Genomic DNA, 113,639 nt, shown 5'->3' on the forward strand with positions numbered 1-113,639 from the left:
ACCCTCGTTCGTGTGAATCTGCTTGTAAAGCGACGCCACGTGGACTTCCTGCGCGTCACGAGCATGTCCTGTCGCCTCTCCGGCTGACCCGCGCCTCCTGCCGCCCGTCCGTTCCGACCGGGCCGGGGCGCTCTCCGCGCTGACCCCGCGCGTCTTCCGCGCGCTTCCCCAGCGCTTCTCACCTCGCTTTTCGCATCGTTTTTAAGCACCGCTCGCACTTCGCACCGGGCATCCGTCCGTTCCGGCTCCGCGCGCCCCGCTCCGCCCTGCCCGTCTCCGGGCGGCGGTGCGGGACGCGCGGGGATCACGGGCGTACCCGGGCCCTCACGCTGTGGACATCTCATGAACGACAAGCTCCCCGTCATCGACCTCTCCGCCGCCTCCGGCGCCCCCGAGGACCGCGCCCGCCTCCACGAGGCGCTGCACGCCGCCGCCCGCGACGTCGGCTTCTTCCACCTGACGGGTCACGGCATCGGCGACGACGAGACCGCCGCCCTGATGCGCACCATGCGCGCCTTCTTCGCCCTGCCCGAGGCCGACCGGCTCGCCATCAGCAACCTCAACTCCCCCCACTTCCGCGGCTACACACGGATCGGCGACGAGCGCACCGGCGGCAGCCGCGACTGGCGGGACCAGCTCGACATCGGCGCCGAGCGCGAGCCCCACACGCCCGCCGCCGACGAGCCGGGCTACTGGTGGCTGGACGGTCCCAACCAGTGGCCCGCCGCCCTCCCCGAGCTGCGCACCGCCGCCCTGCACTGGATCGACCGCCTCAGCGCCGTGGCCGAGCGGCTGCTGCACGAGCTCCTCGCCGCCATCGGCGCCCCGGCCGACTTCTACGACGACGCCTTCGCCGACCGCCCCCACCTGCACCTCAAGCTCGTCCGCTACCCCGGCAGCGCCCCCGACGGCTCCGGGCAGGGCGTCGGCGCGCACAAGGACTACGGCTTCCTCACCCTGCTCCTCCAGGACGAGGTCGGCGGGCTCCAAGTGGAGGGCCCCGACGGGGAGTTCCATGACGTCCCCCCGCTGCCCGGCGCCTTCGTCGTCAACCTCGGCGAGCTCCTCGAAGTGGCCACCAACGGCTACCTCAAGGCCACCAACCACCGCGTCGTCAGCCCGCCCGGCGCCCGCGAGCGCTACTCCGTGCCGTTCTTCTACAACCCGAGGCTGGACGCCCGCATCGAGCCCGTCCCCTTCCCGTACGCGCACCGCGCCCCCGGCGTCACCCAGGACGCGGCGAACCCGCTGTTCGCCGAGTACGGCCGCAACGAGATCAAGGGCTGGCTGCGGGCCCACCCGGGCGTGGCCCGGCGCCACCACCCCGACCTGCTGGCCCCGACGCCCGTGGGGTGATCTGGATCACTCTATGGCCCCCTCCCGTTTTCCCCGGCGATTTATAAGGTGAGCGAGGGGAATCACCCGGGGTCCCTGAGGCCCCGGGGCTGTGGGGGGTGGGGATCATGAATGTTCCAGGGACACTGGGGACGGGGATCGGCTGGCGGCCGGAGATCGCGGAGGACATCGCGGCGCTGCCCGGCGTCGACTGGGTCGAGGTGGTGGCCGAGAACCTGTGCCCCGGCCACCTGCCCGAGCCGCTGAGCCGGCTGCGCGCCCGCGGCCTGCCGGTCGTGCCGCACGGCGTCTCGCTCGGTCTCGGCGGCGCCGAGCGGCCCGACCTCGCCCGGCTCGCCGACCTCGCCGACCTCGCGGAGGCCCTCGGCTCCCCGCTGGTCAGCGAGCACATCGCCTTCGTACGGTCCGGTGGCGGGCTGCTGCCCTCCCACCGCCTGGAGGCCGGGCACCTGCTGCCCGTCCCACGCACCCGCGACGCCCTCGACGTCCTCTGCGCCAACGTCCGGATGGCCCAGGAGGCACTGCCGGTCCCGCTCGCGCTGGAGAACATCGCCGGCTATCTGACCTGGCCCGACGAGGACTTCACCGAGGGCGAGTTCCTCGCCGAACTCGTCGGGCGGACCGGGGTGCGCCTCCTCGTCGACGTCGCCAACCTGCACACCAACCACGTCAACCGCGGCGAGGACCCGTCCCGCGCGCTGGACGAGCTGCCGGTGGAGGCCATCGCCTACGTCCACGTGGCCGGCGGCCTCGAGCGCGACGGGGTGTGGCACGACACCCACGCCCATCCCGTCGGCCCGCCCGTCCTCGACGTCCTCGCCGACCTGTGCTCCCGCGTCACCCCGCCCGGTGTGCTGCTGGAACGGGACGACGACTTCCCCTCGGCGGACGGGCTGGCGGCCGAACTCGACGCCGTACGGGCCGTGACGCACCGGGCGGCCGACCGTGTCGGCTGACCTCGACGCCGCCCGCCGGCGGCTCGCCCGCGCCCAGCACGACCTGCTCTCCGCCCTCGTCGAGGGCACCCCGCCGCCGCCCGGGTTCGACCCGGACCGGCTGGCGGTGCAGCGCGACGTGCTGCTCACCAAGCGCCTGCGCGTCGTCGCCAAGGTGGCCCCGGAGCTCACCGGTGTCCTCGGCGGCCGGTACCGGCCGCTGTTCCTCGCCTACGCCGCCGGCCGGCCCATGGAGCACGGCTACCGGCGGGACGCCCGGGACTTCGCCCGTCACCTGCTGCGCACCGCGGCGGTCTCCGGCGAACAGGCCCGGCGGCTGGCGGAGTGGGCGGCCGCGTCCGACGGGAAGAGCGCCGGGGCCGGGCCGCTGCGCCGGCTCACGGCGGCCCTGTCCGTCCGGCGTACGACACGCCGACCGAAAGGCGGTGACCGATGATCTTTCTGCTGCTGCTGACCGTGCTGACCGTCGTAGCACCCTCGCTCTGGGTGCTGCGGCTGTGGTACCTCGGCCATGGCGACGTGCCGCCGGGGACCGAGCTCGACCGGTTCGACCTCGCCTATCTGACCGGTGGCGCGGGCCGCGTCGCCGACACCGTGATCACCGCGATGCAGCAGGACGGGCGGGTCACCGTGGACGGCGGCCGGGTCACGGTCGTCAGTCCCGTCTCGCGGGACGCCCTGGAACGCGCACTGCTGCGGCACTGCGGTACCGACTGGGCCCGATCGCTGCGGAAGCTCCGCCGCGACCTGCGCGAGGGCCCGGCCGTCCGGGACCTGCACCGGTCGCTGGTCGAACGGGGCGTGCTGCTGCGGCCGGACGTCCAACGCTGGTGGCCCCGGGCGATCGGGGCCCAGCTGCCCGGGCTGGTGCTCACCGGCGCCCTCGCCCTGGTGATGTTCCGACCCGCCTCGATCGCGGCCCTCGCCCTGGTCGGGTGCGGCGTCACGGTACGGCTGCTGTGCCGGCCGGAGAAGACGCTGATGCCCTTCACCGCGGAGGGCCGCCGGGTGGCGCTGGAGCGGATCGGCGCGCCGCCTTGGGACGAGTCCGACCCGGCCCGCCACCCGGAGGGCGCCGCGGGTGTGGTCGCCGTCGGCGGGACGGGCGCGCTGCCCGACGGCCGGCTGCGCCGGGAGTTCGAACGGGCCGCCAAGGGGGAGCGGGTGCCTTCGCGGCGGTCGCGGAACGGCCGGGGCCGCGGGAGCTCCTCGGGCTCGGGTACGACCGCCGCGTCCTCACCATCCTCGTCGGCCTCGTCGTGGTCCTGCGGCGCGGTGCTCGTCGTCGGGGCCTCCTGCGACAGCGGCACCTCACGTGACTCCGGCGGCTCGGCCGGGCACACCGGGGGGCTGCTCTGCTCGTCCGGTTCCGGTTGTTCGTCGTCCGGCTCGTCGTCCGATTCCTCGTCGGGGTCGAGCTGCTCGTCCGGGTCGAGCTGTTCGTCGAGCAGTTGCTCGTCGTCGAGTTGCAGCAGTAGCAGCTGCTCCTGAGGGGCGGCGGTCGCCGTCACAGCACCCGGTACTCCTCGTCGCGGACGTCCGTGACGAGCATGTGCCCGGGCGCGTGCGTGATCGCGAAGGGCGGCGCGGAGGCCGCCAGGGCGGCCTGCGGGGTCACGCCGCAGGCCCAGAAGACGGGCACGTCCCCGTCCAGGGCGGCGCACGGGTCGCCGAAGTCCGGCCGGGCCAGGTCCGCGATGCCGAGCTCCGCCGGGTCGCCCGCGTGCACGGGCGCGCCGTGCACGGCGGGCATCAGCGCGGTCAGCCGGTGCGCGGTCTCGACCAGGCCGGCGGGGACCGGGCGCATGGACACCACGAGCGGCCCGCGGAGCCGGCCGGCCGGGCGGCACTGACGGTTCGTCACGTACATGGCGACGTTGCGGCCCTGCTCGACGTGGCGCAGCGGCACGCCCGCCGCGCGCAGGGCGCCCTCGAAGGTGAAGCTGCACCCGATGAGGAACGCGACGAGGTCGTCCCGCCAGACGTCGGCGACGTCGGTGGGTTCGGCCACCGGCCGGCCGTCGCGCCAGACGCGGTACCGGGGCAGGTCGGTCCGCAGGTCGGCGCCCGGGGCGAGCGGGGTGGTGACGCCGCCCGGCTCGGTGACGTCGAGGACCGGGCAGGGTCGCGGGTTGCGCTGGGCGAAGAGGAGCACGTCGTATGCCCAGTCGGCCGGGACGGCGATCAGGTTGGCCTGGGTGTGGCCGTCCGCCCAGCCCGCGGTGGGCTCGGCGCGGCCGGCGCGGAACGCGGCGCGGGCCGCGGCGGGGGTGGTGGCGTGCGGGGGTGTGCGCATGGACACCTCGCCGGTGTGGGGTGGGCGGTGGTGTCAGACGACGATAGGGATTGTTGAACAACTAGGCAAGGGGGCGAACGGGCAGGGGAGTTGGGGCTATCGGTGGATCATCTGTGTCGCCTGCTCGTCCACTCCGGCCGCCTCCGGGCCCGGGTCCGGCCGGCGGGCCGCGTCGCTGATCTTGAGGAGGAGGCCGACGAGCACCCAGGTGGCGACCTGGGACGAGCCGCCGGAGGCGAGGAACGGCAGCGCCTTGCCGGTGAGCGGGATCAGGCCGGTGACCCCGCCGGCGACCACGAACACCTGGAGTGCCAGGGCCCCCGACAGCCCGGTGGCGAGCAGGGTGCCGAACGCGTCGCGGGCGCCGAGGGCCGTACGGAAACCCCGCTCGACGAGGAGGGCGTAGAGCAGCAGGACGGCCATCAGGCCGGCGCAGCCCAGCTCCTCGCCGACGGTGGTGAGGATGAAGTCGCTGCGGCCGGCGAAGCCGATGAGGTCGGAGTGGCCGCTGCCGAGCCCGGTGCCCAGGACGCCGCCGCTGCCGAAGCTGAAGAGCGCCTGGGCGGACTGGTCGGAGATGATGCCCGGCGGGCGGGGCGTGTCCCAGTAGGACATCGGGTGCAGCCAGGCGGAGACGCGGCCCTTCACATGCGGCTCCAGGCTGCCGACCACCGCGGCGCCCACGGCGAACATCAGCAGGCCCGACACCACCCAGCCGCCGCGCTCGGTGGCCGCGTACAGCATGACCACGAACAGCCCGAAGAAGATCAGCGAAGTGCCCAGGTCCCGTTCGAAGACCAGGACCAGCAGGCTCAGCAGCCACACGGCGGCGATCGGCCCGAACTGCCGCCCCCGGGGCAGCGGGAAGCCCAGGACGCGACGGCCGGTGAGGGCCAGCGCGTCCTTGTGCTGGGTCAGGTAGCCGGCGAAGAAGACGGCGATGCCGATCTTGACGAACTCGCCCGGCTGGAAGGAGAGCGCGCCCAGCCGGATCCAGCGCTTGGCGCCGTAGGTGTCCGCCCCGAAGAACGCCGGGGCCATCAGCAGCACCAGCGCGCCGAACACCATCACGTAGGTGTACCGCCGCAGCCGGCGGTGGTCCTTGAGCAGCGCGGGCACGGCCACGCAGACGGCGAGGCCGATCACGCTCCACAGCCGCTGGTTGCCCTCGGTCGGGGCGGCGTGGAACCGGACGGCGTACGAGAAGTCCAGGCGGCGCAGCAGGACCAGCCCCAGCCCGCTCAGCGCCACCGCCAGCGGCAGGATCAGCGGGTCGGCGTACGGCGCGAACCGGCGGACCACCAGGTGCCCGGCCCCGGCGGCGGCCGACAGCCCGGCCGCGTACGGGATCAGGTCGTCCGGCAGCCGGTCGGCCGTGGCCAGCCCCACGCAGGCGTGGCCGAACAGGGTGAGCAGCACCGCGAAGCCGAGCATCAGCAGTTCCGCCCGGCGCGCGGGCGGCGCCTCCGGCCTCGCCCGTCCCGTGGTCCTCCTGCCTACCGCGCCCATGCGTCCCTCGGCTTCCGTGCGACCGTCGTCGTGGGGCGTGGCGGCGCCGCGCCCTCCGAGGAAGAGGCCGTCGGCGGCCGAAGGGTTGCCGGACCGGCGGCAGGAGGCACCAACTCTGTCACGTCACCGGGTGGTTGAAGGGGCGTCCGTTTACGGCCGTTGTGCGCGGGGGTCCGGGAGGTGCCGATGGCCCGTGCCACCGGCCGTTGCCCGGCCGGGCGGCGGCCGTGACCTCCGCGAAGGGCGGGCGGCGGCTCGGTGCGGGGGTGCCGTTCCGGGGTGCGGGGCGGCCGGGGGAGGCGTCCCGGGGGTGACCGGTTTCCCGTGCGTCCCAGGGGTGTCGGCGCGCGGTGTCCCTTGTAGGCGTACGGGAGCGGTCCGATACTCACCTACGTTTGGCATGGACGCGACGATCCCCCCCTCTTTCGGGTGCGATTTCGCCGCGACCGGTCCTCACAGCCTCCGGGCCCGCCGCCACGGCGGGCACACCCCCCTCACAGGAGGTCGAGTTGACAACACGACGCACACGCGCGCGCCACGCCGCCCTGGCCGCGACCGCCGCGGCGGTCCTGACGGCGACCGCCCTCGGCGCCCAGGGCGCGGGCGCGGACCCCGCACCGGACCCCGCCCCGCTGACGGACACCCAGGCCGGCGCGCTCGCCCACCGGATCACCCATGACCTCGGCGACCGGGCCGCCGGCGCCTACTTCGACGCCGCGACCGGGAAACTGGTCGTCAACGTCGTCGACGCCAAGGCCGCCGCCGAGGTACGGGCGGCCGGCGCCGAACCGCGCACGGTCACCCGCTCGGCCGCGCGGCTCGCCGCGGCCACGAAGACCCTGGACGCCCAGGCCCGGATCCCCGGCACCGCCTGGGCGGTCGACCCGCGTACCAACCGGGTCGTCGTCAAGGCGGACAGCACCGTGCGCGGCGAGCGGCTCGCGCGGCTCGACAAGGTCGTCACCTCCCTCGGCGACGCCGCGACCCTCCGGCGGGTGCCCGGCGCCTTCCGGCCGACCCTCGCCGGCGGCGACGCCATCTGGGCGCCGCGGGCCCGCTGCTCCCTCGGCTTCAACGTCACCAAGAACGGGCAGCCGCACTTCCTGACCGCCGGTCACTGCGGCAACATCTCGTCCACCTGGTCCGACCGGCAGGGCGGCGCCGCCATCGGCAGAACGGTGACGTCCGTCTTCCCCGGCCACGACTACGCCCTCGTCAGGTACACGGCGAACATCGCCCACCCCAGCGCCGTCGACCTCTACGACGGCGGACAGCAGACCATCACCGGTGCCGCCGAGGCCGCCGTGGGCCAGTCGGTGCAGCGCAGCGGCAGCACCACAGGGGTGTACGGCGGCCAGGTCACCGCGCTCGACGCCACCGTCAACTACCAGGAGGGCTCCGTCACCGGCATGATCGACACCACCGTCTGCGCCGAGCCGGGCGACAGCGGCGGCGCCCTGTTCGCCGACTCGTCCGCCGTCGGCCTCACCTCCGGGGGCAGCGGCGACTGCTCGTCCGGCGGCGAGACGTTCTTCCAGCCCGTCACCGACGCGCTGAGCGCTCTCGGGGCCCAGCTGCCCTGACGGCGCGGGACGGCCCCGGGCGCGCCCTTCCGGCGCCCGGGGCCGTCCTCGCGGTGCGTCGGCCGTCAGATGGCGGCCGTGTCCGTCAGATGGTGGCCGTGTCGATGACGAACCGGAAGCGGACGTCACCGGCCAGCACCCGCTCGTACGCCTCGTTGACCCGCGCGGCCTCGATCACCTCGACCTCGGCGGCGATGCCGTGCTCGGCGCAGAAGTCCAGCGTCTCCTGCGTCTCGGGGATGCCGCCGATCATCGAGCCGGCGAGCGACTTGCGGTGGGTGATCAGCGCGAACGGCGAGACGGCCAGCGGCTTCTCCGGACCGCCCAACTGGACCATGGTGCCGCCCGGCCGCAGCAGGCCCAGGTAGGCGTCCAGGTCCAGGTCGGCCGAGACGGTGTTGACGATCAGGTCGAAGGTGCCGGCCAGCTCCTCGAAGGTGGCCGGGTCGGAGGTGGCCCGGTAGTGGTCCGCGCCCAGCCGCAGGCCGTCCTCCTTCTTGCGCAGCGACTGGCTGAGGACGGTGACCTCGGCGCCCATCGCGTCCGCGATCCGCACGCCGAGGTGGCCGAGGCCGCCCAGGCCGACGATCGCGACCTTCCTGCCCGGGCCCGCCTGCCAGTGGGCGAGCGGGGAGTAGAGCGTCACGCCCGCGCAGAGCAGCGGGGCGGCGGTGTCCAGCGGGATGGAGTCGGGGATCCGGAGGACGTACTCCTCGTCCACGACGACGTGGGTCGAGTAGCCGCCCTGCGTCTGCTCGCCGTCCCGGCCGGTGGCCGCGTAGGTGCCGATCATGCCGGACTCGCCCGTGCAGTACTGCTGGAGCCCGGCCCGGCAGTTGTCACAGGTGCGGCAGGAGTCCACGAAGCAGCCCACGCCGACCCGGTCGCCCACGGCGTACCGGGTGACCTCGGAGCCGACCGCGGCGACGACGCCGGCGATCTCGTGGCCGGGGACGATCGGGTAGACGCGGTCGCCCCAGTCGCCCTGGACGGTGTGGATGTCGGAGTGGCAGATGCCCGCGTACTTGATGTCGATGAGGATGTCGTGCGCCCCCAGGGCGCGGCGGGTGATGGTGGTCTTGACGAGCGGGGCCTTCGGGGCCGGTGCGGCGTACGCGGCGACGGTCATGCTGTTCATGCCCTCGATCATGCGAGCCCGCGCGGCACCCAGCCAGAACCCCGTTCAACGTAGGCTCGCGGTGCCTACCACTGGCAGGACCACCTTGGCGGCGGCTACCGGAAGGTGACCGTGGCCCGTACGCCCCTGGCCGACGGGCCGTCGTGCGCGAGGGAGGGCGGAGTGGTGGGGGCGCAGGCCCCGGCGCCCTCGCACCCGTTGTCGAACACGACCGCCCGCCAGGTGACCTTCCGGGGGAGCTTCTCGACGCGCCACCGGATCACCCACCGTCCCGTCCTGTCCACGGTGGCCGACGGGGAGACGAGCCATCGCCCTCCGGAGGGGTGAGTCGTCGGGCCGGGGGAGGAGCCGCTGGAGACCGGCCGGGGAAGCCCGGGGTCGGGGTTCTCGACCATCACGTAGACGCTCCAGTGCTCCGGCAGGCCGGCCACGCGCCCGACGAACTCGTACTCGCGGGCGGTGGCGCCGACCGTCTGCTCGCTGACGGAGGTGATGCCCAGCGAGAGGGGCGGAGTGCTCTCGCGGACCACGGACGGTGTGCCGGCCGGTGGCCCGGCAGGGTCGTCGTGCGAGGAGGTGATGAGGGCGCCGAGGACGGTTCCCGCCAGGGCCAGCACCGCGGTGACGACCGCGGCGGCGAGCGTCTGCCACCGGCGCAGGTGCCGTAGGTACGACCTGAGCTCCACCCGGCCGCCCCCTCGGTTCGCCGGCTGACCGTCGGCCACCAGGGTGCTGCCTGGCCGAAACGCGCCGCTGTCTCTCCGCGGAATCCGCACAAGGTGAATCGACCGGACCCAATCGGCTACGCTCCGTAAACCATCGGCCCTGGCTAGGGTGGGGGAGTGGCAACCAAAGTGACAGAGCTCAGCGAATTCCTCCGCTCCCGCCGTGCCCGGCTGCGCCCGGAGGACGTGGGGCTGACGCCGTTCGGCGGGCGGCGGCGGGTCCCGGGGCTGCGGCGCGAGGAGCTGGCCCAGGTCGCGGGGGTCAGCGTCGCCTACTACACCCGGCTCGAACAGGGCCGGGGGCAGAACGTGTCGACGTCGGTCCTCGACGCCATCGCCGACGCGCTCCGGCTGGACACGGCCGAACGGCATCACCTGCACAAACTGGCCCGCCCCGAGAATCGGCCGCGGCGCCCCGCCGACCGGCCGCAGCGCGTCCGGCCCGCCGTGCGGCACCTGCTGGACTCGATGGAGAACGTGCCCGCGCACGTGCTCGGCCGGCGGCTGGACATCCTCGCCTGGAACCGGATGAACACCGCGCTGCTGGGCGACTTCGGCGCGCTGCCCCCGCAGCGGCGCAACATGGCCTGGATGGTCTTCCTCGACCCGGCGACCAGGGAGCTCTACGCGGACTGGGACGGCAAGGCCGCCGACATCGTCGCGCTGCTGCGGTCGCACGCCGGCTGCTACCCCGACGACCCCGCCCTGGCCTCGCTGATCGGCGAGCTGTCCATGAAGAGCCCCGAGTTCCGGAAGCTGTGGGCCGCGCACGACGTCCGCGACAAGTGCTTCGGGATCAAGGAGCTGCGCCACCCCGTCGTCGGCCCGCTGACCCTGGCCTGCGAGACGCTGGTGCTGCCCGTGGACCAGGACCAGCGGGTGGTGACGTACCACGCCGAGCCCGGCTCGGCGTCCGCCGAGTCGCTGCGGCTGCTGGCGAGCTGGACCCTGGAGGCGGCCGGTGGCGGCGGCACGGCGGCGCCCGCCGAGGGGCGCGACGCCGTGGCCGGCGAGCGTTGACCGGTCAGCCGGCCCACTTGCCGGAGGTGAAGACCAGGGTCAGCACGGTCGCCAGGGGGGCCGCCACCGTCAGGTAGGCGGAGCGGATCCATGGCCGGCGGACGCTCGCCACGGCCAGCGCGACCCAGAGCGGCCACCACAGCAGGGTGGCCCGGGGGACCGACATGTACCAGTACGAGGTGCCCAGCGCCCACAGGCTCAGCCCGATGTACACCGCCTCCGGCCACCGCCGCCGCCACACCAGCAGGGCCAGCAGCAGCACCCCGACCGCCATGGCGAGCAGCTCCGCCTGGAACATCGCGGCGTAGGCGGTGGGGTTGGCGTGCGAGAAGGCGCCGTCCCAGGTGTGCTCCCACGCCTCCCACGGCGTGTGGAACTGCCGGTACCAGCCGCGCTCCTGCGCGTGCTTCCAGGCCATCCAGTCGCCGGTGCGCGCCTGGAGGTACCAGCTGTAGGCCAGGGCCGGCAGGGCGGGGAGCGCGAGCCAGCCGGCCGAGCGCCACCGCCGGTGCCCACGTCCGGACTCCCGCGCGGCGACCAGGAACCGGACGACGAGGGCCGCCGCCAGGAAGAGCCCGCTGACGCGGACGGTCGTGGCCAGGGCGCCCAGGACGGCGGCGAGCGCCCAGCGGTGCCGCTCGGCGGCCAGCCAGGCCGGCAGGGCGAAGGCCAGGAACAGGGCCTCGGTGTAGCCGGCGGCCAGGAACACCGCGCACGGCGACACCAGCAGGAACAGCGCGGCCCGCGGCCCCGCCCGTTCCCCGGCCTCCGCCGGGAGCCGCAGCCGTGCGATCCGGGACAGCGCCACGGCGGCCACCGCCCCCGCGGCGAAGGAGATCAGCAGCCCGGCCAGCGGCCAGCTCGGCACCACCGTGTGCACGGCCCGCAGGACCATCGGCAGGCCCGGGAAGAACGCCTCCCGGTTGTCGGGGTGGGCCGAGCCGGGGGCGCCGGGCTCGGCGAAGTAGCCGTGCTCGGCGATGCGCCGGAAGAAGTCCCAGTCCCAGCGCGCCCACAGCGACAGGAACGAGGGCGCCTCCCGCGCCTCGGGGTCCGAGCCGAACAGCCAGGCGCTGCAGTACCCGGCGATCAGGACGGCGACCCTGGTGAGCGCGTAGAACCCGAGCACGGCCCGGTCGGCGGCGTCCAGCCGGCCGAGCAGCGGAAACCGTCCGGCGGCGGCCGGAACCCCGAGCGGGCGGCCCGGACCGCGCCCCCGGGGAGGCCGCTCCGCCGCCGCCCCCTCCACTGGGCACCGCCGCGCGGACGGTGCCTTGGGTATCGGTATCCGGGCCATGCTGGGGCGCCTCCTGGCAGCGGGATCGAGCAAACGGAACGCCACAGCACATCACAACCGCCACACCCCTCCCAAGCCGCACCCCGGCCGGTCACACCGCTCCGGCCTCCCGCAGCGCCCCCAGCCCGTCCAGCAGCAGACCCAGCCCGAACTCGAAACGGCTGTCCATGTCGGGACCGGTGAGCTCCCCGGCCAGCGCGACGAGGTGCGGGTACCGCTCGGCCGGCAGCGCGGCCAGTCGCTCCCGCGCCTCCTCGACGGCCTCGGCGGGCGTCGCCCCGCGCTCCTCGGCCGCCGACATGGGCACGGCCTCGTGCAGCACGAAACCCTGCACCCAGATCACGACGGTGTACGCGCCGAGCGCCGTCTCCGCCGGCCCGAAACCGAGCCGGCGCAGCATCCCGAACGTCTCCTCCAGCGGCCCGAGGGCCCGGGCCCCCGGCGCGAAGCGCCCGGCGAGCACGCGCACGGCTGCCGTGTGCGCCAGCAGATGCGCCCGCAGCCGCCGCGCGGCGGTGGCGAGGCAGCCGCGCCACTCGTCGGGCGTCGCGACGAGGCCGGGGGGCAGCGGGGAGTAGCCCTCCCAGAGGGCGTCGGCCGCGAGGTCGAGCAGCTCTTCCTTGTTCTGGACGTGCCAGTAGAGGGACGCCGCCTGGACGCCCACCTCGGCGGCCACCTTCCGCATCGTCAGGCCCTTGGGGCCCTCCCGCTCCAGCAGCCGCAGTGCGGCATCCGCCAGATCCTCCCTGGTCAAAGAGGTGTTTCCGGCTGCCCGGCGCCCTGCCATGCTCCCCGCCTTCCGCTCGACGGCTTGCAATCTAACATCGTTAGGCCCAAACTAACGTCGTTAGGGAAACGTCTAACGTTGTTAGGGGATGAGGGTGGGCAAGGAACCTCCGGTGCGCGCACGGCTCGTGCTGCTGACGCTCTGCTCCGGCCTCTTCATGGCCATGCTCGACAACCTCGTCGTGACCACGGCCCTGCCCGCCATCGGCGCGGAGCTGCGGAGCGGGACGGCCGGACTCCAGTGGGTGGTGGAGGGATACGCGCTGGTCTACGCGGCCCTGCTGCTCGGCGGCGGGGCGCTGGGTGACCGGTGGGGGAGGAAGCCGGTGTACCTCGCGGGGCTCGCCCTGTTCACCGGGGGTTCCGCGCTCTGCGCGGTTGCCGGCGGGCTGGGGACCCTGGTCGCGGGGCGGGCGGTGCAGGGGCTCGGGGCGGCCCTGCTGACGCCGGGCTCGCTCGCGATCGTGCGGCACGTCTTCACGGGGGAAGCCGAACGCGCCCGCGCGATCGGCGTCTGGAGCGGGGTGTCCGGCTCGGGGCTCGCCCTCGGCCCCGTCGTCGGCGGGCCGCTGGTCGACCACTTCGGGTGGGCGAGCGTCTTCTGGGTCAACGTGCCGGTCGGGATCGTCGGTCTGGTGCTCGCCTTCCGGGTGCTGCCGGACGTCCCGCGGTCCGCGCGCCGCGGCGATCCGGCCGGTCAGACGGCCGTCGCGCTGGGGCTCGGCGCCTTGGTGTACGCGCTGGTCGAGGGGCCCGTCCGGGGCTGGGGCGACGGACGCGTGGCCGGTGCCGGTGCCGTGGCCCTGCTCGGGCTGGCCGCGTTCGTGGTGGTCGAGCGGCGGGTGGCGGCGCCGATGGCGGATCTGCGGCTGCTGACGGACCGAGTCGCCGGCACGGCCGCCTGGGCCGGGTTCGCCGTCAGCTTCGGGTTCTTCGGCCTGGGCACGTTCCTCAGCCTCCACCTCCAGTACGTCCTGGGCCTGTCGCCCACCGAGGCGGGCTGGGCCATGGCGCCCTGCACCCTGTCCACGGCCGTCGTCTCGGTCCTCGCCGGGCGGCTGTGCGCCCGGTACGGGCCGCGTCCGCCGCTCGCCACCGGCCTGTTCCTCGTCGCGGCGGCCCTCGCCGCGTTCGCCCGCTACGGGCCCGACGCCCGCTTCGCGGACTTCGGATGGCTCCTGGGCGTCCTCGGCGTCGGCCTCGGTCTCGTCTTCACCCCCGTCTCCGTCGCCGTGCTGGGCGCGGTCCCGGCCGAGCGGGCCGGCATGGCCTCGGCCACGGCGAGCATGGCCCGGGAAGTGGGCGGGGTGGCCGGAGTGGCCGTCATGGGCGCGATCCTGACGGCGCGTCTCGAGGCCGTGCTGCGCGCCCGGCTGCCCCGGGGCGGCGGGGCCGACGCGGCCGCCGTGGCCCGCTCGGTCACGGCCGGCGGCGGGCGGGGGCCGGGCGGTGCCGGTGCGGCGGAGGAAGGGGTCGGACGGGTCGTCAGACACGCTTTCGCGGCCGGGCTGGACCTCGCCGCGCTCGTTTCCGCGGGGGTGCTGGCCGGGGTCGCGGTGGCCGTCGTGGTGGTGATGCGCGGGCCCCGGGGTGACATCGGGGGGCGAGCGGCCGGGGCGCTGGTGCGCCGGTCCTGACGGCCCGCTAGTGTTCCCCGAACGGGAGCCGGAACCACACGCGTTCACCCCTTCTCGGGGCCGCGGGAGAGAACGAGTGGGTCCGGGCGCGGCGGAGGGAACCCCCGGCGGGGGTACGCCCTCTCCCCAACCGGAATCGTGCAGAGGTGGACACAACCCGAATGCGGGGACAGTTGATGACAGAGAGAGTCGCACAGCGGCGGTCGTCGGGCGTGCGGAAGGCGGCCGGAAAGGCGGCGGTGGTACTGGCGGCCGGGGTCGTGCTCGCGGGCACCGCGGCGTCGGCCGAGGCAGCTCCGGCGGCGCGGACCGCCCCGGCCAAACCCGACTGCGGCGGTTTCCGCGCGTCCGCCGCGCCGGCGGTGCCCGCCGCCGACCAGGACCAGGCGCCGGAGGTCCCGCCGACCCTGGCGGGCAAGGGCGCGCTCTCCTACTCCGTCGCCTCGGCCCAGGCCCCCATCGGCCTGTGGTCCAAGGCCGGACTGACCCTGCGCACCCCCGTCGCCAAGGGCACCGCCCGCCTCGACGTCAGCAGCCGCGGGTTCAGCACCGACTCGGTGACGGTCCAGCGCTACGAGCCCGCCAAGCACGCCTGGGTGGACCTCGACACCCGTTCCGGCGGCGGCAGCTGGCCGCACCGCGGCACGTTCACCTTCCCGGTCTCCGCCCCCAAGGCGAGCGCCAAGCACCCGTACGCCGTCGCCCTCCGGTTCCAGGACCTCGACAGCCCCGGCACCCTCACCGTCAACGCGTCCGTCGCCGACGGCCGGGGCCACACCTACCGGGCGCCGGCCCGCACCGTGACCGCCACCCGGCCGCAGGTCTCCGTCGCCGGCTGGGCGAACGGCACCGCGAAGCTGACGCGCGGCGGCGCGGCGCAGCCCTTCACCATCACCGTGCGCAACACCACCAACCGCGCCTACCCGGCGCTCAACGTCAACTACTTCGCCTACGGCGCCGGCAAGCGGCACGCGCTGACCCCGAAGGACCTGGTCCTCCAGCAGTACCGGCCGGGCCGCGGCTGGGAGAAGGTCGCCCTGACCGCGGGCGGCTGCGACCCGGGCATGGGCGCCGCGCTGCTCCCGAACCGGACCGCCGTCGCCCCCGGCGCCAAGGCCGTCTACCGGCTGCGGCTGGCCGTCGCCGGGTCCGCGCCCAAGGACGTGGTCACGGGGGACAGCGGGTTCTCGGTGAGCAACGGCGACCAGTCGTTCGCGAACAAGCGGCTGCCCTTCACCATCCGCGCCGGCAAGTAGCGCGGTACGGCAGTCGAGGAGCCGCCCGGGGGCATCCCGGGCGGCTCCGCCGCTTTTCGACGGGAAAAAAGGCGGACGAAAGGTAGCGTTCGAGACGTCGTATCCGAAATGTCCGAACCTCGGGGACCCGTCATGCTCAAGGGATTCAAGAACTTCGTCATGCGCGGCGACATCGTCGTCGTCGCGGTCGGCCTGATCATCGCGCTGGCGCTGAGCACCCTCATCAAGGCGTTCACGGACTTCGTGATCAACCCGATCATCGCCAGCCTGCAGGGCGGCCACTCGCTCGGCCTCGGCTGGCAGCTCGGCCGGGCCGGGAACAAGGCCACCTACCTCGACCTCGGCGCCTTCATCTCCGCGGCCATCTACTTCCTCATCTTCATGGCCGTCGTCTACTTCTTCATCGTCCTCCCGTACCGGCACGTCCAGGCCCGCCGCGGCGTCGTCGTCTTCGACGAGCCGGGACCCCTGCGGACCTGCCCGGCCTGCCTCTCCGAGGACCTCCCCGCGGCCGCCACCCGGTGCCTCCACTGCTGCGCCGACCTCCCCGCGACGGGCGGGCGGGCGCACGCCTGAGACCGGCCGGGCACCACGGGAAGAGGGCCGCCCGCCGTGCGCGGACATTCCCCCCGACCGCCCGGAAATGGCGGACCCGCCATTTCCGGGCGACGGACGCGGGAATTCCGTGCGGAAGTCCTCCCTTTCCGCTTCCGCGCCGCGCGGGTATTCACACCGCGCGGCGAGAACGGAAGGAGCCGCCCCCACCGCTCAACCACCGGCCCAGTTCGGGGGCCGTGCCACCCGGCGCGCCCCCGCCGATCGGCCGAGCGGAATTCCCGGAAACCGGCGGTCGCCGCGTACGGACGCTTAACCGCCACGGCCCGCGGGAACAATCAGTCCGGCCTCGATTCGTGCGGATCGCGAGAACCGCCGAACCGCACCGAGCAACGGGATGAATCCGTATGGACACGAACGCCGCACCGGACGCTCCCGGCCCGCCGCCGGACGACGCGGCCGACCTGGGGCGGTGGGCGCTGACCCAGTTCCCCATCGGGATCGCCGTCTACGACCGGGACAACCGACTGGTGACCGCCAACGACGAGATGGTCCGGCTGAGCGGCCTGAGCCGTGACGGCCTCACCGGCCGGCGCCTCGACGAGCTGCTCCCCCTGGCGCCGTTCGAGGAGTTCGCCCGCATCGGCGACGAGGTCCTCCGCACCGGCCGGGCGGTCCGCGCCGACAACTACTTCGTGTCCCCCGGCGACGGCCGCGAACGCGCCTGGGCCAGCTTCTTCACCCCGATCAAGGACGCCGAGGGCCGCACCCTGGGACTCTCCCTCGCCGCCCTCGACGTCACCGCCGAGTACCGTGCCCGGCAGCGGCTCGCCCTCGTCAACGACGCCGGCGCCCGGATCGGCACCACCCTGGACATGGACCGCACCGCCGCGGAGCTCGCCGAGTCCACCGTCGGCCGGTTCGCCGACTTCGTCGCGGTCGACCTGCTTCCGGACGGCGGCGGCGCCGGCGGGGAGGCCGGGCGGCCCGGCCACGACGAGGCCGTCGAGCTGCGCCGCACCGCCCGGCGCTGGGCCGTCCCCGAGGACCCGTCCGGCCCCGGCCCCTCGTCCCTCGCGAACGGCACCTACCGCTGCCCGCCGCACTCGCCGCCCGCCCTCGCCCTCGCCACCGGCAAACCCGCCCGCCACCGGGGCGACGAACCGGCGATCCGCTCCTGGGCCGCGGACGCGCCCGCGCTGCCGCCCGCCGTGCGCGCCCGCGGCGTCGGCTCGCTCCTCGCCGTACCGCTGGCCGCGCACGATACCGTCTCCGGGCTGGCCCTGTTCGTCCGGCACCCGGACACCGAGCCGTTCGACGACCACGACCTGCTGCTCGCCGAGGAGATCACCGCCCGCGCCGCCGTCTGCGTCGAGAACGCCCGGCGGTACGCCCGCGAGCGCGCCGTCGCCCTGACCCTCCAGCGCAGCCTGCTGCCCGCGAGGCTCTCCGGTCACACGGCCGTGGAGGTCACCTCCCGCTACCTGCCCGCCACCGCGCAGACCGGCCTCGGCGGCGACTGGTACGACGTGATCCCGCTGTCCGGGGCCCGGGTCGCGCTGGTCGTCGGCGACGTCGTCGGGCACGGCCTCCAGGCGTCCGCGACCATGGGACGGCTGCGCGCCGCCGTCCGCACGCTGGCCGACATCGACCTGCCCCCGGACGAGCTCCTCACCCACCTCGACGACCTCGTCGTCCAGCTCGCCCAGGACCGCGCGGCCCAGGCGCGGGACGGCGACGCGGGCGACGAGGCGGGGGAGACGGACGCGTCCTGCCTCTACGCGGTGTACGACCCGGTCTCCCGCCGGCTCGTCGCCGCGAGCGCCGACCACCCGCCGCCCGTCCTGGTGACCCCCGACGGCACCGCCCGGTTCCTGGAACTGCCCCCGGGCCCGGCGCTGGGCGTGGGCGGACTGCCGTTCGAGTCGCTGGAGGTGGAGGTGCCGGAGGGCAGCCTGCTCGCGCTCTACACCGACGGGCTCGTGGAGGGGCGCGGGGCCGGTTCCGGTTCCGGCCTCGAACCGGGCTCCGGTTCGGCGACCGACGGTGAGGGCAGCCGGCTGCTGCGGCGCACGCTGGCCCGGCCCCCCGCCGAGCTGGAGCGCGTCTGCGACGACGTCCTCGCCGCCCTCCTCCCGGAGCGCCCCGCCGACGACGTCGCCCTGCTGCTGGCCCGCACCCGGGCGCTGGACGCCGACCGGGTGAGCACCTGGGAGCTGACCGACCACCCCGCGTCGGTGGCCGACGCCCGCAAGCGGGTGGCCGACCAGCTCGCCGCGTGGGGGCTGGAGGAGCTCGCCTTCACCACGGAACTCGTCGTCAGCGAGCTGGTCACCAACGCCATCCGGCACGCCGCACCGCCCATCAGGCTCCGGCTGATCCGGGACGGCGCGCTGATCTGCGAGGTGTCCGACGGCAGCAGCACCTCGCCGCGGATGCGCCGGGCCCGGGCCTTCGACGAGGGCGGCCGGGGGCTGCTGCTGGTCGCCCAGCTCTGCCGGCGGTGGGGCACCCGGTTCACGTCCGGCGGCAAGACCATCTGGGCGGAGCAGCCGCTGACGACGGTGGCCTGACGGACCGCGCGCCGCCCGCGTCCCCGGGAGCCGGTCAGTGGCGGACGACCCGGTAACTGAGCGCGGGGTAAGGGAAGTTCCCCCAGTGCAGACTGCCGAGCGCGTCGTAGAGGTCGCCGGGCCGGCCGGGCGCTCCGGTGCGGCAGTCGCGGTTGAAGTAGACCTGGATGTCGGCGTCGGTCAAGTTGACGGCCGACAGCGCCGGTTCGGCGAGGTTCCGGCAGGCAGGATCCGTGATGTCGACCGGTGCCTGTCTGCCGGTCAGATCGGTCCCGGAGGCGAAGTACGCCACCGGGGCGTGCGGGAGGTCGGCCGCGGACGCCGGCTGGGCGAGGCCCGCGCCCAGCAGCAGCGCGGCACCGGAAAGGGCGGCGGCGCCGGCGGTCAGCGTCTTCTTGCGGTTCTTCCGGAACGTGGTCATGGGTGCACTCCGTTTCGGCGGGTCCTCGGCGCCGTCGCGGTGTGCGGAACCGTCCGCCCGCGGCGGGACGCCCATGTTCCTTGCATCTTCAATAGTCCGCCCGGGAGCGTCAACCGACGGCCGCCCGGCGGCCGTTCGAGGCGCGTGATCCGGCCAGTAGGGACCGCGTACCAGAATGGACCCGCGCGCCCGGCACGGCCGAGGCCGCGGCGACCCGCCGGCCCGCGGCGGGCGAGGAGGGAGAGCACGTGCCGACGTACGAGACCCGGCAGTCCCCGGCGGCCCCGCCCGGCCGGCGGACCGTGGTGGCCGCCGCCCTGCTGGCCGCCGTCGCCGGACCGGCGGCGCGGGCCGCCGCGGCGGCCCCCGACCGCCCCCGGGCGGCCCCGGCGCCGCTCCGGCTGCCCGCGCCCACCGGTCCGCACGCGATCGGCACGGCCGCGCTGCACCTGACCGACACCGCCCGGCCGGACCCATGGCGGCGCGACCGGCCGCGCGAGGTGATGGTCAGCTTCTGGTACCCGGCCGCCGCCGGCCCAGGCGGCGCGGAGCCGGCGCCCCACATGGAGCCCGCGGCGGCCGTCCACTTCGGCGGGGAGGACGGCATGGCCGCCCTCAACTACCGGGTACCCCCGGGGAGTACGGACTGGCGGGAGACGCGGAGCCACGCCCGGCCCGGCGCCCGGGTGCTGCCCGGCGGGCCCCGGCCGGTCGTGCTCTGGTCGTCCGGCGTCGGCGACCCGCGCACCTGGGGCACCGGCCTCGTCGAGGAGCTGGCCTCGCGCGGCTACGTCGTCGTCACCGTCGACCACACCTACGAGGCGTCCGAGGTCCGGTTCCCGGACGGGACGCTGGTGGCGTCCCTCCTGCCCGCGCTGATGAAGCAGGAGAAGCCGGACCTCGCGGCGCTCACCCGCCTGACGATGGAGGCCCGGGTGGGCGACGCGACGTTCGTGCTCGACCGGCTGCACGCGCTCCGGCACGGCGGCCGTACGGCGGCGGAACGCGCGCTCCCGCGCGGGCTGGCGGAGGCGCTGGACCTGTCGCGGACCGGTATGGCCGGGCACTCCGGGGGCGGTTTCACGGCGGCCCAGGTCCTGCGTGACGACCGGCGGCTCGTCACCGGGATCAACCTGGACGGGCAGATGCACTTCCCGGCCCGGGCCGACGGGACGGGCGTCGTACTGGGCGAGGTGGCCGAGAAGGGGCTCGACCGCCCGTTCCTGCTGGTCGGTTCGGCCGCGGACGTGGCCGACAACCGGCCGTCGTGGGACGCGCTCGTCCGGCACAGCCGGGGGCACGTCCGGCGGCTGATCGTCCACGACACCGCCCACGGCGCGTTCACCGACGCCGCCGCGCTGCTGCCGCCCCTGGCCGAACGGGGCACGGTCCCCCGGGAGACGGTGACGGAGCTCCTCGGGGCGCTGCCCGCGGAACGGTCGATCGCGATCACCCGGGGGCTCGTCACCGCCTTCCTCGACCGGCGGCTGCGCGACCGGGACACCCGGCCGGGGGACGTGCCGACGGGCCCGTTCCCCGAGGTGGAACGGGCCTAGTGGGAACGCGGGCCCCGGCCGGGGCCCGCGTTCCTCGTCAGCGCTGGGCCGACGGGGTGTTGGCCTCGGTCACGTTGACCGCGGCCCAGGCGCGGTCGACGGCCTTGTACTCGGCGCTGTCGGCGCCGTGGATGTCCGCGGCGGCCTGGAGCGTGGCCTTGCGGGCGTCGTGGAAGTCGGACGTCGAGACCATGTACCGGGTGAGCGCCCGGTAGAAGATCTGCTCCGCCTTGTCCCGGCCGATGCCCGTCACCGACTGCCCGTCGTAGGTGGGGGAGTCGTAGGAGAACTTCCCGATCGTCTTCTTGCCGCTGCCCTCGGCGAGCAGGTAGAAGGCGTGCGAGGAGACGCCCGAACCGGCGTGCACCTCACGGTCGTAGGAGCCGGCGTCCCAGTAGTCGACCGTGCCCTCCAGCCGGTCCAGCGAGGGCTTGTCGAGGCGGCGCAGGAACTGCTGGTCCAGGCCGAGCTTCTCACCGAGCAGGTAGTTCGGGGGGTTGGCCGTGTTGTTGGTGCGGAACTCCATGCCGGTGCCGAAGATGTCCGCGAACGACTCGTTGAGCGAGCCGGCCTCGCCGAACTGGTTGCCGTTGGCGTCCACCCGGGTCGGCTGGAAGTCCGCCGTGGCCGAGATGACGCCGTGGGTGAGCTCGTGGCCGGTGACGTCCAGGGCCACCAGGGGCTGCTTGAACGTTTCTCCGTCGCCGTCGCCGTAGAGCATGCACCAGCAGTCGGGGGACCAGAAGGCGTTGCCCACCTTGTTGCCGAAGTGCACCAGGGCGCGCGGGCCGACGCCGTCGTTCTTGATGCCGTTCCGGCCGAACGTGCTCTTGTAGTAGTCGAAGGTGCTGGTGACGCCGAACTGGGCGTCCACGGCCGCGCTGGTCGGGTCGGAGGCGGTGCCGTTGCCCCAGCGGTTGGTGCTGTTGGTGAACGCCTTGCCGCTGGTGAAGGTCTCGAGCTCCTGGCCGCCCGCGGTGCGCGTCTCGGCGTTGCCGCGGCCGAGGTCCTTGAGGGTGAAGGTGCTGCGCGCGGTCTGGGTGGTGGAGAGCGGGACGGTGCCGACGAAGATCGAGGCACCGCTGCCGGTCGCCGCCGCCGGGTAGCCGGCCGCCGCGCCGGAGCCGGCGGCCCTCGGCGTGGCCGCCGCGCCGAGGTGCGGCGCGGCGGCGCGGCCCTTGGCGCGCAGGGTGTCCTTGAGCTTGGGGGAGATGAACGCGTCGGTGAGCGGGGTGGTCGCGAGGATCTTCCCCGAGACGGCGTCCACGGTCACCGCGCGCAGGGCGCCCTTCTCGGCCGCGTGGCCGCCGGTGACGGTCACCCGGTAGGCGAGGACGGACTTGCCGTTGGTGGCGTCCACCACCAGCTCGGTGCGGCCCGCCGTGCCCTTGACCGCCTCGGCGGCCTTGGCGGCGGCCTGACGCTCCGTCAGTTCCGGCTTGACGGACTTCACGGCCACCTGGTGCCGCGCGGCCCGGGTGACGCCCGCGTAGCCGCCCTTGGCGTCGAGGTGGACGACGAGGTCGCCGCCGACCACCGGAACGCCCTTGTAGGCGCGCTCGAACCGGACGTGGCGCTTGCCCTCCGGGTCGACGAGGGAGTCCTTGACGGTCAGCGTCTCCTGCGGGCCGACGCCGGTGTCCTTGGCGTGGGCGACGGCGGCGGAGCGGGCCGCCCGCACGTCATCGGCACCGGCCACCTGCGAGGCCGCGGAGCCGGGTCTCGCCGTGGCCACCGTCTGCGCCGTGCTCCGTGCCGTGCCCGTCGCCGGGGCGGCCACGGCGCCGCCGGCCATGGCCGCCGCCGCGGCCACCGCGACGGCGACAGTCAGTATTCGGCCGGGGGTTGTGGGGGATGTACGCACTGTTCAGCGCCCTTTGCGTCATGACGGCCCGGGGTGACCGGGCCGCTGGCGGGGGGCGGTGCTGTCACTCGTGCACCGCGGGACCTGTGGTCCCGGGCAGACTGTGCAGCGCTTGGCATGCGCATGGAAAGACTGTTTACACGGTGTTCACATCAGTTGATCAACTTTTGACATGAGATCAACTGAGGGTGAACGACGGGCAACAGGACGTCCGTTCGCACCGGGAGACCGGTCAAAGGCGCGGCGGGTTGCGCGAGTTCGGCGACCGTTCAGCATGTGGGACGGTCGGTGACGCGGTGCGTGTCCGTGGTGACACGGCGGTCCCGACGCGCCCGTCGTGTCACGTACGCGCCGGCGCTCCCGCCGTCGCCCCCGCCGTCACGCGCGGTGCGGCCAGTCGCCGCCCGGGACGCGGACGCCCTCCGCGCGCAGCCGGCGGGCGACGCGCTCGGCGGCCAGGTAGACCCACGCGCGGACCGTCTCGCCCCGCTCGGTGCGCACGTCGCGCACCACCCGGTCGTAGAGGTTGCCGGGACCCCCTGGGCGGTGGCCCTCCAGCTCGTCGAGGGCGGCGAGCACGGCCGCGCGGCCGGCCGGGGCGAGCGTCATCAACTCGCCGCGGATCTCACCGGCCGGCGCGCTCACCGCGAACGGGTAGCCCGGGCCCTCGTACAGCACCGCCCCCGCCAGCAGGGCCGGGACCTCGCCGGCCGTCCGGCCGCGCAGGAACGCGTCGTAGTTGACGCCGCCGCGGCGCAGCGTGCCGTAGACGAAGACCGGCAGCGGCGCGTCGTCCTCCGTCATCCCCGCCTCCCCGCCGGCCGCGTGCCGTCAGCCTAACCGGCTACCCGGCGCGGCCCCGCCGCCGCCGGACGCGGCCGAGCGCCTCGGCGAGCGCCCCCGCCGACGCCCCCGCGACCAGCCCCCACAGCGCCCCCCAGCCCAGCAGCAGCGGCAGCCGGGGGTCGAGCCGGACCTCCCCGCCGAAGGCGTCGAGGTCACCCAGGCCGAACAGCGACAGCCCGTACCGCGCCGAGACCCGGGTCAGCAGGCCGACGGCCACCAGGGCCACGGCCAGGGCCGGGGCCAGCCGGACGGCCTGCCGCCACCACGGCGCGGGGAAGCGGCGGGCCATCAGGAACGCGGCCGTCGCCAGCGCGAGCGCGGCCACCAGCGCCAGGACCCACGCCCGGTCGTCGTACCGGCCCAGCGAGGCCAGGTCCACCGTCGCCGTACCGCCGCCCGGCTCGCGCAGCACCGCGGCGAGCGCGTACGGCACCGGGAGCCCGATCGCGTCGGGCACGTTCCCCTCCCAGGCGCCGCCGAGGCCGGTGCCCAGGGCGAGCCAGGCGAGGTTGGGCAGCCCCAGCAGCAGGGTGGCCGCGGTCTCCGCCGGATGTCCCCGGGTGCACAGCGTCACCAGACCCACCGCCAGCCCCAGCACGACGTAACCCAGCAGCAGCCCCAGCACCGCCCGCACCGGCGGACGCGCCGCGTCCTGGAAGCGGCGCAGCGGGGGAGGGAGCGGGGTGCGGTACGCGGCGAGGACGATGATCACGTACAGCACCAGCAGCCACAGCAGCCCCCGGCCCAGCGTGGCCGCCACGTCCGCGCGGAAGCCCACCTCCGGCCGTACGTCCAGCACGTCCCCGATCTCGTCCAGCAGTCCGCCGCCCAGCCCGATCCGGAAGGTGTGGCGCGCGGTCAGCGCCGGGACCAGCAGCGCCGGGATCCAGAGCACCGCCACCCGGGCCGCGCGGGCCGCCAGTTCCCGGCCGTCCGGCGGCGGCCCGTGGCGGAGCGGTCCCAGCGGCCGCAGCAGGCCCGCCGCCAGGGCGAGCGCCCCGGCCAGCGACACCGACAGCGGAACCACCGTGAGGGTGGCACCCGTACGGCCGAAGGACCCCGCGCCGCCGGTCAGTTCCACCGTCCCGCCCACCGCGGCCACCACGGTCGCCGCCAGCACGGCCGGGAACGCCCCGGACGGCAGGCCGCCGGCCCCGGCCGCCCACAGGCCCAGCGCGGCGGTGGCGACCATGGCCGCCACGGCGGCGGCCACCGCGCCGAACGCCTCTCCCCACGCCCGTACGGCCTCCGCGGAACGGGACCCCGACATCTGACCCACGCGCGCTCCTGCCTTGGACGGACGGCGGCTGACCTCCCCATATGGCTCGAACCGTACGCCCCGGAACCGATTGCCACCCCTCCGCCGGGGCACTCGGGGGAAGCGGATGTTTCGTTTGCGGTAAGCGAGGTCCCGGTACACACAATGAGGATCTGGGGTGGCGGATAGATGACTGACGGCACTGACAGCAGTTGCCTCGACCACGGGAGGCAGGCCCTGTACGAACCGCCCTCCTCCCCTCCGCGGCGGACCGCGCTGGTGCCCGCCGGGCCCCGGCCCGCCCCACCACCCGCACCGCCGAGGGCTCGCCTCTTCGCCCGCACGGTCGTGGCGCCCGCCCTGCTGCTCACGGCGGCCGTCGTCTACAACGACTGGCTGCTCGAGTTCCCGCTGCCCACCGGGCTCGACCCGCGGCACTCCTACGTCAGCGAGCTCTACGCCGCCGACCAGCGCTTCCACCTCCTCTTCGGGGCCGCGGAACTCCTCGCCGCCGCCCTGGTGGTGGCCGGCTCCCTGCTCGCCAGGGACCGCAGGGCGGGACCGGTGGCCGAGGGTGGGTGGTGGTGCCTGGTCGCCTTCGGGATCTGCTCGGTGGCCGACGTGATCGTCCCGATGCGCTGCGCCCCCTCGGCGGAGGCCGGCTGCGAGGCCGTCAACCCCTGGCACACCGCCACCAGCGCCCTGGTGCACGCGGCCCTCTTCGGCTCGATGTTCCTGTTCACCGTCGCCGCCGCCCAGGCCCGCTGGCCCGTCCTGTCCCGCTGGACCCCCTGGGTCCCGGCCGCCGCCCTCGCTACGGCCGTCTCCACCGTGGGCCCGCTCTTCGGCCACCCGGGCTGGCACGGTGTCCCCCAACGGGCGCACCTGGTGCTCGTCGGCGTGTGGTTCGTCCTGCTCGCGGCGGAGCTGCGGGGGCCGGTGGGGGAACGGGGCGGGGCGCCGAGGGCGTGAGGCGGGGCGCCGACCCGGAGGCCGCCTGACGGGGGAACGGCCGCTCTCCGTCCGGTCCGGGCAGCCTGTCCACATCACGCCTTCCCGCCGATCCGGGCGGGCCGGCCGTCCACATCGCGCCATCCCGCCGAATTCCGACGCTGGCCATGGGCACGCCGCCGGTGTTGACTCGCACGGAGACATCCCCGGCGGCCGACGCGGCCCCGGCGTCCTGTTCCTCACGGAACTTCTCCCTGGGGGTACCCGCATGCCTACCTCGGCACGTGCCCGACGGAAGCGGTCCCGGCCGTCGGACGACGACGAGCGTGTCCTCGCGGAACTCGGCTACACCCAGCAACTGCACCGGCGCATGAGCGCGTTCGGGAACTTCTCCGCCTCCCTGTCGGTCATCTCCATCATGTCCGGGACGCTGCTGCTCCTCGGCTACGGCCTGAACAGCGGCGGGCCCGCGGTGGTGGTGTGGGGATGGCTCGCCGTGGGGCCGCCGGTGCTGTGCCTGGCCGCCGCGCTGGCCGAGATCACCTCGCGGTATCCCACCAGCGGCGGCCTGTACTACATGGCCCGGCAGCTCGGCGGCGAGCGGTGGAGCTGGTACACCGGCTGGCTCAACCTGCTGGGGCTGCTGGGCGGGATCGCCGCCCAGGACTACGGCATCGCGACCTTCGCCGGCGCCTGGGCGAACCTGCAGTTCGGCTACGTGCCGACGCCGAGATCCCTGCTGGTGGTGTACGCGGTCGTCCTCGCGCTGCACGCGCTCCTGAACCTCTTCGGCACCCGGCTGATGAACGTCCTCACCTCCGTGAGCGCGTGGTGGCACCTGGCCGGGGCCGTCGTCATCATCGGCGCCCTGACCCTCGTCCCCTCCCACCACCAGCCGGCCGGCTTCGTGTTCTCCGAGTTCACCAACAACACCGGCTGGTCGAGCCCGGTGTACGTGATCCTGCTCGGGATGCTGCTGCCGTGCTTCGCGCTGGCCGGCTACGACACCTCGGCCCATCTGAGCGAGGAGACCAGCGGCGCCTCCGTGGCCGCGGCGCGCGGGATCGTGCGCTCGGTGGCGGTGTCCTGGATCGCCGGCGGCGTCCTGCTGGTCGCCCTGCTGTTCGCCGTCCAGGACTACGCCGCGACGCTGGGGAGCGAGACGGGGGTGCCGGTGGCGCAGATCCTGCTGGACGCCCTCGGCGTGGCGACGGCGAAGGCGCTGCTGCTGGTGGTCATCGGTGCGCAGTTCCTGTGCGGCTACACCGTGACCGCCGCCGCCGGCCGCATGATCTACGCCTTCGCCCGGGACGGCGCCCTGCCCGGCTCGGCGCGCTGGCGGCGGGTCAGCCGGCGCACGGCCGTCCCGGCCGACGCGGTCCTTCTCGCGGTCGCCGTCGCCTTCGTCCTCGCCCTGCCGTCCCTGTACTCCGCCACGGCGTTCTCGGCGGTGACGGCCATCTCCGTCGTCGGCTTCACCCCGGCCTACGCCATCCCGGTGCTGCTGCGCCTGCGCCACCGCGACCGGTTCACCCCCGGCCCCTGGCACCTGGGCCGCTGGAGCCGGCCGGTCGGCTGGGTGGCGGTGGTCTGGGCGGCCGGGGTGACCGCGCTGTTCCTGCTGCCGCAGTCCGCCCCGGTCACCGCCGAGACCTTCAACTACACGCCCGTCGCCCTGCTCACGGCCCTCGCCGGGGCCGCCCTGTGGTGGCGCTTCGGACGCCGTACGTACGGTGTGCCGCGCTGCGGCGCGGCGCCTGCGCACGACGGGATCGAAGAGGCCGAGACCATCCTGTGAGGGCTCTCAGCACCCATGGAGGCATCATGACCGTTCCCGCGGAGTCCGTGGAGTCGGTACGGCAACTCACCGCCGCCTGGCGGACGCTGGTGCTCGACCGCGACGCGGACGCGGACGTGCGCGACCTTCCGGGCATCGCCGTCCGCTGGGCCGACAGCCGGTTCGGGTTCTTCAACTGCGTCACCCTGACCGAGGAGGAAGCGGGAGCGGAGAGCGTCGGGCACCGCTTGGCCCGGGCCGCGGACATCATGCGGGCCAAGGAGCACCCGGGCTTCCTGTGGCTCTTCGAGGACCTCCTCGACGAGGAAGCCCGCTCCGGACTGGAGGCGGCGGCCGGGCGGGCCGGCCTCCGATACGCCTTCCCCGGTACGGGCATGGCCGCCGACCTGCCCGCCCTCCCCGAACCGGCCCACTCCGAGCTGACGTTCGTCCGGGTACGCACCGACGGACACCTGCGGGTTTACGCCGATCTCCAATCGCGCGCCTACGGGTTCCCCGCGGAGGAGGCCCGCGACGGCCTGGCCGGATCCGCGCTCTGGAAGGACGGGGTCCACGCCTACCTGGCCCTGCGGGACGACGAGGCGGTGGCCTGTGCGGCCACCGTCGAGGCGCGCGGCCGTCTGCACGTCGTGTTCGTCGCCACGGACCCGCGGTGGCAGCGCCGGGGCTACGGCGAGGCGGTCACGCGCAAGGCGCTGTACGAGGGCGCGCGGGCCACCGGGCTGACCCGCGCGACCCTGCACGCCACCGCCGCCGGAGCCCCCGTGTACCCGCGCATCGGGTTCGAGCCGAACTCGCGGATGCGTTTCTACGGCCTGGAAGGCTGATCCGGTTTACGGCCCGAAAGGCTGATCCGGCCGGGTGAGACCGGGCTCACAGCGCGGGGGATGTCACGCCCCGAGGGGTCGTACCCCTCTCAGGAGTGAGCACCACGGAGGGACACGGAAGGGCGCCGGGAGAACGGCGCCCGCCCGAGACCGCACGGTCCCCGCCACGGCGTTCCGGATCGGCATTCGATCCGGGCGGCGGCGGCCGTGCTGCCCCGCTCGCCGCCCGTGCGCCGGGACAATCCCCCGTCACCCAGCGCGGGGCGGCGGGCGGGGCGTTCTCCATGGCTTCTCCCTCCGTTCCCGCTCCTTTCCATTCCCTGTTGATCCGGTTTCGCTCGGCCTCGGCCGGAGCGGTTCCGGTGGAAGGGCGGGGGACGGTCGTGAAAGCGTGGAGGAATCGCGGAGGAATCCGGAAGGGTTAGGTTCCGTCGGCGGGGAAAGGAGTGGGCCCGACCGCCGCGGCATTCATGATTTCGGTGAGGTCGTAGAGAGCGCGGCGGGTGCTTCCGTACCGCGTGATCTTTCCCCGGCTCGACCATTTGCGAATGGTCGCGGGGGACACCCCGGCGGCGAGGGCCGCGAGTTCGGTGGTGACGAGCCGGGTTTCCCCGTCGGCCTCCCCGCCGGCGGCGGGGCTCACGCGGCGCCCTCGGCGGAACGGCCGAGGCCCTGTTCCCGCCGGAGGTTCCGCATCAGCGCCAGCCACTGGTGCGGCAGCCAGGTGTGCCCCGCGGCGCACCGCACCTGCCCCACGTCCTTCGCGCCGGTCAGCGGGGCCGGGGAGAGCGGTCGCGCGCAGCCCGGGTGGACGCAGCTGCCGAGGTTCGTGACCAGGGACGGCTTGACGTAGGCCGCGCGCCGGGCGGTCTCGGCGGCGTCCAGCAGTTCCTCGACGAAGTCCCCGGCCGCGGGGTGGCACAGCAGCCAGTCCAGGTGGCCGAGGAGGAACGCGGCGAGTTCGGCCGGGCGTCGGCGCGGCGCGCCCACGCCCCGCTCGTCCGCCACCAGCGCCGCCCAGGAGGACAGGGTGCCCAGGATGCGCGACCGGGTCGCCATCGCGCCCTCGTCGAGCGGCGGCCCGGAGTGGCGCCGGGCGCCGCCGACCGGCCTGAGCGGCCCGTGCCGGCGGGGCAGCAGGGCGGCCTCGCAGTCGGCGTAGATGTCCGGCAGTTCGCCGAGGCAGGACCGCACCGCGCTGCCGCACGCGGCGCACGGCCGGGGTCCGGGGTCCGGCGCGCCGGGGCGGCGGCGCCGGAGGCCGGTGTGGCGGCCCGTGCTGCACTCCGCGGGGCGGGGGCTCGCGGGGCGCGGCCCTGACGGACGCGATCCCGCGGAACTCGATTCCGGTGAACTCATTTCCTTCTCCCGAGGCTCGTGGTGGGGTGCCGGCGCGGAAGCGCGCACCGGGAGCGCCGTGTCCAGGGGTGGGGTGGGTGGGACCCCTGGAGCGAAGGGGTGGCGGCATCGGTGAACGGGCCCGGGACCGCGTCCGGATCGCCCCCGGAACGGCCATGGCGGATTCCGGTTCCGCCGGTTCGCCGGCCGGTGGGTCCCGCGTTCCGGAAAAACCCGGTCGGGAAAGGTAATGAGCGTACGACGTGCCGTGCCAGATTTCCGATCATGAAATCTGGAACCCCCGTTTCTGGCCCCCGTGGCATCGCGCCCGGGTGACCGGGCGGAACGATTCCCCCATTCCGTCCCTGGGGTGGACGGGGGCGCGTTCCGTGCGATGCAGGGTCGGACCCTACAAGCCCCCGAGGGTGTTGTCTACATGTATTCGGGCGGGAAAGGGGATTCCGACCGACGCCTGCCGGACGGGCACCGCGAGGGTCCGGGAAGCCGGAATAACCGAGGCCGTTCCGCCGCCCGGGAACGGAATCGCGCACCACCGCCGCCGGTAATTCCCGGCTGAGCTGCGGCGTTTGACACCGGCTCGGCCGCACTGTCACGCTAACGGGCAGCGGCAGAACTGTGTCCGCTTCCGGGGCGCGGGAGACCTCTCCTCCCGTGCGCCCCCTCTCCCTCTCTTCCGCAGGGCCGACCGCCGCGCACCGGCGCGCCTCCGCCCCGCCCTTCCGTTCGCCAACTCCCCTGCCGCGGCCGGGTCCGTCCGCCGTGCCGCGCCCGGGGCGAGGAGACAGCATGGATGTTCCGGTGATCGTCGTCGGAGCCGGCCCCACCGGGCTGTTCCTGGCCGCCGAACTGCGCCTCGGCGGCGTCGACGTCCTCGTCCTCGACGCACTCGACCGGCCCTCCGGGCAGTCCCGGGGGCTCGGCTTCACCGCCCGCGCGACCGAACTCTTCGACATGCGCGGCCTGTTGCCACGCTTCGGCACCGTACGGACCGACACCCGCGGGCACTTCGGCGGCATACCGCTCGACTACGGTGTCCTCGACGGCGGCCACTTCGGCGCCCGCGGGATCCCCCAGGCGCGCACCGAGGCCGTCCTCGCCGACCGGGCCACGGAGCTCGGCGCGGAGATCCGGCGCGGCTGGAAGGCCGTCGGGCTGGTCAACGGGCCCGACGGCGCCGAGGTCGAGGCCGAGACGCCCGCCGGGCGCCGCCGGCTGCGCTGCCGGTTCCTCGTCGGCTGCGACGGCGGGCACAGCTTCGTGCGGGGCGCGGCCGGGATCGCCTTCCCCGGCACCGCCGCCACCCGGGAGATGTTCCTCGCCGACGTGGCCGGCGCCGCCGGCGGGGGCATCCGGCCGCGGCCCATCGGCGAACGGCTGCCCGGCGGCATGGTGATGTCCGCCCCGCTCACCGACGGCGTCGACCGCGTCATCGTCTGCGAACGCGGCACCCCGCCCCGGCGGCGCGACCGGCCCGTCACCTTCGACGAGGTCGCCGCCGCCTGGCGGAGGCTGACCGGCGAGGACATCGGCGGCGGCACCGCGCACTGGGTCAGCTCCTTCGGCGACGCCACCCACCAGGCCGTCGCGTACCGCAAGGACTCGGTGCTGCTGGCCGGCGACGCCGCCCACACCCACCTGCCGGCCGGCGGCCAGGGGCTCAGCGTCGGCGTCCAGGACGCCGCCAACCTCGGCTGGAAGCTCGCCGCGACCGTCCACGGCTGGGCACCGCCCGGCCTGCTCGACACCTACCACGCCGAGCGGCACCCCGTCGGCGCCCGGCTGCTGGCCAACACCCGGGCCCAGGGGCTGCTGTACCTCGGCGGGGAGGAGACGCTGCCGCTGCGCGCGGTCTTCGCCGAGCTGATGGAACTCCCCGAAGCGGGCCGCCACTTGGCGGGCCGGGTCAGCGGGCTCGACATCCGCTACGGCACCTTCCCCGACGGCGGCCACCCGCTCCTCGGCCGACGCCTGCCGCCGGCGGACCTCGTCGGCGAGGACGGCCCCACCACCACCTTCGCCCAGCTCCGCACCGGCCGCGGGGTCCTCCTCGACCTCGCCGCCGACCCGGACGTCCGGGACGCGGCCCGGCCCTGGGCGGACCGGGTCCGCGTCGTCACCGCCGCCCCGCGCGAGGCGCCCGGCGGCCCGCTCGACGGGACCGCCGCCCTGCTCGTCCGGCCCGACGGCCACGTCGCCTGGGCCGCGCCCGGCGGCGGCCCGCCCGTCGCCCTGCCCGCCGCCCTACGGCGCTGGTTCGGCCGGGCCGCCCGCTGAACCGCACCACCCGCACGGCAGACCCTTCCGACAACGGAGGCACCATGCACAGCACCCTCATCGTGGCCCGGATGGACCCGGCATCATTCGGCGAAGTGTCCCGGATCTTCCGTGAGTTCGACGAGACCGAGCTGCCGGACGCCATGGGCACCCGGCGCCGCGAGCTCTTCCACTACCGGGGGCTCTACTTCCACCTCCAGGACTTCGACGCCGACCACGGCGGCGCGGCCGTCGAGCGGGCGCGCGAACACCCGCTCTTCGTCAAGGTCAGCGAGGACCTCAAGCCGTACGTCACGGCCTACGACCCGGACACCTGGCGCTCGCCCGCCGACGCCATGGCCACCCGCTTCTACCACTGGGACGGCACGCAGGGGAGCGGTCGGTGAGCGGCACCCGCGGGGGGCGCCGCGCCGTCATCACCGGGATCGGGGTGGTGGCGCCCGGCGCGGTCGGCACCAAGGAGTACTGGAGCCTGCTCAGCGCCGGCCGCACCGCCACCCGGGGCATCACCCTCTTCGACCCGGCCGGGTTCCGCTCCCGGGTGGCGGCCGAGGTCGACTTCCGCCCCGAGGAGCACGGGCTCGGCCCCCAGGACGTCCGCCGGATGGACCGGGCCGCGCAGTTCGCGGTCGTCGCCGCGGCCGAGGCCCTGGCCGACGCCGGGCTGGCCCCCGGCGAGGCGGACCCGCACCGCACCGGCGTGACCATCGGCAGCGGCGTCGGCGCCACCATGGCGCTCGACCGCGAGTACCGCGTCGTCAGCGACGGCGGCCGGCTGGAGGCCGTCGACCACACCTACGCCGTCCCCCACCTCTACGACTACTTCGTCCCCAGCTCCTTCGCCGCCGAGGTGGCGTGGTCGGTGGGGGCCGAGGGCCCGACGACGGTCGTCTCCACCGGCTGCACGTCGGGGCTCGACTCGGTGGGGTACGCGACCGGCCTGATCCGGGAGGGCGCCGCCGACGTCATGGTCGCCGGGGCCGCCGCCGCGCCCATCTCGCCGATCACCGTCGCCTGCTTCGACGCCATCCGCGCCACCACCGCCCGCAACGACGACCCGGAGCACGCCTCCCGGCCGTTCGACCGCACCCGCGACGGCTTCGTGCTCGGCGAGGGCGCGGCGATCTTCGTCGTCGAGGAGTACGAACGGGCGCGGCGCCGGGGCGCCGCCCCGCACGCCGAGATCGCGGGCTTCGCCACCCGCAGCAACGCCTACCACATGACCGGACTCCGCGCCGACGGCCGGGAGATGGCCGAGGCCATCACCCGGGCGCTCGACGAGGCGCGGATCGCCCCGGAGACCGTCGACTACGTCAACGCGCACGGCTCCGGCACCCGCCAGAACGACCGCCACGAGACGGCCGCGTTCAAACGCAGCCTCGGCGCGCACGCGTACCGGACGCCGGTCAGCTCGGTGAAGTCGATGATCGGCCACTCGCTCGGGGCGATCGGCTCCCTGGAGATCGCCGCGTCCGTCCTCGCCATCGCGCACGACGTCGTCCCGCCCACCGCCAACCTCCACGAGCCCGACCCCGAGTGCGACCTCGACTACGTCCCCCTGCAGGCGCGCGAGCACCCGACCGACACCGTGCTCACCGTCGGCAGCGGCTTCGGCGGCTTCCAGAGCGCCATGGTCCTGCGGAGCGCCGCATGACCGCCGCCACCGTCGTCACCGGGGTCGCCGTCGCCGCCCCCAACGGGCTGGGCACGGCGGCCTATTGGCGGGCGACGCGGGCCGGCGCCGGCGGCATCCGCCCGATCCGCAAGTTCGACACCTCGCGCTATCCGGTCACGCTCGCCGGCGAGGTACCGGACTTCCGCCCCGAGGAGCACCTGCCGAGCCGCCTCCTCCCGCAGACCGACCACATGACCCGGCTGGCGCTCGTCGCCGCCGACCAGGCGCTCGCCGACGCCCGCGTCGACCCCACCGCGTGGGACCCCTTCGCCATGGGCGTGGTGACGGCCGGCTCCTCCGGCGGCTTCGAGTTCGGCGAACGCGAACTGCGCAACCTGTGGAGCAAGGGCGGCCAGTACGTCAGCGCCTACCAGTCGTTCGCCTGGTTCTACGCCGTCAACACCGGCCAGATCTCCATCCGCAACGGCATGCGCGGCCCGTGCGGGGTCGTCGTCTCCGACCAGGCCGGCGGGCTCGACGCGCTCGCCCAGGCCCGGCGGCTGATCCGCGGCGGCACCCCGCTGGTGGTCTCCGGCGGCGTCGACGGGTCCATCTGCTCCTGGGGGCTGGTCGCCCAGATGGCCGGCGGCCGGCTGTCCACCGCCACCGACCCGGACCGCGCCTACCTGCCCTTCGACGCCGCCGCGGCCGGACACGTGCCCGGCGAGGGCGGGGCCCTCCTCGTCCTGGAGGACGCCGACTCCGCCCGCGACCGCGGCGCCCGGACCTACGGCGAGATCGCCGGGTACGCCGCCACCTTCGACCCGAGACCCGGCACCGGCCGCCCACCCGGCCTGCGCCGCGCCATCGAACTGGCCCTGGACGACGCGGGCCTCGCCCCCGCCGACATCGACCTCGTGTTCGCCGACGCGGCGGCCGTGCCGGAGCTCGACCGGATCGAGGCGGACGCCCTCGCGGCCGTGTTCGGCCCCGGCGGCGTACCGGTCACCGCGCCCAAGACCATGACCGGGCGGCTGCTGTCCGGCGCCGCCCCCCTCGACGTCGTCACCGCGCTGCTCGCGCTCGCGGACGGCGTCGTCCCGCCCACCGTCAACGTCACCCCGCTGCCCGGGTACGGCCTCGACCTCGTCGTCGGCGCGCCGCGGCCCGCGCGGCCGGGGACGGCGCTCGTCCTCGCCCGGGGACACGGTGGCTTCAACTCCGCCCTGGTCGTCCGGCGCGCGGGGGCGTAGCGGACGGCCGCGACACAGCACCGCGGACGCAACGGAGGAACGCATGACCACGCACGAGCACGCCCGGTTCACCCTGAACGACCTGAAACGCATCCTGCGCGAGGCGGCCGGCGAACAGGAGGGCACCGGCCTCGCCGGTGACATCCGCGCCCTCACCTTCGAGCAGCTCGGCTACGACTCGCTCGCCCGGCTGGAGGCCGGCGGGCGCATCGAGCGCACCTACGAGGTCGCCCTCGACGAGGAGTGCCTCAACGACACCACGACCCTCGGCGAGCTGCTCGCCACCGTCAACCGGCGGATCACCGAGGCGCACCCGGCCCGGTCGTGAGCGCCCTTCCGACGACCCTTCGAGGAGCACCATGGCACAGAACAGGCGCGTCGCCCTCGTCACCGGCGCCACCTCCGGCATCGGCCTGGCGGTGGCCCGGCGACTGGCGGCGCGGGACCACCGCGTGTTCGTCTGCGCCCGCTCGGCGGACGCCGTGCGCACCACGGCGGAGAAGCTGCGGGCCGAGGGCCTGGACGTCGACGGCACCGCGTGCGACGTCCGCTCGGCCGACGCGGTCCGGGCCTGGGTCGGGGCCGCCGTCGACCGGTACGGGACGGTGGACGTCCTCGTCAACAACGCCGGCCGCAGTGGCGGCGGCGTCACCGCCGAGATCCCCGACGACCTCTGGCAGGACGTCGTCGACACCAACCTCACCGGCGTCTTCCGCGTCACCCGCGAGGTGCTGAACCGCTCCGGGATGCGGGAGCGCGGCTGGGGCCGGATCGTCAACATCGCCTCCACGGCCGGCAAGCAGGGCGTGGTGCTCGGCGCGCCCTACTCGGCGTCCAAGCACGGGGTCGTCGGCTTCACCAAGGCCCTCGGCAACGAACTCGCGCCCACCGGCGTCACCGTCAACGCCGTCTGCCCCGGCTACGTCGAGACCCCCATGGCCCAGCGCGTCCGGCAGGGCTACGCGGCGGCGTACGGCACCACCGAGGACGCCGTCCTGGAGCGGTTCACGGCCAAGATCCCGCTCGGCCGCTACTCCACCCCCGAGGAGGTCGCCGGCCTCGTCGACTACCTGGCCTCCGACACCGCCGCCTCCATCACCGCACAGGCCCTCAACGTCTGCGGCGGCCTCGGCAACTTCTGAGCCCGCCCGGCCCCTCCCGGAAGGAGACACCGATGACGGAGCCGGAGACCCGCGAGGCGGAGCACGGCATCACCGTGGCGGCACCCGCCGCCGACGTCTACGCGCTGCTGGCGGACGTGGAGAACTGGCCGCTGCTGTTCCCGCCCACCGTGCACGCCGAACGGACCGAACGCGTCGGCGCGTCGGAGCGGATCCGCATCTGGGCCACCGCCAACGGCACGGCCAAGACCTGGACCTCGCTGCGCCTGCTCGATCCCGTACGGCGGCGGATCGAGTTCCGCCAGGAAGTGCCGGCGCCGCCCGTGGCGGCCATGGGCGGCACCTGGCTGGCCGACCCGCTGTCACCCGCCACCACCCGCGTCACCCTGCGCCACCACTACCGGGCCGCGGACGGCGACCCGGACGGCCTCGCCTGGATCGAGGCGGCCGTCGACCGCAACAGCCGCGCCGAACTGGCGGCCCTCAAGGACCACGCCGAGTCCGCCGCCGGAACGCCGGACGGACGCGTCCTGGACTTCGAGGACACCGTCCGGATCGACGGCGAGGCCAAGGACGTCTACGAGTTCCTCGACCGCGCCGACCGGTGGGCCGAACGCCTCCCGCACGTCGCCGCCGCCACCGTGGCCGAGGACACCCCCGGACTCCAGCGGCTCCGCATGGACACCCGCGCCCCGGACGGCACCACGCACACCACCGAGTCGGTGCGGGTCTGCTTCCCGCACCACCTCATCGTCTACAAGCAGACCACGCTGCCCGCCCTGATGAGCCTGCACACCGGCCGGTGGCGGCTGGAGCGGGACGCGGACGGCACCCTCGCCACCTCGCGGCACACCGTCGTCCTCGCGACGGAGAACATCACGCGCGTCCTGGGGGAGGACGCCGGTGTCCCCGAGGCCGCCGCGTACGTCCGGGAGGCCCTGAGCGCCAACAGCAGGGCCACCCTGGGCCGCGCCAAGGAGTACGCGGAAGGCCGGCGGTGACGTGACCGAGCCCGTACGCCATGCCACCGATGTCGTCGTCGTGGGCGCCGGGCCGGTCGGCCTGGCGCTCGCCGTCGAACTGCGCCTGGGCGGCGCCCGCGTCACCGTCCTGGAACGGCTGCCCGCGCCGACCGGGGAGTCCCGGGCCTCCACCCTGCACGCCCGCACCATGGAACTCCTCGACCAGCGCGGCCTGTCGGCCTCCCTGGGCGCGCCGTCGCGCCAGTCCGCCGGCCACTACGCGGGGCTGCCGCTCGACCTGAGCGGCCAGCCCTCGCCGTACGCCGGCCAGTGGAAGGTCCCGCAGACGCGCCTGGAGGCCCTGCTCGCCGAACGGGCCGCCGCCCTCGGCGCCGACGTTCGGCGCGGCCACGACGTGCGCGGGCTGCGCGAGACCGGGGACCGGGTCGAGGTCGAGGCGGTGGCCGGCGGGCGGACCGTCCGGTGCGCCGCCGCGTACGCCGTCGGCTGCGACGGCGAGCGGAGCACCGTCGCCGCCCTGGCCGGCTTCCGCTTCACCGGTTCCGAGGCCGGGCGCGAGCTGCTGCGCTGCGACCTCACCGGCGTCACCGTCCCCGACCGCCGCTTCGAGCGGCTGCCCGGCGGACTCGCCGTCGCCGCCACTCGCGACGGCGTCACCCGGATCATGGTCCACGAACACGGCCGCGCGCCCGCCGCCCGGCCCGGCGCCCCCGAGTTCGCCGAAGTGGCCGCCGCCTGGCGGCGGGTGACCGGCGAGGACGTCACGGCCGGCACCCCGCTCTGGGTGAACGCCTTCGGCGACGCCTCCCTCCAGGCCGACCACTACCGGCGCGGCCGGATCCTGCTGGCCGGCGACGCCGCCCACCGGCAGCTCCCGGTCGGCGGACAGGCCCTCAACCTCGGCCTCCAGGACGCCGCCAACCTGGGCTGGAAGCTGGCCGCCGCCGCGTGCGGGCGCGCCCCCGCCGGGCTCCTGGACACCTACCACGACGAGCGCCACCCCGTGGGCCGTACGGCGCTCGACCACATCGCCGCCCAGGCGCTGCTGCTCCTCGGCGGCCCCGAGGTGGACGCCGTCCGCGAGATCCTCGGCGAACTCCTCGGCCACCGCGCCGTCCGCGACCGGCTGGCCGCCCGCGCCGGCGGCCTCGACGTCCGGTACGGCCCCGACGACGGCCACCCGCTCACCGGGACCCGGCTCACCCCCGCCGACCTGACGCGCGCCACCGGCACCCCGGAGGCCGCGGACCTGCTGCGGCGCGCCCGGGGCGTCCTCCTCGACCTCTCCGGCGACCCACGCCGCGCGGACGGGCTCGCGGACCTGGCGGGCGACCGGGTGGGGCTCGTCACCGGGCGGACCCCCGTCGGCGCGGAGACCGTACTGCTGCGCCCGGACGGCCACGTGGCCTGGGCGGGGGACCGGACGGCGGATCCGCGGCCGGCGCTGGAGCGGTGGTTCGGCGGGGCCGGGAGCGCGGCGGCGGCCCGCGGTCCGGCGGCGGCGAGGACCACGGCGGCGGCCCGCGGCCCGGCCGAGGCCCCCGGCCCCACCGCCAAGGAACGGAACAGCCAAGTCGACGAGAGAGGCGGGCCCATGCCCAGCAAGCTCAAGGAACCCGGCCGGCCGGCACCCTCCGGCCCGCCGCGCCCGTGCGACGTCCTGATCCTCGGATCGGGCCTCGCCGGCACGGTCAGCGCGGCGATCCTCGCCCGCCAGGGCGCCGAGGTGGTGCTGGTCGACGCGGCCCAGCACCCCCGGTTCGCCATCGGCGAGTCGATGACGCCGCAGCTGGTCGAGTGGCTGCACATCCTCAAGTCCCGCTTCGACGTCCCCGAGATCGGCCATCTGCTGGACACCCGGGCCGTGCACCGGAACCTCGGCCCGCGGCACGGCCGCAAGCAGAGCTTCGGCTTCATCCGGCACGAGCCGGGCGCGGAGCCGGACCCGGAGGAGGCGACGATGTTCGTCATCCCCCGGATCCTCACCCAGGCCAGCCACCTCTACCGGCAGGACACCGACCAGCACTTCTTCAACATCGCCGCCCGCTACGGCTGCGTCACCCGGCAGAACTGGCGCGCCCGCGACCTGGACTTCGACGACGACGGGGTCACCGTCACCGGCCAGAACGGCGAGGTGTTCCGCGCCCGGTACCTGATCGACGCCAGCGGCTTCCGCTCGCCCCTCGCGGAGAAGTTCGATCTCCGGGAGGACCCCTGCCGCTTCAAGCACCACTCGCGGTCCCTGTTCACCCACTACGTCGGCGTCAAGCCGTTCGACGAGGTCTCGCACCACCCGCGCAGCCTGCGCCCGCCGGCGTCCTGGCACGCCGGCACGCTGCACCACATGATCGAACGCGGCTGGTTCTGGATCATTCCGTTCGACAACGTCAAGGGGTCCACCAATCCGCTGTGCAGCGTGGGACTCACCATCGACCCCCGCCGCTACCCCAAGCCCCGGGACCTGACGCCGGAGGAGGAGTTCGACTCCTTCCTGGAGCGCTACCCGGCCGTCCGGCGGCAGTTCGCGGGCGCCCGGCGGGTGCGCGAGTGGGTGTCGACCGAGCGGCTGCAGTACTCGTCGAAGCGGTCGATCGGCCACCGCTGGTGCCTGATGTCGCACGCGGCCGGTTTCATCGACCCGCTGTTCTCCCGCGGCCTGTCCAACACCTTCGAGGTCGTCTACTCGCTGTGCACCCGCATCGTCGCCGCCCTCCGCGACGACGACTGGTCGGAGGAGCGCTTCGGCTACGTCGAGGAACTGGAGCGCGGGCTGCTGCGGCGCAACGACGAGCTGGTCAACAGCTCCTTCATCGCCTTCGAGCACTTCCGCCTCTGGAACGCGGTCTTCCGGGTGTGGGCCGGCTGGCTCACCCCGGGCGCGATGCGGCTGTACGACGCCCGGGCACGCTACGAGGCCGACGGCGACGAGCGGCACCTGACCCGCCTGGAGACGGTCGACCACCCCGGACTGTGGTGGCCCGAGCCGGAGTTCAAGAACGTCCTCGAACTCACCGCCGAGGTCTGCGAGAAGTACGAGTCCGGGACCATGACCGGTGACGAGGCCGCCGACGCCGTCTTCGCCGCGCTCGACGGCAGCGAGAGCCTCAACCCGGTCTTCGGCTTCAAGGACGACGAGTCCACCCGCTTCGTCTACCCGAGCACGGCGACGGTGGCCCGCTTCGTCCACTGGGCCGCCCGCACCTGCACCGACACCGAACTGCGCGACGTCAGCCGCTCGTTGGCCGCCGGCGCCGCACGCTCCCTGCTCAAGGGCAGGAAGCCGCTGTAGTGCGGCGGAGAGGAAGCAGCCCCATGCCCGAGAACACGTCGGAGAAGCTCGCGCCCTGGTCGCGCGGCACGGCGCGGATGGAGGGCGCCAACGTCCTCGTCCGGTCGTTCACCCGGCTGAACGTCTACCTCTACTCCAAGCCGCCGTCGAAGACGGCGAAACGGATCAACCGGGCGTTCCTGAACCTCAACATCCACCTCTACCGGCGGTCCCAGGGCCGGATCCTCGGCCGCTTCGGCCGTCTCGACGCCATGCTGATCACGACCACCGGCCGCCGGACGGGCCTCTCCCGCACCAACCCGGTGGGCTACGTCTACGACCGCGGCCGCTACTACGTCTGCGCCGCGCCCGGCCACTTCGACGTCCCCGGCGGCCCCCGGGCCAGTCAGCCGGCCTGGTACCTCAACCTGCGGTCCGACCCCCGGGCGACGGCCGACATCGGGCCGGAGCGGGTGGCGGTGACCGCGCGGATCCTGGAGGGGGAGGAACGGGACCGGATGTGGGACCGCTTCGTCGCCGTCTTCCCCTTCATCGCGGAGTTCCAGAAGCGGGTGCGGCACCGGCTGCCCGTCGTGGAACTGACCCCGGACGACCTCGCGCCCCGGCCCCTCTGACCCCTTTCGACCGGAAGGAAGAACACCGTGCGACTTCAGGACCAGGACCCCACCACCCCCTTCCCCGTCCAGCTCAAGGAACGGACCGGTCCGATCACGCTGGTCAACACCTTCGTCGTGCCGGAGGAGCACGCGGAGCGGTTCGAACGGACGTGGCGCGAGGACGCCGGCTTCATGAAGGCCCAGCCCGGGTTCATCTCGACCCAGCTGCACCGGGGCACCGGCGGCAGCCGGCTGTGGCTGAACGTCGCCGTCTGGGAGTCGACCGAGGCGCTCCACGCGGCCTTCTCACGGCCGGAGTTCCAGCGGGCGCGGGCCGCGTACCCGGACGGAATCACCGCCTCCCCGCACATCTACGCCAAGGTCGCCGTCGAAGGGATCTGCGTGGCCTGACGCGACGGCTGTGCCCCGGCCCGTCCGCTGGCTACCGTCGTCAACTCCCGCACACGACAACAGATTCGGCGGGGTCGGCGGAGTCAACGGAGGAGATGGGACATGGCAGTCCAGAGAGCGGCGCTGGTCACCGGAAGCTCGCGCGGCATCGGCCGGGCGGTGGCCGAACGGCTGGCCGCCGACGGCGCCGGCGTCATCGTCAACTACCGCGCCGACGAGGAGGCCGCCGCGCGGGTCGTGGACGGCATCGAGCGCACCGGGGGCCGGGCCGTCGCGGTCCGGGCGGACGCCACCGACGCGGCGGGGATCCGCGCGCTGTTCGAGGCCGCCGAACGGCACTTCGGCGGCCTCGACGTCTTCGTCGGCAACGTCGGCGTCAGCCGCTTCGGCCCGCTGGCCCGGGCCACCGACGAGGACTTCGAGCTGCACTTCACCGTCAACACCCGGGCGACGTTCCTGGGCTTGCGGGAGGCGGCCAACCGGCTGCGGGACGGCGGCCGGATCGTCGTCGTCTCCACCGGCATCACCCGCACCCACCGCCCGGGCGCGGGCGTCTACGCCGCCAGCAAGGCGGCGTGCGAGGCCATGACGCTGGTGCTGGCCGAGGAGCTGGGCCGGCGGGGGATCACGGCCAACTGCGTCCTGCCCGGGCTGACCCGGGACACCGGCGCCCCGCTGCCCGCCGACGTGGCGGCGGAGAACGTGGCGCGGACCCCGCTGGGACGGCTGGGGGAGCCCGCCGACATCGCGGACGTCGTCGGGTTCCTGGCGTCCGACGCGGCCCGCTGGGTGACCGGACAGGTGATCGGGGCGGGCGGCGGCCGGTTCTGACGGGCACTCCCGCTCCGCCCCGTCCGGGATGTCACACCCGTGACCGCCTCACCACTCCTGGGATCGAACAACCACATCTCATGTTGAAGGGGAAGGCTTGTGTTCCGGAAGTGGAAAGGCAATCCGTGGGCGATCCTGACGGTCCTGTGCCTCGGGTTCTTCATGACCCTGCTCGACCTCACCATCGTCAACGTCGCGATCCCGGACATCACCGATGACCTGGACACGTCCCTCGACGTGATGCTGTGGATCCTCAACGCCTACACGCTGGTGCTCGCGACGCTGATCATCACGGCGGGGCGCCTGGGCGACCTGCGCGGCAAGGGGAACCTGTTCCTCGCCGGCGTGGCCCTGTTCACCGCCGCCAGCCTCGCCTGCGGCCTGTCCCAGGACGCGGCGCAGCTCATCGCCTTCCGCGCGGTCCAGGGCGCGGGCGCGGCGCTGCTCATCCCGCAGACCCTGTCGATCATCGCCGAGGTCTTCCCCCGGGAGAAGCGCGGCAAGGCGCTCGGCATCTGGGGCACGGTCGCCGGCGTCTCCGGCGCCGCCGGGCCGGGGCTCGGCGGGGTGATGGTCACCCATCTCGACTGGCGCTGGGTCTTCTACATCAACCTGCCCATCGGCCTGTTCGTCCTGCTCATGGGCGCCTCGGTGATGCCGAAGGCCGGACGCGTGGTGCGGCACCGCTTCGACCTGCCGGGCGTCGTCCTCGCCTCCGCCGCCCTGTTCGGGCTGACCTACGGCCTCACCGAGGGCGAACGCTACGACTGGAACGGCTGGATCTGGAGCCTGCTCGCCGCCTCCGCCGTCCTCCTGCTGGTCTTCCTCGGCTACGAGCGGGGGCGCCAGGACGCCGAGCCGCTGCTGCCGTTCTCCCTCTTCCGCGACCGCAACTTCTCCGTCGTCAACTTCATCGGCGTCGCCGTCTCGTTCGGCGTCATCGCGATCCTGCTGCCCACCACCATCTACCTCCAGTCCGTCCTCGGCTACAGCGCCCAGAGGACCGGCCTCGTCATCATCCCGCTGGCCCTCGGCTCCATGGTCACCGCCGGTCCGGCCGGCATCCTGTCGGAGAAGTTCGGCGGGAAGTACGTCCTCACGGCGGGGCTGGCCATGTTCGGCGCCGGGGTCACCTGGATCCTGCTCGCCGCCGACCCGGACGGCGGCTGGGGGCCCATCGCCGGCGCCCAGTTCCTCGCCGGGCTCGGCGCGGGCTGCACCTTCGCGCCCATGGGCTCCGAGGTCGTCCGCAACGTCCCGGTCCACCTCACGGGCGCCGCGTCCGGCGTCAACAACGCGCTGCGGCAGGTCGGTTCGGCCCTGGCGGCGACCGTCGTCGGCGCCGTCCTCCAGGCCCAGCTCGTCACCGCCCTCCGCGACCAGGCCGCCCGGCAGGCCGACGCGCTGCCCGAGCAGTACCGCGAGGGCTTCGTGAAGGGCTTCGCCAAGGCCGGCGAACAGGGTCTGAACATCGGTACCGAGCAGACCGCCCAGGTGCCGTCCGGCGTGCCCGACGACGTCGCCCACCGCATCGGCGAGCTCTCCGCCAAGGTCTTCGGCCACGGCTTCGTCGACGCCCTGCACCCCACCCTGTGGGTCTCGGCCGGCGTCCTGTTCCTCGGCTCCCTGACCTGCCTCCTGCTCAAGGGGGGACCCGCGCCCGCCGGCAGCGCCCACGGCCTGCCCGTGGACGAGGAGGAGACCCCCGGCCCGCAGAGCGCGGTCGTCCACAACTGACCGACGGCCCGACCGAGAGGATTCGACCCGATGATCGGCCGAAGAGCGGTGCTGGGCGCCGCGACCGCCGTCCCCGCGGCCCTCGCGCTGCCCGCCGCCCGCGCGGGCGCCCGCGACGGCACCCCCTGGGAGCGCCTCCGCCGCCATCTGCGCGGCGACCTCGTCCTCCCCGGCGACCCCGGCTACGCCACGGCCCGGCAACTGGACCTCGCGCAGTTCGACGGCGTCGCCCCGCGCGCCGTCGCCTACTGCGCCGGGCCCGAGGACGCGGCGCTGTGCCTCGCGTTCGTCCGGGACCACCGGCTGCCGCTCGCCGTACGCAGCGGCGGGCACAGCGCCGGCGGCTACTCCACGACCACGGGACTCGTCCTCGACGTGTCCCGGCTGAACCGGATCGCCCTCGACGGCCGCACCGTCACCGTGGGGGCCGGCGCGCAGAACGTCGACGTCCTCACCGCGCTGGCCCCGCACGGACTCGCGGTCGTCGGCGGCGCCTGCCCGACCGTGGCGGCCGGCGGCTTCCTCCAGGGCGGCGGCCTCGGCTTCCTCACCCCGCGGTTCGGCATGGCCTGCGACGCCCTGGAGTCGGCCGACGTCGTCCTCGCCGACGGGCGGACGGTCACGGCCTCGGCGACCGAACACCCCGACCTGTACTGGGCCCTGCGCGGCGGCGGGGGCGGCAACTTCGGCGTCGTCACCTCGTTCACCCTCCGGCCGGCCGCCCTGTCCCAGGTGTCCACGGCCCGGCTCGGCTACGCGTACGGGAACGCGCTCGACATGCTCGACGGGTACGCGCGCTGGCTCGCCGACGCGCCCCGCGCCATCGGCGGCGCCGCGGTCGTCGGGCTCGCCGACGCGGCGCCCGGCACCCCGCCCGTCCCCTGGATCATCCTGGTGTCGACCGGAGGCCCCGCGCAACTGGCGGCCGAGGCCGACCGGTTGGCGTCGCTCACCGGCGCGCCCGCCTCTCGCGACCTCGCCACGCTGCCGTACCGGGACCTCATGCTGGGCGTCTACGGCTGCGCCGCCGGGCCCGTCGAGGAGTGCCACCGGACCGGCACGTCGCCCCAGGGGAGGCTGCCCAGGACGGCTTACGCGGTGGAGCGCAGCCGGCTGTTCCGCGACCCGATGCCGCGCGACGGCTGGGCCCGGCTGCTGGCCCTGTTCGACACCGGGCGGACGGCCGGGGAGAGCCACCAGCTCCAGGTGCTGCCGCTCGGCGGGGCGGTGGGGGACCTGGGCCGGGGGGACACCGCGTTCGTCCACCGCGACAGCCGGTTCACCGCCAACGTCCAGGCGTTCGCGCGCCAGGGGCCCGTCTCCCGGGAGCGGGAGGACGGCATGCGGCGGTGGGCCGACGCCGGTTTCGCCGTCCTCGACCCGCACTCCGCGCGGGAGACGTACCAGAACTTCGTCGATCCCGCGCTGCGGGACTGGCGGCGGTCCTACTACGCGGAGAACCTGCCGCGGCTCACACGGATCAAGCAGGGCCACGACCCGTACCGGGTCTTCACGTTCGCGCAGGGAATCGCCTGAAAGGGGACCGTCATGACGGAGCGGCCGGACGCGGGGGCGCCACGGGAGAAAGTCGTCCGCAAGGCGGACGTGGAGCCCATCACCTGGGGCGGCGAGGAGTCCGCGCGGATCCTGCTGGGCGCCCGGGACACCGGGGGCCTCTACTCGTACTACGAGGTCTCCGTACCGCCCGGGCAGGGCTCGGTGTACCACCTGCACCACCGCATGGACGAGTGCTTCCACGTCACGGAGGGGACGTTCGAGATCACGGTCGGCGACCGGGTGCACCGGGCGCCGGCCGGGACCGTGGTGTTCGGCCCCCGCGGGGTGGCGCACGCCTTCCGCAACACCGGCGCGGACACGGGCCGGATGCTGTGCACCGCGACGCCCGGGGGCATCGAGGCGTTCTTCGAGGACCTGCGGGACCTCGTGGCCTCCTACCCGCCGCCGCAGTGGGCCAACATGCGCCAGCTCGCCGCCGTGCACGGGATCGTCGCCTACGCGCCCGAGGGCGCGCCGCTCGCCGACGACGCCCTCTGACCCTTCCGCCTGTGAGGAGTTCCCATGTCACCCCCGGAGGACCCGGCCGTCCCCCGCACCCGACCGGTCGACGCGCGGATGCTGCGGACCGTCTGCGGCCTCTTCGTCACCGGCGTCACCGTGATCACCAGCGGCCGGGACGGCACCGCCGGCGGCACCACCGTCAACTCCTTCACCTCCGTCTCCCTCGACCCGCCGCTCGTGCTGTTCTGCCTGCACAAGCGGTCGCGGCTGCGGCCCGTGGTCGAGGAGAGCGGGGCGTACGTCGTCAACTTCCTCGCCGGACAGCAGGAATCGCTGGCCCGCTCCTTCGCCGCCCGCGACGCCGGCGCGATGCGGAGCGTGACCAGCCACCCCTCCGTCACCGGGGTGCCCGTGCTCAGCGAGGCCCTGGCCTTCCTCTCCTGCGAGCTGGCCGACACCTTCGACGGCGGGGACCACGCCATCTTCCTCGGCCGGGTCGTCCAACTGGGCGTGCCCCGCGAGAACCAGGAACCCCTCGTCTTCTTCCGCGGCACGCTGGGCGCGCTGGAGGAGGAGGCCGCGGGCCTGCACCCGATCTTCGACGGATGACCGGCGCCCCCGGCACACCGCGAACCTCCACGGAAAAGGAGCCGCCCATGGCCCCCACGACGTCCGCCCCCACCGCCCGGCGGCGGCTCGCCCGGTTCAACCGCGCCGTCGCCAACCGCGTGGTCGCCCCCGTCCTCACCCGGCTGCCCGGCTTCGGCACCGTCCTGCACCGGGGCCGGAGGTCGGGGCGCCCCTACGCCACTCCGGTCAAGGTCTTCCGCGCCGGGAACGCGTACGTCATCTCCCTGCCGTACGGGCCGCGTTCGGACTGGGTCAGGAACGTGGTCGCCGCCGGGGGCTGCGAACTGGTCACCCGCGGCCACCGGGTGCGCCTCACCGCGCCCCGGCTGTACGTGGACCGGGTCCAGACCGGGATCCCGGCCCCCGTCCGCGCCGTGCTGAAGCGGCTCGGCTGCTTCGACTTCGTCGAGCTGCGTCCCGCGTCCGCGCGGCGCTGACCCGGCGGGTCAGTCGGGGCGGCCGGCCTCCGCCCCCTGCTCCGGCCCGTCGCCGTCCTCGGCGCGTGGGATCCGGGTCAGCTTGTCGGGGTTGGTGACGGCGTAGATGCCGCGCACCTGGTCGCCCCGGGTGTTGAGGTCGAGGACGAGGACGACGTACGGGGAGTCCTCGGAGAACACCACGGCCGCCGGGTCGCCGTTGACCGCCCGGTAGCGGACGTCCAGTTCGCCGGGGCGGCGGCCGGCGTAACCGGCGAGGAGCCGGACGACCTTGTCCCGCCCGGTGACCGGCCGCAGCCCCGCGGCCCGCACCTTGCCCCCGCCGTCCGTCCACATGGTGACGTCCGGCGCCAGGATCTCCATCAGGTCCGACAGGTCCTCGCCGAGCGCCGCCGCCAGGAACCGCTCGGTGACCTGCCGCTGCACCTGCGGATCGGCCTGGAAGCGGGGCCGCCGGGCGTGCACGTGCTCCCGCGCCCGGTGCGCCAGCTGCCGGACGGCCGACGGCGAGCGGTCCAGGATGGCCGCGATCTCGGTGTGGGCGTACCCGAACACCTCGTGCAGCACGAACACGGCCCGCTCCAGCGGGCTGAGCGTCTCCAGGATCACCAGCAGCGCCATGGACACGGACTCGGCCCGCAGCGCCCGGTCGGCGGCGTCCACGGTCTCCGTCGACTCCGGCGCGTGGGTGAGCAGCGGTTCCGGCAGCCACGAGCCGACGTACGTCTCCCGGCGGTTGGTGAGCGTCGCCTGCCGGGCCAGCGCCTGGTTCACCGCGATGCGCACCAGGTACGCGCGGGGGTTGTCGATCGGCTCGGCGCCCCGCCGGCGGCTCCGCCGCTCCCACGCCAGCCAGGTCTCCTGGAGCACGTCCTCGGTGTCGGAGACGCTGCCGAGCATGTTGTAGACGATCGAGAACAGCAGCTCCCGGTAGCCGACGAAGACCTCCGTGGTCTCGTCGTCCGCCGGGGCGCCGAAGCCGGAGGCCCCGGACGTCGGCCTGTCGGACATGCGCGGACCTCCCGTGTGACGCGTTCACCGACTGGGATGCCGTCCGCCGCCCCGGATGTGACACCGATCCGCGCGCTTCCGGGAAATGTGGCATGTGTCACAACCCTGTGCGGCCGTGTCACATCCGGCCGCGCGCGGGGCCTCCTCCTTGTGACTCCCCAAGCCCTCGAGGCTCCTCATGACGTCCCCCTCCGGCATTCCGAAGAAGAACGCGCGACGAAAGGCACACCACACCATGGCAGCTGAGCGGAAGACGCCGCTGGACTTCACCAACATGTACGCGACGCACGACGCGTTCCGGCGCGACCTCGACCGGCTCGTCACGGCCGTGGAAGAGGGGCGGGCCGGCTCCGCCGGCGTGCGCGCGGGCTGGGAGAACTTCAAGAAACAGCTCCATCTCCACCACACCGTCGAGGACGCCGAACTGTGGCCCCGCGTGAAACGCGCGGTGACCGGACGTCCCAAGGACCTCGCCCTGATGGCCGAGATGGAGGCCGAGCACGCCGAACTGGACCCGCGGCTCGACGCGGTGGACGACGCGCTCGCCCGCGGCCGCGCGGACGGGCTCGCCGAGCTGGTCGGCGCCCTGTCCACCGTCCTCCGCGACCATATGGAGCACGAGGAGAAGAGCGCCCTGCCCCTGATCCAGGAGGTGCTGACGGCCAAGGACTGGGACGCCTTCCGCGGCGGCATGGCCCGTGCCCAAGGGCCGCGCGGCGCGGCCGTCTACGTCCCCTGGGTCTGCGACGGCGCGCCGGACGAGGACCGGGACCGGTTCCTGGCCGGCATGCCCGCCCCGGTGCGGATGCTCAACCGGGCCTTCTGGACGGCCGGTTACCGCAAGAAGGGCTTCTGGAAGGGCTGAGCGGCCCGGCGGGCGGTGGCGGACGGCCGGTTCTCCCCGCCGCCACCGCGCCCCCCTCTGGTCCGGCGGCAGCCGACGGCGTACCGTGCGGCGGAAGGGAGACGGGCACCCCCGTGGTCCGTCCCCCGCCCGTACCCGATCGGGTACGACGCCGGCCCGCCCCCAGCATGGGGCGGGAGCGGCGCGGCGGTATTGGACGGATGCGCACTCCCGGGGCGCGCGTCGTCCACGAGGTCTGGGGGGATGGCGCTGAGCACACGGCGGTACGCGCAGCCGTGGGGGAGGATCCTGGTCGCCTCGCGGCGGCCCCACCCCGCCCTCCGCGACACGGTGGTCGAGTACCGGGCCTTCACCATCGACCCGGCGCGGCGGCTGGCGTGGCTGGAGACCCCGATGGCGCTGCCCGCCATCTACCTGAGCATCGGGGAGACCGGCCGGCGGTACGACCCGCCGGGATCGCCCACCGCCGTCTACGCCGCCCGGACCAGCGCGCTCCGGTTCGTCCCGCCCGGCCCGTGGGAGGGCGCCCAGGTGATGCTGACGCTCGACGGCGCCAACCGGCTCCTCGGGCCGCGGCTCTGGGAGTTCGCCGACGTGCTCCCGGACGCCCGGGACGTGCTCGGCCGACGGATGCGCGACATCCCCGAGCGGCTCGCCCACGCCGCCTCCTGGGACGCGCGGTTCGCCCTCCTCGACGAGGTGTTCCTGGGGCTCGACGTGTCGTACGCGGGCCGGGTGCCCGCCCCGCTGGCCTGGGCGTGGGAGCGGCTGCTGCACGACGGCGACGGCACCCGCATCGCCGACCTCGCCCGGGAGACCGGCTGGAGCAGGCGCCGGCTCCAGCAGGCGTTCCAGCGCCACGTGGGCGTGGCGCCCAGGGACGTGGCCTCCATGACGCGCTTCCGCCGCACCCTGGAGACGCTGGTCCGGGCCCCGGCCGGGCTGCCGCACGCCGTCCTCGCCGCGCACTGCGGCTACTACGACCAGTCGCACCTCATCCGTGAGTTCAAGGCCGTCACCGGCCTCACCCCCGGCGCCCTGAGCGCCGCGCCGGTCCTGGTGCACCCGGCCGTCGGCGGTGCCGCGTACCGGCACGCCTCGGTCGTCGTCGGCGACCCCGAGGGGCCGCCGGCCGCCGCCGGTACGGGCGCGCGGGCCCCGGACGCTCCCGGGGCCCGCGCGGCCCCGCCGCCCGCCGGCCTGCCGCGCTAGGCGGCGGTCCTCGGCGTCCGCGTCCGGGGCGGTCTCGGCGTGTGTTCTCGGCGTGGGCGGTGTTCCCGGCCGCGTGTGCGGGCGGCCTAGGCGTCGGCGGCCCGGCCGGACAGCGGGCGCCCGGCCGCCGCCTCGCCGGACGCCCGCTGCGCGGGCGGCCCCGGGCGCCTGCGGTCACGCCGGTCGATGAGCGACAGCAGCGGGCCGGTCATGGCCGTGGTCACCAGGGCCATGACGACCATCAGCGAGTACAACGGCCCGTCGAGCAGCCCCAGTTCCATGCCCACGCCGAGGATGACGAGCTCGGTCAGGCCCCGGGTGTTCATCAGGGCGGCCAGGGTCGCCGACGGGCCGCCGGCCAGGCCCTGCGACCGGGCTCCGACGTAGGTGCCGCAGAACTTGCCGCCTATCGCCACGGCCAGTATGGCCAGGAGTTCGACGATCCCCTGCGCCCCCACGCCCCGCAGGTCGACCTTGAGGCCGGCCACCACGAAGTAGACCGGCAGCAGGAGGGCGGTCAACTGCTCGGTGCGGCCCGCCAGTTCCTCCCGTATGCGGTCGCTGCCCTCCCGGGGGAGCGCGGCGCCGAACAGGAACGCCCCGAAGATGTAGTGCATGCCCATGGCCTCGGTCGCCGCGGACGACAGGAGCGCGCCGGTCACGGCGACGGCGAAGGCGCGGGAGGTCAGCGCGCCGTCCGGCCCGGCGGGGCCGAGCGCCCGGCGCAGCACCGGCCGCAGCAGCACCAGGGCCGCGATGAACGGCAGCAGGAGCGCCGCCCGCCAGTGCCCCTGCCCGCCCGGGCCGCCGACGGCCGCCTGCACGGCTGCCAGCGCCGACCAGGCGACGACGTCCACGACGGCCGCCGTCGCCAGGGCGAGCCCCCCGGTGTCCGTACGGGCCAGCCCGCGGTCGGTGAGGATCCGCGCCAGGACCGGGAAGGCCGTCACCGACACCGAGAGTCCCACGAACACCACGAACGCGGTCCGCTGGTCGTGGGGGTGCCCCCGCAGCAGGTAGAAGGCGAGCCCCAGTCCCAGGGCGAAGGGCACCAGCGTCGAGCCGAGCGCGGCACCGGCGGTGACGCGGGTGCGGCCGCGCAGGGCCCGGTGCTCCAGCTCCAGCCCGACGGTGAACATGAACAGCGCGACGCCGATGTTGGCGAGCGCCGACAGGAACGGCCGTACGTCGGTGGGAAAGAGCCGGCCGGCCGGGGCCGCCCCCAGCAGGCTCGGCCCGAGGAGCACCCCGGCGAGGATCTCGCCGACGACGGGCGGCTGACCCACCCGCGCGGCGACGGCGCCCAGCGCGCGGGCCAGGACGAAGATCAGGGCGAGATCAAGGAACAGCCATTGGATGTTCTGGCTCGTCATGCACGTTCCCCCGTAGTCAAACCGTGCGGTGAGTGGCTCGCGGGTCAGGCTACCGGCGCGGGGTGGCGCCGAGAATGCCTGGCGCACAAGACTGGGGAAATTCCGGAGCGGTGGGTGAGGGAGAAATCCGGGTGGCGTAGGGGTTTGGTCGAAGCCGTGCGCAGAACGGCCGATCGCCGGGTGGCGGACGTCAGCACGGCCGCGGAAAGTGAAATGCCGCCGGAATGGGGACGATGCCAATCGCTCGGGTGGAGACGTCTCGGCAAAGGGCCTCGCGGGAAGCGGAATTCGCCGGGCAATACCCTTACGGGGGATACGGGAATGCGTTGGCGCGCTCCTCCCGTCACCCCTCTCGGCCAGCGCCGGTCGCCGCCCCCGCAGGAAAAAGGAAGCCGCCGTTCCAGCTTGCTTCCCGGCCGGTAACGGAAGAGGCGCGCAAGCTCTCCGCCACCGCGCCGGGGCGCGGTGCGGTGCCTACGCTGGACGGGAGCGGACGGGAGGTTTCCGCCGCCCCCGCCCGGACAGGCGTACCGGCCAAGCGATCATTCGACAGGCAAGCGATCACTCGACAGGGGAGGCCCGATGACCAAGAACCCCCAGCAGAGTGCCCTGCGGCGCAGCGGCAAGGGCGCCACCAGCCAGGACTCCGCCGTCGCCAAGGCGGACCTCGACCGCGAGGTGGGGCCCGGCGGCCCGGAGCGCGCCCACGGCACCGACAAGGGCACCAAGGGCGGTGGCCGCGGCGGCGGCGTCCCGCCCGGCCAGCGGCCCGACCACCCCTGAGCCCCCGACACCGGAGACCCCCCACCGGCACCGGAGGAAGGAACGCCACGGTCATGCAGCGGCAGAGCGACAAGCACAGCCCCAAGAAGGACGACCAGCTCAAGAAGGAGATGCGGGCCCAGACCCGCACCGGCCGCCCGACCCGCTCGGAGGAGTGGCGGGAGCCGGAGGCCCTGACCCGCGACGAGGAGACCTCCCCGGAGCGGCGCCCCGGCCGCGACACCTGACCCGCACCGGCACCGCGGCGGCCGGGCCCGGGGAACCGTCCCCGGCCCGGCCGCCGCCCGTCGGCCGTCCTCATTTCGACGGGTGACCGGCGACTTTCGAGGGCGTGACCGGCGACTTTCGGCGAACGCGCGGGCCGGCCGCCCACGCCTAGGCTCATCCGCATGCGAGTGATCGGCAAGGCCCGTGACGTGTGGGCGAGGTTCGTCGGACCGGGGCAGTGGACGTGGCGGCGGGTGGTGGGGGAGTCCCTGCTGGCCGTCCTCATGGCGCTGCTCGCGGGCGCCCTGGAGTACGGCACCGGGCAGGGGCCGCTCCTCGCCGTCCTCTTCGCGGTCGTCACGGCCGGGCTCTCGCTCGCCCGGCGGGTCCTGCCCGCCACGTCCCTGATCGGCGTGGCCGCCCTCTGCGGCATGAACGAGGCCGGTCTGCTGCCGCTGCTCGGAGTGGTCGCCTGGTCGGCCGGCCGCAGGATCGAGGGCGCCCTCCGCGCGCTCGCCGTCTGGGCGGCGGCCCTCGCCGCGTTCGAGGCGCTGGTGCTGTGGGACCAGCCGCCGCTGTCGTTCGTCGGCCTCTTCCTCATCCTGCTGTTCCTGTTCACCACCCTCGTCCCCGGCCTGGCCGGCCGCTACTCGTCCCAGCGCCGCGCCCTCCTCGACACCCTGCGGGAACGCAACGCCCAACTGCTGCGCGAGCGCCGGATGGTCGCCGGTCAGGCACGGATGCGGGAGCGCCAGCGCATCGCCCAGGACATGCACGACAGCCTCGGCCACCAGCTCGCCCTCATCGCCGTCCAGACCGGCGCCCTGGAGGTCTCCCACGGGCTGAGCGACCAGCAGCGCGAGGCCGTCGGCGTGCTGCGCCAGGCGTCCGTCGCCGCCATGCACGAACTCCGGGCCGTCGTCGGCGTCCTCAAGGACGGCACGCCCGAGGACGAACGCCCCGGCGGCGTGGCCGGCGTCGACGGGCTGGTGGAGGCCGCCGAGGCCGCGGGCACCCCGGTCCGGCTGGTCCGGTCCGGGGAGCCCCGCCCGCTGGGCGCCGCCGCCGACCACGCGGCCTACCGGGTCGTCCAGGAGGGGCTGACCAACGCGTTCAAACACGCCCCGGGCGCCGAACTCACCGTCGGACTGCACCACGAGGCCGACTCGCTGGTGGTGGAGGTCGTCAACGGGCCCGTCCCCGGGGGCGCCGCCCGCCGGCCGGCCGCCGTCAGCGGCGGACAGGGCCTCACCGGGCTCCGCGAACGCGCCCGGCTCGCCGGCGGCATGGTGCACGCCGGGCCCCTGGAGGACGGCGGTTTCCGCCTCGCCGGGCTGCTCCCGTACCACCCGGCGCCGGACGCGGCCGGAAGCGAGGCGTCCGACGACACCTGGCCGCCGGACGGGGACCTCGCCGGGGACGGGCTGCCCGGCGCCGCCTGGGCCGACCCCCGCGAGGAGCTCAGGAACCTCACCGGCCTGCGCCGGAGCAAGGGCTGCCTGGCCGGGTGCGGCGTCGGCGTGCTGGTCCTGCTGGGCCTGGGGGTCCTGCTCGCCTTCGGCGCGGTGGCACTCTTCGAGGCCCTGGACAAGTCGCAGATCGAGCCGGAGACCTACCGGGACATCAGGGTCGGCAGCCCCGAATCCGAGGTCCGTGACCGGCTGCCCTCCGGACGGTCCTTCCTGACCTCCGGCCTGAACCACAAGGGCCCGGCCGAGCCGGCCGGCGCACGGTGCCTGTCGCTGCTGTCCACCGACTCCCCGAAGGACATGGACAAGGACCGCGTGTACCGCTTCTGCTTCCGGGGCGGGAAACTGATCGAAAAGCGCGAGTTCGTCGTCAGGAACGACTAGTGAGTGCTCGTGTGGTGACCCTTCGACCAAATCTGCGGGAGACCTGCGTGATCCGCGTCCTCATCGCCGACGACGAGCCGCTCATCCGGGCCGGCATCAGGATGATCCTGACCTCGGCCGACGACATCGAGGTCGTGGCGGAGGCGCCCGACGGCAGGGAGGCCGTCGAACTGGCCCGCCGGCACCGGGTGGACGTCGCGCTGGTCGACATCCAGATGCCCGTCATGGACGGACTCACGGCCCTGGCCGAACTGGGGCGGACCGCGCCGGAGGTCCGGGTCCTCGTCCTCACCACGTTCGGCCAGCGCGAGAACGTGCTGCGGGCGCTGCGCGACGGCGGGGCCGGGTTCCTGCTGAAGGACTCGGCCCCCGGCGAACTGATCGGCGCCGTCCGCGCCGCCGCCGCTGGCAACGCCTACCTGTCGCCCGCCGCCACGCGGCACGTCGTCGACTCGTTCGCGTCCGCCCCGGCCGAGGAGCGCGGCGAGGAGGCCAGGGCCCGCGTCGCGGCCCTCGGCGAACGCGAGCGCGCGGTGCTCGCCCTGCTCGGCGAGGGCCTCTCCAACGCCGACGCGGGCCGGCGGCTCCACATGAGCGAGGCCACGGTCAAGACGTACGTGAGCAGGATTCTGGCCAAGCTGGGGTGCGGCAACCGGGTGCAGGCGGCCCTCATCGCCCGCGACGCGGGCCTGGGGCGGTAGGACGGAAGGCGGGGCGGCCCGCTCACGCCACTCCGCTCGGCCGGAACTGCACACTGATCCGGGGCCCGACCGCCCGGGCGGTCTTCGGTATCGCGTGATCCCAGGTGCGCTGGCAGCTGCCGCCCATCACCAGCAGGTCACCGTGGCCGAGGGGCTGCCGGACGCGGGCCGGGCCGCCGCCGCGCGGCCGGAGCAGCAGCGGGCGCGGCGCGCCCAGGGACAGGATCGCCACCCTCGTGTCCTCCGCCGCGCCGCGGCCGTGGCGGTCTCCATGCCAGGCGACGCTGTCCCGGCCGTCCCGGTAGAGGCACAGGCCGAGGGTCCGGAACCGCTCCCGCGGCTCGGCCGCGTAGTGCGCGTCGAGCGCGTCCCGGGCCGCCGCCAGCGCGGGGTGCGGCGGCTCGTCGGCCTCGCCGAAGTAGGCCAGCAGCCGGGGCACGGCCACCTCGGCGTCGTACATGTGCCGCCGTTCGGCGCGCCACGGCACGCCGGTCAGCAGCGCCTCGAACAGCGGGTCGGAGCCGCTCAGCCAGCCGGGGAGCACGTCGATCCAGGCCCCGGACCCCAGCTCCGTCCGGCGGGCCTCGGCGAGCGGGCGCGCGAGGCGGATCTCGTCCGCCGTGTCGAAGAGCGAGCCCTGGAGGGCGATGGCGGGCACGGAAGGCGCGGAGGGTCCGGAAGGCGCAGAGGGTGCGGATGGTGCGGATGGTGCGGCCATCCCTCCACCGTACGTCGCGAAGTCGACATATCGCCCTTTTGGTGGCGGGCGGTGCGTTGAGCAGACATACCGCTTACGCGAAGGCGTGCGAAGTGGCTCGAATTCGCCGCCTCGCAAAGGATCTCTTTACCTATACTTCACTCGCCCATGATCATTCCGACGTCGCTCCCACCGGGGCGACGGGACGGCGAGGATGTGCAATGCCGAAGCTCTCACTCCGGATACGTGGCAAGGCCCTCGGGTTCACCGCCGCCCTGGCGGTCGGCGCCGCGGCCCTGACGGGTCCCGCGACCGCCCAGCCCGTCGCGGAGACCAAGGGGTCGCACCAGCAGACGCAGCAGGCCCTCAACGCCCTCCAGGCCGCCGGGATGCCGGGCGTCGCGGCCGGGACCATGGGCCCCGACGGGGAGTGGTTCGGCTCCGCCGGCTACGCCGACACCTCCACCCAGCGCAAGCGCACCGCCCAGGACCACATCCGCGCCGGCAGCATCACCAAGACCTTCGTCACCACCGTCATCCTCCAGCTGGAGGCCGAGGGCAAGCTGCGCCTCGACGACTCCGTCGAGCGCTGGCTTCCGGGCCTCCTCCAGGGCAACGGCTACGACGGCAACAAGATCACCATCCGGCAGCTCCTCAACCACACCAGCGGCGTCCACGACATGGTGGAGACCCCGGAGTGGCGCGCGTACATGAACGGCCCCGGCTTCCTCGAGCACCGCTACGAGTACCGCTCGCCCGAGCAGATCGTCGCCATGGGCCTCAAGTACCCGCCCTACTGGGCGCCGGGCGGCGGCTGGCACTACTCCAACACCGGCTTCGTCATCGCCGGCATGATCATCGAGAAGGCCACCGGCAACCCCTGGGCCCGCGAGGCCGAGCGGCGCATCGTCAAGCCCCTGGGGCTGCGCGAGACGACGTTCCCCGGCACCGACCCGAAGATGCCCGCCCCGCACGCCGTCGGCTACTCCAAGCTCTACGCCGAGAAGCCCGGCCCCGAGGTCTACGACGCCACCGAGTACAACCCGGCGTGGTCCGGCGCCACCGGCGAGGTCATCAGCACCACCGGCGACCTCAACCGCTTCTACAGCGCCCTGCTGCGCGGCAAGCTCTTCCCCAAGAAGCAGCTCGACGCGATGCTCACCACCGTCAAGACCGGGCAGCCCTTCGAGTACGGCCTCGGCCTGATCGTCCGCAGCCTGTCCTGCGGGGTGAAGGTGTACGGCCACGACGGCATCGTCTGGGGCTCGCTCACCAGCAGCGCCGTCACCCGGGACGGCAAGCACGCGCTCACCTTCCAGCTGAACGGCGACTGGCTGGAGGACGGCAAGCCGTACGACGACATGTTCCCGGCCGAGTTCTGCGCCAAGAGCTGATCCCGCGCCGGGGAGGGGCGGGGGCTACGCGGGGTCCCGCCGGTCGCCCGCCAGCAGCAGCTGGGGCACCTGTGTGAACCGCCACCCCGTCCCCTCCCGGGTGAACACCCACACCAGGTCGTAACGGTCCCCCGGCCACGCGCGCGGCGGGGCCGGACGCACCCGGCCCAGGCCCTCGACGATCCGCGCGATCCGGCGGTGCTCCCACGACACCAGGGTCGCGCCGTGCCGCGCGGCGAGCTCCCGGGCGAGCGCGGCCTCCTGCCCCTGCCCGTACGAGCTGTCGACCGGCTTGCCCAGCCGGGCCGCGAGCGGCGCCACCGTCTCGGCCGGCCGTAGCCCCTTGCCGGCGCCGTGCGCGTCCGCCGCGTAGACGGCGTCCGGGCGGCGCAGCCCCGGACGGACCGGCGCACCGCCCTCCGGGGCGAACAGCGGCACCAGCGCGCCGGCCCGCTGCCAGCCGCGCACCACCAGGGCGTGCGCGTTCCGCGCGCCGTCCTCGGTGACGCCGAACGGCGGCTTCCCGCCGTCGTCCTCGTCGGGCTTCTCCGCATGGCGGATGATCATGACGGTGTCGGCGCCGGCCGCCGCCCGGGTCGTCGGCTCCGGGGCGGGCGCCGCGTCGCCGCCCCCGCCGCAAGCGGCGACCGTCGCGCCGCAGACCGCCGCCGCGACCAGTCGCCGGAGGCCGGCCCCCCACCCTCCGCGCTCAGGCATGAGCCCCTTATATCCGGCCGGGGGACGCCCGGGCCAGACCGCGCCGCCCCTCCGGCGCCGGGAACGTCACACCGCGCGCCCCAGCCGCGCCAGCAACCGCGTCCAGTCGTCCGCGTCCGGCGGCGCCGGGACCGGGGCGGCGAACAGGCCGGTCGGCGACATGTCGTCCCCGTACGAGCCGAACACCCGCCCGGCCGCCGCCACCAGCGGCTCCGGCGGGCGCTCCGGCGCGCCGATGGCCCGCGCGAGGTCCCACGCGTGCACCACGGCGTCCGCCGTCATCGCCGCGCAGTAGTCCTCCACGGCCGTCTCCCCGTACGACAGCCGTACCGTGCGCTGGAGCGCGCCCCGGGCGCCGAACGCCGCGACGGCGGCCTCGGCCGCCGCGTCCCAGACCGCCGGCGGATCGTCCCCGAGGACGTCGCCGTCCAGCTCGTCGCCGACGTCCTCGACCGACGCGCCGGCCAACAGCCGCGGTACCCAGAGCTGTTCGGCCGTGAGGTGGTTCACCAGGTCGCGCACGGTCCACTCCGAGCACGGCGTCGGCGCGCTCCACTGGCGCGGCCGGACGGCGTGCACCCGCTCGCCGAACAGGGCCAGCGCCTCCCGGTGGCGGGCCCGCAGGGTGCTCCGTGAGTCCTTGGTCATGCCTCCATGCTCGGCGCGGACGCCGCGCACCGCGAGCGCGCCGCCGTCGGCTGTCGTCGGGGCCGGCCCCTCTGTGGGGCGCGCCCCACGCGGGCCGGTGCTTTCATGGGGGCCGAGCCCCCCCCGCACCCCGCAGCGCCCTGCGGGCGCTGTCCTCAAACGCCGGACGGGCTGATCGGGCGGCCCGGCCGGGGTCCGCCCGGCTTTCGCCGTCGACCGCCCACGCGAGCCGCCGGTCGTCGGCCGTCCCGCCGCCGGCTCCGGCCCGCCTGCCGGACCGGGCCGCTGGAGAGCGGCCGCCCGTGCCGCGCCCCCCGGCGCCCACCGCCGCGACGCGTCGGCCGAACGGACCAGTCGCCGTTCGCGGCCCGTGCCCGGTGGTGCGAGGGTGGCGGGAGTGGGGGCGTGGGGGTGAGGAGGTGGGTGGTGATGGAGCTTCCGCTGGTTGTGGGCGTCGACGGGTCCGCCGGCAGTCTGCGGGCCCTGGACTGGGCCGTGGACGAGGCGGCCCGGCACGACGCGCGGCTGCACGTCCTCTACGCCTCGCTGTGGGAGCGCTACGAGGGACGCCTCCCGCCCCCGGACGGTCCCTCCGAGGAGACCCGGGCCGAGGAGGCCGTCGCCCCCGCCGCCGCGCGGCACGCACGGGAACGCGACCCGTCCGTGCGCGTCCACGCCGAGACCGTCCCCGAGGAGGCCGTGAACGCCCTCGTCGAGGCGAGCCGGCACGCCGCCGCCGTGATCACCGGCCCCTCCGGCCGGGGCACCTTCACCGGGGTGCTGCTCGGCTCGGTCAGCCTGTCGGTGGCGGCCCGCGCCCACTGCCCGGTGATCACCGTTCGGGGCTCGGAGGACGGCCTGCGCGGCGCCCGCGGCCGGGTGCTGGTCGGCGTCGGCGACAGCGAGGAGGCGCCCGCCGCCGTCCGCTTCGCGTTCCGGGAGGCCGCGGCCCGCGGCTGCGAGGTGTACGCGGTCCGCTCGTGGCGGCTTCCCGCCCGGCAGTCCGTGCTCCACTACCCGCTGCCCAGCGACGAGACCCTGGACCACGAGGAGCGGGCCGGCCGCGAGCTGCACGAGGCGCTGCGCGCCGCCGAGGCCGAGTACCCGGGGGTGACCGTGCGCGCGGTCACCGTCGAAGGCCCCGCGCACCGGGTCCTCGTCGCCGCCTCGGACGAGGCCGACCTGCTGGTGGTCGGGGCCGTCCGCCGCCACCACGGGGGCGGCCTCCAGCTCGGCCGGGTCAGCCACACCGCCCTGCACCGGGCGGACTGCCCGGTCGCCGTGGTCCCGGCGGGCTGACGGGCTCCCGGGAGTCCCGGGGACTGACGGCCTACCGGTGAGCCCGGGGGGTGACGGCCTCCTGCGAGCCCCGGCGTGCTGGTGGCCTCCCGGGAATCCCGGGGACTGGTGGCCTTCCGGGACTCCCGGGGACTAGTGGCCTTCCGGGAACCCCGGCGGACTGGTGGACTCCCGAGAAGCCCGGCGGACTGACGGGCTCCCGGAAAACCCCGCCGGCCCCCCGCCCTCAGTCCGCCGCGCGCCAGTCCAGCCGGAGGATCGCCAGATCGTCCGCGTGCCGCTCGGCGTTCAGCTCGCGGACGGTCCGGATGAGCCGGTCGAGTTGACGGTCCGGTGGTTCCTGCGACGGCACCCGGTTCACCAGGTCGACGAGGCCCTCCGCGCCCAGCCGGTGCGACCCGGGGCCGTCGTGGCCCTCGATCAGCCCGTCGGTGTACAGCGTCAGCGCCCCGGACCGCGGCACCGCGAGCCGGGTGGCCGGCCAGTGGCACAGGCCCGGCGCGATGCCCAGGGCCACCCCGTGCTCCGCCGCCACCGGCCGGGTCGTCCCCTCCGCCGTCAGCAGCGGCTCGTGGTGCCCGGCCAGGTGCAGGACGGCGGTGGACTCCCGCAGGTCCAGGGTGAGCAGCGAGCAGGTGGCGAACATCTCGTGCCGGGTGCGCTCGGCCACCAGCATCCGCTCCAGCAGGTCGAGCAGCTGCTCGCCGCGGTGCCCGGCCAGGGTCAGCGCCCGCCAGGTGATGCGCAGGGCGACGCCCAGCGCGGCCTCGTCGGGGCCGTGCCCGCTCACGTCGCCTATCAGGGCGTGCACGACGTGGTCGTCGGTCTGGACGACGTCGAGGAAGTCCCCGGCCAGCAGGGCGCTCTCCCGGCCCGGCAGGTACCGGGTGGTGGCGGTCACGGCGGGGGACTCCAGCAGCGGCGTGGGCAGCAGGCCGCGTTCCAGCCGGGTGTTCTCCTGCGCGCGCAACTGGGTGGCCTGGAGCTCCGCCTTGGCCCGCTCGGCCTGCTTGCGGTGCACCGCGTAGTGCACGGCGCGCTGCAGCAGCTCCGGCTCCACCTGCCCCTTGACGAGGTAGTCCTGGGCGCCCGCGGTGACCGCGCGCACCCCGGCCTGCGACTCCGCGAGACCGGTCAGCACGATGACCGCCACATGCGGGTCCGCCTGCTGGACCGCGGTGACCGCGGCCGTGCCGGAGGCGTCCGGCAGGTGCAGGTCCAGCAGGACGCAATCGGCGCCGCCCGAGCCGTCCGCGAGCAGTTCCGCGCGGGCCTCGGCCAGCGTCTTGCGCCAGATCAGGGTGTGGTCCAGCCCGGTGTCGGCCAGCAGCTCCTCCACCAGGAGGGCGTCGCCCGCGTCGTCCTCGACGAGCAGCACGCGGTAGTGCGGCGGCGCGGCCGGCTTCGGCCCCGGGAGCGCGCCGCCGGTCTGCCGCCCCGGGGCGTCGGAGGTCTGCGCGGTCACGAGGCCGGCCGCCCGGTCCCGGCGGACACCGTCGTCCGGGAGTCGTCCGCTCCCGTGGCCGGCAGTGTGAAGACGACGCGGGCGCCGCCCTCGTGCTCCGGATCGACGGCGATCGTGCCCCCGTGGAACTCGACGATCTTGCGGCACATCGCCAGGCCGATGCCGGTCCCCGGATACGCCTCCCGGGTGTGCAGCCGCTGGAAGAGGGCGAACACCTTCTCCGTGTACTCCGGTCCGATGCCGATGCCGTTGTCGGTGACGGCGAACCGCCAGACGTCGCCGTCCCGCTCGGCCGACACGTGGACGGCCGGACGGCGGTCCGGGGCGCGGAACTTCACCGCGTTCGAGACCAGGTTCTGCCACAGCATGCCCAGTTGCGTCCGGTCGCCGACCACCGTGGGCAGCGGGTCGTGGGTGATCTCCGCGCCCGACTCCTCGACCGGCACGCTCAGCGTGTCCAGCGTGGCCTCCAGGACGGCCTCCAGGTCCACGGTGTCGTGGTCGTTGTGCACCCGGCCGACGCGGGAGAAGGCCAGCAGGTCGTTGATGAGCACCTGCATGCGGTTGGCGCCGTCCACCGCGAAGCCGATGTACTGGTGCGCCCGCTCGTCCAGGCCGTCCCCGTACCGGCGTTGCAGCAGCTGGCAGAAGCTCGCCACCTTCCGCAGCGGCTCCTGGAGGTCGTGCGAGGCCACGTACGCGAACTGCTCCAGCTCGGCGTTGGAGCGGCGGAGCTCGGCGGCCTGCTCGTCGAGCAGCGTGCGGGCCTTCTCGCTGAACTCCAGCTGGCCCACCATGCGTTGCCGCATCGCCTCCACGTCACCGGCCAGCCGGCGCAGGTCGGCCGGGCCGGTGGCCGCGATCGGGCGAGTGAAGTGGCCCTGGGCGACCAGCCGGGCGTCCGCGCCGAGCCGTTCCAGCGGGGTGGTGACGCCGCGGCGCAGCCCCTCGAAGATCAGGGCGGCCACCAGGAGGATCACCGCGGCGATGGCGGTGAAGACCCCGTTGCGGAGCCGGCGGGTGTCGGCCAGGTCGTCGCTGGTGCCGGCCCGCTCCTCGGTCAGGTGCCGCTGCTGCTCCTGGAGGGAGGTGCGGACGGCGTCGAAGGGGCCCTTGCCGCCGCCCGCCCCTTCGAGGACCCGTCCGGCCTCGGCGCCCTGGGCCGCCACGACCGGCCGGGCGACCCGCGCCTGCCACGCCTCGGCCCGGTCCAGCACCCGGTCCAGGTCCGCCCGGGCCGCCGGCTCGTCGCCGACCAGCCGGCGCAGCCGGGCGACGGCCGCCCTCTCGTCCGCCACGCCCTGGGTGTACGGCTCCAGGAACTCCCGCCGGCCCGTGAGGCCGTAACCCCGCACGCCCGTCTCCTGGTTCACCAGCGAGTTCTCCAGCCGCACGGCCTCGACCAGCGCCGGGGAGCGGACGCCGACCAGGTGGTCGCTGATCGACGCGGTCCGGGCCAACGCCCAGGCCCCCACGGCGCCGAGCACCGCGAGCACCGCGAGCGTCGAGCACACACCGACGCGCAGCCACCGGCGCGTCGTCCAGCCCGGCCGGCCGGCCGGGGCCGGCGCACCGCCGGAGCCGCCGTCCCCCGCGGGTCTGTCCGCCGGGGACTCCGGGGAACCGCCCTGTTGAGGAGCAGTCTCGACCGCCACGTTCTCCGCCTTCCCTCTCCGTTCCCCGGGGCTGCTTCCCCGGCGTCCGCGCCGTCACACCGTATCGGTGACGTGACAACACTAGTTGTCGGGAGGGCGGTACAAGATCTAGGGTGTGCGTCATGCCCGGCACCCATTTCTCCCCGCGCCTCGCCGAAAGCGAGATCTCCGCGATGGTGGAGGGAGCGCTCGCGGGCCTGGCGCACCGCCTGGCCCACCGGTCGTTCCGCCTGCTGCCCGCCGCCGGCGGGCCCGCGGACCCCGACGGCGCCCGGGCCGAGGCCCTGGCGTACCTCCACATGCTGGTCCACCTGCAACGGGCCGTGCAGCGCCTGACGGACCGCGCGGCCGAGGAGGCCGCGCGCACCGGGGCCGGCTATCCCCAGATCGGGCGGGCCTGCGAGATGAGTCGTCAGGGGGCCCGCAACCGCTGGCCCGGCATCGTGCACGGCACCACCCACCGTCCCCCGAAGCACACCGAGCGGAGCCGATGATGATGGCCGCCCCCGCGCGCCCCTACGACGTCCTTCTGGTGGAGGACGATCCGGCGGACGCGATGCTCATCAAGGAGGCGCTCCTGGAACACGGAGCCGCCCGCAACCTCACCCAGGTCCAGGACGGCATCGCCGCGCTGGACCACCTGCGCGACCCCGAGCGGCCCCTGCCGGACCTGATCGTGCTCGACCTGAACATGCCGCGGATGAACGGCCGGGAACTGCTGGCCGTCCTCAAGGGGGACGAGGAGCTGCGCACCATCCCGGTCGTCGTGCTGACCACGTCCTCCGCCCCGGACGACGTGACCGACGCCTACCGGCGGTACGCGAACGCGTACGTCACCAAGCCCGTCAACCTCGACGACTTCACCCGCGCGGTGCGCAGCATCGACGCGTTCTACCTGGACACGGCCACGAAACTGCCGCGGCAGTAGGGCCGTTCCGGGCGGTGGCACCCCTCCGGGCTTCCGGAGCCGGTGCCGCCGCTCCGTCGTTTCCGGGGGCGGGTCCCGGGGCGGCGCACGGCGGACGGCCGTCCGCGGCCATGCGGACCGGGATCGTCCGCACGATTCCCGCACAAATATCGTTTTTCTCAGGAACCGTGGCGGCGCCCAGGTCATCTGTACAGGTGAGGCGGGGGGTTGTCGTACTTTCTTTGGCTTTCGGACCGGCAGCGGAGCCGGGCCCGCCGCGGTCTCGCTGTCTTGGAGGTTTTCACGTGCACGTCGGGAAGGGCCGTCGCCCCGTCCTGCTGATATCCGCCCTCATGGGCTCACTGGTGCTGTCCGCCTGTTCCGGGGGGTCGGGCGGCGGCTCCTCGGACGACGCGGGCCCCGCGGCCAAGGTGACCGTGAGCCCGGCGTCCGGCGCCAAGGAGGTCAAGCTCGGCTCGCCGATCTCGGTCAAGGCCGACGGCGGCAAGCTGACCTCGGTGGAGGTGAAGGACGACAAGGGGGAGAAGGTCGAGGGGAAGCTGTCCGGTGACGGCGCCACCTGGCAGTCGGCCGGCAAGGTCAAGCCGCAGACCACCTACACGGTGAAGACCGTGGCGGAGTCGGCCAAGGGCAAGAAGTCCGACTCGACCGCGACTTTCAGCACCCAGCAGGCGCCGAAGGTCAACAAGCTGACCAACACCCCGCAGAACGGGCAGACCGTCGGCACGGGCATGCCGGTCTCGATCCTCTTCGACCACAAGGTGGACAAGGACAAGCGGGCCGAGATCGAGAAGAACTTCAAGGTGACCTCCACCCCGCAGGTGGAGGGCGCCTGGGGCTGGGTGACCGACTACTCCGGTCAGGACCGGCTCGACTGGCGGCCCAAGACCTACTGGCCCAGCGGCACCAAGGTCTCCGTCAAGGGCTCGCTCGCCGGCGTCGACAGCGGCGAGGGCGGCTGGTTCGCCCGCGACTACGACTACGGCTTCACCATAGGCGCCGACCACAAGGCCGTCATCGACGTCCCCGGCCACACGCTGACCATGTACGAGGACGGCAAGCCGGTCGGCAGCGTCAAGGGCTCCGCGGGCTCCCCGGAGGCCCCGACCCGCGGCGGCATCCACACGGTCCGCAGCAAGAACGCGGACGAGACCATGGACTCGTCCACCATCGGCTACGGCAACCAGTGGATGCTGGACGCCAAGTGGGTCACCCACATGACCGCCTCCGGCACCTTTCTGCACTCGGCGCCCTGGAACAACCAGATCGGCGTGGTCAACAACAGCCACGGCTGCTTCGGCATGACCACCGAGGACGCCAAGCGGGTCTACGACTTCCTGCCCATCGGCTCCACCGTGGAGGTCAAGGGCACCTCCAGCACCGTCAAGACCGACGTGGGCAACGGCCTGGAGGTCTGGCAGGAGACCTGGGACCAGTGGCAGAAGCGCAGCGCGCTGAAGAACTGACGCGCGGGACGCGTTGAGGAACCGGCGCGGTCACGCGCCGGGGACCGCGCCGACGGGGCGGCCGGGAGGGAGACCTCCGGGCCGCCCCGTCGGGCGTTCCGGGGGCCGCCGCGTGGCGGCCGAGCGCACGGGGCGTCACGGGGCTTGACCCAGCACCCCGCCGTCCCGCAGGGCACGCACCGCGCGCGGGGACAGCGGGCGGAGCGCCTCGCGCAGGGTGTAGCCGTCGCGGTAGCGGTCGATGGCGTCGGCGACCCGCAGGGAGACGTAGGAACAGGCGCCCGTCCGCAGGTTGACGGCGAGGGCGCGGTCGGCGCGGGCGCTGCGCCGGCCGACGACGACGTCCGGGTCCAGGCCGCGGACGGAGTCCGGATGCGGCCCCGGGGGCGGCAGATAGGCACCGGCGACCCGGCCGGGGGCGAGCCGGCCGGCCCGGGCCAGCGGGCGGGCGAGCGCCGCGGCGAGGGCGGTCAGCCGCTCGGCGGACGGCGGGGCCGGATCGAGCACGGGACGCCGCCGGGCCAGGTCGGGACCGGCGTCGCCCAGCGTCACCGGCGCGGAGGCCCAGGACGGCTCGGCCCAGTCGGCCGGCCAGTCGAAGTGGCGGAGCCCGATCACCCGGTCCACGGCGCCCTCCAGCCGGGCCAGCGCCTCCTCCGCGGCCTCGGGCGGGATCCCGGGCGCCCCCAGCCAGAGTTCGGCGACGACCGTCGTGCCCCGGTCGCGGGCGGCGCCGACGGCGGAGGCCAGCCGGTCCCAGGACAGCACGGTGCCGCCGCGGCCCACCGCCCGGTCGGCGGCGGCGCAGACGCCGATGACGGCGAGCCGGGGGTGCCGGTCGGGACGGGGGGACGTTTCCACCGCCGCCCCGGCAGTCTCCGGCACCACGCCGCCCACCAGTTCCCGCAGCCCCACCCGGCCCGCCCAGGGGCCGGACGGCAGCGGGTCGGCCGCGCGTTCGCGCCAGCGCAGGCCGTCGTCCGGGGCCGGGCCGAACGGGTCCGCGAGCTCCCAGGCCAGCCCCCGGGGCGCGGGCGTCAGCCGGGCGTCGGCGAACGGCGGCAGGTGGCCGAGCGCCGGTGCGTGGGCGGTCGCCCAGCGGCCCGTGAGCTCCAGCCGCCGGGCGCGGGGGAGCAGCGCCCGGGCGAGGGCGACGGCGGCGGGCACCTGCTGCTCGCGTTCGACGATCAGCCGTACGACGGCCCCGCGCGGCACATCCGCGCACGCCCCCGCCAGGGCGCCGTCGTACGGGGCCGGGGCCGCCGCGGCGCGCAGCACGTCGGCGGCGGACTCCAGGCTTCCGTCGGCCGGTTCGAGGTCGTCCAGGCGCAGCCGTACGCCGTGCCCCGGCTCGTGGAGCGCGCCCAGTACCGCGCCGAGTCCGCGCAGCCGGTGCAGCCTGGGCCGGGAGGCGTCGCCCAGGGCACGGGTGCCGGCCGTCGCCATCAGCCGGTCTCCGGGCGCCCGGGACCGGGTGCGCAGCGCGCCGCGCGCGGCCTGGCGGGTCAGCTCGGCGACGAAGCGGCGGCCGACGTCGACGACCGTGGCGCCGTCGGGCACTTCGGTGAGCCGCAGGGTGGGGTCGGCGCCGGGCGGCACGATGAGGATCATGCTTCTCCCGCTGTCGCGTGTGGTGGGCTGCCGTGAACTGCCGTGGTCCAGCAAGGGAATTGACGCGACGTACACCGGACAGCTCCACCATATCAGGGTGAAGTGGGGCGTTGGCCCCTGTCGTGCCCTTTCTCCGTTTCTCGCGGGGAACCGGCCCCGTGCCCCCTTGCGGAGCCGGCAAAGTCCGCCCCCGGAGCGGCAGTCGCAAGATCTGGCAACCCGGATTCCGCTCCTGCTACGCTCCCCGCCGTTGATCTTGCACACCACCAAGGGGGAACCCCGCCATGCGCCGTCGCGCCGCCCTCACCATGGCCGCCTGCATAGCCGCCGGCACCACGCTGCTCGCCACTCCCGCCCACGCCTCCGGGAGCGACCGCGTCAAGTGCACCAGCATGAGCAACTGAACACCAGCCCCTCCCGCATCGAAATCATCTACACCAAGAAGGCCGGCTCCCCCATCAAGGCCCACCTCGGCTTCCGCTCCAACGGCACCACCTGGGGTGAGCTGAAGACCATCAGCAAGGGCGAGCGCGCCAACAGCACCTGGAACATGAGCTACCCCTGTGACCGCAAGTACGTGGGCCTGATCAAGGTCGACGGCCAGGGCACCTTCGAGACCCCGCCGGCCACCTGCTGACGGGACGACGCCGACACCGGAGGGCGCGCGGAACGGCCGGCACCGGCCCGTTCCGCGCGCCCTCCGGCGTCTCCTTCCGGTGAACGCCCGGCGTCAGCCGCCCAGCGGCAGCAGGTACTCGACGGCCCGCCGGTCGGTCGGGACGAAGCCGACGGCGGTCAGGGCCGCGCCGAGGGTGTCGTCGTCGGGCGCCGCGTACGCCTCCGCCGCGCGGACGGCCGGATGCGCCTCGCGCACCCGCCGCACCACCGCCCCGACCAGGGCCGTCAGCTCGTCGGGGGTGTGCTCCTCCTCGCGGTCGTGCACCAGGACGGCGGTGTCCTCCTCGATCTCCACGTCGAACAGCGCGTCCGCCAGGCCCAGCCGGAAGACCGCGTCCTCGCCCGCCGGCCGCTCCTCCACCGGCCCGGCCCCGCCGCCCTCGACGGTGCGGGCGGCGGCGGACAGCTCCAGCCGCCACCAGCGGTAGACCTCGCCGTCCTCGGTGGCGCCGAGCTCCTCCGGGACGGACGGGGGCATCTCGTCGGACTCGGCGACCCAGCGCAGCGCCGTACCGCCCGCCGCGCCGACCAGCGCCGCCGCCTCGCGCAGCATGGGGACGAGCGCCTCGAAGGCGCCCTCGGGCACGGCGGCGAAGCGGAGGGCCGGATCGTCGGCCCCCAGGTCGAGGACGACGACCGAACCGATGACCGCGCCGTCCTCGCGCGCCAGGACGACCGCGGTGGTGCGCTCGTCCTCCCAGTGACCGGCGGGAACGGTGTCGTCGGTGCGCTCGCGACAAACCTCAAGAGAAACAGACATACCCAGATCATCCACCATCCGGCGCGGCGGGGACGGCCCGCGCCACGCGTTACGATCATGGCCTTCACCGGCGGGTTCACCGGCATCTTCACGGCGCACACGGGGGCAGGCATGGAAGGCACGTACCGCATCCGCAACGTCCACAGCGGCCTGCTGCTGCGCGTCGCCGGCGGGAGGGCGGGCGGCGGGGCCCCCGTCGTGCAGGGCGCGGCCGACGGCACGCCCGCCGAACTCTGGCGCGTGTCGCCCGTGCACGAGGGCAGCGGCCTGCACCACATCGTGAACGCCGGCAGCGGCAAGCGCCTGGACGTGGCCAACGCGTCGGTCGAGAACGGCGCCACCGTCCAGCAGTGGAAGGCCAACGGCTACGGCGCCCAGGAGTGGCTGCTCGAAGAGCTGGTCGAGGACCCGGGCACCGTCATCCTCGTCGCCCACATCAGCGGCCTCCTGCTGGAGGTCGCCGACGCGGCGACCGGGGAAGGGGCGCGCGTCCAGCAGTGGGAGGACCGGGACACCCCCGCCCAGTGGTGGCGCCTGGAGCCCGCCGCCGACTGAGCCCGACGCGGACGGCCGGCACCGACGGGCAGCGGGACCCCGTCCTCGCAGGTCCGCAGCCGGGTCATGGGCGCCATCACGACGCGGTTCCGGAGCCGCAGGGCGGCGGAGGTGTACGGGGTGAGCAGCGGGGAGGCCGTTTTGGATGTCATGCGGGAACCGTAGGATCTGACACCGGCGTCAGATTCAAGTCCGCGGCGCCGCGACGAGGTTCGAGCCCGGGGGGAAGGCGTGCGCATCGGGGAGCTGTCCCGCAGGACCGGTGTCAGTGAGCGGGCGCTGCGCTACTACGAGCAACAGGGGCTGCTGACCTCGGAACGCACGGCGGGCGGGCACCGCGAGTTCGGGGAAGCGGCCGTCGACCGCGTGGTGTGCATCCTGGAGCTGTTCGCCGCGGGCCTGTGCAGCAGCAAGATCGCCCAGGTGCTGCCCTGCCTGCCCGGTCAGGGCGGCCGGGAGCGGGCCTCGGAGGAGCTCGTCGCCGGGCTGCTGGACGAACGCGACCGGCTGGACCGCGCGATACGGGACCTGCGGCGCTCCCGCGGCGTCCTGGACGAGGTGATCCGCGAGGCATGTGGCGCCCGGCCGGCGGGACGCCGGCGGCCGGAGTCCGCCGCCGTCCCCGGGGGAGAGTGACCGGCGGGTCGCTTCCGGGGAGCCGGATGGTCCGTTTCCCCGCGGTCACCGCCCTGCCGCCCCGCCGGGCCGAACGGCCGGTCCCGCGCTTGACAGCAGCGGCCGCCGGAGGGGGCCGTCGAGTGCTGGACCCCGGTGGCGAACGAGGCGCGTGGGACGCCCGGTGCCGCGGGACGGCGGGCGGTACGCGTCAGGTGACCGCCTCCGCGGCCGGTCGTCCCTCAGCCCTGGTGGCCGGCCGGCACGAGGGCGCCGTCGACGAGGTCACGCAACTGGGAGCGGGCGGTGACGCCCAGCTTGGGGAAGCTGCGGTACAGGTGCGAGCCGACCGTGCGCGGGGAGAGGAAGAGCTTCTCGCCGATCTCGCGGTTGGTCAGCCCCCGGGCGGCGAGCCTGACGATCCGCCGCTGTTGCGGGGAGAGTTCGGCGAGCGCGTCCGGGACCGCGTCCACGACGTCGAGGCCGGCAGCGCGCGATTCGGCCCGCGCGCGCTCGATCCACGGGCGGGCGCCCAGGCGGCGGAAGGTCTCCAGGGCCTCGGTGAGCGGCGCCCGCGCCTCCGCGACGCGCCGGCGGCGGCGCAGCCACTCGGCGAGGTCGAGCAGGGTCTGAGCGCGTTCGAAGGGCCAGTGCTCGAGCACCGGGTCGGCCAGGGCCGCCCGGAAGTGCGGCTCGGCGTGCTCCGGGTCCGCCAGCAGGCCACGGGCTCGGCCGAGCAGTGCGCGCAGGCGGGGTGAGGCGTTGTCCGCGAGGGTGCGCGCGCACCGTTCGACGACCCCGGCCGCGTCCTCGCGCCGGCCGCAGCGCACGGCGGCGGCCGCCAGGTCCGCGAGGGCCGGGAAGGAGGCGTGGTAGTGCACGGGCGCGCCATCCGCCGTGAAGACCGCGCGGAGTTGTCCGTAGGCGGTCTCGTACGCGCCTTCGGTGGCCGCCGCGGCGCCGAGCGCACGACGGGCGTAGACCGTGACCGAGCGGCTTTCCAGCGGATCGATCAGGGCGAGCGCCTCCTCGGCCCCGGCGCGGGCCGCCGTCGCGTCCCCCTGGTGGGCCAGCAGGACGGCGTCCACGGTGGCCGCGCAGGCCGCGGCATGGTCGAGGCCGGCCGCCCGGCCGACGGCGGTGGCGCGGGCGCAGGCGTCCCTGGCCTGGTCCCACCGTCCTCGTTCCACGTAGGCCCAGGCGACCGCGCCGCCCAGCCCCTCCGGCAGCCCTCCCCGCGCCTCCCAGCGGTCGAAGGCCCTGTCGAAGGCGCGGACGGCCCACGGGGTCTCGTCCAGCAGCCACGCCATGATCCCGACGGTGGTGAGCCGTTCCGGCCGGGCTTCCGCCTCGGCGGCCAGCCGGGGGAGCAGGGAGACGAGTTCCCCCCTGTCGCCGAAGGGGTCCGTCACGGCCCGCACCCAGGTGCGCAGGCCCGTGGACGAGGCGTCCTCGGGAAGGCGCTCCAGAATGTCCTGGACGCGGCGGCGCTGGGTGTCGTCTCCGGAGTAGAAGCGGACCACGGCGGCACCGGCCAGGAGGTCCAGCGCGGCGGCGGGCCGGGAGACCGCCGACTCCTCGGCGGCGTCGGTCAGTCGGGAGAAGACCGTGGTATGGCGCAGGGTCAGGACCGCCAGCCGGCCGGCCTGCACGGCGATGGAGGCCAGCAGCGACGGGTCGTCCGTGCGCGCGCGGGCCGCGGCGGCCAGTTCCTCGACCCAGGCGAGGTCACCGGTGAACACGGCCGCCGAAGCGGCGTCGACCAGCAGCCGGGCACTGGCCTCGCGCCGCGGCGCCAGCTCCGCCGCGCGCTGGAGTGCCTTGGCCGCCGCCGCGTGGCCACCGCGGCGGCGGGCCCGGTCGGCGGTCCGCTCCAGCTCCGCCGACACGGCGGCGTCCGGGCCCGGGCAGGCGGCGGCCAGATGCCAGGCCCGCCGGTCCGGTTCGTCCCGCAGCAGCTCGGCGAGCGTGCGATGGGCCTCGCGGCGGGCGCCCGCGGGCGCGGCGTGATACACGGCGGACCGGACCAGCGGGTGGCGGAACCGCAGGTCCCGGCCGGTTCGCCGGACCAGGCCGGCCTGCTCGGCGGGCGGCCAGGCGTCGTCCTCGGCGTTCGGCGGCCCGGCCGAGGCGGCGATGGGGGAGTCGACGCCGTCCATGGCGGCCAGGAGCAGGAGGGCCCGCGTCGTCGTGGCGGGGAGGCCGTCGAGGCGAGCGGCGAAGAGCCGCTCCAGGTGATCGGTGAGGGGGAGCGGGCCCGCGGACGGCAGTCCCCTGGCCGCGTCCCGGACGGTGGCCGCCCTCGCGAGTTCCACCAGTGCCAGGGGGTTGCCGCCCGCTTGGTCGAGGACGCGCGTCCTGATGTGGCCGGTGGGGCTCTTCGGCTGCCGATCGAGCAGCCGGTTCGCCGCGGCGTCGTCGAGCGGTTCGAGGACGAGCGTGGGCGTGTGCCGGTCGAATCCCGCGAGGCGGTCGCCGTCACGGACCGCGATCAGCATCGTGACCGGTTCGCCTTCCAGCCGCCTGGCGGCGAAGGACAACGCGTCCAGGGAAACGCGGTCGAACCACTGCGCGTCATCGAGCGCCAAGAGGACGGGCTGCCGGTCGCCCAGGGCCGAGAGCAGGCTCAGCACGGCGACCCCGATCAGCAGCGGATCGGGCGCGCCCGTGTGCGGGGGCGTGGCCGGTCCCGTGCCCAAGGCGCCCTGGAGCGCGGTGCGCTGCCTCTCCGGCAGCTCGTCCACCTCCGCCGACAGCGGTCGCAGCAACCGGTGCAAGGCGGAGAACGGCAGGTTCGACTGCGACTCGCTGCCTTCGGCGCGCAGCACGCGGGCACCGCTCGCCCCGGCCCGGCGCACCGCACGGCCCAGCAGGGTGCTCTTCCCCATGCCCACGTCACCGACGAGCAGCACCACCGGGTCGGCCGACGCCGACTCCACCGCGCGGAAGAGGCGTTCCAGCTCCGCGTCCCGGCCGACGAACGGCTCGCCCGGATCCGGCTCCGGTCCCGTGGCCGCGTCAGGGCCACCTGTGTGCTCGTTCACGGCTCTCCACGGATCGTGGCTCACGAACGGGAGCCGCCTCGCCTGGTCCACCCAGGCTACAAGCGGCCGCGCCCCCAGCCCGGGCCGTGCGCACGGGTGCAGTCACGTGACGGATACCCGGCCGCCCGGGCCGCTCGTACGGTTCGGGAAACGCTCCGCATTCCAAGGACGCCTCATGGACCACATCACGCTCGGCAATGTCAGCGTCACCCGGGTATGGGAATACTTCGGGTCCGTCGGGATGACGCCCGACACCTTCTTCCCGGACAGCCCGAAAGACCTGTGGGAAGAAGGCGGCTCCTGGCTGACCCCCCATTTCCTGGACAGCGGCACCAACGCCGTGAATTCCGCCATCCAGACCTGGCTGCTGCGCAGCGAGGGCAAGACCATCCTCGTCGACACCGGCGTGGGCAACCACAAGGAGCGCCCGTACGCGCCGGTCTGGAGCCACCTCAAGAGGGACTTCCTGGCCAATCTCGCCCGGGCCGGAGTCGCGCCCGAGGACGTGGACGTCGTGATCAACACCCATCTCCACATCGATCACGTCGGCTGGAACACCTACCTGGACGGCCGGCGATGGGTGCCGACATTCCCCAACGCCACCTATCTGATGCCGAAGGACGACTTCGACTTCTGGAACCCGGAGAACGGCCACAAGCCGCTGCTCGGCCGAGGCAACCAGAACGTCTTCGAGGACAGCGTGGCTCCGGTGCACCGGGCCGGCCGGACGCTGCTGTGGGAGAACAGCCACCGGATCGACGCCGCCCTGCGCCTGGACGCGGCTCCCGGACACACGCCCGGCTCCTCCGTCCTGACGCTCACCTCCGGCACGGACCGCGCCGTGTTCGTCGGCGACATGCTGCACAGTCCGGTGCAGATCCTCGCACCGGACGCCAACAGCTGCTTCTGCGAGGACCCGGAGGGCGCCCGCGCCACCCGCCGCAAGGTGCTGGGCTGGGCGGCCGACAACAACGCCCTCGTGATCCCCGCGCACCTGGGCGGGCACGGCGCCGTCGAAGTGGCGCGCGAGGGAGGCGCGTTCGCCATCAAGGGCTGGGCCCCCTTCGCCCCGTACGCCGAGCGGTCCTGAGACCCCGCGGAAAGGCAGCACCGTGAAGTGGACGGGCAGCACCGTGAAGTGGAAAGGCAGCACCGTGAACCACCACCCCGACCCCGTCGTGACCACCGCGCAGGGAGCCGTCCGCGGCCTGCGCCGGGGCGACGCCACCGCCTTCCTGAACATCCCCTACGCCGCCGCGCCCCGCGGCGCCGGCCGGTTCGCGCCGCCGCGGCCGCACGAGCCGTGGGACGGCGTACGGGACGCCACCGTGCCGGGACCCAACGCGCCGCAGTCCGAGCGCGGGCTCGGCGACATCGACATGTCCCCTTACTTCGGCGACGGTTGGAGCCGCGGCGCGGACTACCTCACCGTCAACGTCTGGGCACCCGCCGCCGCGAACGGTGACCAGCCCGTCATGGTCTTCGTCCACGGCGGCGCGTTCGTCGCCGGATCGACGCGGGCCGCGCTCTACGACGGCTCCGCCTTCGCCCGCGACGGCGTCGTCCTCCTCACCCTCAACTACCGGCTCGGCATCGCCGGATTCCTCGACCTCCCCGGCGCGCCCGCCAACCGCGGCCTGCTCGACGTCGTCGCCGCACTGCGCTGGGTGAAGGAGAACATCGCCGCCTTCGGCGGTGACCCGCGCAATGTCACCCTCTTCGGCCAGTCGGCCGGGGCGACCCTCGTCGGCGGCGTCCTCGCCACCCCCGAAGCCGCCGGCCTCTTCCGCCGGGCGATCGTCCAGAGCGGCAGCGGCCTGGGGGCGTTCACGACCGAGCAGGCCGCCCGGGTCGCCAGGGCTGCGGCCGCGTCCCTGGGCGTCGAGCCCCATGCCGACGCCTTCGCGGACATCCCCGACGAACGCCTGGTCGAGGCCGCCTCCCGCCTCACGGGCATCGACCTGCGCACCGAGACCCACCACGACCCGCTGATCGGACTCAGCCCCTTCAGCCTGGTCCTCGACACCCAGCCCGCCGAATCCGTCGCCGCCGGCCTGGGCGCCGACGTCGACCTGCTCATCGGGACCAACGCCGAGGAGGGGAACCTCTACCTGGTGCCCGTGGGCACGTACGCCACCTCGACCGCCGAGGACGTCGACGACGTGGCGGCGCGCTCGCACCCGCACGCGGCCCGACTCGTCGAGACCTACCGGAGGACACGCCCCGGGGCGTCCTACGGCGAGCTGCGCTCCGCCATCATGGGTGACGCGCTGTTCGGCGCCGGCAGCCGGGCCCTGGCCGAGGCGCACGCCGCGCAGGCCCGGTCCGCCACGTACGCCTACGAGTTCGCCTGGCGCTCCCAGGCCCTCGACGGACAGCTCGGTGCCGCCCACGCGGTCGAACTGCCCTTCGTCTTCGATCTCGCGCGGTCCGCCCGGCTGCGGGGTGCCAACGCCCTGCTCGGCCCCGACGAGCCCCCCGCGGGGCTCGCCGCCGGCGTGCACGGGGCCTGGGTCCGGTTCGCCAGGACCGGCGACCCCGGCTGGGACCCGTACGACACCGAGCGCAGGTCCACCCTGCGCATGGACGCCGAGTGGACCCAGGTCGACGACCCTCGCGGCCGGGAACGACAGGTCTGGCGCTGACCCCGCCCGCATGCGGCTCCCGCCGGGGCCGCTCCTGGAGGCCGACGCCCCGGCGGCGCAGGCGGACCCCCGCCTACTCCGCGTCCTCGGCCGCCACGATGGCCAGCAGGCCCGGGAACCGCTGTTCGATGTCGGCTCGGCGCAGCCGGGCCATCCTGCTGTTGCCCCGGTCCACCTGCCGGACCAGACCGGCCTCGCGCAGTGCGCGGAAGTGGTGGGTGACGGTCGCCTTGGACACCGGCAGCGCGAAGGAACTGCACGTCCGCGTCGTCCCCTCGGGCGCCCGGGCCAGCTCGCGCACCACCCGGCGGCGCAGCGGGTCGGCCAGCGCGGCGAGCACCGCGCCGAGTTCGATCTCCTCGACGGCCGGGTGGCCTTCGTCGTCGGGCACCGTGGGTCTCCTCCCTGACCGGGGTCTGTAGGTACGGCTTGCATCGTACCTAAGGTGTTGGCTAGCGTGCCGTGCCGTAGGTACGAGATCGGTCGTACCTACGGTCGCGCCACCCGAGGAGACAGACCCATGACCCAGCCGTTCACGCTCGTCGGCATCGCCCGCCCCAAGCCCGAACGGGCCGCCGACCTCAAGGAGTTGCTGCTGTCCTTCGTCGAGCCCACCCGGCGCGAGCCGGGCTGCCTGGAGTACCACTTCCACGAGGACCGCGACGAGCCGGGCGTCTTCGTCTTCTACGAGGCGTGGCGCTCCCGTGCCGACCTCGACGCCCATCTGGCCCTGCCGCACATCCGGGACTTCCAGGAGCGCCGCATGGACTACCTGGAATCCGACCTGGAGGTCCGCTTCCTCGCCATGCACAGCCCCTACCGGCCGGACACCGCGGCCGCCTGACACCCCACCGGACGGTCAGCCCCGGCCCCGGCGCCGAACCCCGTGACCAGCGCCTCCACCGCGTAGGCGAACCGCTCGGCGTCGTCGGTCCCCGCGCCCGTCCGGGCGGCCTCGCCGGTCAGCGGATACCGGCCGGGGTCGAGGGCGGCGAGGGCCGCGGTCGAGCTCGGGCCGTCGGGGTCGGCGGGGGCGCACTCGGCGGCGGCGTGGCTGACGACCAGCAGCGTCAGCGAGTTGAGCGCGTGGAGGGCGCGGCCCAGCGGGAAGCCGGCGGAGGTGAGGACGCGGAGCCCGCGCTCGACGGCGTCCAGGGCGGCCGGGGTCGCGGCCGGCCGCGCCGCGGCGAGCGGCAGCACGCCCGGGTGCTCCAGCAGCGTCGCGCGCAGGGCGTCCGCGTACGCCCGCAGCCAGGACCGCCAGTCACCGTCGGAGCTCTCGACGGGGGCGGCGCCGGCGAACACCCGTTCCACGAGGCCGTCCAGTAGTGCGTCCTTGTTGGGGACGTGGTGGTACAGGGTCATGGCCTCCACGCCGAGCGCCGCGCCCAGCCGGCGCATCGTCAGGGCCTTCGGTCCCTCCCGGTCCACGAGGTCCACCGCGGCGTCCAGGATCCGCTCGCGGGTGAGCCCCGCCCGTTCCCCTCGTGTCCTTTTGGCTGCGGCCGGCATGCGCCCTCCTGCTTCCCTTGACTTTCTTACATCGTAAGTCCATCCTGGCGGCGGGACAAAACTTACAGTGTAAGAAGAAATGGGGAGAGAAGAGTGGACACGAACACGGCCCGGCACCCCGGCAAGCGGCTCGTCGCGGACTTCCTCCGGGCCGTGGAGGAGCGGCGGCTCGGTGACCTGCCCCGGTACCTGGCTCGGGACGTCGTCGACCACAACAAGATCATCGCGGGGGAGCCGGACGAGCCGGGCGCGGCCTTCGAGGGGATCCGGCGGCAGCTCGACGCGTTCGGTGAGTTCACCGTGCGGACCGACGGGCTCCTCGCCGAAGGGGACACGGTCGTCGCCCGGCTCACCGTCGGCGGCCGGCACACCGGCGAGCACCCCCGCATGCCCCGCCCGACCGGACGCGCCTTCGCGGTGGAGCAGATCTGGTGGTTCACGGTGGCGGACGGCCGGATCTCCGAGATCCGGGCGGTCAGCGACCGGCTGGGCATGTTCCTCCAGCTCGGCTGGGACTGGCCGGAGGCGGACTGAACCGGTGCCGGAGCCTCAGCGGACCGGCGTCTCCCGCGCCCGGTCGACGTCCGGGCTCCGGTACCACCGCTCGGGGATGCTCGCCAGCCGCGACCCGTGCGCCCGCGGCCCCAGCCCGTACAGCTGCTGGAAGCTCATCACCAGCGGGCGCCAGGCGTCGGGGTCCACATGGTCGTCCGTACCCGGCAGCCGGATCCCGTCGTGGACGAACACCCGCCGCACCCGCACCTCGAACGCCACGATCGAGCCGCGCTGCCGCTCGTCGTCCTCGCCGACCGGGTGCACCGCCTCCAGGACCGCCTCCATGGCGACCGGGCACTCGGCCACCCGCGGCGGAGCCACCGTCTCGGACGGTACGGGGGTGAGCCCGGCCCGGCCGAACTTGTCCGGGACGTACCGGTAACCGCGCTCCTCCTTGCGCGGCGGCACCGGGTTCCGCCCGGTGGTCAGCGCGAGCCGGTCGACGTGGGCGGCGAGGGCGTCGGACGGCAGGTTGAGGACGCACTCCCGGGTACGCGTCAGGTTCAGGCTGGTCTGCGCCCGCGCGGAGAGCCCGAGCACGGCCCGCCAGCCGAGCCAGAACACCGACGACATGGGGGCGAGGTTCGGCGTGCCGTCCTCGTTCTCGGTGGAGAGCAGCACCACCGGGGTGCCGAAGTACAGGATGTTCGGTTCGATGCGCGTATGCGTGGGGTTGATCGTGGTCACGGACGCAAGCCTGGCCCGCGCGGGCGGCGTTGACCGGCGGAGATCGGACATCGTGCTCGCCGCCCGCGCCGGCCGGCCGCTCACGGCAGGACGGTGAACAGGGCGTACCGCGCCGGCTCCGGACCCGGGCAGCGGAAACGCGACCGGCCCCACAGCCGGAAGCGCAGGCAGTCGCCCGCCCGCAGGACGTGCGCGCCCCCGGCCGCCGCCACCTCCACCACCCCCTCCAGAACCCACAGGTGCCGCTCCGCCCCGGGCACCCGCGGCGCCTCGCACGCCACCTCCGTCCCCGGCCGCAGGACGTACTCGGCGATCTCGCCGCGCAGCCCGGGACCCGGCGGCGAGACCGACCGCCGTACGGCGCCCGCCTCGTCGTCGCGCCGCACCGCCTGCCGCGCGGCCCGCACCGGCCGCGGCGGGCCGTCCTCCAACTCGGCGAGCACCTGGGCCGCCGTCCGCCCGAACGCCGCGCACACCCGCGCCAGTTGGACGGCGGTCGGGCTGATCTCGGCACGCTCCAGCCGGGACAGCGTCGAACGGCTGACGCCCGTCCGGCGCGCGAGCTCGTCCAGCGGCCAGTCGCGCTCCGCCCGCAACGCCGCCAGCCGGTGCGCCAGCCGCAGCCGCGCCTCCTGATCGTCTCTCATCCCCGGGACCGTATCCCAGTACCGGGAGACACCTCCCGGCGAGCCCGACGGGCATGGCAGCGTGGGCCCTTCGGCACGGGAGGATCACCCATGGACCACGAAGAGCTCACCCGGCGCTTCTCCGCGCTGACCACCGCACACGTCGCCGACGCCTGCGTGCGCGCCGCGCTCCCGGTGCGGGCCGCGCCGCCGGACGTCCGCCCCCTCGCCCCCGGCAGCCGCCTCGCCGGCCGGGCCTGCCCGGCGCGCCACGTCGGCAGCGTGGACGTCTTCCTGGAGGCGTACGCGGCGGCGGCCCCCGGCGACGTGCTCGTCGTCGACAACGACGGGCGGCTCGACGAGGCGTGCGTCGGCGACCTCGCCGTCCTGGAGGCGCGGCAGGCCGGACTGAGCGGCGCGGTGATCTGGGGCCTGCACCGCGACACGGCGGACCTGCGGGCCATCGGCCTGCCCGTGTTCAGCCTCGGCGCCACCCCGCCGGGCCCCCGCCGCCTCGACCCCCGGCCCCCGGAGGCGCTGCGCTCCGCCGTCGTGGGGGAGTGGACGGTGGACCGGACGGACCTCGTCCTGGGCGACGACGACGGCGTCCTCTTCGTCCCCGCCGCCCGCGCCGACGAACTCCTCACCCTCGCCGCCGCGATCCGCGACACCGAACGCGAGCAGTCCGAACGGATGCGCTCCGGCGTCTCGTTGCGCGAACAGGTCAGCTTCGACACGTATCTCGCCCGGCGCCGGGAGAACCCGGGCCTGACCTTCCGCGAGCACTTGCGGACGGTGGGCGGGGCCATCGAGGAGTAGGCGGGATGTTCGGGGAGTAGGCGGGGCCGCCGGGGAGTGGTGCGGAGGGAGGCGGGCGTCGAGGGTGCCGCCCGACGGCCTGCCGGTTCCGCGCGGCGGCCGGGCGGGTGCCGCCGGTTCCGCGGGCGGCCGGTTCCGTACAGGGCGGTTCCGCGGGGCGGCCGGGAGGTGCCGCCATTCCGCGGGCGGCCGGTTCCGCACGGGGGGCGGTACCGCGAAGCGGCCGGGCCGGAGGCAGTGTCGGGGACCGGACCCGGCCCCGGTCGGGGCAGGGCCGGGGACCGGACCCGGCCCCGATCAGGGCAGCGTCGGGAGGCGGCCCGGCGGCGTACGGGGCGGGCCCGCCTGCTCGAAGGCGTACGCGCAGCCGAGCACCAGCGCGTCGCCGCCCCGCGCCCCGACGAACGAGACGCCCAGCGGCAGCACGCCCCCGGCGTACCCGGCCGGCACGGTGACGTGCGGGTTCCCGGCCACCGCTGCGTCCCGGGTGACGGCCGCGAACGGGCCGTCCCCCGTCGTCCCCGCGAGGAGCGGCGCCGGACCGGCGGTGGGCGTGACGAGCACGTCCAGCCGGTGCCGGGCCAGCGTGCCGTCGAGCGACCGCCGCGCCAGCCGGACCGCTGCCTCCCGGTGCCGCCGGTAGACCGGATCGCGGAGGTCGCCGCCGGTCCGCTCCGCCCGTTCGAGGACGTCCTGGCCGAAGAGCGCCAACTCGGTATCGGCGTGCCGGACGTTGTACGCGATGACGCCGGCCAGGTCCTTGGGGTGCGATCCCGGCGTGGCGGCGAGGTAGGCGCCGACGTCGTGCTTGAACTCCGTCAGCAGGGCCGGTTCCAGGTGCCGTTCCGCCTCCTCGTCCGTGTCGGGCAGGTCCACGTCCTCGACGAGGACGGCGCCCAGGCCGCGGATCCGCTCGACGGCGTCCTCGAACACCCGCTCCGTCCACGGGTCGAGACCCGCCGGGCGCCGGACGCCGACGCGCCGGCCGCGCAGCGCGCCGGGGTCGAGCACCGCGCCGGGGCCGGCGGGCAGGGCGCCGGCGGCGCGGGCGGTGACCGGGTCGGCGGGGTCGGGGCCGTGGATCGCCCACAGCACCAGCGCCGCGTCGGCGACCGTACGGGCGAGGGGCCCGGCGGTGTCCTGGCGGGAGGAGAGCGGCACGATGCCGCCACGGCTCACCAGCCCGCGCGTGGGCTTGAAGCCGACCGTCGCGGTGACGCTCGCCGGCAGGACGACCGAGCCGTCGGTCTCGGTGCCGATCGCCGCCACGGCCAGCCCGGCCGCCACGGCCACCGCCGAACCGCTGGACGACCCGGAGGGGCTGCGGTCGAGCACGTACGGGTTGCGGCTCTGGCCCCCGGTCGCGCTCCAGCCGGCCACGGAGTGCTCGGACCGGAAGTCGGCCCACTCCGTCATGTTCGCCTTCCCCAGCACCACGGCCCCGGCCGCCCGCAACCGCCGCACCAGGAACGCGTCCGCGTCCGGCCGCGCCCCCAGCAGGGCCGCCGAACCGGCGGTGGTCGGCTGCCGGTCCGCGGTGCCGACGTTGTCCTTGAGCAGCACCGGAATCCCCTCCAGCGGTCCGCGCGCCCGGCCGTCCCGGCGCAGCGCGTCACTCCGGCGCGAGAGGGCCGGGGCGTCGGGGTTGACGGTCGTCACCGCGCGGAGCAGCGGGTTCAGCCGCTCGATCCGTTCGAGGAGGGCGAGGGTGAGGCGCTCGGAGCTCAAGTGGCCGCGCGTCATGGCCTGTTGCAGGTCGGCGATCGTGCACCGGTCGAGATCGACGTCGAGATCGAGATCGGTGTCGAGGTCGGGCGCGGGCGCGCCCGTCGTCGTCCCGGGTATCGGTGCTCCTCCGGACGGGCGCACTCGGTCCTCCTCCGCGTCGTCGGTTTACGACCCATGCCTCAGGCCCTCGGACCGGAGCGGGCCCCACACCGGCCCGAGGAGTACGGCTTACGCCCCAATTACGCCCCAACTCGCGTCCGCGACACCGGCCGTGACCGCGGCGGGCCGGGGCCGACCTTACGCGCCACCGCGCTTTTCCGCACGTCACCCCCGTTCCCGGCGCGAGGTGTGACCACTCGCTCCACCGGCCGGGACCGCCGAAATCCATGGACCGCCGCGCCGCGACCGTGTTCCACTGCGCTCATGAGCTTGTCGGTGGACGTCTTCCTCGTGGGGGAGGACGACGGGATACGGGTGCTGGAGGTGCCGGACGGATGCTCCGACCTGGCCGGGTTCGAACGATGGCGGACCACGGTGTGGGGCTCGCAGGCGGTCCGTTCGCTGGGAGCCCGGTTCTTCCCGGTCCTGGCCGGCGATGACCTGCGGGTCGACGCCGACCAGGTGCGGGCCTTCAGGCGAGAGTGCGCCGTTCTGCGCGAGAACCTGGAGGACATCGTCGCCGGTGTGAACCCGGTGACGACGGCTGGCAAGCTCCTTGGTCAACTCTCCGACCGGTTGGCGAACATCGAGGATGCCGCCCGGCGGGCGGAAGAGGTGGGCGGCGGCGTCCTCATCTGGTGACGCGCGCCCTCGGCCGCCGGCCCCACGTGTACCGCCCTTACTTCTCCTCACCCGCCGGCGGCAGTTCGTCCACCGTCGGGTACGACGGCTGCGCCCCCGGCTTCGTCACCGACGCCGCGCCGACCCGTACGGCGAACCGGACCGCGTCCGCCAGCGGCGCGCCGGTGGCCAGCCGGGCAGCCAGGGCGCCGGTGAAGGCGTCGCCCGCGCCCGTCGTGTCCACCGGGCGGACGGGCACGCCGGGGACGGTCACCGGATCGGCGGCGTCGGCGTCCAGCGCCAGGGCGCCGGCGCCGCCCAGGGTGACGACGACGGAACGGGCGCCCTGATCGCGCAGGGCGCGGGCCCAGCCGGCCGGGTCGTCGCCGTCCGGCGCTCCCGAAAGGTGCCGCGCCTCGTGCTCGTTGACGACCAGCGGGTCGGCCGCCGCCAGCAGGTCGCGGCCGAGCTCCGGCGGCACGGGGGAGGGGTTGAGGACGACCCGCGTCCCGGTGCCGGCCGCCAGGGCGGCGGCGGCCCGGACGGTCTCGGCCGGGACCTCCCACTGGAGCGAGACCACCGACGCGGCGGCGACGAGCGGCCGGGCCGCCGCCACGTCGTCCGGTGAGAGCAGGGAGTTGGCGCCGGGGGAGACGATGATGGTGTTGTCGCCGTCCGGGCCCACGACGATCATGGCCGTGCCGGTCCTGGCCCCCCGGACGACGCGGACGTGCGCGGTGTCGGCGCCGGCCGCCCGCTGGGCGTCCAGCAGCAGCTCGCCGTACGCGTCGTCGCCGACCCCCGCCAGCAGGGCCGTCCGGGCGCCGAGGCGGGCCGCCGCCGCGGCCTGGTTGGCGCCCTTGCCGCCGGCCGACTCCACCAGGTCCGTGCCGAGCACGGTCTCGCCGGGGCCGGGACGGCGGTCCACCCGGACCGTCAGGTCGGCGTTGGCCGAACCGATCACCAGGACGTCGTACGCCCGGTCGCCGTGCCCGCTGCTGTCGGTGTCGTTCCTCATCACGTCTCCGGTTCCCGATCCTTCGTGTTCTCCCGCGCCGTCACGCCCCGGGCGTCGCCGCACGTGTCCATGATCACCCGGTTCTTCCGAGAGCTGCCCGGCGCCTTCCCGCCCCGCCCGGCCTCAGCCGCCGAACTCCGCCGCGTTCTTCCGCGTCACCGGCACCACCGGCACCTTCACCGTGCCCGGCAGCCGCTCGCCCCGCGCCGCGCGCAGCGCCCGGTCCACCGCCTGCCGGCCCAGCAGCTCGGGCTGCTGCGCGATGGTCGCCGTCAGGACGCCGTCGCGCACCGCCGCGATCCCGTCCGGGGTGCCGTCGAACCCGACGATCCGCACCTTCCCGCCCGCCGACGACCCCAGCGCCTTGGCCGCGCCCAGCGCCATCTCGTCGTTGGCGGCGAAGACGCCGGTCACGCCCCGGTGCGCCTGGAGGAGGTTGGTCGTCACGTCCATGCCCTTCGCGCGGTCGAAGTCGGCGGGCTGCCGGGCGACGACCTCGATGCCCGGGAAGGCCCTGATGCCCTCCTCGAAACCCTTCCCGCGCTCGCGGGCGGCGGACGTGCCGGGCTGCCCCTCCAGGACGACGACCCGCCCCCGGCCGCCGAGCGCCGCGGCCAGCGACCGCGCCGCCAGCCGGCCGCCCTCGACGTTGTCGGAGGCGATCGTGGTGGCCACCCGGCCGCCGTTCACCCCGCGGTCGATGGACACCACCGGGACGTCCGCCCGGCCGGCGACGCCCACCGCGGGCACGGCCGCGTCGGAGTCCACCGGGTTGATGATGGCGGCCTTGACGTTCTGGCTGGTGAACGTCTCCATCTGGTTGATCTGCTGGGTCGGGTCGTTCTGTGCGTCCGTGATGTTGATCTTCAGCCCGCGGGCCTTCGCCTCCGCCTGGGCGCCCTTCTTGATGCCGACGAAGAACGGGTTGTTCAGCGTCGACAGGGCCAGGCCGAGGTCCGTGTTCCCGCCCCGGTCGCAGCCGGTGGTGCCCAGGCCCAGAGCGAGCGTCAGCAGGACGGTCGCGGACGCCGCCGCGCCCCGCCGCCTCACCGCGCGCTCCGCCGGCGCAGCGTGTCCAGCAGCACGGCCACCGCGATGACCAGACCCGTGGCCACCTGCTGCCAGAAGGCCGACACGCTCAGCAGGTTGAGGCCGTTCCGCAGCACCGCCAGGATCAGGGCGCCGATCAGCGTCCCCGACGCCTTGCCCGAACCGCCCGACAGGCTGGCGCCGCCGATCACGACGGCGGCGATGGCGTCCAGCTCGTACCCCGTCGCCGCCTGCGGCTGCGCGGACGTCAGCCGGGCGGCCAGCACGATCCCGGCGACCGCCGCGAACAGCCCGGACAGCGCGTAGACGACGAGCTTGCGCCGCTTGACGTCGATGCCCGACAGCCGCGCCGCCTCCTCGTTGCCACCGATCGCGAACATCGCCCGGCCCGTGTACGTCCGCGCCAGCACCAGCGCCGCCAGCAGCCCCATCGCCGCCATCACCAGCACCGGCACGGGCAGCCATCCGCCCAGCTCGTCCCCGAGGTGGTCGAGGGCCGACGGGAACGCGATCGGCGAGCCGCCCGATATCACCAGCGACAGCCCGCGGGCCACCGAGAGCATCGCCAGCGTCGCGATGAAGGCGGGCAGCCGCCCGTACGCCACCAGCGCGCCCGACACCAGGCCCGCCGCCACCCCGACGGCCAGGCCCAGCGGCAGCGCCACCGCCACCGGCAGCCCCTTCGACGTGGCCGCCCAGGCGGTCACCGTCGCGGAGAGCGCCGCCACCGACCCCACCGACAGGTCGATGCCCGCCGACACGATCACGAACGTCACCCCGAACGCCAGGACCGCCGTCACCGACGCCTGCACGCCCACGTTCAGCAGGTTCCGCCCGTGCAGGAAGTCCCGGGACAGCACCGCCATCACCGCCACCAGGGCGACCAGCCCGCCCAGCGGGCCGTTGCGCAGCACCGCCCTGGTGAACCACTCCGCCGGGGCCGCCCCCGGCGCCCGTACCGCCTCAGCCGACATCGGAGCCCTCCATCGCGCTCTCGTTCCCTGTTCCCATGCCGGTTCCCGCGCCGGATCCCGCGCCGGTTCCGGAGCCGGATTCCGTGCCCGTTCCCGCGCCCGTTCCCGCGCCCGTTCCCGAGCCGGATCCCGTGCCGTCCGCGTGCCGGACGGCCAGTTCCATCACCGCGTCCTGCGCGGCCGGCCCCTGATCGCCGCCCGGCACCTCGCCGGCCACGCGGCCCCGTGCCATCACCAGCACCCGGTCGCTCATCCCGAGCACCTCCGGCAGGTCGCTGGAGACCATCAGGACCCCGCAGCCCGCCGCCGTCAGCTCGTTGACGAGCCGGTAGATCTCGACCTTGGCGCCGACGTCGACACCGCGCGTCGGCTCGTCCAGGATCAGCAGCCGCACTCCGGCCAGCAGCCACTTGCCGATGACGATCTTCTGCTGGTTGCCGCCGGACAGCGTCCGCGCGTGCTGCTCCAGCCCGCTCATCCGCACCTTCAGCCGGCCGGCCATGGCCGCCGCCTCCCGGCGCTGCGCCCGCCGGTCCACGAACCCCGCCCGGGTGTCCCGGTCCAGCCGGGCCAGTGTCAGATTGTCGTGCAGCGGCGCGTCCAGCAGCAGGCCCTGCGCCTTGCGGTCCTCGGGGACGAGGCCGACGCCCGCCCGCATCGCGGCCCGTACGTCGCCCGGACGCAGCACCCGGCCGTCCACCTCCACGGAACCGGCCTCGTACCGGTCCACCCCGAACACCGCCCGCGCCAGCTCCGTGCGGCCCGCGCCCACCAGCCCGGCCAGGCCCACGACCTCCCCGGCGCGCACCTCGACGTCCACGTCCTCGAAGCCCGGCGCGCCGTCCGCGCCGCGCCGGGTGAGCCCCCGCACCCGCAGCAGCGGCGCGCCGGGCGGGGTGCGGCGGCGCGGGTACTGCTCGGTGACATCGCGGCCGACCATCAGCCGGATCAGCTCGTCCTCCGGCGTCGACGCCGGCACCTCCGCGACGCTCCGGCCGTCCCGGAGGACGGTCACCCGGTCGCCGAGGGCCGCGATCTCCTCCAGGTGGTGGGTGATGAAGACGACGCCGACGCCGCTGTCGCGCAGTTCGCGGACGATGCCGAAGAGGGTCGCCACCTCCCCGGAGGTGAGCACCGCGGTCGGCTCGTCCATGATCAGCACCCGGGCGTCCAGGCTCAGCGCCTTGGCGATCTCCACCATCTGCAGCGCGGCGATGCCCAGCCCGGCGACGGGCGCGGTCGGCGCGACGCGCAGCCGCACCCGCTCCAGGAGGCGGGCCGCGCGCTCGTTCATCGTCCGGCGGTCCACCAGGCCCAGGCGGGTGCGCGGCTGCCGGCCCAGGAAGATGTTCTCGGCCACGGTCAGGCCGGGGACCAGGTTGAACTCCTGGTGGATGGTGGCGATCCCGAGCCGCTCGGCGTCCTGCGCCGAACGGATCGCCGTCTCGCGGCCGTCGACGAGGATCCGGCCGGTGTCGGGGCGGTGCGCGCCGGCGAGCATCTTGATCAGGGTGCTCTTGCCGGCCCCGTTCTCCCCGAGCAGGACGTGCACCTCGCCGGCGAGGAGCCGCAGGTCCACGCCGTCCAGCGCCCTCACCCCGGGGAACGCTTTCGTCACCCCCTCCACGCGGAGCAACTCGGCGCGCTCGGGCGGCACTTCACGGCCGCCCCGCGCGTCGTCATCGACGCCGGTCATACGCCTCTCCTCGTCATTCGGTGGGGTGTTGTCGCACTGCCGTCGGAGCGGGCCGTCGGAGCGTGGCCGCGGGGGCGCGTCGTCGGAGCGCGCCGCCGGTCACGCCGGTTCGCCGCAGGAACGGCGCACCACCAGCCGGGCCGGCAGCAGCACCGACTCGGCGGGGCGGCCCTCGACGCGCTCCAGCAGGGTGTGCACCGCCGCCCGCCCCAGCTCCCGCGTCGGCTGGGCGACGGCCGTCAGCGGCGGATCGGTGTGCGCGAACCAGGCGACGTCGTCGAACGACACCAGCGCCACGTCGTCCGGGATCCGCAGGCCGCGCGCCCGGACCTCGTCCAGTGCGCCCAGCGCCATCAGGTTGTCGGCGGCCAGCACCGCGTCGGGCGGCTCCGGCAGGTCGAGCAGGCCGCGCATCACGCGGCGGCCCCCGGCCGGCGTCATGTCCGGCGACCCGACGGCGCGTTCGGGGGGCAGCGCGACACCGTGCGCGGCGAGCGCCGCCCGGAAGTACTCCAGCCGCTCGTCCCCGACGGGCGTGCCGGCCGGCGCGACGATCACGGCCGGTCGGCGGCGCCCCAACGCGGCGAGATGCGCGGCCAGTTCGGTGAGCGCGGCCCGCCCCTCGGCGCGGACGCAGGGCGCCGCGACGCCGGGCACCGACCGGTCCAGCAGGACGAGCGGGGTGCCGGAGGCGACGATCTCGCGCAGCACCTCGGAACCGGTGCCGGCGGAGCTGACCATCAGCCCGTCGATACGGCGGTCGAGGAGGGTGCGGAGCTGGTCGTCCTGCTGCTCCGGGCTCTCCCCGGCGTTGCCGATGATCAGGCTGTAGCCGAGCCGGCGGGCCTCCTGCTCGACGGCGTCGGCCAGCTCGGTGAAGAACGGGTTCCGCAGATCGCTGATGACCAGCCCCAGCGTCCTCGTCCGCGCCGTCCGCAACGCCCGTGCCACCACATTGGGCCGGTACCCGAGCTCGGCGACGGCCGCGAGGACGCGGTCCCGGGTCGCGGCCACGGGGGAGCGGCCGTTGAGCACCCGGGACACGGTGGCGACGGAGACTCCGGCCCGGTCGGCCACGTCCTTGATGGTCGCCATGGCGAGGGCCTCCGGTCGGTGTAATCGATTTCGCGGGGTGGGTGGGCTCAGGTAATCGATTACACGGCGGTTCCGTCAAGGCGGCGGGGGAGTGGTACGGATCACACTCGGCGCGGGGCGGGCGGGGTGGACCCGGGTGGGCCGTGACGGTGCGTGTCGAAGGCTCGGTAGCCTGCCGTGGTGACAAGCAGCGAGCTGGTCGTCGACCTGCGCGGCAGGCTGATCGAGACGTTGGACGACTTCTGGGACGCGGTGGCCAAGCCGTGCGGGCTGCCGGAGTGGTTCGGCCGGAATCTCGACGCGTGGGCGGACACGATCGAGACGCGGGGCATCTCCGAGGTGATCGACGGCCACGAGATCCTGGTCGTGCACGTGGACCGGCAGGGCCTCTTCGGCGAGGGCCGGCCGGAGGGCGACGTCCTGGCCGGCGTCTTCGACGGGGAGCGGAACCGGCTCGTCGTCCATGCGCCGGACTGAACCGAGCGTCGGACTGAACCGAGCCCCGTCGTCCGGTGCCGGTGCCGGCCGCTGGCGGCGAGGGAGACGCTCCGGCCACGAGGACGATCCGGCCACGAGGGCGTGATCCAGGCCACTGGAATCTTATGTTCCGGGATCTTGTCCTCTGCCCGACTTGCCAGCTTCCCGCGTTGACGATCTCCGTTACGCTCCGCGTCGTCGACCACCTTGGGTAACCGACGGGGTCGGCTTTCCTGTCCCTCAGAGGCCACGGATCCCCCACGAAGGGGCCCGGACCGGAAGTTGGAGAAACACATGCGCCGACGCATAGCCGCGCTCGCCGTGAGCGCCATCATGGCCGGTGGCACGGTCGCCATGACCCTGCCCGCGCAGACGGCCACCGCGGCCACCGTCACCTGCCACCCCGCGAAGATGCGGCAGCAGATCGCCCAGCTGAAGAAGAAGGCGGCCGAGCAGAAGCGCCGCGGTCAGCGCGAGGCCGCCCGGCACACCCTGGCGCAGGCGGACGCCCTGTCGAAGAAGCTCCACATGTGCATCAAGACGGAAGAGGACGCGTCCAAGCCCTTCCCGCGCTGAGGACGCCGGCCGCGCGGTGACGACACGTCGCGGCGGCGCGGTGACGGGACTCAGGGCCCGGCCCGGTGCGTACGAACGTACGCCGGGCCGGGCCCGTTCGCGTGACAGCCCCGGCCGCCCCGGCCGTCCCGGACGAACGCGCCGTCCACCGCCCGACGCGTGCCTCCGAACACCCCGTGCGCCGGGCGCGGAGACGTCCCCGTGCTGCGGAATCCCGCAAGAGCCGGCGCCGTCCGGGGTCCGGCCGGGCGACCGGCGGGGTAGCGCGTCCATCGGCCGGCTGCCGCCGAGCCGAGGGGCGAGCGTCCGGTCACGTGCGGGCGGAACCTCACTCCACATCGGTGAGGCGGGACTCCCGCCGGGGAAGAGGGAGGAACATGATCTCCGCATTCCCAGTGGCCGCTGCCGCCGCCCTCCTCATGGCGGTACCCGCCGTCGGTCTCGGCTCCGGTCCGGGCGCCGGCTCCGGTTCCGGCCGTGACTCCGGGCGCGACGCCGTCACCGTCGCCGGGACCTTCCGTAAGCGATCGGGCGGCGCCGCCGTCACCTACGTGCCCGCCGCCGTGCCCGAGGGCGCGCGGGTCCGGGTGGCGGAGCGTCCGGCGCACGGTGGGCGCACCCGGTTCGTCCTGCGCCTCCAAGGGCTCCCCGCCGGGCGGACGTTCGGGGCGCACGCGCACCGCCGGGCGTGCGGGCCGAAGCCCGACGACGCGGGGCCGCACTACCAGAACGTCAAGGATCCGGTGCAGCCGTCCGTCGACCCCGCCTACGCCAACCCCCGCAACGAGGTCTGGCTCGATCTCACCACCGACGCCCACGGCGCCGCCCGCGCCGAGACGACGGTCGCCTGGCGCGTCCGCCCGGGCGAGGCCCGCTCGGTGGTCCTCCACGAACACGCCACCGACACCCGCGCGGGCCACGCCGGCACGGCGGGGGCGCGGCTGGCCTGTGTCACGGTGCCCTTCGGGACGAAGCGCTGAACCTCGCCGACGGCGGTCCCGCGACGCCCGGCACGGTCCGGAGCCCGCCCGGCCCGACGGCGTGGACGCCGGACGGGCTCCGGACCGCGCGTCACGCCGCGTGCCGACGGCGCCGGCCGGCGCGCTCCCCGGGGGTGCCGGACGTGCCGGGCGCCCTGGAGGGGAGGTCCCGCACGATGCTGAGGTGGCGTTTCGCCGGGGCCGGGCCGGGTGTACCCGGGTCGGACGCACCCGCGTCGGGCGTTCGCGCCGTTCCCAGCACCCGGTCCTCGTAGCCCGCGAGTGCGAAGATGAGGCCGAGGAGCAGGGGAGGGATGAGCAGGGCGGTGAAAACCACGGGGGACTCCTTCCCGGAAGGCCGTCCCTGCCCGTGTTGCCGTCCTCGCCGGGCGGAAACCCCACACCCCCCGTCCCGCGCACACACTCGTTCACCCGAACGGGGGAGTCGTTGTCTGGGTGATGACGGGGATCGCCCGAACGGCCGACCCATTTCCGGTCACCTGCTCCGACGGGCCGGCGTTCCCCGGCCGCCGGCGCGCCGCGCGGGCCCCGCATGCCGCGCGCGGACCCGCCGCCTCCCCTAGGGACAACCCCCCTCCCCGCACACCGGCCGGCCCGATGGCACCCCTCCCGCCCGCCTTCCTAGGGTCGTTGCCCGTCCCTTCCCCCTCACCACCTGGAGCACCATGCGCGGCATCCACCTGCTCGCCGCCGGCCTCGGCCTGGCCGGCCTCCTCGGCGGCGCCCTGCCGGTCGGCACCGCCGTACCCGCCGCGGCGGCCCGGCCCGTTCCCTCCCCGCCCGCGCCCGCCTGGCACCCGTGCCCCCCGGAGCAGAAGGACCTGGTCGCGGCCGGAGCGGAGTGCGCCTCGCTGCCCGTCCCCCTCGACCACGCCGACCCTGGCGGCCGGACGATCCGGATCGCCCTCTCCCGGGTGCGGGCCAAGGACCCGGCGCACCGGCGGGGCATCCTGCTGTCCAACCCCGGCGGCCCCGGAGGAACGGGACTGGCCACCACTCTGGAACTGCGCAAGACCCTGAAGGCCGTGGCCGACCGTTACGACCTGATCGGCTTCGATCCCCGGTTCCTCGGCGGCAGCACCCCCCTCCACTGCGCCCCGGCCGGCCCCGCCGCCCCGCCCCGGTCCGTCACTTCGCCCCGCGCCGACTTCGAGGACGGCCTGCGGCGCTCCCGGTCGACCGCCGAACGCTGCGCCCGCCCCTCGGGCAACGCCGAGTTGCTCCCGTACGCCTCCACCCGCGACGTGGCCCGCGACATGGACGCGATCCGCGCCGCCCTCGGCGAGCCGAAGCTGTCCTACTACGGGGTCTCCTACGGTGCCGACCTGGGCGCCGTCTACACCCAGCTGTTCCCGCGCCGGGTGGACCGGCTCGTCATCGACTCCTCCACCGACCCCGACGCCACCCAGTACGAGCTGTTCCGCCGTTCGGGCGAGCCGCTGGAGCGGGGGCTCGACGCCTGGGCGGCCTGGACCGCCCGGCACGCGGACACCTACCGGCTCGGCCGCACCGGCCCCGAGGTGCGCGCCGCCGTGGAACGGCTGCTCGCCGGCGCCGAGCGGCGACCTGTGCCCGTCGGCCGCGCCCGGCTCGGCGCGCCCCTGCTGCGGCTGATCCTGCGGCAGTTCGTCCAGCACCAGGAGGACGACCCGGCGCTCGCCCGTACCGTCCGCACCCTCGTCGACGCGTCGGCCGGCCGGCCGGTCGAGCCCGACGGGGAACTCGCCGGCCTGCTCGCGTTCCTCGAAACCCCCGCCGCGCAGGACGGGATGACCGGCGGCGCCCTCTTCATGTGCGGCGACGGGGGCTGGCCCGCGGGCGGCTGGCCCGCCGACCCGGAGGCGTACTGGCGGAACATCGTCCGTGCCCGGGCCGCCCAGCCGGTCTTCGGCCCGCTCGTCAACGACATGACGGCCCCCTGCGCCTTCTGGAAGACCCGCCCCCGGGAGTCCGCCACCCGGATCGCCAACGGCGTGCCCGTCCTGATGCTTCAGGCCCGCCGGGACGGCAACGTGCCGTACGACGGCGCGCTCGCCCTGCACCGCAAGCTCACCGGCTCGCGACTGGTGACGGCGGACATCCGGTCCCACGGCGTCTACGGCCGCGGCGCCGAGGGCCGGACGGCCGTGCCCTGCGCCGACCGGGTCGTCAACGCCTACCTGGACGGAGGGCGGCTCCCCGCGGCGGACGTCACCTGCCCCGCGCCCCCGGTGGCCCGATGACGGGCCGGACTCAGGACGCCGACAGCGACCCCGCCACCTCGCCCAGCGCCTCCAGCACCGGGCTGATCAGCGGATGCCCCTCCGCCCCCCGGCGCACGGCCGCGAAGACGCGGCGGGTCGGGGTGACGCCCTCGACGGGACGCACTACGACATCCTTGAGGTTCATGCCCGACAGTGCCGACCGCGGTACGAGAGCCACCCCCGCGCCCGCCCCGGCGAGCGCCGCGACCGCCCGGAAGTCGTCCGAGGAGTGCGCCAACCGCGGCTGGAATCCGGCCAGTTCGCAGGCCAGGACCGTCATGTCGTGGCACGGGTTGCCGGGGTAGGGGGCGATCCAGTCGCTGTCGGCGAGCTCGTCCAGGCGGACGTGCGGCTCGCCGGCCAGCGGATGGGAGGTGTGCAGCACCGCGTCGAACGGCTCGGCGTAGAGGGGCACGCGGACCAGCCGCAGGTCGTCCTCGCGCGGCGCGCCCCGGTACTCGACGGCCAGGGCGACGTCCGCCACCCCGTCCATGACCAGCGGCAGGCTCTCGTCGCCCTCGGCGTCGCGGACCCGGAGCCGGATGCCGGGGTGGCGTCCGGCGAGGAGGGCGATCACCGGTGCCAGCACCTCCGCGATGCCGGTGGCGAAGGCGGCGACGGTCAGCTCGCCCGCGGTGCCGTCCGCGTAGGCGGCGAGCTCGGCCTCGGCCCGTTCCAGCTGGGCCACCACCCGGTGGGCGTGGCCGAGCAGGATCTCGCCCGCCGGGGTGAGCCGCACGCCCCGGCCGCTGCGGGTCAGCAGCGCGTGGCCGGTCTCCTGCTCCAGGGCGGCGAGCTGCTGGGAGACGGCGGACGGGGTGAGGTACAGCGCCGCGGCCGCGGCGGTCACCGTACGGTGCTCCGCCACGGCCCGCAGGACGCGCAGTCGCCGGGGGTCGATCACCCGGCCAATTTTGCCAGGGTCCGGCCGGACCCCCGTCCCGCTCGGTCAGCCCTTGAGCGCCGCCCGCGCGTCGACGAACGCGGCGACGGCCCGCTCGACGTCGGCGGTCGAGTGCGCGGCCGACAGCTGCACGCGGATCCGGGCCGCGCCCATCGGGACCACCGGGTACGAGAAGCCGATCACGTACACGCCGCGCTCCAGCAGCAGCTCGGCCATCCGGCCCGCCTGGGCCGCGTCACCGATCATGACCGGGGCGATCGGGTGGTCGCCGGGCAGGATCTCGAAGCCCTCCTCCGTCATCCGGCGGCGGAACAGGGCCGTGTTGGCGTTCAGCCGCTCGCGCAGGTCGCCCGCGGACTCCAGCAGGTCGAGGACCTTGAGGGAGGCGGCGGCGATCACCGGGGCGAGGGAGTTGGAGAACAGGTACGGGCGCGAGCGCTGCCGCAGCAGCGCCACGATCTCGGCGCGGGCCGCGACATAGCCGCCGGACGCGCCGCCCAGGGCCTTGCCCAGGGTGCCGGTGATGATGTCCACCCGGTCCATGACGCCGTGCAGCTCGGGCGTGCCGCGGCCGCCGGGGCCGACGAAGCCGACGGCGTGCGAGTCGTCCACCATGACCATGGCGTCGTAGCGGTCGGCCAGGTCGCAGATCTCGCGGAGCGGGGCGACGTAGCCGTCCATGGAGAACACGCCGTCGGTGACGATCAGACGGCGGCGGGCGTCCTGCGTGTCCTGGAGCTGCTTCTCCAGGTCGGCCAGGTCGCGGTTGGCGTAGCGGTGGCGGCGGGCCTTGGAGAGGCGGATGCCGTCGATGATGCTGGCGTGGTTGAGGGCGTCGGAGATGACGGCGTCCTCGGGGCCGAGCAGCGTCTCGAAGACACCGCCGTTGGCGTCGAAGCAGGAGGAGTAGAGGATCGTGTCCTCCTGGCCGAGGAACGCCGACAGCCGCGCCTCCAGCTCCTTGTGGACGTCCTGCGTGCCGCAGATGAAGCGCACCGACGCCATGCCGTAGCCCCAGCGGTCGAGGGCGTCCTTGGCGGCGGCGACGACCTCGGGGTGGTCGGCGAGACCGAGGTAGTTGTTGGCGCAGAAGTTGAGGACGTCGCCCGGGGCGCCGCCGGCGGTGACGCTGACGGAGGCGCTCTGCGGCGTGCCGATCACGCGCTCGGGCTTGAAGAGGCCGGCTTCACGGATCTCGTCGAGCGTGGTGCGGAGGTCGTCGCGGACGGAGTCGAACATCGGGGACAGGCTCCTTGAGGGGGTCGGGGCGAGGCGGGACGGGGGTGCCGGAGGGCGCCGGAGGGGTCAGGCGGTCCAGTCGAGGATGATCTTGCCACTGCGCGCGGTCGCGGCCTCGTCGAAGGCCGCGTCGAAGTCCCGGTACCCGTACCGGCCGGTGATCACCGGGCTGAGGTCGAGGCCGGCCTCCAGCAGGACGGTCATCGCGTACCACGTCTCGAACATCTCACGGCCGTAGATGCCCTTGATGGTGATCATCGACGTGACGAGCTTCGCCCAGTCGACGGGGAACTCCTGCGCGGGCAGGCCCAGCATGGCGATCCGGCCGCCGTGCGTCATGTTGGCGATCATGTCCTGGAGCGCCTCGGGCCGGCCGGACATCTCCAGGCCGACGTCGAAGCCCTCGCGCAGGCCCAGCGTGCGCTGTGCCTCGGCGATCGAGGACTCGGCGACGTTGCAGGCCAGGGTGGCGCCCGCCTTGCGGGCCAGGTCCAGGCGCGGCTCGCTGACGTCGGTGATCACCACGTTGCGGGCGCCGGCGTGCTTCGCCACGGCCGCGGCCATGATGCCGATCGGGCCCGCGCCCGTGATCAGGACGTCCTCGCCGACCAGCGGGAAGGACAGCGCGGTGTGCACGGCGTTGCCGAACGGGTCGAAGATCGCGGCGACGTCGAGGTCCACCTCCGTCCGGTGCACCCAGACGTTGGAGGCCGGCAGCGCGACGTACTCGGCGAAGGCGCCGTCCCGGCCGACGCCGAGGCCGACCGTGCTGCGGCACAGGTGGCGGCGGCCGGCCAGGCAGTTGCGGCACTTGCCGCAGACCAGGTGGCCCTCGCCGCTCACCCGGTCGCCGACGGCGATGTCCCGGACGTCCGCGCCGACCTCGGCCACCTCGCCGACGAACTCATGCCCGAGCACCAGCGGCGTCTTGACGGCGCCCTGGGCCCACCCGTCCCAGGAGCGGATGTGCAGGTCCGTCCCGCAGATGCCGGTACGCAGCACCCGGATCAGCACGTCACCGGCGCCGATCTCCGGCTCGGGGACGTCCATGAGCCACAGACCCGGCTCGGCCTTGTGCTTGACGAGTGCCTTCATGGACGGTGGCTCCTAGGGGGTGGGGGGTTCGGCACCGGGCCGGCGGCGGCCGTGGTGGTTCCGTGCGCACCGATGGGTTCGCGCGCACCAATGTGCCGAGTGATGCCCCCGGCGTCCATCGAGGTTTTCTTAAGCGGGTCAACAGAAGAACTTCACGCGGCTCCGGGGAGGGCGCGGGACCCGTCGGACTCGTGGACGCCCGCGCTCCTCCCGCCGGACGTGCGGGCCCGGCGGCCCGGCGGAAGGAACGCGATCCCGACCCGGTCAGGGCCGCAGCGCGCCGTCGAACTTGTCCCAGCCGGTCCAGCCGCCGCCGGCGTAGGTCTGCCAGCGGTGCCAGACGCCGCCGGTGCGGTCGACGCCGAACAGCTCCACGCGTCCGTCGGCGTTGGTCTGGGCGGCGACCTGGGTCAGCGAGCCGTCGAACTTCTCCCAGCCGGTCCAGCCGGCGCCGGGCGACACCTGCCGGCGGTGCCACACGCCCCCGGTGCTGTCGGTGCCGAACAGCTCCAGCCGGCCGTCCGCGTTGCGAGCCGCCGCGATCGAGGAGCCGTAGCCGTCGGAAGCGAACCGGGGCGCCGCCGCGGCGGAGCCCGGCGTCGTGACCAGGAGTGCCGCGAGTGCCGCGAGCGCCGTGGAGGCCACCAGGCCCGCCCGGGGAGTCCTGGCCGGCCGACGGATCCGTCTGTGCCCTGTTCCTGATCTTCTTCGCATGCGAGTGCCCTTTCGCATAAAGGCGTGCGCGAATGATGCAGGTATGGCCGTACGGGCGCGGGCGGGCCGCTCGGCGGCCGGTCCGCGGGCGTCACTGTGTCGCACGGTCGAGTCCGTGTGCGGCCCCGATGCTATCCCGGCCGCCGAAAGGCCGTCAGGAGGGCGGGACAACCGGCCGCTGCCATGGGCGAGTCGGCTCGTCGGAGCGCCGGGGCGGAGAGGGCCTGACCCCCGCCCGTCCCGCCCGCACAAGCCTCCGCTCACCTGACGGTCGCCCGGACGTCACCCGCGGGCGCTTCGCTGTGCCGCGACGTACCCCACGCCCCACCCCGCTCGCCCACCCCACCCGTTCAGGAGATCCCGTGCAACTCCCCGGCCCCGCCCGCGCCGCGACCACCCTCGCCGCCGCCCTGCTGACCGCCGCCGCCCTGGCGCACCCGGCGGGCGCCGCCGGCGCGGCCGCGCCCGCCCCCGCCGTGCCGGGCCTGAAGGTGCTCACCTACAACACCTTCCTGATGAGCACGAATCTCTATCCGAACTGGGGGCAGCGGCACCGGGCCGAGGCGATCCCCGCCGCGGGCTTCTTCCAGGGGCAGGACGTCGTCGTCCTCCAGGAGGCGTTCGACAACGACGCCTCCGAGGTGCTCAAGTCCCGCGCCGCCGACCGGTACCCGTACCAGACCCCCGTCGTCGGCCGCTCCAAGGACGGCTGGGACGCCACCGGCGGGGCCTACTCCGCCCTCACCCCCGAGGACGGCGGGGTGACCGTGCTCAGCAAGTGGCCCATCGTCCGCAAGGAACAGGTCGTCTACAAGGACGCCTGCGGCTCCGACAAGTGGTCCAACAAGGGCTTCGCGTACGTCGTCCTCGACGTCGGCGGTACGCGGGTGCACGTCGTCGGCACCCACACGCAGTCCACGGACGGCGGCTGCGCGGCGGGGGAGGCCGCGGCGGACCGCGCCCGGCAGTTCCGGCAGATCGACGCCTTCCTCGACGCCAAGCGCATCCCGGCGAGCGAGCAGGTCATCGTCGCGGGCGACCTCAACGTCGACTCCCGGAGCGCCGAGTTCGCCTCCCTGCTCGCCGACGCGGACCTCGACCCGGCGGAGGCCCGCGACGGCCACCCGTACTCCTTCGACACGAAGGAGAACTCCATCGCCGCCTACCGGTACCCGAACGACGCCCGGGAGGACCTGGACCACGTCCTGCACCGCAAGGGCCATGTCCGGCCCGCCGGGTGGACGAACACGGTGGTCCAGGAGCGGTCCGCGCCGTGGACCGTGTCGAGCTGGGGCAAGGAGTACACCTACACCGACCTGTCCGACCACTACCCGGTCGTCGCCGGGGGACGCTGACCCCCGGAAGGCGGGCGGGCACGCGCTGTTGACGGCGGAGCGGCGGCTCTGTGAGGGTTGCGGATCACATGCGGGCGGCGAGCGGCCCCGGTGATCCGGCCCGGCGCAGGAGGTGCCATGAGCAGTTCCGTGAACACTGCCGTGAGCAGGCAGGACGGCCCTCGGCGGCCGTACGACGTCGTCCTGTTCGGAGCGACCGGCTTCGTCGGCGAACTGACCGCCGCGTACCTCCTGGCCCACGCGCCACACGGCTGCCGGCTGGCCCTCGCCGGGCGGAACCGGGCGAAGCTGGAACGGCTGCGGGAGCGGCTGGCCGACGGGTCCGGCGCCGCGCCCGCCCTGCTCACCGCCGCCGCCGACGACCCGGCCGCGCTGCGTGACCTCGCCGAGTCCGCCCACGTCGTCGCCTCCACCGTGGGCCCGTACGTCCATCACGGCGAGCCGCTGGTCGCCGCGTGCGCGGCGGCGGGCACCGACTGCCTGGACCTCACCGGCGAGGCGGAGTTCGTCGACTCCGTGTACGTCCGGCACGACGCGCGGGCCCGCGAGACCGGCGCGCGGATCGTGCACAGCTGCGGCTTCGACTCCGTCCCGTACGACCTCGGGGTGTACTACACCGTCCGGCACCTGCCGGAGGACGTACCGCTGCGCGTCGACGGCTTCGTCCGGGCCCGGGGCGCGTTCTCCGGCGGCACGCTGGCGTCCTCCCTGGCCATAGCGGGCCGCGGCCGGCAGGCGCTGGCCGCCGCCCGGGAGCGGCGGCGGTACGAGCCGCGGCCCGCGGCCGGCCGCCGGGTCAGGGTGCCGCTGGGCGGGCCGCGGTTCAGCCGGGAGACGGGCGTCTGGGCGCTGCCGCTGCCGACCATCGACCCCCAGGTCGTACGCCGTTCGGCCGCCGCGCTGGAGCGGTACGGGCCCGACTTCCGCTACCGGCATTACGCGGCGGTGCGGACGCTGCCGGTCGCCCTGGCCGCCCCGGTGGGGGTCGCCGGGCTCCTCGCGGCGGCCCAAGTCCCGGCGTTCCGAGGGTGGTTGGCGGACCGGTACCCCGGTGGTCGGGGCCCGGACGCCGAGCGGCGGGCCCGGAGCTGGTTCCGGGTCCGGTTCGTCGGCGAGGGCGGCGGGCGGCGGGTGCTGACCGAGGTCTCGGGCGGCGACCCGGGGTACGGGGAGACCGCCGTGATGTTCGCGGAGGCGGCGCTGTGCCTCGCGCACGACCGGCTCCCCGCGACCGCAGGGCAGGTGACGACCGCCGTCGCGATGGGCGACGCCCTGACGGAGCGGCTCACCGCCGCGGGGATCCGCTTCCGCCTCGCGGCGGCGGACTGAACCGCCACGGCCGACGGCGGCATCCGCGTACGCGACTCTGCCCGCGCTCCGTCGCCCTCCCCGCGCCGGCGGCGGGCCCTGCCCCTCACCCGTCCGGCACCCGGCGGAGACGTCCGACCCGACGACGCCCCGCCGCCGGGAGACGGCCGCGCCGACGACCGCGGTCCCGGCCCTGTCCACGCCGCACCCGCGAACATCCACCGACCGAAGGAGAAGACGGTATGCGTATGCGCTCGACCCTGGTGGTGGCCGGCCTGCTGGCCGCGTTGACGGCCGGAGGAACCGGGGCGGCCGAGGCCGCGCCCGGCACGCCCGCCGGCACGGCCTCGTCCTCCTGCGGGCAGCGGGCCCGCGTGGAGGTGTTCCGCGAGGGCGGCGTCCCGCTGCTGGACTGGCGGGAGAACCTCGAGTTCGACGGCCGGGGCACCCTCTGGGTCTCGAACCTGACCAAGCACCGGGTCGAGGGGTACGCCCCCGACGGCACCTCGCGCGGCGGCTTCCGGCTGGCCGGGCCGGGCGGCATCCGGCGCGGCCCGGACGGCATGATGTACGTCAACTACGGGGTGAACCCGCTGACTCCGCGCGGCGGCGTCGTCCGCTTCGATCCGGCCGCCGCCGAGCCGAGACCGCAGCGCGTCGTGGACGGGATCTCCGGCATCAACGGCCTCGCCGTCGACTCCGCCGGCAACCTCTACCTCAGCCGCGAACTGTCCACCGGAATCCTCAAGATACGTCCGGACGGCACCCGCGACGAGGCGTGGACCAAGGCCGCGTCCATCTTCGGCAGCAACGGCCTGGACATCGTCGGGGACCAGCTCTACGTCAGCGTCCTCACCGACCCGACGTCCAGGATCGTACGCGTCCCGCTCGACGACCCCGGCCGGTACACCACGGTCGCCCGGCTCACTCCCAATCCCCTGCGCGACAAGTTCCTGGACGACCTGACGCACTTCCGCGGCGACCTGGTGGTGGCCGGCTTCCGCAGCGGTGAGCTGATCCGCGTCGACCCGGCCACCGGCCGGTCCTGCGTCCTGGCGACCGGCCTGCGCATGCCCACCAGCGTCCGTGCCGCCCAGGGCTTCGGCGGCCTCGACCCCGCGCACCACCTCTTCGTCGTCGAGGCGTCCGGGCGCATCGTCAGGGTGACCGTGGACTGACGCCACCTGACGCCACCTGACGCCGTCTGACGAGGCTGGGCGAGGCCGCCCGGGACAAGGGCCAGGGGCCGACCGGACACCGGCCGGCCCTCTGCCGCCGTCAGGCCCCGGCCACCAGCTCCTCCAGCCTGCCCACGACCTCCGCCGGGGCCGGCATCGACCGGATCTCCTCGCGGACCTCCGCCGCGGCCGTCCTCATCCCCTCGTCCGCCAGCACCGACTCCAGCAGCTCCGGCCCGACCTCCTCCGGCCGTACCGCCCGGCCGACGCCGCGGTCGGCGACGATACGGGCGACGGCCGGCCGGCCCAGGCCCTTGAAGACCGGCATGATCTGCGGCAGCCCGTGCGCCATCGCACCGAGCGCGGTGCCCGGCCCGGCATGGTGGACGACCGCCGAACAGCGGGCCAGCAGCGCGCTGTACGGCACCCAGTCGAAGGCGTGCACATTGTCCGGGAGCGAGCCGAACGGCTCCAGGTCCACGCGCGGCAGGACCACCACGAACTCGGCGTCCGTCTTGGGCGCCGTCGCCAGGATCCGCTCCATCACCTGCGCCGCCTCCCCGGGCACCGGCCCGCTGCCCAGCGAGACGGCGATCCGCGGCGTCTCGGGCACCCGGTTGAGCAGGTCGAACAGCGGCTTCGGCAGCGGCCCGCTGCCGTTGTAGGGCACGTACCGCAGCGGCCACGCGCCCGGCTCGGTGGGCACGACGCTCGGCGGGCTGATGTCGACGACGGCCCGGACCTCGGGGAGGTCCACCCCGTGCTCCTCGAACAGGTCGGCGTGCAGCTCGCGCATCAGCTCGGCGGACGGGTTGAGGAAGCCGAAGCCGTGCTGCACCGCGGGCACCCCCAGCTTGGCCGCCGCCACCATCCCGGGCGTCAGCAGCGGGGAGTGCACCACCACGTCCGGCCGCCACTCCTCGGCCGTCCGGATCACCGCGGCGACCATCTCCGGCTGGAGCCGCAGCGCCGCCGCGACCGCGCCGCCGACCACCTCCAGATAACCGGCGCCGTCCGCCTCCTGGAGCAGCCTGCCTGCCACCTCGGGGTGGCGCTGGGCGAGCAGGCCCACCATCTTCTCCAGGGACAGGCCCGGCGCGACGTCCACGGTGCGCGCGCCCGCCTCGCCCAGGGCCAGCCCGGGACCGCAGGAGGCGACCAGGACCTCGTGACCGGCCGTCTGGAGCGCCCAGTTCAGCGCCACCAGGGGATAGGTGTGGCCGGTGCCCGGGGTGGTCGTGATCAGTACGCGCATTGCCGTGGGTTCTCCGTTCGCGAGGGGTACTTGGGGCGGAAGGGACGTGCGGTGCCGCTCAGCGCAGCGCCGCGGCCGGGTGTTCGGGGCGCAGTCCGATCGCCATCGCCCGGGCCGGTCCGCCCTGGAGCGGGGGCAGCCGGCGCAGGACGCGCAGCACCCGGGGGGTGGTGGACTTCCCCTGGCCGTTGATCCACGGCTCCAGGAAGCCGGTCTGCAGGGCCCGTTGGATGCGCTGGGTGACCACCGTCGGCGGCATGCGGCGGCGCTGGATCCGTTCCAGGTGCGCGGTCTCCAGCGTTCCGTCGCGCAGTGGCCGCGCGAGAATGTTGGCGGCGGCGACGGCGTCCTGGACGGCGAGGTTGATGCCGACGCCCATGATGGGCGACATGGTGTGCGCCGCGTCCCCGATGCACAGCAGTCCCGGCCGCCACCACCGTTGCAGCCGGTCGATCTGTACGTCGAGCACCTTGACGTCGTCCCAGGTGCGCACCTCGTGCACCCGGTCGGCGAGGAACGGCTTGAGCGTGGCCAGCGACTCCCGGAACGCCTCCAGGCCCTCGGCGCGCAGCTGCTCGTAGCCGCCCTTGCGGACCGCGAGGGCGGCCTGCCAGTGCCCCTGCCGCTCGATGCGCACCAGCAGTTTGCCGTCGGCGGAGAGCCGGCCGACCATGCCGCCCGGGTCCTCGTCGCGCTTGGACAGCCGGAACCACAGGATGTCCATGCCCGAGCCGAACGCCCGGTGCCGCAGCCCGGACGCGGCGCGGACCGCCGAGCGGCGGCCGTCGGCGGCGACCGTGAGGTCCGCGTGCAGCTCGTGCTCCCGTCCCTCGGCGTCGCGGTAGCGGACGCCGGTGACCCGGTTCCCGGACCGGAGGATCCCGGTGACCTCGCTCTCGCGCAGCAGCCGGAAGTTGGGGAACCGGTCGGCCTCCTCCACGAGGAAGTCGAGGAAGTCCCACTGCGGCAGGAAGGTGATGTAGGGGAACTCGCCCGGCAGTCTGCGGAAGTCGGCCAGTGTGAAGGGCCCGTCGTCGGTGACGACCTGGAGGCGGTGGATCCGGTGGTGGGGGAGCTTGCGGAAGCGTTCCCCCAGGCCGAGTTCGCCCATGAGGCGGTGGGTGGAGGCGTGCACCGTGTCGCCCCGGAAGTCACGCAGGAAGTCGGCGTGCTTCTCCAGTACCACGGTCTCCACGCCGGCCCTGGCGAGCAGCATGCCGAGCATCATTCCGGCGGGTCCCGCACCGGCGATGGCACACGTCGTACGACTCATCCCCTGCCCTTCCTCGGTCGGTTGTGTCATGCCGTCGTGCTCCGGGCCGCCGGGTGACGGCCGGTCCGCCATGCGGCGCCGGTCCGCCATGCGACGGCCGGTGCGCCAGGCGGCGGCCGTTCACCATGTGACCGGCAGCGCCTCCGGCGCCCGCGCGATCAGGCCCGGCTTCCACGGGACCTCCTCCGGCGGCACCGCCAGCCGCAGGGTGGGGAACCGGCTGGTGATCCCCTCCAGCGCCACCTTCAGCTCGGCCCGGGCGAGGCTCGCGCCGAGGCAGTAGTGCTGCCCGTGGCCGAACCCCAGGTGCGGGTTGTGCTCCCGGTCGAAGCGGATGGTGTCCGGGTCCTCGAAGACCCGCTCGTCGCGGTCGCCGGCGGCCCGCTGGAAGATCACCGTGTCGCCCTTGCTGACGCGCACTCCACCGATCTCCACGTCCTCGGACGCGCGGCGCGGGAAACTGCCCACCGAGCGCAGCGGGATGACGCGCAGCATCTCCTCGATCGCCGGGTCCAGCAGCGACGGGTCCGCGCAGAGCCGCTCGTAGAGCTCGCGCTGGGCGAGCAGCAGGAAGGAGACGTTGGAGATCATGCTGAGGGACGTCTCGTGGCCGGCCATGAGGATGCCGATGCCCGTCCGCACGGCCTCGACCTCGGACAGCCGGCCGTCGTCCAGCGCTTCTATGAGCACGGATATGAGGTCGTCCGAACGGCTGTCCCGGCGTTGCTTGATCAGCCGGCGCAGGAACGCCTCCAGGCCGTCGCGGGCCTCGTCGATCTCCTCCTTGGTGTGCGCGGAGGTGGCGACGAAGACGTCCGAGAACTTGCGGAACTGCGCCCGGTCCTCGTACGGGACGCCGAAGAGCTCGACGATCATCCGGACGGGGAGCGGGATCGCCAGCCGCTGGACGAGGTCGCCGGGCGGGCCGGCCGCCTCCATGGCGTCCAGTTCGCTGGTGACGAGGTCGCGCATGCGGTCGGCGAGCTGCGACACGATTCGCGGCCGGAAGGCATGGGCGACGACCTTGCGGATCCTGCCGTGGTCCGGCGGGTCCATGCTGAGCAGGTTGCCCGGGCGCAGCGGCAGCGGCGTCACCCGGGCGGTGTCGGGCGCCGTCGCCGCGAACGAGCTGAACCGGGTGTCGGCGAGGAACTGCTTGATCTCGTGGTAGCCGGTGACGAGCCAGGCGTCACCGCCGTAGGGCAACCGCACCCTGGCGACCGGCTCGTTGCGGCACAGTTCCAGGTAGCGGGGGTGCAGGTCGAGACGGACCACCGGGCCGAAGGGATAGGCCGGTGGCCCGGACGTGTCTGTGGCAGACATGGGTGCCACCTTCTGCGAGTCGTCCGGCGCACGGAGGATCCGTCGCACGGTGATGGAGAACCGGGCGGCCCTTGCTCGGCCGTTGGCGGCCCGCGAGGTCCGACGTCGCCCTGTGGGTGTTTCCGGCGACCGGTGTCGAAAGGACGGAAGAGAGCTGAGCTGAAAGCCAAAAGCACTGAAGAGGACCGAACGGGACGGAGAACGGAACTCCTGAGGGCGGAACCGATCGAGACGGCGGTGGCGCCTGGCGTCCGCCGGCCCGGTCCGGCGTGGGAATCCTCCCACAACGACCGCTGGGGGAAGGCGTGTTCGACACCGGTCGCGGGCCGGGACCGGTGATCGGTGTGACGAACGGCGCCGGGCGGACGCGGGAGGCCGGCGGAGGTCGTGGGGAGGGTGCTGCGCACCGGACGCGGACGAGCCTCGCGGGGTGTGCGACGCCTGACATGCCGAACGCCCGCGTGACCGGGCGGCGGTGAGGCCGTCCGGTCACGCGGGCGCGTGGTGTCCCGGGAGGGGCGCCGGGCGGCGCCCCCGGCGGGCGGAGAACAGCGGCGCCCGGCCGGTGGGTGGGACGAGAGGGGCGGGAGAGACCGCCGTGGAACGAGGCCAGTGCGAGAGGTCGCCGTGAGACCAGAGGGACGGGAGAAGCCGCCGTGGCCCTGTCAGACCCCCGGCCGGGACCGCCCCCCGGCCGGCTCGGCCTGCCCCGCCTCCCCGGCCTGCGCCTCCCGCTCCACCTGTTCGGCGAAGCGGGTCCACACGTCGGCGCACTCCCTGGCCAGTTGGGTGATCCCGTCCGCGCAGTGCGGCGGGATGGTGGCGGCGAGCTTCGCCCACACCGTCGCGTCGAGGTCGTGCACGGCGAAGCCGCGCAGCAGGAAGCGGCCGGACTGGGAGAGCCGCAGCGCCGGGTCCTTGCGGAGCCGGTCCAGCCGTTCACGCGCGTCCCGCAGGGACGGCGCCTCGGCGATCCGGGTCTCCGGACGCGGCTCGGACCGCGGCTCCCGGGCGCGCTCGGCGGCGGCCCCCGAGCCCTGGGGCACCGGGTCCATGCCGAGGAGCAGGCGCTTCTTCACGTCGTGCGCGGTGCCGAGCGAGATCCCGGCGAGCCGGGCGATCTCGCGCAGACTCGCCTCGGGACGCTGCCTGATCACCTCGACCGCGCGCAGCCGGCCGCTGGCGACGCTCGCCACGTCCGCGCGGCGCCGCTTCCCGTCCAGCCCGATCCGGGTGTTCAAGTGGGCAACGTCGACGCTTGAACGCCGTACCCGGGAGACCGTCCGCGGTGACAGGGCGGTGACGGACGCGACGTACCGGTCCGAGAGCGCCGGGCTCTCCCGGAGGATCCGGGCCGCGGCGGCCAGCCGGTCGTCATGGCTGAGCGGCTTGCCGTGGGTGATGTTCAGGCTCACCGCGGTGGCGAACACGTTCCGCTCCGGCATGTCCAACAGGTAGGCGCTGATGGTGCGGTCGCCCCGGACGCGGGCGGCGGCGAGCCGGTGCATCCCGTCGATCACCCGCCCGGTGGGCCGGTGCACGACGATCGGCGGAAGCTCGTCCTCGAGCGCGACGAGCGTGTCGATGTACGCCCGGTCCAGGCCGTTGGTGCGCGGCGAGTCGGCGGACAGTAAGGAGTCGACCGGTACGTCGGCGCGCGTCGTCGCACTCAGGACCGGTGTCAGAAAAGGCATGGAGCCGCCATCGTCACTCATCAGATCCCCCGCGTTCCCCCGCATGACTGATGGTGCTGCGTCTTTACGCTAACCATGCGCTTCCGATCCAGGCAAGAGGTTAACGGAGGGTATAACCGGCCGCCGTGCGGAAGATCGAACTCCCATGTACGGAAGCGGACTTGGAAGAGGAAGCGGTATAAGGGGATCCGGTCTTCCGCCGCGGGTTTCCGCCGGTGAACGCGCGGGAACGAAGGTACGCTTCCGGCGCGCCGCCGTCGGGAAGCGGAAGCCGCCCACCGGGCCCGCGCCGCGTCCCGCCACTCCGGCGGCCGGAACCGGAGCGCCACCGGCGGACCCCAACCCTCCGTCTCCAGCCGCCCGTTCAGGGCCCCGCACACGCATGGACGGGGCCGCCGGCGCCGCGTACCGTCAGGGCGTCGATCCCGAGCCAGGCGCGGAACAACGGGGCGGTGCGCGGCCCGTTCGGCGATCGGCGGCCTGCTGGCCCCGGCCCGGCGCGCGCCCTGCCGCGCGGCCACCGGGCGGACGGCCCGCGCCGGGCCCCCGAGCCGCCTTCCTCCACCCTCCGGTCCCTCGAACATTCGGCACCCACTGTTCAGCGAACGAAAGGTCAGCACCGTGCGGGAGTACTACGACGTCGTGATCATGGGTGGCGGGCCGGCCGGCTCCACCCTCGGTGCCCTGCTCGCCCAGCGCAGCGACCTGCGGACGGCCATCTTCGACAAGGAGGTGTTCCCCCGCGAGCACATCGGCGAGTCGTTCGCCCACCCCGTGGTGCCCGCGCTCCAGGAGAGCGGCGCCCTCGCCAAGGTCCTCGCCAGCCCGTGCTGGGTGAAGAAGTACGGCGGCGTCTACGCCTGGGACCCGGACCGGCCGAGCGTCGCCCTCTTCGACCGGGCGCTGTTCGAGAAGGACGGCGTGCTGCGCTGGACGATGCACGTCAACCGGGCCGAGTTCGACCACATCCTGCTGGACCACGCCGCCGACGTGGGCGTGGAGGTCTTCCAGGGGACCGCCGTCACCGCCTACGAACCCGACGCGAACGGCGGGGTGGTCCGGCTCGCCGACGGGACGTCGGTCCGCGCCGGGTACTTCGTCGACGCCTCGGGCCGCCAGAGCAGCGTCTCCGCCGCCCGCAACAAGCGCGGCTGGCTGTCGAACTTCAAGAACATCGCCATCTGGCAGCACTTCACCGGCGGCGGCCACACCCAGAACCTGCCCGCCGACTGGAACGTCTTCACCTCGGACAACTTCTCGCCCATCGGCTGCTTCGCCTTCCGTGACGGGTGGTGCTGGTACATCCCCGTGCCGAAGGTCATCGACGGCCGGCGCGTCCTCACCCACTCCGTCGGCATCGTCACCAACCCGGCCGTCCTCAAGGAGCCCGGCCGCGACTACACCGACCAGGCGACGTTCCTCGCCGCCGTGCGCGAGGTCCCGTACCTCAAGGACCTGGTCACCGATGTCGTACCGGTTGCGGACCACATGATCACCGCCACCAACTACTCGCGCGTCGCCGAGGAGTTCGGCGACTACGACGAGCGGCACCTGCTCGTGGGCGACGCGGCGTTCTTCGTCGACCCCCTCTTCTCCTCCGGTGTCGCGGTCGCCCTCACCCAGGCCCAGGCCGCCGCGCTGCTGCTGCTGAAGACCACCGGCGGCAGTCTGGAGGAGGCCGACCGGCGGCAGTTGTGGCGGGACTACAACGACAAGTGGCACGGCACCGCCGAGACGTTCGCCCTGATGATCGACCAGTGGTACCACGCCATCGCCAAGAACAACCCGGACAGCGTCTACTGGAACACCCGCGGCACCGGCGCCGACCTCGGCATCCGCGAGCAGACCTTCGACGCCCTGCTCAACACGGCGTTCCAGCCCGCCCTGCTGGACGTCATGACGCACAACAGCCGCCGGGTCGAGGACCTGGACGCGGCGGGCCCCTACCTGTCCGCCACCGCCCTGGCCGAACCGGCCGGCCTCACCCCCGACGCCGTGCTCACCCTGGCGCCCACCACCGCCGTCCGCGACAGCGTCACCATGCTCGTACCGGGCTTCAAGGCCACCAACCCGCCCGCCAACGTCCAGCTCCCGCCCGCCGTCCTCGCCGGCATGGCGGAGTACTGGAAGAACCCCCTGACCCACCACGCGGCGGCACCGGCGCCGCTGCGCGACACCGTGCCCTGCAAACGGATCCACTCCACCGAGGACCCGCACGGCCCGTCCATCGACGCGGACGTCCGCCGGGACGGCGTGGACGAACTGTGGGAGTTGCTGAGCGCCGGCCCGGTGAAGTACGGCGAGATCGCCGGGCGCCTCACCCCCGCGCAGGTCCGGCTGGTGAAGCGGATGTGCGTGGGCGGCTTCCTGACCGTCACCCCCGCCGCCTGACGGCCGGACGCCCGCCCGGCTCAGCCGCCCCTGGCCCGCGCCGCCGTGATCATCGGCAGCCGGTGCGGGCTCAGGACGAGGCGGGGGGCCGGGCGGACCCGGCGGTCGTTCGCCGGGCGCAGCTCCCAGTCCGCGACGACGGTCGCCAGCGCCAGGGCCGCCTCGGTGAGGGCGAAGACGTCGCCGATGCACTTGCGGGGGCCGCTGCCGAACGGCAGGAACGCCGTGCGCGGGGGAGCGGGGGCGCCCGGCGCGACGATCCAGCGGTCCGGATCGAAGCGCTCGGGGTCGGGGAACAGATCCGGGCGCCGGTGGAGGAGGTAGGCGCTGTAGATCACGGTCGTACCGACGGGGAGAGTGTGCCCGCCGAGGCTGGTGTCACTGGTGGTGGTGCGGGTGAGCAGCCAGGCCGGCGGGTACAGCCGCAGCGCCTCGTTGACCACCGCCGCGGTCAGCCGCAGGTCCGGCAGGTGGGACAGGGTCGCCGTGGGGGCGTCACCCAGCACCGCGTCCACCTCCGCGCGCAGCCGGCGGGCCACCTCGGGGTGGCCGCCCAGCAGGTGCAGGGCCCAGGCCAGGGCGCTGCCGCTGGTCTCGGTGCCGGCGGCGAAAAAGGTGACGAGCTGGTCGGTGATCTCGGACTCGGACAGCGTCCGGCCGTCCGGCCCGTCCCGGCCGGCGGCCAGCAGCAGGGAGAGCAGGCCGGCGGCGCCGTCCGTACCGGCCCCGCCGCCGGAGGCGTCGCCGTGCCGCTCGGCGATGAGCCGGCCGATCGCCGCGCGCAGCCGGGAACGCGCCCGGTCGTAGCGGCGGTTGCCCGGCGTCGGCAGCCGGTCGGCCGCCGGAACGAGGGCGCGCCGCGGGATGCCCGCCACGACGGTGGTGAAGTCGTCCCGGAGCGGTGCGAGCCGCGCGTCGTCCGCCTCCGCGCCGAACATCGCCGAGGCGGTGATCCGCGCGCTGAGCGCGAGCATCTCGTCGGCGGCGTCGATCGTCCCGCCGTCGCGCCAGGCCCCGGTCGTCGCCCGCACCTGCCGGGACATCACCTCGGCGTACCCCGCCATCCGGGCGGAGTGGAACGCCGGTTGCAGCAGCCGCCGCTGCTCGCGGTGGTCGCGGTACGGGCAGCTCGCGAGTCCGTTCCCGGTCACCTCCCGGATCCGGTCGTAGAGCGGGCCGCCCTTGTCGAACGTCCGGTCGTCCCGCAGCACCCGGCGGGTCAGTTCCGGATCGCAGACCACCACCGCCCGGACCGGGCCGACCCGGACCTGGACCAGGTCACCGCGGCCGGGCAGGGCGTCGAGGAAGGCGAGGGGGTCGCGGACGAGGGGCAGGGCGTGGCCGAGGAGCGGCAACGCCCCTGGGGCGACACCGTAAGTGCAGCGAGCGTTCACGAGCGCTCCGAGGATCGGTCCCGACGGGGTGGCGGCGGCCCGGCGTTCCGACGCGCCCGGCGCACGAGGGCCGGGGCGGCCGTCGGACACCGGGCTGAACCCCGCGTTCCGGGCCGCCGAGGTTCCCCGTGCCCCTGGCGGGGCGCCACAATCCCCGGCAATCGGGGAGCACGGGGGCGAAAGGCGGGCGAACGCCCGCGAAGGGCTCCCTTTCGTGCGCCCCGGCACGGACGGCGACCGGCGCCGGCGCACGGGGAGCGGCGTGCGACCGCCCCTCCGCGCCCTGCGGGCGAGGGCGCTAACGCTCCCAGTGCCCCGGCCGGTCCAGCCCCTCGGGCAGCCGGGTCCGCGCGTCGCCCTTGGCCGCGTTCACCTGGAGCTGGGTGAGGAAGAAGGCGCCCGTCAGATCCGCTCCCGCGAGGTTCGCGTCGCGCAGGTCGGCGCCGATCAGGTCGGCCGAGCGGAGGTCGGCCCCCGAGAGGTCGGCGGCGATCAGGTACGCCCCGCGCAGGTTCGCCGCCCGCAGGTCCGCGCCCCGGAGGCCGGCGCCCATCAGATCGGCGCCGCGCCGGTTCTTCCCCTTGGCCTTGCCGTCCCGGCCGCGCACCAGCTCGCTCGCGCGCAGCAGCAGGACGTTCACCTCCTGCCGGAGCGCGGGCACGTCCAGCCCGAGGAGCACCTCGGCGTCCGACCGCGTCAGCGCCTCGATCTCCCCGAGCACCCGGCGGACGTCACGGTGGACCGGCCGGGACTTCGGCAGGGTCAGCACTTCCGCCAGGTACCGCAGCAGCTCGTGCAGCTGCCGCATCACCGGAAACACATCGAACATCGCCTTGGCCGTCCCCGGGGCCTCCCGCCAGCTGGACCCGCCGAAGGTGACCTGCGAGACCTTCTGCCCGGCCCCGAAGCAGTCGTACACCGTGCACCCCGAGAAACCTTTCTCCCGGAGCGTGGTGTGGGTGCCGCAGCGGAAGTCCTCCCGCAGGTTCGGGCACGGCTTCCCGGCCTCCTTGTTCAACGCGAAGTCGGCCGACACCGCGAACGGCAGGGCCACGCAGCAGAGCGCGAAACAGCTGCCGCAGTCGGCCCGCAGGCCGAGGGAGTCGATGTCCGGGACGTCGCGTATATCGGGCACGGTGCGCGCGGTTCCTCTGGGCGTGGCCACGGCGGAGCGGGACCTCCTGCCGGGCGGGCGGGCTTCCGCGCCGGACCGGCGGGCACGGCGCGGGATGACCCGCCCAGTCTAGGCCGCCCCGGGTCCCGGCCCGCCGTCCCGTCCCTGGTCAGCCGCGCCGCCGCCCCTCGTCCAGGAAGCGCCTGAGCTTCTGCGGCGGCCAGGTGTTGACGACGTCGTCCTTGGTGAGCCAGCCGCGCCGGGCCGTTCCGACCCCGAACCGCAGGTACGACAGGTGCGTCACCGAGTGCGCGTCCGTGTTCACCGCGAACTTCACGCCGTACCGGCGGGCCCGCAGGATGTCCTCGTCGCAGAGGTCCAACCGCTCGGGATGGGAGTTGATCTCCAGGGCGGTGCCGGTACGGGCGCAGGCCCTGAAGACCTCGTCGAAGTCCGCGTCGATGCCGGACCGCTTGCCGATCCGCCGGGTCGTGGGGTGGCCGATGACGGAGACGTGGGGGTTCTCGCAGGCCCGGACCAGCCGGCGGGTCAGCTCCTCGCGGGTCTGGTGGAAGTGGGAGTGCACGGACGCCACGCACAGGTCGAAGCCGGCGAGGAAGTCGTCCGGCCAGTCGAGGCCGCCGTCCGGGCCGATGTTCAGCTCGGTGCCGTGCAGGAGCCGCATCCTCCGGTGCCGGCCGTCCAGGGCGCGCACCCGCTCCCGCTGGGCCAGGACCTTCTCGTCCGTCATCCGCTGCATGTACAGGTTCGGGGCGTGGTCGGTGACGGCGTAGTACGCGTAGCCGCGCGCCGCCGCCGCGGCCACCATCTCCTCCAGCGGCGACACCCCGTCCGTGAGGTCGGTGTGGGTGTGGAGGTCGCCGCGCACGTCGTCCTCGGTGACCAGGTCCGGGAGGTCACCCCGCAGCGCGGCGGCGATCTCGCCGCGGTCCTCGCGCAGGGCCGGCGGGATCCAGGGCAGCCCGAGCCGGGCGTAGACCTCCTCCTCGGTGCGCGAGGCGACCTTCCGGCCGGTCTTGACGCGGAAGAGGCCGTACTCGGAGAGCTTCAGCTCCTTGCGCACGGCGATCTCGCGGATCCGGATGTTGTGGGCCCTGGAGCCGGTGAAGTACAGCAGGCCCGCGCCCCACGCGTCCGGCGGCAGGACGCGGAGGTCGACCTGAAGCCCCGTCGATGTGCGCACGGACGTCTTCTTCCGGCCGCTCGCGATGATTTCCGCCGTGTCCGGGAGGGCGCGGAACGCCTCCATGAACGGCTCCGGGTCGTCGGCCGCGACCAGGACGTCGATGTCGCCGATGGTCTCCCGCATCCGCCGCAGCGACCCCGCGTAGGCGCAGTCCGCGCAGCCGGGGACGCGCGACAGCTCGGCGACGATCCGCTCCGCCGCCTCCAGGGCCGCCGAGAGCAGGATCCGCCCGCCGGCCTTCTGCATGAGCTCGATGCCGTGCAGGATGTTCCGTTCGGTCTTCTCCCCGAACCCCTTGAGGTCGCGCAGCCGTTCCGCGCGGACGGCGTCGAGCAGTTCCGCGACGGAGGAGACGCGGAGCTCCTCGTAGAGGGCGAGGGCTTTTCCTGGGGCCCAGGGTGGGGATGGTCAGCAGCTCCCGGACCCCGGCCGGGACGGACGCGCGGGTCTCCTCGAAGGCCGCGACCCGGCCGGTCCGCAGGTACTCCACCACCTTCTCGGCGATCGACTTCCCGACGTTGGGGATCTCGCGCAGCGCCTTGACGTCCATGGTGGAGACGTCGTCCGGGAACCCGCCCACCGCGCGGGCCGCCTTCTCGTAGGCGCGCGCCTTGAACGCGTCGCCCCCGGTGATGGCGATGAGGTCGGCGTACTCCTGGAGCAGCGCCTCGACCTCTTCGTTGGGCCGGGCCATGGGTTCAGCGTGCCACCCGGGTGGCGCCCGCACATCTCGGCGGCGCGGCCCGGTCCGGGCCCGTTGTCAGGCCCCGGTGCGACACTGCGGACGTGAGATGGGCAGTGACAAGCGCCGGGGGCGCCGCGGGCGCGGGGGACGAGAGCGTGCGGCTCTGCCCGGTCGACGCCGACGGGCGGGCGGCCGGGCCGGCCGTCGTGGAGCCGAGCCTGGCCGCCGCGGTACGGGCCCGGCCGGGGGCGGCGCGGTGGATCTGGCGGTCGACGGCGGAGCTGTACGGGCGCGCGGTGGCGGCCGGGGTGCGCGTCGAGCGCTGCTACGACGTGGAGGCGGCCGAGGCGCTCCTCATGGGGTACGCGGAGGGACAGTCCGGGCAGCCGCGGTCGCTGGCCGCCGCGTGGGCGCGGCTGCGCGGGCTGCCCGTCCCCGCCGACCCGCCCGCCCGCGCGCCGGACGGGCAGCCGTCGCTGTTCGAGCCGGGCCCGGTCCCGCTGCCCCCGGGCACCGACCCGCTGGACGCGCTCCTCGCCGTCCACGCGGACCAGCGGGCGCGGACGAAGGACACCGAGCACCCCGGGCGGACGCGGCTGCTGATCGCGGCCGAGTCGGCGGGCACGCTCGTCGCCGCCGAGATGTCCCGCGCGGGGCTGCCCTGGCGCGCCGACGTCCACCGGGCGCTGCTGACGGAACTGCTGGGGGAGCGGTATCCGGGCGGGCAGGAGACCCGGCGGCTGGCCGAGCTCGCGGACGAGGTGTCGCGCGCGTTCGGCGGCGTCCGCGTCCGCCCCGACCTGCCCGCCGACATCGTCCGCGCCTTCGCCCGCGAGGGCGTCGCCCTCTCCTCGACGCGCGCCTGGGAGCTGCGCGGCGTCGACCACCCGGCCGTCGAGCCGCTGCTGGAGTACAAGAAGCTCTACCGGCTGCACACGGCGCACGGCTGGCAGTGGCTCCAGACGTGGGTCCGCGACGGCCGGTTCCGCCCCGAGTACGTGCCGGGCGGCACGGTGACCGGCCGGTGGACGACCAACGGGGGCGGCGCCCTGCAGATCCCCAAGGTGATCCGGCGGGCCGTGGTCGCCGACCCCGGTTGGCGGCTCGTCGTCGCCGACGCCGACCAGATCGAGCCCCGGGTACTGGCCGCCGTCTCCCGCGACCCCGGGCTGATGGAGGTCGCGGGAACCGGCCGCGACCTCTACGCCGACCTGGCCGAGCGGGCGTTCTCCGGCGACCGGGCCCGGGCCAAGCTGGCCATGCTGGGCGCGATCTACGGGCAGACCTCCGGGGACGGGCTCAAACACCTGGCGGACCTGCGCCGGCGCTTCCCCCGGGCGGTGGCCCACGTCGACGACGCGGCCCGGGCGGGGGAGGACGGGCGGCTGGTGCGGACGTGGCTCGGGCGCACCTGCCCGCCGGCCTCGACCGCCGTGCCCGACGAGGCGGGCCTCCCGCAGGACGAGCCGGCCGGCACTCCCGGCGCGGCGCGCGCCCGCGGCCGGTTCACACGGAACTTCGTCGTCCAGGGCAGCGCGGCCGACTGGGCCCTGATCGTGCTCGCCCTGGTCCGGCAGGCCCTCGCCGGGCTCCGCGCCGAGCTCGTCTTCTTCCAGCACGACGAGCTGATCGTGCACTGCCCGGAGGAGGAGGCCGCGGAGGTGGCGGAGGTCATCCGCTGGGCCGGGGACGAGGCCGGACGCCTCGCCTTCGGGGAGACGCCGACCC

The 113,639-nt window shown here is 74.7% G+C and carries 98 protein-coding genes and 3 pseudogenes (1 of these 101 cut by a window edge); 58 read left to right on the forward strand and 43 right to left on the reverse strand.

Going from position 1 to position 113,639, the window contains the following annotated elements; all coding sequences use genetic code 11:
* The first annotated feature begins 342 nt into the window (after window positions 1–342).
* The 3 genes and pseudogenes from J7W19_RS30700 (at window position 343) to J7W19_RS30710 (ending at window position 3,803) form a co-directional block, all read left to right on the forward strand.
* Window positions 343–1,356 carry an isopenicillin N synthase family dioxygenase gene (locus tag J7W19_RS30700; RefSeq protein ID WP_004948287.1) on the forward strand — a complete coding sequence of 338 codons (1,014 nt, stop codon included), beginning with the start codon at window positions 343–345 and terminating at the stop codon, window positions 1,354–1,356.
* 107 nt (window positions 1,357–1,463) lie between these two features.
* Window positions 1,464–2,748, forward strand: a pseudogene (locus tag J7W19_RS30705) (MbnB/TglH/ChrH family RiPP precursor modification enzyme).
* Window positions 2,745–3,803 carry a TIGR04222 domain-containing membrane protein gene (locus J7W19_RS30710; protein ID WP_004948284.1) on the forward strand — a complete coding sequence of 353 codons (1,059 nt, stop codon included), beginning with the start codon at window positions 2,745–2,747 and terminating at the stop codon, window positions 3,801–3,803. The pseudogene J7W19_RS30705 and the gene J7W19_RS30710 overlap by 4 nt, the downstream one beginning before the upstream one ends.
* Before the next feature lie 16 nt (window positions 3,804–3,819).
* Here the strand turns inward: J7W19_RS30710 and J7W19_RS30715 are convergent, their stop codons facing one another.
* Both J7W19_RS30715 and J7W19_RS30720 read right to left on the reverse strand, forming a co-directional pair.
* On the reverse strand, window positions 3,820–4,608 hold the full coding sequence (locus J7W19_RS30715; protein ID WP_004948281.1) for a putative hydro-lyase: 789 nt from the start codon (window positions 4,606–4,608) through the stop codon (window positions 3,820–3,822).
* Window positions 4,609–4,704: 96 nt separating this feature from the next.
* On the reverse strand, window positions 4,705–6,117 hold the full coding sequence (locus J7W19_RS30720) for an FtsW/RodA/SpoVE family cell cycle protein (protein ID WP_106429668.1): 1,413 nt from the start codon (window positions 6,115–6,117) through the stop codon (window positions 4,705–4,707).
* A gap of 509 nt (window positions 6,118–6,626) precedes the next feature.
* On the opposite strand from J7W19_RS30720, the gene J7W19_RS30725 reads away from it, so the two are divergent.
* Complete coding sequence (locus tag J7W19_RS30725; protein WP_004948276.1) at window positions 6,627–7,700, forward strand: S1 family peptidase; 1,074 nt, start codon at window positions 6,627–6,629, stop codon at window positions 7,698–7,700.
* 85 nt (window positions 7,701–7,785) lie between these two features.
* On the opposite strand, the gene J7W19_RS30730 is transcribed toward J7W19_RS30725, so the two are convergent.
* On the reverse strand, window positions 7,786–8,838 hold the full coding sequence (locus J7W19_RS30730) for an NAD(P)-dependent alcohol dehydrogenase (RefSeq protein ID WP_040890828.1): 1,053 nt from the start codon (window positions 8,836–8,838) through the stop codon (window positions 7,786–7,788).
* Window positions 8,839–8,933: 95 nt separating this feature from the next.
* A complete protein-coding gene (locus J7W19_RS30735) occupies window positions 8,934–9,524 on the reverse strand; it encodes a hypothetical protein (RefSeq protein WP_004948270.1) in 591 nt (196 codons plus the stop codon).
* Between the two features lie 168 nt (window positions 9,525–9,692).
* On the opposite strand from J7W19_RS30735, the gene J7W19_RS30740 reads away from it, so the two are divergent.
* Window positions 9,693–10,583, forward strand: a complete 891-nt coding sequence (locus J7W19_RS30740) for a helix-turn-helix domain-containing protein (protein WP_004948268.1) — start codon at window positions 9,693–9,695, stop codon at window positions 10,581–10,583.
* Window positions 10,584–10,587: 4 nt separating this feature from the next.
* Here J7W19_RS30740 and J7W19_RS30745 read toward each other — a convergent pair whose 3' ends face one another.
* Together J7W19_RS30745 and J7W19_RS30750 are read right to left on the reverse strand one after the other, a co-directional pair.
* Window positions 10,588–11,880 (reverse strand): mannosyltransferase family protein, encoded by a 1,293-nt coding sequence (locus J7W19_RS30745; protein ID WP_078588109.1) that lies wholly within the window; start codon window positions 11,878–11,880, stop codon window positions 10,588–10,590.
* A 91-nt stretch (window positions 11,881–11,971) separates the two neighbouring features.
* Window positions 11,972–12,634, reverse strand: a complete 663-nt coding sequence (locus J7W19_RS30750; protein ID WP_004948262.1) for a TetR/AcrR family transcriptional regulator C-terminal domain-containing protein — start codon at window positions 12,632–12,634, stop codon at window positions 11,972–11,974.
* Window positions 12,635–12,779: 145 nt separating this feature from the next.
* On the opposite strand from J7W19_RS30750, the gene J7W19_RS30755 reads away from it, so the two are divergent.
* The 4 genes from J7W19_RS30755 (at window position 12,780) to J7W19_RS30770 (ending at window position 18,687) form a co-directional block, all read left to right on the forward strand.
* The gene (locus tag J7W19_RS30755; protein ID WP_158688798.1) at window positions 12,780–14,303 is read left to right on the forward strand and encodes an MFS transporter; all 1,524 of its coding nucleotides are present in this window, start codon (window positions 12,780–12,782) and stop codon (window positions 14,301–14,303) included.
* A gap of 176 nt (window positions 14,304–14,479) precedes the next feature.
* On the forward strand, window positions 14,480–15,559 hold the full coding sequence (locus J7W19_RS30760) for a hypothetical protein (protein WP_051072654.1): 1,080 nt from the start codon (window positions 14,480–14,482) through the stop codon (window positions 15,557–15,559).
* A gap of 132 nt (window positions 15,560–15,691) precedes the next feature.
* Window positions 15,692–16,135, forward strand: a complete 444-nt coding sequence (locus tag J7W19_RS30765) for a large conductance mechanosensitive channel protein MscL (protein ID WP_004948254.1) — start codon at window positions 15,692–15,694, stop codon at window positions 16,133–16,135.
* A 386-nt stretch (window positions 16,136–16,521) separates the two neighbouring features.
* On the forward strand, window positions 16,522–18,687 hold the full coding sequence (locus tag J7W19_RS30770; RefSeq protein WP_004948252.1) for a SpoIIE family protein phosphatase: 2,166 nt from the start codon (window positions 16,522–16,524) through the stop codon (window positions 18,685–18,687).
* Window positions 18,688–18,721: 34 nt separating this feature from the next.
* Here J7W19_RS30770 and J7W19_RS30775 read toward each other — a convergent pair whose 3' ends face one another.
* Window positions 18,722–19,108, reverse strand: a complete 387-nt coding sequence (locus J7W19_RS30775; protein WP_040890826.1) for a hypothetical protein — start codon at window positions 19,106–19,108, stop codon at window positions 18,722–18,724.
* A gap of 248 nt (window positions 19,109–19,356) precedes the next feature.
* On the opposite strand from J7W19_RS30775, the gene J7W19_RS30780 reads away from it, so the two are divergent.
* Window positions 19,357–20,664 (forward strand): alpha/beta hydrolase, encoded by a 1,308-nt coding sequence (locus tag J7W19_RS30780; RefSeq protein ID WP_004948246.1) that lies wholly within the window; start codon window positions 19,357–19,359, stop codon window positions 20,662–20,664.
* Between the two features lie 37 nt (window positions 20,665–20,701).
* On the opposite strand, the gene J7W19_RS30785 is transcribed toward J7W19_RS30780, so the two are convergent.
* From J7W19_RS30785 to J7W19_RS30795, 3 genes are all read right to left on the reverse strand, one after another.
* Window positions 20,702–22,459, reverse strand: a complete 1,758-nt coding sequence (locus J7W19_RS30785) for a M4 family metallopeptidase (protein ID WP_078588111.1) — start codon at window positions 22,457–22,459, stop codon at window positions 20,702–20,704.
* A 447-nt stretch (window positions 22,460–22,906) separates the two neighbouring features.
* Complete coding sequence (locus J7W19_RS30790; RefSeq protein WP_004948239.1) at window positions 22,907–23,332, reverse strand: gamma-glutamylcyclotransferase family protein; 426 nt, start codon at window positions 23,330–23,332, stop codon at window positions 22,907–22,909.
* Between the two features lie 40 nt (window positions 23,333–23,372).
* The gene (locus J7W19_RS30795; protein ID WP_004948236.1) at window positions 23,373–24,644 is read right to left on the reverse strand and encodes a streptophobe family protein; all 1,272 of its coding nucleotides are present in this window, start codon (window positions 24,642–24,644) and stop codon (window positions 23,373–23,375) included.
* Window positions 24,645–24,821: 177 nt separating this feature from the next.
* On the opposite strand from J7W19_RS30795, the gene J7W19_RS30800 reads away from it, so the two are divergent.
* The 3 genes from J7W19_RS30800 (at window position 24,822) to J7W19_RS30810 (ending at window position 28,208) form a co-directional block, all read left to right on the forward strand.
* Window positions 24,822–25,604: a DUF998 domain-containing protein gene (locus J7W19_RS30800; RefSeq protein WP_106429665.1), complete on the forward strand. Its 783-nt coding sequence runs from the start codon at window positions 24,822–24,824 to the stop codon at window positions 25,602–25,604.
* A gap of 247 nt (window positions 25,605–25,851) precedes the next feature.
* Entirely contained in the window at window positions 25,852–27,381 is a 1,530-nt protein-coding gene (locus J7W19_RS30805) for an amino acid permease (protein WP_004948232.1), read from the forward strand.
* 26 nt (window positions 27,382–27,407) lie between these two features.
* The gene (locus J7W19_RS30810; RefSeq protein WP_210455414.1) at window positions 27,408–28,208 is read left to right on the forward strand and encodes a GNAT family N-acetyltransferase; all 801 of its coding nucleotides are present in this window, start codon (window positions 27,408–27,410) and stop codon (window positions 28,206–28,208) included.
* 421 nt (window positions 28,209–28,629) lie between these two features.
* Here the strand turns inward: J7W19_RS30810 and J7W19_RS30815 are convergent, their stop codons facing one another.
* Both J7W19_RS30815 and J7W19_RS30820 read right to left on the reverse strand, forming a co-directional pair.
* Window positions 28,630–28,851 (reverse strand): MerR family transcriptional regulator, encoded by a 222-nt coding sequence (locus J7W19_RS30815; protein WP_004948227.1) that lies wholly within the window; start codon window positions 28,849–28,851, stop codon window positions 28,630–28,632.
* The gene (locus J7W19_RS30820) at window positions 28,848–29,402 is read right to left on the reverse strand and encodes a hypothetical protein (protein ID WP_004948224.1); all 555 of its coding nucleotides are present in this window, start codon (window positions 29,400–29,402) and stop codon (window positions 28,848–28,850) included. The genes J7W19_RS30815 and J7W19_RS30820 overlap by 4 nt, the downstream gene beginning before the upstream one ends.
* A 951-nt stretch (window positions 29,403–30,353) precedes the next feature.
* Between J7W19_RS30820 and J7W19_RS30825 the strand changes: the two genes are divergently transcribed.
* From J7W19_RS30825 to J7W19_RS30905, 16 genes are all read left to right on the forward strand, one after another.
* Entirely contained in the window at window positions 30,354–31,841 is a 1,488-nt protein-coding gene (locus J7W19_RS30825) for an FAD-dependent monooxygenase (RefSeq protein ID WP_004948222.1), read from the forward strand.
* 44 nt (window positions 31,842–31,885) lie between these two features.
* Entirely contained in the window at window positions 31,886–32,227 is a 342-nt protein-coding gene (locus J7W19_RS30830) for a TcmI family type II polyketide cyclase (RefSeq protein ID WP_004948219.1), read from the forward strand.
* Complete coding sequence (locus J7W19_RS30835; RefSeq protein WP_004948216.1) at window positions 32,224–33,495, forward strand: beta-ketoacyl-[acyl-carrier-protein] synthase family protein; 1,272 nt, start codon at window positions 32,224–32,226, stop codon at window positions 33,493–33,495. The genes J7W19_RS30830 and J7W19_RS30835 overlap by 4 nt, the downstream gene beginning before the upstream one ends.
* On the forward strand, window positions 33,492–34,709 hold the full coding sequence (locus J7W19_RS30840; protein WP_004948214.1) for a ketosynthase chain-length factor: 1,218 nt from the start codon (window positions 33,492–33,494) through the stop codon (window positions 34,707–34,709). The genes J7W19_RS30835 and J7W19_RS30840 overlap by 4 nt, the downstream gene beginning before the upstream one ends.
* 43 nt (window positions 34,710–34,752) lie before the next feature.
* The gene (locus tag J7W19_RS30845; RefSeq protein ID WP_004948211.1) at window positions 34,753–35,037 is read left to right on the forward strand and encodes an acyl carrier protein; all 285 of its coding nucleotides are present in this window, start codon (window positions 34,753–34,755) and stop codon (window positions 35,035–35,037) included.
* Window positions 35,038–35,068: 31 nt separating this feature from the next.
* Window positions 35,069–35,851: a 3-oxoacyl-ACP reductase FabG gene (gene fabG, locus J7W19_RS30850; RefSeq protein ID WP_210455416.1), complete on the forward strand. Its 783-nt coding sequence runs from the start codon at window positions 35,069–35,071 to the stop codon at window positions 35,849–35,851.
* A gap of 32 nt (window positions 35,852–35,883) precedes the next feature.
* Complete coding sequence (locus J7W19_RS30855) at window positions 35,884–36,831, forward strand: aromatase/cyclase (protein WP_004941006.1); 948 nt, start codon at window positions 35,884–35,886, stop codon at window positions 36,829–36,831.
* A 1-nt stretch (window position 36,832) separates the two neighbouring features.
* The gene (locus J7W19_RS33290; protein ID WP_004941009.1) at window positions 36,833–40,102 is read left to right on the forward strand and encodes an FAD-dependent oxidoreductase; all 3,270 of its coding nucleotides are present in this window, start codon (window positions 36,833–36,835) and stop codon (window positions 40,100–40,102) included.
* 23 nt (window positions 40,103–40,125) lie between these two features.
* Window positions 40,126–40,716, forward strand: a complete 591-nt coding sequence (locus tag J7W19_RS30870; RefSeq protein ID WP_004941012.1) for a nitroreductase/quinone reductase family protein — start codon at window positions 40,126–40,128, stop codon at window positions 40,714–40,716.
* A gap of 27 nt (window positions 40,717–40,743) precedes the next feature.
* Entirely contained in the window at window positions 40,744–41,109 is a 366-nt protein-coding gene (locus J7W19_RS30875; RefSeq protein ID WP_004941015.1) for an antibiotic biosynthesis monooxygenase family protein, read from the forward strand.
* 102 nt (window positions 41,110–41,211) lie between these two features.
* Window positions 41,212–41,940, forward strand: a complete 729-nt coding sequence (locus J7W19_RS30880; RefSeq protein WP_004941019.1) for an SDR family oxidoreductase — start codon at window positions 41,212–41,214, stop codon at window positions 41,938–41,940.
* 99 nt (window positions 41,941–42,039) lie between these two features.
* Window positions 42,040–43,677 (forward strand): MFS transporter, encoded by a 1,638-nt coding sequence (locus J7W19_RS30885; RefSeq protein WP_004941023.1) that lies wholly within the window; start codon window positions 42,040–42,042, stop codon window positions 43,675–43,677.
* A 30-nt stretch (window positions 43,678–43,707) separates the two neighbouring features.
* Window positions 43,708–45,213: an FAD-binding oxidoreductase gene (locus J7W19_RS30890; protein ID WP_004941026.1), complete on the forward strand. Its 1,506-nt coding sequence runs from the start codon at window positions 43,708–43,710 to the stop codon at window positions 45,211–45,213.
* A gap of 12 nt (window positions 45,214–45,225) precedes the next feature.
* The gene (locus J7W19_RS30895; RefSeq protein ID WP_004941028.1) at window positions 45,226–45,732 is read left to right on the forward strand and encodes a cupin domain-containing protein; all 507 of its coding nucleotides are present in this window, start codon (window positions 45,226–45,228) and stop codon (window positions 45,730–45,732) included.
* 24 nt (window positions 45,733–45,756) lie between these two features.
* The gene (locus J7W19_RS30900; protein WP_004941030.1) at window positions 45,757–46,305 is read left to right on the forward strand and encodes a flavin reductase family protein; all 549 of its coding nucleotides are present in this window, start codon (window positions 45,757–45,759) and stop codon (window positions 46,303–46,305) included.
* A 47-nt stretch (window positions 46,306–46,352) separates the two neighbouring features.
* The gene (locus J7W19_RS30905; protein ID WP_004941033.1) at window positions 46,353–46,763 is read left to right on the forward strand and encodes a nitroreductase family deazaflavin-dependent oxidoreductase; all 411 of its coding nucleotides are present in this window, start codon (window positions 46,353–46,355) and stop codon (window positions 46,761–46,763) included.
* A gap of 9 nt (window positions 46,764–46,772) precedes the next feature.
* Here the strand turns inward: J7W19_RS30905 and sigJ are convergent, their stop codons facing one another.
* Window positions 46,773–47,774, reverse strand: coding sequence for an RNA polymerase sigma factor SigJ (sigJ, locus tag J7W19_RS30910; RefSeq protein WP_004941037.1), 1,002 nt, complete (start codon window positions 47,772–47,774; stop codon window positions 46,773–46,775).
* A gap of 235 nt (window positions 47,775–48,009) precedes the next feature.
* Here sigJ and J7W19_RS30915 point away from each other — a divergent pair, with 235 nt between their 5' ends.
* Together J7W19_RS30915 and J7W19_RS30920 are read left to right on the forward strand one after the other, a co-directional pair.
* Window positions 48,010–48,639: a hemerythrin domain-containing protein gene (locus J7W19_RS30915; RefSeq protein ID WP_004941039.1), complete on the forward strand. Its 630-nt coding sequence runs from the start codon at window positions 48,010–48,012 to the stop codon at window positions 48,637–48,639.
* 243 nt (window positions 48,640–48,882) lie between these two features.
* Window positions 48,883–49,851 (forward strand): helix-turn-helix domain-containing protein, encoded by a 969-nt coding sequence (locus tag J7W19_RS30920; RefSeq protein WP_004941042.1) that lies wholly within the window; start codon window positions 48,883–48,885, stop codon window positions 49,849–49,851.
* A gap of 86 nt (window positions 49,852–49,937) precedes the next feature.
* Here J7W19_RS30920 and J7W19_RS30925 read toward each other — a convergent pair whose 3' ends face one another.
* Entirely contained in the window at window positions 49,938–51,224 is a 1,287-nt protein-coding gene (locus J7W19_RS30925) for a cation:proton antiporter (protein ID WP_004941044.1), read from the reverse strand.
* Window positions 51,225–51,806: 582 nt separating this feature from the next.
* Between J7W19_RS30925 and J7W19_RS30930 the strand changes: the two genes are divergently transcribed.
* The 4 genes from J7W19_RS30930 to J7W19_RS30945 all read left to right on the forward strand — a co-directional run bounded on the left by J7W19_RS30930 (window position 51,807) and on the right by J7W19_RS30945 (window position 54,768).
* A complete protein-coding gene (locus tag J7W19_RS30930; RefSeq protein WP_004941046.1) occupies window positions 51,807–52,007 on the forward strand; it encodes a hypothetical protein in 201 nt (66 codons plus the stop codon).
* Between the two features lie 53 nt (window positions 52,008–52,060).
* Window positions 52,061–52,234, forward strand: a complete 174-nt coding sequence (locus J7W19_RS30935; RefSeq protein WP_004941049.1) for a hypothetical protein — start codon at window positions 52,061–52,063, stop codon at window positions 52,232–52,234.
* 162 nt (window positions 52,235–52,396) lie between these two features.
* A complete protein-coding gene (locus J7W19_RS30940) occupies window positions 52,397–54,067 on the forward strand; it encodes a sensor histidine kinase (protein WP_040888456.1) in 1,671 nt (556 codons plus the stop codon).
* 47 nt (window positions 54,068–54,114) lie between these two features.
* Window positions 54,115–54,768, forward strand: a complete 654-nt coding sequence (locus J7W19_RS30945) for a response regulator (protein WP_004941055.1) — start codon at window positions 54,115–54,117, stop codon at window positions 54,766–54,768.
* Between the two features lie 22 nt (window positions 54,769–54,790).
* Here the strand turns inward: J7W19_RS30945 and J7W19_RS30950 are convergent, their stop codons facing one another.
* Window positions 54,791–55,426 carry an alpha-ketoglutarate-dependent dioxygenase AlkB gene (locus tag J7W19_RS30950; RefSeq protein ID WP_004941058.1) on the reverse strand — a complete coding sequence of 212 codons (636 nt, stop codon included), beginning with the start codon at window positions 55,424–55,426 and terminating at the stop codon, window positions 54,791–54,793.
* A 260-nt stretch (window positions 55,427–55,686) separates the two neighbouring features.
* On the opposite strand from J7W19_RS30950, the gene J7W19_RS30955 reads away from it, so the two are divergent.
* The gene (locus J7W19_RS30955) at window positions 55,687–56,859 is read left to right on the forward strand and encodes a serine hydrolase domain-containing protein (RefSeq protein WP_004941060.1); all 1,173 of its coding nucleotides are present in this window, start codon (window positions 55,687–55,689) and stop codon (window positions 56,857–56,859) included.
* 24 nt (window positions 56,860–56,883) lie between these two features.
* Here J7W19_RS30955 and J7W19_RS30960 read toward each other — a convergent pair whose 3' ends face one another.
* Complete coding sequence (locus tag J7W19_RS30960) at window positions 56,884–57,576, reverse strand: hypothetical protein (protein WP_004941064.1); 693 nt, start codon at window positions 57,574–57,576, stop codon at window positions 56,884–56,886.
* A 66-nt stretch (window positions 57,577–57,642) separates the two neighbouring features.
* On the reverse strand, window positions 57,643–58,224 hold the full coding sequence (locus tag J7W19_RS30965; protein ID WP_004941068.1) for a TIGR03086 family metal-binding protein: 582 nt from the start codon (window positions 58,222–58,224) through the stop codon (window positions 57,643–57,645).
* A 429-nt stretch (window positions 58,225–58,653) separates the two neighbouring features.
* Here J7W19_RS30965 and J7W19_RS30970 point away from each other — a divergent pair, with 429 nt between their 5' ends.
* On the forward strand, window positions 58,654–59,523 hold the full coding sequence (locus tag J7W19_RS30970) for a universal stress protein (protein ID WP_004941070.1): 870 nt from the start codon (window positions 58,654–58,656) through the stop codon (window positions 59,521–59,523).
* A 226-nt stretch (window positions 59,524–59,749) separates the two neighbouring features.
* On the opposite strand, the gene J7W19_RS30975 is transcribed toward J7W19_RS30970, so the two are convergent.
* Window positions 59,750–60,988, reverse strand: a complete 1,239-nt coding sequence (locus tag J7W19_RS30975; RefSeq protein ID WP_004941073.1) for a PP2C family protein-serine/threonine phosphatase — start codon at window positions 60,986–60,988, stop codon at window positions 59,750–59,752.
* On the reverse strand, window positions 60,985–62,643 hold the full coding sequence (locus J7W19_RS30980; RefSeq protein ID WP_004941076.1) for a sensor histidine kinase: 1,659 nt from the start codon (window positions 62,641–62,643) through the stop codon (window positions 60,985–60,987). Before J7W19_RS30980 ends, J7W19_RS30975 begins: the two co-directional genes overlap by 4 nt.
* Before the next feature lie 122 nt (window positions 62,644–62,765).
* Here J7W19_RS30980 and J7W19_RS30985 point away from each other — a divergent pair, with 122 nt between their 5' ends.
* The 3 genes from J7W19_RS30985 (at window position 62,766) to J7W19_RS30995 (ending at window position 65,037) form a co-directional block, all read left to right on the forward strand.
* Window positions 62,766–63,137, forward strand: a complete 372-nt coding sequence (locus J7W19_RS30985; RefSeq protein ID WP_004941080.1) for a hypothetical protein — start codon at window positions 62,766–62,768, stop codon at window positions 63,135–63,137.
* Window positions 63,137–63,571, forward strand: coding sequence for a response regulator (locus J7W19_RS30990; protein ID WP_004941082.1), 435 nt, complete (start codon window positions 63,137–63,139; stop codon window positions 63,569–63,571). The genes J7W19_RS30985 and J7W19_RS30990 overlap by 1 nt, the downstream gene beginning before the upstream one ends.
* 284 nt (window positions 63,572–63,855) lie before the next feature.
* Window positions 63,856–65,037: a L,D-transpeptidase gene (locus J7W19_RS30995; RefSeq protein ID WP_004941085.1), complete on the forward strand. Its 1,182-nt coding sequence runs from the start codon at window positions 63,856–63,858 to the stop codon at window positions 65,035–65,037.
* 135 nt (window positions 65,038–65,172) lie between these two features.
* Here J7W19_RS30995 and J7W19_RS31000 read toward each other — a convergent pair whose 3' ends face one another.
* Entirely contained in the window at window positions 65,173–66,648 is a 1,476-nt protein-coding gene (locus J7W19_RS31000) for a hypothetical protein (RefSeq protein WP_004941088.1), read from the reverse strand.
* 382 nt (window positions 66,649–67,030) lie between these two features.
* Here J7W19_RS31000 and J7W19_RS31005 point away from each other — a divergent pair, with 382 nt between their 5' ends.
* Window positions 67,031–67,285, forward strand: a complete 255-nt coding sequence (locus J7W19_RS31005; protein ID WP_004941093.1) for a hypothetical protein — start codon at window positions 67,031–67,033, stop codon at window positions 67,283–67,285.
* Window positions 67,286–67,378: 93 nt separating this feature from the next.
* Here the strand turns inward: J7W19_RS31005 and J7W19_RS31010 are convergent, their stop codons facing one another.
* Entirely contained in the window at window positions 67,379–68,086 is a 708-nt protein-coding gene (locus J7W19_RS31010) for a hypothetical protein (RefSeq protein ID WP_004941096.1), read from the reverse strand.
* 57 nt (window positions 68,087–68,143) lie between these two features.
* On the opposite strand from J7W19_RS31010, the gene J7W19_RS31015 reads away from it, so the two are divergent.
* Together J7W19_RS31015 and J7W19_RS31020 are read left to right on the forward strand one after the other, a co-directional pair.
* Window positions 68,144–68,641 (forward strand): RICIN domain-containing protein, encoded by a 498-nt coding sequence (locus tag J7W19_RS31015; protein ID WP_004941098.1) that lies wholly within the window; start codon window positions 68,144–68,146, stop codon window positions 68,639–68,641.
* Between the two features lie 231 nt (window positions 68,642–68,872).
* Window positions 68,873–69,277 carry a MerR family transcriptional regulator gene (locus J7W19_RS31020; protein ID WP_004941099.1) on the forward strand — a complete coding sequence of 135 codons (405 nt, stop codon included), beginning with the start codon at window positions 68,873–68,875 and terminating at the stop codon, window positions 69,275–69,277.
* Window positions 69,278–69,498: 221 nt separating this feature from the next.
* Here the strand turns inward: J7W19_RS31020 and J7W19_RS31025 are convergent, their stop codons facing one another.
* On the reverse strand, window positions 69,499–72,300 hold the full coding sequence (locus J7W19_RS31025; RefSeq protein ID WP_004941101.1) for a helix-turn-helix transcriptional regulator: 2,802 nt from the start codon (window positions 72,298–72,300) through the stop codon (window positions 69,499–69,501).
* A gap of 175 nt (window positions 72,301–72,475) precedes the next feature.
* Between J7W19_RS31025 and J7W19_RS31030 the strand changes: the two genes are divergently transcribed.
* Together J7W19_RS31030 and J7W19_RS31035 are read left to right on the forward strand one after the other, a co-directional pair.
* The gene (locus J7W19_RS31030) at window positions 72,476–73,390 is read left to right on the forward strand and encodes an MBL fold metallo-hydrolase (protein ID WP_004941103.1); all 915 of its coding nucleotides are present in this window, start codon (window positions 72,476–72,478) and stop codon (window positions 73,388–73,390) included.
* 64 nt (window positions 73,391–73,454) lie between these two features.
* Complete coding sequence (locus J7W19_RS31035) at window positions 73,455–74,945, forward strand: carboxylesterase/lipase family protein (protein ID WP_040888497.1); 1,491 nt, start codon at window positions 73,455–73,457, stop codon at window positions 74,943–74,945.
* Window positions 74,946–75,018: 73 nt separating this feature from the next.
* Here the strand turns inward: J7W19_RS31035 and J7W19_RS31040 are convergent, their stop codons facing one another.
* The gene (locus J7W19_RS31040) at window positions 75,019–75,336 is read right to left on the reverse strand and encodes an ArsR/SmtB family transcription factor (RefSeq protein ID WP_004941107.1); all 318 of its coding nucleotides are present in this window, start codon (window positions 75,334–75,336) and stop codon (window positions 75,019–75,021) included.
* A 129-nt stretch (window positions 75,337–75,465) separates the two neighbouring features.
* Between J7W19_RS31040 and J7W19_RS31045 the strand changes: the two genes are divergently transcribed.
* Window positions 75,466–75,789, forward strand: a complete 324-nt coding sequence (locus J7W19_RS31045) for a putative quinol monooxygenase (RefSeq protein ID WP_004941108.1) — start codon at window positions 75,466–75,468, stop codon at window positions 75,787–75,789.
* Here J7W19_RS31045 and J7W19_RS31050 read toward each other — a convergent pair.
* Window positions 75,762–76,457, reverse strand: a complete 696-nt coding sequence (locus tag J7W19_RS31050; protein WP_004941110.1) for a TetR/AcrR family transcriptional regulator C-terminal domain-containing protein — start codon at window positions 76,455–76,457, stop codon at window positions 75,762–75,764. The genes J7W19_RS31045 and J7W19_RS31050 overlap by 28 nt on opposite strands.
* A gap of 93 nt (window positions 76,458–76,550) precedes the next feature.
* Here J7W19_RS31050 and J7W19_RS31055 point away from each other — a divergent pair, with 93 nt between their 5' ends.
* Window positions 76,551–76,991 carry an ester cyclase gene (locus J7W19_RS31055; protein ID WP_004941113.1) on the forward strand — a complete coding sequence of 147 codons (441 nt, stop codon included), beginning with the start codon at window positions 76,551–76,553 and terminating at the stop codon, window positions 76,989–76,991.
* 15 nt (window positions 76,992–77,006) lie between these two features.
* On the opposite strand, the gene J7W19_RS31060 is transcribed toward J7W19_RS31055, so the two are convergent.
* Window positions 77,007–77,699, reverse strand: coding sequence for a flavin reductase family protein (locus J7W19_RS31060; protein ID WP_004941115.1), 693 nt, complete (start codon window positions 77,697–77,699; stop codon window positions 77,007–77,009).
* 80 nt (window positions 77,700–77,779) lie between these two features.
* On the reverse strand, window positions 77,780–78,346 hold the full coding sequence (locus tag J7W19_RS31065; protein ID WP_004941117.1) for a helix-turn-helix domain-containing protein: 567 nt from the start codon (window positions 78,344–78,346) through the stop codon (window positions 77,780–77,782).
* Between the two features lie 90 nt (window positions 78,347–78,436).
* Here J7W19_RS31065 and J7W19_RS31070 point away from each other — a divergent pair, with 90 nt between their 5' ends.
* On the forward strand, window positions 78,437–79,144 hold the full coding sequence (locus J7W19_RS31070; protein WP_004941119.1) for an RraA family protein: 708 nt from the start codon (window positions 78,437–78,439) through the stop codon (window positions 79,142–79,144).
* Between the two features lie 297 nt (window positions 79,145–79,441).
* Here the strand turns inward: J7W19_RS31070 and J7W19_RS31075 are convergent, their stop codons facing one another.
* A complete protein-coding gene (locus J7W19_RS31075; protein ID WP_004941122.1) occupies window positions 79,442–81,013 on the reverse strand; it encodes an amidase in 1,572 nt (523 codons plus the stop codon).
* Window positions 81,014–81,295: 282 nt separating this feature from the next.
* On the opposite strand from J7W19_RS31075, the gene J7W19_RS31080 reads away from it, so the two are divergent.
* A complete protein-coding gene (locus J7W19_RS31080) occupies window positions 81,296–81,673 on the forward strand; it encodes a hypothetical protein (protein WP_040888460.1) in 378 nt (125 codons plus the stop codon).
* Between the two features lie 37 nt (window positions 81,674–81,710).
* On the opposite strand, the gene J7W19_RS31085 is transcribed toward J7W19_RS31080, so the two are convergent.
* From J7W19_RS31085 to J7W19_RS31105, 4 genes and pseudogenes are all read right to left on the reverse strand, one after another.
* A complete protein-coding gene (locus J7W19_RS31085; RefSeq protein WP_004941128.1) occupies window positions 81,711–82,670 on the reverse strand; it encodes a ribokinase in 960 nt (319 codons plus the stop codon).
* A 123-nt stretch (window positions 82,671–82,793) separates the two neighbouring features.
* Window positions 82,794–84,694, reverse strand: a pseudogene (locus J7W19_RS33300) (ABC transporter permease/substrate-binding protein).
* On the reverse strand, window positions 84,684–86,390 hold the full coding sequence (locus tag J7W19_RS31100; RefSeq protein ID WP_004941130.1) for a sugar ABC transporter ATP-binding protein: 1,707 nt from the start codon (window positions 86,388–86,390) through the stop codon (window positions 84,684–84,686). The pseudogene J7W19_RS33300 and the gene J7W19_RS31100 overlap by 11 nt, the downstream one beginning before the upstream one ends.
* Window positions 86,391–86,489: 99 nt before the next feature.
* Window positions 86,490–87,485, reverse strand: coding sequence for a LacI family DNA-binding transcriptional regulator (locus tag J7W19_RS31105; RefSeq protein ID WP_004941133.1), 996 nt, complete (start codon window positions 87,483–87,485; stop codon window positions 86,490–86,492).
* Between the two features lie 180 nt (window positions 87,486–87,665).
* On the opposite strand from J7W19_RS31105, the gene J7W19_RS31110 reads away from it, so the two are divergent.
* The 3 genes from J7W19_RS31110 (at window position 87,666) to J7W19_RS31120 (ending at window position 89,518) form a co-directional block, all read left to right on the forward strand.
* Window positions 87,666–87,962: a barstar family protein gene (locus tag J7W19_RS31110; RefSeq protein ID WP_040888509.1), complete on the forward strand. Its 297-nt coding sequence runs from the start codon at window positions 87,666–87,668 to the stop codon at window positions 87,960–87,962.
* Window positions 87,963–88,256: 294 nt separating this feature from the next.
* Window positions 88,257–88,538 carry a hypothetical protein gene (locus J7W19_RS31115; RefSeq protein WP_004941139.1) on the forward strand — a complete coding sequence of 94 codons (282 nt, stop codon included), beginning with the start codon at window positions 88,257–88,259 and terminating at the stop codon, window positions 88,536–88,538.
* Between the two features lie 377 nt (window positions 88,539–88,915).
* Window positions 88,916–89,518, forward strand: a complete 603-nt coding sequence (locus J7W19_RS31120; protein WP_078587792.1) for a superoxide dismutase family protein — start codon at window positions 88,916–88,918, stop codon at window positions 89,516–89,518.
* Between the two features lie 91 nt (window positions 89,519–89,609).
* Here the strand turns inward: J7W19_RS31120 and J7W19_RS31125 are convergent, their stop codons facing one another.
* On the reverse strand, window positions 89,610–89,855 hold the full coding sequence (locus J7W19_RS31125) for a hypothetical protein (protein WP_004941143.1): 246 nt from the start codon (window positions 89,853–89,855) through the stop codon (window positions 89,610–89,612).
* A gap of 349 nt (window positions 89,856–90,204) precedes the next feature.
* Between J7W19_RS31125 and J7W19_RS31130 the strand changes: the two genes are divergently transcribed.
* Window positions 90,205–91,761, forward strand: a complete 1,557-nt coding sequence (locus J7W19_RS31130) for an alpha/beta hydrolase (protein ID WP_004941146.1) — start codon at window positions 90,205–90,207, stop codon at window positions 91,759–91,761.
* A gap of 10 nt (window positions 91,762–91,771) precedes the next feature.
* Here the strand turns inward: J7W19_RS31130 and J7W19_RS31135 are convergent, their stop codons facing one another.
* The 4 genes from J7W19_RS31135 to J7W19_RS31150 all read right to left on the reverse strand — a co-directional run bounded on the left by J7W19_RS31135 (window position 91,772) and on the right by J7W19_RS31150 (window position 95,665).
* Window positions 91,772–92,686, reverse strand: coding sequence for a LysR family transcriptional regulator (locus J7W19_RS31135; RefSeq protein ID WP_004941150.1), 915 nt, complete (start codon window positions 92,684–92,686; stop codon window positions 91,772–91,774).
* A gap of 45 nt (window positions 92,687–92,731) precedes the next feature.
* The gene (locus J7W19_RS31140; RefSeq protein WP_004941153.1) at window positions 92,732–93,925 is read right to left on the reverse strand and encodes a glycine C-acetyltransferase; all 1,194 of its coding nucleotides are present in this window, start codon (window positions 93,923–93,925) and stop codon (window positions 92,732–92,734) included.
* 66 nt (window positions 93,926–93,991) lie between these two features.
* Window positions 93,992–95,020 (reverse strand): L-threonine 3-dehydrogenase, encoded by a 1,029-nt coding sequence (gene tdh / locus J7W19_RS31145; protein ID WP_004941156.1) that lies wholly within the window; start codon window positions 95,018–95,020, stop codon window positions 93,992–93,994.
* A 264-nt stretch (window positions 95,021–95,284) separates the two neighbouring features.
* A complete protein-coding gene (locus J7W19_RS31150; protein WP_004941158.1) occupies window positions 95,285–95,665 on the reverse strand; it encodes a PLL family lectin in 381 nt (126 codons plus the stop codon).
* 431 nt (window positions 95,666–96,096) lie between these two features.
* On the opposite strand from J7W19_RS31150, the gene sph reads away from it, so the two are divergent.
* The 3 genes from sph (at window position 96,097) to J7W19_RS31165 (ending at window position 99,575) form a co-directional block, all read left to right on the forward strand.
* The gene (gene sph, locus J7W19_RS31155; RefSeq protein ID WP_004941160.1) at window positions 96,097–97,089 is read left to right on the forward strand and encodes a sphingomyelin phosphodiesterase; all 993 of its coding nucleotides are present in this window, start codon (window positions 96,097–96,099) and stop codon (window positions 97,087–97,089) included.
* Between the two features lie 117 nt (window positions 97,090–97,206).
* Window positions 97,207–98,418, forward strand: coding sequence for a saccharopine dehydrogenase family protein (locus J7W19_RS31160; protein ID WP_411848849.1), 1,212 nt, complete (start codon window positions 97,207–97,209; stop codon window positions 98,416–98,418).
* 221 nt (window positions 98,419–98,639) lie between these two features.
* Complete coding sequence (locus tag J7W19_RS31165) at window positions 98,640–99,575, forward strand: SMP-30/gluconolactonase/LRE family protein (RefSeq protein WP_158688742.1); 936 nt, start codon at window positions 98,640–98,642, stop codon at window positions 99,573–99,575.
* A gap of 100 nt (window positions 99,576–99,675) precedes the next feature.
* Here the strand turns inward: J7W19_RS31165 and J7W19_RS31170 are convergent, their stop codons facing one another.
* The 4 genes from J7W19_RS31170 to J7W19_RS31185 all read right to left on the reverse strand — a co-directional run bounded on the left by J7W19_RS31170 (window position 99,676) and on the right by J7W19_RS31185 (window position 105,120).
* Complete coding sequence (locus J7W19_RS31170) at window positions 99,676–100,830, reverse strand: nucleotide disphospho-sugar-binding domain-containing protein (protein WP_004941168.1); 1,155 nt, start codon at window positions 100,828–100,830, stop codon at window positions 99,676–99,678.
* A 58-nt stretch (window positions 100,831–100,888) separates the two neighbouring features.
* Window positions 100,889–102,103 (reverse strand): FAD-dependent oxidoreductase, encoded by a 1,215-nt coding sequence (locus tag J7W19_RS31175; protein ID WP_040888514.1) that lies wholly within the window; start codon window positions 102,101–102,103, stop codon window positions 100,889–100,891.
* A 120-nt stretch (window positions 102,104–102,223) separates the two neighbouring features.
* Complete coding sequence (locus tag J7W19_RS31180) at window positions 102,224–103,426, reverse strand: cytochrome P450 (protein ID WP_004941174.1); 1,203 nt, start codon at window positions 103,424–103,426, stop codon at window positions 102,224–102,226.
* A 665-nt stretch (window positions 103,427–104,091) separates the two neighbouring features.
* On the reverse strand, window positions 104,092–105,120 hold the full coding sequence (locus tag J7W19_RS31185; RefSeq protein WP_004941178.1) for a ParB/RepB/Spo0J family partition protein: 1,029 nt from the start codon (window positions 105,118–105,120) through the stop codon (window positions 104,092–104,094).
* Window positions 105,121–105,741: 621 nt separating this feature from the next.
* Here J7W19_RS31185 and J7W19_RS31190 point away from each other — a divergent pair.
* Window positions 105,742–107,511 (forward strand): NAD(P)/FAD-dependent oxidoreductase, encoded by a 1,770-nt coding sequence (locus J7W19_RS31190; RefSeq protein ID WP_004941180.1) that lies wholly within the window; start codon window positions 105,742–105,744, stop codon window positions 107,509–107,511.
* 20 nt (window positions 107,512–107,531) lie between these two features.
* On the opposite strand, the gene J7W19_RS31195 is transcribed toward J7W19_RS31190, so the two are convergent.
* The 3 genes and pseudogenes from J7W19_RS31195 to polX all read right to left on the reverse strand — a co-directional run bounded on the left by J7W19_RS31195 (window position 107,532) and on the right by polX (window position 111,920).
* On the reverse strand, window positions 107,532–108,905 hold the full coding sequence (locus tag J7W19_RS31195) for a cytochrome P450 (RefSeq protein WP_040888520.1): 1,374 nt from the start codon (window positions 108,903–108,905) through the stop codon (window positions 107,532–107,534).
* 298 nt (window positions 108,906–109,203) lie between these two features.
* Window positions 109,204–110,040 (reverse strand): pentapeptide repeat-containing protein, encoded by an 837-nt coding sequence (locus J7W19_RS31200; RefSeq protein ID WP_004941185.1) that lies wholly within the window; start codon window positions 110,038–110,040, stop codon window positions 109,204–109,206.
* 148 nt (window positions 110,041–110,188) lie between these two features.
* Window positions 110,189–111,920, reverse strand: a pseudogene (polX, locus tag J7W19_RS31205) (DNA polymerase/3'-5' exonuclease PolX).
* A 146-nt stretch (window positions 111,921–112,066) separates the two neighbouring features.
* Here polX and J7W19_RS31210 point away from each other — a divergent pair.
* Window positions 112,067–113,639: the 5' portion of a bifunctional 3'-5' exonuclease/DNA polymerase gene (locus J7W19_RS31210; protein WP_004941188.1), read on the forward strand. 53 nt of this gene lie beyond the right edge of the window; the window shows 1,573 of its 1,626 coding nt (coding positions 1–1,573); it begins with the start codon at window positions 112,067–112,069; the stop codon falls past the right edge of the window.

Source organism: Streptomyces mobaraensis NBRC 13819 = DSM 40847 (assembly GCF_017916255.1).
Taxonomy (GTDB): Bacteria; Actinomycetota; Actinomycetes; order Streptomycetales; family Streptomycetaceae; genus Streptomyces; species Streptomyces mobaraensis.

Excerpts from the sequence above, each read along its gene's own strand:
- J7W19_RS31140 (WP_004941153.1), bottom strand. The coding sequence starts at position 93,925 with ATGTTCGACTCCGTCCGCGACGACCTCCGCACCACGCTCGACGAGATC.
- J7W19_RS30770 (WP_004948252.1), top strand. The coding sequence starts at position 16,522 with ATGGACACGAACGCCGCACCGGACGCTCCCGGCCCGCCGCCGGACGAC.
- J7W19_RS31070 (WP_004941119.1), top strand. The coding sequence starts at position 78,437 with ATGGACCACGAAGAGCTCACCCGGCGCTTCTCCGCGCTGACCACCGCA.
- J7W19_RS30915 (WP_004941039.1), top strand. The coding sequence starts at position 48,010 with ATGGCAGCTGAGCGGAAGACGCCGCTGGACTTCACCAACATGTACGCG.
- J7W19_RS30765 (WP_004948254.1), top strand. The coding sequence starts at position 15,692 with ATGCTCAAGGGATTCAAGAACTTCGTCATGCGCGGCGACATCGTCGTC.
- J7W19_RS31010 (WP_004941096.1), bottom strand. The coding sequence starts at position 68,086 with ATGTCTGTTTCTCTTGAGGTTTGTCGCGAGCGCACCGACGACACCGTT.
- J7W19_RS30855 (WP_004941006.1), top strand. The coding sequence starts at position 35,884 with ATGACGGAGCCGGAGACCCGCGAGGCGGAGCACGGCATCACCGTGGCG.
- J7W19_RS31130 (WP_004941146.1), top strand. The coding sequence starts at position 90,205 with ATGCGCGGCATCCACCTGCTCGCCGCCGGCCTCGGCCTGGCCGGCCTC.
- J7W19_RS30775 (WP_040890826.1), bottom strand. The coding sequence starts at position 19,108 with ATGACCACGTTCCGGAAGAACCGCAAGAAGACGCTGACCGCCGGCGCC.
- J7W19_RS30845 (WP_004948211.1), top strand. The coding sequence starts at position 34,753 with ATGACCACGCACGAGCACGCCCGGTTCACCCTGAACGACCTGAAACGC.
- J7W19_RS30930 (WP_004941046.1), top strand. The coding sequence starts at position 51,807 with ATGACCAAGAACCCCCAGCAGAGTGCCCTGCGGCGCAGCGGCAAGGGC.
- J7W19_RS30710 (WP_004948284.1), top strand. The coding sequence starts at position 2,745 with ATGATCTTTCTGCTGCTGCTGACCGTGCTGACCGTCGTAGCACCCTCG.
- J7W19_RS30830 (WP_004948219.1), top strand. The coding sequence starts at position 31,886 with ATGCACAGCACCCTCATCGTGGCCCGGATGGACCCGGCATCATTCGGC.
- J7W19_RS30990 (WP_004941082.1), top strand. The coding sequence starts at position 63,137 with ATGATGGCCGCCCCCGCGCGCCCCTACGACGTCCTTCTGGTGGAGGAC.
- J7W19_RS30900 (WP_004941030.1), top strand. The coding sequence starts at position 45,757 with ATGTCACCCCCGGAGGACCCGGCCGTCCCCCGCACCCGACCGGTCGAC.
- J7W19_RS30720 (WP_106429668.1), bottom strand. The coding sequence starts at position 6,117 with ATGGGCGCGGTAGGCAGGAGGACCACGGGACGGGCGAGGCCGGAGGCG.
- J7W19_RS30825 (WP_004948222.1), top strand. The coding sequence starts at position 30,354 with ATGGATGTTCCGGTGATCGTCGTCGGAGCCGGCCCCACCGGGCTGTTC.
- J7W19_RS31030 (WP_004941103.1), top strand. The coding sequence starts at position 72,476 with ATGGACCACATCACGCTCGGCAATGTCAGCGTCACCCGGGTATGGGAA.
- J7W19_RS30715 (WP_004948281.1), bottom strand. The coding sequence starts at position 4,608 with ATGCGCACACCCCCGCACGCCACCACCCCCGCCGCGGCCCGCGCCGCG.
- J7W19_RS30745 (WP_078588109.1), bottom strand. The coding sequence starts at position 11,880 with ATGGCCCGGATACCGATACCCAAGGCACCGTCCGCGCGGCGGTGCCCA.
- J7W19_RS30925 (WP_004941044.1), bottom strand. The coding sequence starts at position 51,224 with ATGACGAGCCAGAACATCCAATGGCTGTTCCTTGATCTCGCCCTGATC.
- J7W19_RS30760 (WP_051072654.1), top strand. The coding sequence starts at position 14,480 with ATGACAGAGAGAGTCGCACAGCGGCGGTCGTCGGGCGTGCGGAAGGCG.
- J7W19_RS30790 (WP_004948239.1), bottom strand. The coding sequence starts at position 23,332 with ATGACGGAGGACGACGCGCCGCTGCCGGTCTTCGTCTACGGCACGCTG.
- J7W19_RS31015 (WP_004941098.1), top strand. The coding sequence starts at position 68,144 with ATGGCCTTCACCGGCGGGTTCACCGGCATCTTCACGGCGCACACGGGG.
- J7W19_RS30965 (WP_004941068.1), bottom strand. The coding sequence starts at position 58,224 with ATGACCAAGGACTCACGGAGCACCCTGCGGGCCCGCCACCGGGAGGCG.
- J7W19_RS30940 (WP_040888456.1), top strand. The coding sequence starts at position 52,397 with ATGCGAGTGATCGGCAAGGCCCGTGACGTGTGGGCGAGGTTCGTCGGA.
- J7W19_RS31000 (WP_004941088.1), bottom strand. The coding sequence starts at position 66,648 with ATGATCCTCATCGTGCCGCCCGGCGCCGACCCCACCCTGCGGCTCACC.
- J7W19_RS30955 (WP_004941060.1), top strand. The coding sequence starts at position 55,687 with ATGCCGAAGCTCTCACTCCGGATACGTGGCAAGGCCCTCGGGTTCACC.
- J7W19_RS31170 (WP_004941168.1), bottom strand. The coding sequence starts at position 100,830 with ATGCGCGTACTGATCACGACCACCCCGGGCACCGGCCACACCTATCCC.
- J7W19_RS30895 (WP_004941028.1), top strand. The coding sequence starts at position 45,226 with ATGACGGAGCGGCCGGACGCGGGGGCGCCACGGGAGAAAGTCGTCCGC.
- J7W19_RS31185 (WP_004941178.1), bottom strand. The coding sequence starts at position 105,120 with ATGCCTTTTCTGACACCGGTCCTGAGTGCGACGACGCGCGCCGACGTA.
- J7W19_RS30730 (WP_040890828.1), bottom strand. The coding sequence starts at position 8,838 with ATGAACAGCATGACCGTCGCCGCGTACGCCGCACCGGCCCCGAAGGCC.
- J7W19_RS31045 (WP_004941108.1), top strand. The coding sequence starts at position 75,466 with ATGACCCAGCCGTTCACGCTCGTCGGCATCGCCCGCCCCAAGCCCGAA.
- J7W19_RS31100 (WP_004941130.1), bottom strand. The coding sequence starts at position 86,390 with ATGACCGGCGTCGATGACGACGCGCGGGGCGGCCGTGAAGTGCCGCCC.
- J7W19_RS30795 (WP_004948236.1), bottom strand. The coding sequence starts at position 24,644 with ATGTCGGGGTCCCGTTCCGCGGAGGCCGTACGGGCGTGGGGAGAGGCG.
- J7W19_RS31085 (WP_004941128.1), bottom strand. The coding sequence starts at position 82,670 with ATGAGGAACGACACCGACAGCAGCGGGCACGGCGACCGGGCGTACGAC.
- J7W19_RS30700 (WP_004948287.1), top strand. The coding sequence starts at position 343 with ATGAACGACAAGCTCCCCGTCATCGACCTCTCCGCCGCCTCCGGCGCC.
- J7W19_RS31180 (WP_004941174.1), bottom strand. The coding sequence starts at position 103,426 with ATGTCTGCCACAGACACGTCCGGGCCACCGGCCTATCCCTTCGGCCCG.
- J7W19_RS31105 (WP_004941133.1), bottom strand. The coding sequence starts at position 87,485 with ATGGCGACCATCAAGGACGTGGCCGACCGGGCCGGAGTCTCCGTCGCC.
- J7W19_RS30960 (WP_004941064.1), bottom strand. The coding sequence starts at position 57,576 with ATGCCTGAGCGCGGAGGGTGGGGGGCCGGCCTCCGGCGACTGGTCGCG.
- J7W19_RS31080 (WP_040888460.1), top strand. The coding sequence starts at position 81,296 with ATGAGCTTGTCGGTGGACGTCTTCCTCGTGGGGGAGGACGACGGGATA.
- J7W19_RS31065 (WP_004941117.1), bottom strand. The coding sequence starts at position 78,346 with ATGAGAGACGATCAGGAGGCGCGGCTGCGGCTGGCGCACCGGCTGGCG.
- J7W19_RS31050 (WP_004941110.1), bottom strand. The coding sequence starts at position 76,457 with ATGCCGGCCGCAGCCAAAAGGACACGAGGGGAACGGGCGGGGCTCACC.
- J7W19_RS30890 (WP_004941026.1), top strand. The coding sequence starts at position 43,708 with ATGATCGGCCGAAGAGCGGTGCTGGGCGCCGCGACCGCCGTCCCCGCG.
- J7W19_RS30840 (WP_004948214.1), top strand. The coding sequence starts at position 33,492 with ATGACCGCCGCCACCGTCGTCACCGGGGTCGCCGTCGCCGCCCCCAAC.
- J7W19_RS30985 (WP_004941080.1), top strand. The coding sequence starts at position 62,766 with ATGCCCGGCACCCATTTCTCCCCGCGCCTCGCCGAAAGCGAGATCTCC.
- fabG (WP_210455416.1), top strand. The coding sequence starts at position 35,069 with ATGGCACAGAACAGGCGCGTCGCCCTCGTCACCGGCGCCACCTCCGGC.
- J7W19_RS31120 (WP_078587792.1), top strand. The coding sequence starts at position 88,916 with ATGATCTCCGCATTCCCAGTGGCCGCTGCCGCCGCCCTCCTCATGGCG.
- J7W19_RS30935 (WP_004941049.1), top strand. The coding sequence starts at position 52,061 with ATGCAGCGGCAGAGCGACAAGCACAGCCCCAAGAAGGACGACCAGCTC.
- tdh (WP_004941156.1), bottom strand. The coding sequence starts at position 95,020 with ATGAAGGCACTCGTCAAGCACAAGGCCGAGCCGGGTCTGTGGCTCATG.
- J7W19_RS30880 (WP_004941019.1), top strand. The coding sequence starts at position 41,212 with ATGGCAGTCCAGAGAGCGGCGCTGGTCACCGGAAGCTCGCGCGGCATC.
- J7W19_RS30920 (WP_004941042.1), top strand. The coding sequence starts at position 48,883 with ATGGCGCTGAGCACACGGCGGTACGCGCAGCCGTGGGGGAGGATCCTG.
- J7W19_RS31165 (WP_158688742.1), top strand. The coding sequence starts at position 98,640 with ATGCGTATGCGCTCGACCCTGGTGGTGGCCGGCCTGCTGGCCGCGTTG.
- J7W19_RS31160 (WP_411848849.1), top strand. The coding sequence starts at position 97,207 with ATGAGCAGTTCCGTGAACACTGCCGTGAGCAGGCAGGACGGCCCTCGG.
- J7W19_RS30805 (WP_004948232.1), top strand. The coding sequence starts at position 25,852 with ATGCCTACCTCGGCACGTGCCCGACGGAAGCGGTCCCGGCCGTCGGAC.
- J7W19_RS30785 (WP_078588111.1), bottom strand. The coding sequence starts at position 22,459 with ATGGCCGGCGGCGCCGTGGCCGCCCCGGCGACGGGCACGGCACGGAGC.
- J7W19_RS30905 (WP_004941033.1), top strand. The coding sequence starts at position 46,353 with ATGGCCCCCACGACGTCCGCCCCCACCGCCCGGCGGCGGCTCGCCCGG.
- sigJ (WP_004941037.1), bottom strand. The coding sequence starts at position 47,774 with ATGTCCGACAGGCCGACGTCCGGGGCCTCCGGCTTCGGCGCCCCGGCG.
- J7W19_RS30970 (WP_004941070.1), top strand. The coding sequence starts at position 58,654 with ATGGAGCTTCCGCTGGTTGTGGGCGTCGACGGGTCCGCCGGCAGTCTG.
- J7W19_RS31115 (WP_004941139.1), top strand. The coding sequence starts at position 88,257 with ATGCGCCGACGCATAGCCGCGCTCGCCGTGAGCGCCATCATGGCCGGT.
- J7W19_RS30800 (WP_106429665.1), top strand. The coding sequence starts at position 24,822 with ATGACTGACGGCACTGACAGCAGTTGCCTCGACCACGGGAGGCAGGCC.
- J7W19_RS31175 (WP_040888514.1), bottom strand. The coding sequence starts at position 102,103 with ATGAGTCGTACGACGTGTGCCATCGCCGGTGCGGGACCCGCCGGAATG.
- J7W19_RS30870 (WP_004941012.1), top strand. The coding sequence starts at position 40,126 with ATGCCCGAGAACACGTCGGAGAAGCTCGCGCCCTGGTCGCGCGGCACG.
- J7W19_RS30810 (WP_210455414.1), top strand. The coding sequence starts at position 27,408 with ATGACCGTTCCCGCGGAGTCCGTGGAGTCGGTACGGCAACTCACCGCC.